The sequence below is a fragment of the Nocardiopsis oceani genome (genome assembly GCF_054777395.1).
Genome location: NZ_BAAHAR010000016.1, coordinates 1 through 115,343 on the forward strand (window position 1 = coordinate 1; position 115,343 = coordinate 115,343).

93 protein-coding genes and 2 pseudogenes (1 of these 95 running past the window's edge) are annotated in these 115,343 nt (G+C 69.2%); 59 read left to right on the forward strand and 36 right to left on the reverse strand.

What is annotated here, in order from left to right; translation table 11 throughout:
* Window positions 1-1,002: 1,002 nt before the first annotated feature.
* Window positions 1,003-2,742, reverse strand: coding sequence for a helix-hairpin-helix domain-containing protein (locus tag ACYVDG_RS11080; RefSeq protein WP_460749196.1), 1,740 nt, complete (start codon window positions 2,740-2,742; stop codon window positions 1,003-1,005).
* Window positions 2,743-2,861: 119 nt separating this feature from the next.
* A complete protein-coding gene (locus ACYVDG_RS11085; RefSeq protein WP_460749198.1) occupies window positions 2,862-3,434 on the reverse strand; it encodes a MarR family winged helix-turn-helix transcriptional regulator in 573 nt (190 codons plus the stop codon).
* A 103-nt stretch (window positions 3,435-3,537) separates the two neighbouring features.
* On the opposite strand from ACYVDG_RS11085, the gene ACYVDG_RS11090 reads away from it, so the two are divergent.
* Complete coding sequence (locus ACYVDG_RS11090) at window positions 3,538-5,805, forward strand: LLM class flavin-dependent oxidoreductase (protein ID WP_460749200.1); 2,268 nt, start codon at window positions 3,538-3,540, stop codon at window positions 5,803-5,805.
* A 72-nt stretch (window positions 5,806-5,877) separates the two neighbouring features.
* Here ACYVDG_RS11090 and ACYVDG_RS11095 read toward each other — a convergent pair whose 3' ends face one another.
* Entirely contained in the window at window positions 5,878-6,831 is a 954-nt protein-coding gene (locus ACYVDG_RS11095; RefSeq protein ID WP_460749202.1) for an aldo/keto reductase, read from the reverse strand.
* A gap of 177 nt (window positions 6,832-7,008) precedes the next feature.
* Between ACYVDG_RS11095 and ACYVDG_RS11100 the strand changes: the two genes are divergently transcribed.
* The 4 genes from ACYVDG_RS11100 to ACYVDG_RS11115 all read left to right on the forward strand — a co-directional run bounded on the left by ACYVDG_RS11100 (window position 7,009) and on the right by ACYVDG_RS11115 (window position 10,106).
* Window positions 7,009-7,860, forward strand: coding sequence for an undecaprenyl-diphosphate phosphatase (locus tag ACYVDG_RS11100; RefSeq protein WP_460749204.1), 852 nt, complete (start codon window positions 7,009-7,011; stop codon window positions 7,858-7,860).
* Between the two features lie 28 nt (window positions 7,861-7,888).
* Window positions 7,889-8,638, forward strand: a complete 750-nt coding sequence (locus ACYVDG_RS11105) for an MSMEG_4193 family putative phosphomutase (protein ID WP_460749207.1) — start codon at window positions 7,889-7,891, stop codon at window positions 8,636-8,638.
* Window positions 8,639-8,707: 69 nt separating this feature from the next.
* On the forward strand, window positions 8,708-9,292 hold the full coding sequence (locus tag ACYVDG_RS11110; protein ID WP_460749210.1) for a DUF3090 domain-containing protein: 585 nt from the start codon (window positions 8,708-8,710) through the stop codon (window positions 9,290-9,292).
* Between the two features lie 61 nt (window positions 9,293-9,353).
* A complete protein-coding gene (locus tag ACYVDG_RS11115) occupies window positions 9,354-10,106 on the forward strand; it encodes an SCO1664 family protein (RefSeq protein WP_460749457.1) in 753 nt (250 codons plus the stop codon).
* Window positions 10,107-10,282: 176 nt separating this feature from the next.
* Here the strand turns inward: ACYVDG_RS11115 and tnpB are convergent, their stop codons facing one another.
* Entirely contained in the window at window positions 10,283-11,791 is a 1,509-nt protein-coding gene (tnpB, locus tag ACYVDG_RS11120; RefSeq protein ID WP_460749212.1) for an IS607 family element RNA-guided endonuclease TnpB, read from the reverse strand.
* Window positions 11,792-11,981: 190 nt separating this feature from the next.
* On the opposite strand from tnpB, the gene ACYVDG_RS11125 reads away from it, so the two are divergent.
* On the forward strand, window positions 11,982-12,233 hold the full coding sequence (locus ACYVDG_RS11125; RefSeq protein WP_460749214.1) for a hypothetical protein: 252 nt from the start codon (window positions 11,982-11,984) through the stop codon (window positions 12,231-12,233).
* 70 nt (window positions 12,234-12,303) lie between these two features.
* The gene (locus tag ACYVDG_RS11130; RefSeq protein ID WP_460749216.1) at window positions 12,304-13,107 is read left to right on the forward strand and encodes an HAD-IIA family hydrolase; all 804 of its coding nucleotides are present in this window, start codon (window positions 12,304-12,306) and stop codon (window positions 13,105-13,107) included.
* Window positions 13,108-13,232: 125 nt separating this feature from the next.
* On the opposite strand, the gene ACYVDG_RS11135 is transcribed toward ACYVDG_RS11130, so the two are convergent.
* On the reverse strand, window positions 13,233-13,616 hold the full coding sequence (locus ACYVDG_RS11135) for an RNA polymerase-binding protein RbpA (protein WP_460749219.1): 384 nt from the start codon (window positions 13,614-13,616) through the stop codon (window positions 13,233-13,235).
* 594 nt (window positions 13,617-14,210) lie between these two features.
* On the opposite strand from ACYVDG_RS11135, the gene ACYVDG_RS11140 reads away from it, so the two are divergent.
* The 10 genes from ACYVDG_RS11140 to ACYVDG_RS11185 all read left to right on the forward strand — a co-directional run bounded on the left by ACYVDG_RS11140 (window position 14,211) and on the right by ACYVDG_RS11185 (window position 24,471).
* Window positions 14,211-15,635: an ATP-binding protein gene (locus ACYVDG_RS11140; protein ID WP_460749221.1), complete on the forward strand. Its 1,425-nt coding sequence runs from the start codon at window positions 14,211-14,213 to the stop codon at window positions 15,633-15,635.
* Window positions 15,635-16,039, forward strand: coding sequence for a roadblock/LC7 domain-containing protein (locus tag ACYVDG_RS11145; protein WP_460749223.1), 405 nt, complete (start codon window positions 15,635-15,637; stop codon window positions 16,037-16,039). Before ACYVDG_RS11140 ends, ACYVDG_RS11145 begins: the two co-directional genes overlap by 1 nt.
* Entirely contained in the window at window positions 16,036-16,395 is a 360-nt protein-coding gene (locus tag ACYVDG_RS11150) for a DUF742 domain-containing protein (RefSeq protein ID WP_460749225.1), read from the forward strand. The genes ACYVDG_RS11145 and ACYVDG_RS11150 overlap by 4 nt, the downstream gene beginning before the upstream one ends.
* On the forward strand, window positions 16,376-16,990 hold the full coding sequence (locus ACYVDG_RS11155; protein WP_460749228.1) for a GTP-binding protein: 615 nt from the start codon (window positions 16,376-16,378) through the stop codon (window positions 16,988-16,990). Before ACYVDG_RS11150 ends, ACYVDG_RS11155 begins: the two co-directional genes overlap by 20 nt.
* Window positions 16,991-17,033: 43 nt before the next feature.
* Window positions 17,034-18,254: a cytochrome P450 gene (locus tag ACYVDG_RS11160; protein WP_460749231.1), complete on the forward strand. Its 1,221-nt coding sequence runs from the start codon at window positions 17,034-17,036 to the stop codon at window positions 18,252-18,254.
* Window positions 18,254-19,504 carry a cytochrome P450 family protein gene (locus ACYVDG_RS11165; RefSeq protein WP_460749233.1) on the forward strand — a complete coding sequence of 417 codons (1,251 nt, stop codon included), beginning with the start codon at window positions 18,254-18,256 and terminating at the stop codon, window positions 19,502-19,504. Before ACYVDG_RS11160 ends, ACYVDG_RS11165 begins: the two co-directional genes overlap by 1 nt.
* A 52-nt stretch (window positions 19,505-19,556) precedes the next feature.
* A complete protein-coding gene (locus ACYVDG_RS11170; protein ID WP_460749236.1) occupies window positions 19,557-20,774 on the forward strand; it encodes a cytochrome P450 in 1,218 nt (405 codons plus the stop codon).
* The gene (locus ACYVDG_RS11175) at window positions 20,774-22,018 is read left to right on the forward strand and encodes a cytochrome P450 family protein (protein ID WP_460749238.1); all 1,245 of its coding nucleotides are present in this window, start codon (window positions 20,774-20,776) and stop codon (window positions 22,016-22,018) included. Before ACYVDG_RS11170 ends, ACYVDG_RS11175 begins: the two co-directional genes overlap by 1 nt.
* Window positions 22,019-22,099: 81 nt before the next feature.
* On the forward strand, window positions 22,100-23,350 hold the full coding sequence (locus tag ACYVDG_RS11180) for a cytochrome P450 family protein (RefSeq protein WP_460749240.1): 1,251 nt from the start codon (window positions 22,100-22,102) through the stop codon (window positions 23,348-23,350).
* 194 nt (window positions 23,351-23,544) lie between these two features.
* Window positions 23,545-24,471, forward strand: a complete 927-nt coding sequence (locus ACYVDG_RS11185) for a hypothetical protein (protein WP_460749242.1) — start codon at window positions 23,545-23,547, stop codon at window positions 24,469-24,471.
* A gap of 28 nt (window positions 24,472-24,499) precedes the next feature.
* Here the strand turns inward: ACYVDG_RS11185 and ACYVDG_RS11190 are convergent, their stop codons facing one another.
* On the reverse strand, window positions 24,500-25,891 hold the full coding sequence (locus ACYVDG_RS11190) for a nucleobase:cation symporter-2 family protein (protein ID WP_460749245.1): 1,392 nt from the start codon (window positions 25,889-25,891) through the stop codon (window positions 24,500-24,502).
* A gap of 555 nt (window positions 25,892-26,446) precedes the next feature.
* Here ACYVDG_RS11190 and ACYVDG_RS11195 point away from each other — a divergent pair.
* The gene (locus ACYVDG_RS11195; protein WP_460749247.1) at window positions 26,447-27,289 is read left to right on the forward strand and encodes a hypothetical protein; all 843 of its coding nucleotides are present in this window, start codon (window positions 26,447-26,449) and stop codon (window positions 27,287-27,289) included.
* Between the two features lie 63 nt (window positions 27,290-27,352).
* Here ACYVDG_RS11195 and ACYVDG_RS11200 read toward each other — a convergent pair whose 3' ends face one another.
* The 8 genes from ACYVDG_RS11200 to ACYVDG_RS11235 all read right to left on the reverse strand — a co-directional run bounded on the left by ACYVDG_RS11200 (window position 27,353) and on the right by ACYVDG_RS11235 (window position 36,896).
* The gene (locus ACYVDG_RS11200) at window positions 27,353-29,038 is read right to left on the reverse strand and encodes an ABC-F family ATP-binding cassette domain-containing protein (RefSeq protein WP_460749461.1); all 1,686 of its coding nucleotides are present in this window, start codon (window positions 29,036-29,038) and stop codon (window positions 27,353-27,355) included.
* 165 nt (window positions 29,039-29,203) lie between these two features.
* Window positions 29,204-29,746 (reverse strand): hypothetical protein, encoded by a 543-nt coding sequence (locus tag ACYVDG_RS11205; RefSeq protein ID WP_460749250.1) that lies wholly within the window; start codon window positions 29,744-29,746, stop codon window positions 29,204-29,206.
* 166 nt (window positions 29,747-29,912) lie between these two features.
* Window positions 29,913-30,698 (reverse strand): hypothetical protein, encoded by a 786-nt coding sequence (locus tag ACYVDG_RS11210; protein ID WP_460749252.1) that lies wholly within the window; start codon window positions 30,696-30,698, stop codon window positions 29,913-29,915.
* Between the two features lie 67 nt (window positions 30,699-30,765).
* A complete protein-coding gene (locus tag ACYVDG_RS11215) occupies window positions 30,766-32,238 on the reverse strand; it encodes a hypothetical protein (protein WP_460749254.1) in 1,473 nt (490 codons plus the stop codon).
* A 40-nt stretch (window positions 32,239-32,278) separates the two neighbouring features.
* A complete protein-coding gene (locus ACYVDG_RS11220) occupies window positions 32,279-33,778 on the reverse strand; it encodes a hypothetical protein (protein WP_460749256.1) in 1,500 nt (499 codons plus the stop codon).
* 290 nt (window positions 33,779-34,068) lie between these two features.
* A complete protein-coding gene (locus tag ACYVDG_RS11225) occupies window positions 34,069-35,472 on the reverse strand; it encodes a nucleobase:cation symporter-2 family protein (RefSeq protein WP_460749258.1) in 1,404 nt (467 codons plus the stop codon).
* Window positions 35,473-35,628: 156 nt separating this feature from the next.
* On the reverse strand, window positions 35,629-36,270 hold the full coding sequence (locus ACYVDG_RS11230) for a hypothetical protein (protein ID WP_460749260.1): 642 nt from the start codon (window positions 36,268-36,270) through the stop codon (window positions 35,629-35,631).
* Window positions 36,267-36,896 carry a restriction endonuclease gene (locus tag ACYVDG_RS11235; protein WP_460749263.1) on the reverse strand — a complete coding sequence of 210 codons (630 nt, stop codon included), beginning with the start codon at window positions 36,894-36,896 and terminating at the stop codon, window positions 36,267-36,269. The genes ACYVDG_RS11230 and ACYVDG_RS11235 overlap by 4 nt, the downstream gene beginning before the upstream one ends.
* Before the next feature lie 329 nt (window positions 36,897-37,225).
* On the opposite strand from ACYVDG_RS11235, the gene ACYVDG_RS11240 reads away from it, so the two are divergent.
* The 5 genes and pseudogenes from ACYVDG_RS11240 (at window position 37,226) to ACYVDG_RS11260 (ending at window position 45,859) form a co-directional block, all read left to right on the forward strand.
* Window positions 37,226-38,800 carry a TIGR02677 family protein gene (locus ACYVDG_RS11240; RefSeq protein ID WP_460749266.1) on the forward strand — a complete coding sequence of 525 codons (1,575 nt, stop codon included), beginning with the start codon at window positions 37,226-37,228 and terminating at the stop codon, window positions 38,798-38,800.
* Window positions 38,800-40,197: pseudogene (locus ACYVDG_RS11245) on the forward strand (DUF2398 family protein); the annotation flags it as partial. The gene ACYVDG_RS11240 and the pseudogene ACYVDG_RS11245, both read left to right, overlap by 1 nt.
* Window positions 40,198-40,295: 98 nt before the next feature.
* Window positions 40,296-44,513: a TIGR02680 family protein gene (locus ACYVDG_RS11250; RefSeq protein WP_460749465.1), complete on the forward strand. Its 4,218-nt coding sequence runs from the start codon at window positions 40,296-40,298 to the stop codon at window positions 44,511-44,513.
* A gap of 120 nt (window positions 44,514-44,633) precedes the next feature.
* Window positions 44,634-45,602 carry a bile acid:sodium symporter family protein gene (locus ACYVDG_RS11255; RefSeq protein WP_460749268.1) on the forward strand — a complete coding sequence of 323 codons (969 nt, stop codon included), beginning with the start codon at window positions 44,634-44,636 and terminating at the stop codon, window positions 45,600-45,602.
* Window positions 45,603-45,691: 89 nt separating this feature from the next.
* Window positions 45,692-45,859 (forward strand): hypothetical protein, encoded by a 168-nt coding sequence (locus ACYVDG_RS11260; RefSeq protein ID WP_460749270.1) that lies wholly within the window; start codon window positions 45,692-45,694, stop codon window positions 45,857-45,859.
* Between the two features lie 76 nt (window positions 45,860-45,935).
* Here ACYVDG_RS11260 and ACYVDG_RS11265 read toward each other — a convergent pair whose 3' ends face one another.
* Window positions 45,936-46,427 (reverse strand): very short patch repair endonuclease, encoded by a 492-nt coding sequence (locus ACYVDG_RS11265; protein WP_460749272.1) that lies wholly within the window; start codon window positions 46,425-46,427, stop codon window positions 45,936-45,938.
* A gap of 568 nt (window positions 46,428-46,995) precedes the next feature.
* On the opposite strand from ACYVDG_RS11265, the gene ACYVDG_RS11270 reads away from it, so the two are divergent.
* A complete protein-coding gene (locus ACYVDG_RS11270; RefSeq protein ID WP_460749274.1) occupies window positions 46,996-49,134 on the forward strand; it encodes a heavy metal translocating P-type ATPase in 2,139 nt (712 codons plus the stop codon).
* Between the two features lie 367 nt (window positions 49,135-49,501).
* On the opposite strand, the gene ACYVDG_RS11275 is transcribed toward ACYVDG_RS11270, so the two are convergent.
* Complete coding sequence (locus tag ACYVDG_RS11275; protein ID WP_460749276.1) at window positions 49,502-50,089, reverse strand: TetR/AcrR family transcriptional regulator; 588 nt, start codon at window positions 50,087-50,089, stop codon at window positions 49,502-49,504.
* Between the two features lie 94 nt (window positions 50,090-50,183).
* On the opposite strand from ACYVDG_RS11275, the gene ACYVDG_RS11280 reads away from it, so the two are divergent.
* A complete protein-coding gene (locus tag ACYVDG_RS11280) occupies window positions 50,184-51,032 on the forward strand; it encodes an SDR family NAD(P)-dependent oxidoreductase (protein ID WP_460749279.1) in 849 nt (282 codons plus the stop codon).
* A 550-nt stretch (window positions 51,033-51,582) separates the two neighbouring features.
* Here ACYVDG_RS11280 and ACYVDG_RS11285 read toward each other — a convergent pair.
* Window positions 51,583-52,443, reverse strand: coding sequence for an alpha/beta fold hydrolase (locus ACYVDG_RS11285; RefSeq protein ID WP_460749281.1), 861 nt, complete (start codon window positions 52,441-52,443; stop codon window positions 51,583-51,585).
* Window positions 52,444-52,561: 118 nt separating this feature from the next.
* Here ACYVDG_RS11285 and ACYVDG_RS11290 point away from each other — a divergent pair, with 118 nt between their 5' ends.
* The 11 genes from ACYVDG_RS11290 to ACYVDG_RS11340 all read left to right on the forward strand — a co-directional run bounded on the left by ACYVDG_RS11290 (window position 52,562) and on the right by ACYVDG_RS11340 (window position 63,537).
* The gene (locus ACYVDG_RS11290) at window positions 52,562-53,080 is read left to right on the forward strand and encodes a CGNR zinc finger domain-containing protein (protein WP_460749283.1); all 519 of its coding nucleotides are present in this window, start codon (window positions 52,562-52,564) and stop codon (window positions 53,078-53,080) included.
* 326 nt (window positions 53,081-53,406) lie between these two features.
* Window positions 53,407-53,625, forward strand: a complete 219-nt coding sequence (locus tag ACYVDG_RS11295) for a hypothetical protein (RefSeq protein ID WP_460749285.1) — start codon at window positions 53,407-53,409, stop codon at window positions 53,623-53,625.
* Window positions 53,626-54,275: 650 nt separating this feature from the next.
* Window positions 54,276-54,671: a hypothetical protein gene (locus tag ACYVDG_RS11300; protein WP_460749287.1), complete on the forward strand. Its 396-nt coding sequence runs from the start codon at window positions 54,276-54,278 to the stop codon at window positions 54,669-54,671.
* Window positions 54,672-54,728: 57 nt separating this feature from the next.
* Entirely contained in the window at window positions 54,729-56,972 is a 2,244-nt protein-coding gene (locus ACYVDG_RS11305; RefSeq protein WP_460749289.1) for a hypothetical protein, read from the forward strand.
* Between the two features lie 32 nt (window positions 56,973-57,004).
* Window positions 57,005-58,153 (forward strand): hypothetical protein, encoded by a 1,149-nt coding sequence (locus ACYVDG_RS11310; RefSeq protein ID WP_460749291.1) that lies wholly within the window; start codon window positions 57,005-57,007, stop codon window positions 58,151-58,153.
* Window positions 58,150-59,199, forward strand: a complete 1,050-nt coding sequence (locus tag ACYVDG_RS11315) for a PP2C family protein-serine/threonine phosphatase (RefSeq protein WP_460749293.1) — start codon at window positions 58,150-58,152, stop codon at window positions 59,197-59,199. Before ACYVDG_RS11310 ends, ACYVDG_RS11315 begins: the two co-directional genes overlap by 4 nt.
* Entirely contained in the window at window positions 59,196-60,305 is a 1,110-nt protein-coding gene (locus ACYVDG_RS11320) for a protein kinase domain-containing protein (protein WP_460749296.1), read from the forward strand. The genes ACYVDG_RS11315 and ACYVDG_RS11320 overlap by 4 nt, the downstream gene beginning before the upstream one ends.
* Before the next feature lie 62 nt (window positions 60,306-60,367).
* The gene (locus ACYVDG_RS11325; RefSeq protein ID WP_460749299.1) at window positions 60,368-61,069 is read left to right on the forward strand and encodes a vWA domain-containing protein; all 702 of its coding nucleotides are present in this window, start codon (window positions 60,368-60,370) and stop codon (window positions 61,067-61,069) included.
* A gap of 61 nt (window positions 61,070-61,130) precedes the next feature.
* Window positions 61,131-61,769, forward strand: a complete 639-nt coding sequence (locus tag ACYVDG_RS11330; RefSeq protein ID WP_460749301.1) for a hypothetical protein — start codon at window positions 61,131-61,133, stop codon at window positions 61,767-61,769.
* A gap of 404 nt (window positions 61,770-62,173) precedes the next feature.
* Complete coding sequence (locus ACYVDG_RS11335; protein WP_460749303.1) at window positions 62,174-62,797, forward strand: hypothetical protein; 624 nt, start codon at window positions 62,174-62,176, stop codon at window positions 62,795-62,797.
* 110 nt (window positions 62,798-62,907) lie between these two features.
* Complete coding sequence (locus ACYVDG_RS11340; protein ID WP_460749305.1) at window positions 62,908-63,537, forward strand: class I SAM-dependent DNA methyltransferase; 630 nt, start codon at window positions 62,908-62,910, stop codon at window positions 63,535-63,537.
* A gap of 58 nt (window positions 63,538-63,595) precedes the next feature.
* On the opposite strand, the gene ACYVDG_RS11345 is transcribed toward ACYVDG_RS11340, so the two are convergent.
* The 3 genes from ACYVDG_RS11345 to ACYVDG_RS11355 form a co-directional block, all read right to left on the reverse strand.
* Window positions 63,596-64,603: a variant leucine-rich repeat-containing protein gene (locus tag ACYVDG_RS11345; RefSeq protein ID WP_460749307.1), complete on the reverse strand. Its 1,008-nt coding sequence runs from the start codon at window positions 64,601-64,603 to the stop codon at window positions 63,596-63,598.
* A 427-nt stretch (window positions 64,604-65,030) separates the two neighbouring features.
* Window positions 65,031-67,292, reverse strand: coding sequence for a GmrSD restriction endonuclease domain-containing protein (locus ACYVDG_RS11350; protein ID WP_460749309.1), 2,262 nt, complete (start codon window positions 67,290-67,292; stop codon window positions 65,031-65,033).
* 35 nt (window positions 67,293-67,327) lie between these two features.
* Window positions 67,328-69,436: a UvrD-helicase domain-containing protein gene (locus ACYVDG_RS11355; protein WP_460749312.1), complete on the reverse strand. Its 2,109-nt coding sequence runs from the start codon at window positions 69,434-69,436 to the stop codon at window positions 67,328-67,330.
* Between the two features lie 429 nt (window positions 69,437-69,865).
* Here ACYVDG_RS11355 and ACYVDG_RS11360 point away from each other — a divergent pair, with 429 nt between their 5' ends.
* The 4 genes from ACYVDG_RS11360 to ACYVDG_RS11375 all read left to right on the forward strand — a co-directional run bounded on the left by ACYVDG_RS11360 (window position 69,866) and on the right by ACYVDG_RS11375 (window position 77,768).
* A complete protein-coding gene (locus ACYVDG_RS11360) occupies window positions 69,866-75,928 on the forward strand; it encodes a hypothetical protein (protein ID WP_460749314.1) in 6,063 nt (2,020 codons plus the stop codon).
* A 431-nt stretch (window positions 75,929-76,359) separates the two neighbouring features.
* A complete protein-coding gene (locus ACYVDG_RS11365) occupies window positions 76,360-76,539 on the forward strand; it encodes a hypothetical protein (protein WP_460749317.1) in 180 nt (59 codons plus the stop codon).
* Between the two features lie 156 nt (window positions 76,540-76,695).
* On the forward strand, window positions 76,696-77,232 hold the full coding sequence (locus tag ACYVDG_RS11370) for a hypothetical protein (RefSeq protein WP_460749319.1): 537 nt from the start codon (window positions 76,696-76,698) through the stop codon (window positions 77,230-77,232).
* On the forward strand, window positions 77,229-77,768 hold the full coding sequence (locus ACYVDG_RS11375) for a class IV adenylate cyclase (protein ID WP_460749321.1): 540 nt from the start codon (window positions 77,229-77,231) through the stop codon (window positions 77,766-77,768). Before ACYVDG_RS11370 ends, ACYVDG_RS11375 begins: the two co-directional genes overlap by 4 nt.
* 634 nt (window positions 77,769-78,402) lie before the next feature.
* On the opposite strand, the pseudogene ACYVDG_RS11380 reads toward ACYVDG_RS11375, so the two are convergent.
* Window positions 78,403-78,750: pseudogene (locus ACYVDG_RS11380) on the reverse strand (ATP-binding protein); the annotation flags it as partial.
* 3 nt (window positions 78,751-78,753) lie between these two features.
* On the opposite strand from ACYVDG_RS11380, the gene ACYVDG_RS11385 reads away from it, so the two are divergent.
* Together ACYVDG_RS11385 and ACYVDG_RS11390 are read left to right on the forward strand one after the other, a co-directional pair.
* Entirely contained in the window at window positions 78,754-79,068 is a 315-nt protein-coding gene (locus ACYVDG_RS11385; protein ID WP_460749324.1) for a Scr1 family TA system antitoxin-like transcriptional regulator, read from the forward strand.
* Window positions 79,055-79,303: a DUF397 domain-containing protein gene (locus ACYVDG_RS11390; protein ID WP_460749326.1), complete on the forward strand. Its 249-nt coding sequence runs from the start codon at window positions 79,055-79,057 to the stop codon at window positions 79,301-79,303. The genes ACYVDG_RS11385 and ACYVDG_RS11390 overlap by 14 nt, the downstream gene beginning before the upstream one ends.
* Window positions 79,304-79,375: 72 nt before the next feature.
* Here the strand turns inward: ACYVDG_RS11390 and ACYVDG_RS11395 are convergent, their stop codons facing one another.
* The 7 genes from ACYVDG_RS11395 to drmD are packed head-to-tail and all read right to left on the reverse strand — an operon-like array spanning window position 79,376 to window position 96,796.
* Complete coding sequence (locus ACYVDG_RS11395; protein WP_460749328.1) at window positions 79,376-81,049, reverse strand: serine/threonine-protein kinase; 1,674 nt, start codon at window positions 81,047-81,049, stop codon at window positions 79,376-79,378.
* Entirely contained in the window at window positions 81,046-82,917 is a 1,872-nt protein-coding gene (locus ACYVDG_RS11400; protein ID WP_460749330.1) for an N-6 DNA methylase, read from the reverse strand. The genes ACYVDG_RS11395 and ACYVDG_RS11400 overlap by 4 nt, the downstream gene beginning before the upstream one ends.
* A complete protein-coding gene (gene drmC, locus ACYVDG_RS11405) occupies window positions 82,914-83,696 on the reverse strand; it encodes a DISARM system phospholipase D-like protein DrmC (protein ID WP_460749333.1) in 783 nt (260 codons plus the stop codon). The genes ACYVDG_RS11400 and drmC overlap by 4 nt, the downstream gene beginning before the upstream one ends.
* Window positions 83,693-85,606, reverse strand: a complete 1,914-nt coding sequence (drmB, locus tag ACYVDG_RS11410; RefSeq protein WP_460749335.1) for a DrmB family protein — start codon at window positions 85,604-85,606, stop codon at window positions 83,693-83,695. The genes drmC and drmB overlap by 4 nt, the downstream gene beginning before the upstream one ends.
* Window positions 85,606-89,514: a DISARM system helicase DrmA gene (gene drmA / locus ACYVDG_RS11415; protein WP_460749338.1), complete on the reverse strand. Its 3,909-nt coding sequence runs from the start codon at window positions 89,512-89,514 to the stop codon at window positions 85,606-85,608. The genes drmB and drmA overlap by 1 nt, the downstream gene beginning before the upstream one ends.
* Window positions 89,514-93,650, reverse strand: a complete 4,137-nt coding sequence (locus ACYVDG_RS11420) for an Eco57I restriction-modification methylase domain-containing protein (RefSeq protein ID WP_460749340.1) — start codon at window positions 93,648-93,650, stop codon at window positions 89,514-89,516. The genes drmA and ACYVDG_RS11420 overlap by 1 nt, the downstream gene beginning before the upstream one ends.
* A complete protein-coding gene (gene drmD / locus ACYVDG_RS11425; protein WP_460749342.1) occupies window positions 93,647-96,796 on the reverse strand; it encodes a DISARM system SNF2-like helicase DrmD in 3,150 nt (1,049 codons plus the stop codon). The genes ACYVDG_RS11420 and drmD overlap by 4 nt, the downstream gene beginning before the upstream one ends.
* Before the next feature lie 439 nt (window positions 96,797-97,235).
* On the opposite strand from drmD, the gene ACYVDG_RS11430 reads away from it, so the two are divergent.
* The 5 genes from ACYVDG_RS11430 (at window position 97,236) to ACYVDG_RS11450 (ending at window position 101,662) form a co-directional block, all read left to right on the forward strand.
* Window positions 97,236-97,532, forward strand: a complete 297-nt coding sequence (locus tag ACYVDG_RS11430; protein ID WP_460749344.1) for a hypothetical protein — start codon at window positions 97,236-97,238, stop codon at window positions 97,530-97,532.
* Between the two features lie 357 nt (window positions 97,533-97,889).
* Window positions 97,890-99,122 (forward strand): ATP-binding protein, encoded by a 1,233-nt coding sequence (locus tag ACYVDG_RS11435; protein WP_460749346.1) that lies wholly within the window; start codon window positions 97,890-97,892, stop codon window positions 99,120-99,122.
* A complete protein-coding gene (locus ACYVDG_RS11440) occupies window positions 99,061-100,479 on the forward strand; it encodes a DUF6414 family protein (protein WP_460749348.1) in 1,419 nt (472 codons plus the stop codon). Before ACYVDG_RS11435 ends, ACYVDG_RS11440 begins: the two co-directional genes overlap by 62 nt.
* A 170-nt stretch (window positions 100,480-100,649) precedes the next feature.
* Complete coding sequence (locus tag ACYVDG_RS11445; protein ID WP_460749351.1) at window positions 100,650-101,036, forward strand: hypothetical protein; 387 nt, start codon at window positions 100,650-100,652, stop codon at window positions 101,034-101,036.
* A gap of 263 nt (window positions 101,037-101,299) precedes the next feature.
* Window positions 101,300-101,662 carry a hypothetical protein gene (locus tag ACYVDG_RS11450; protein WP_460749353.1) on the forward strand — a complete coding sequence of 121 codons (363 nt, stop codon included), beginning with the start codon at window positions 101,300-101,302 and terminating at the stop codon, window positions 101,660-101,662.
* 285 nt (window positions 101,663-101,947) lie between these two features.
* On the opposite strand, the gene ACYVDG_RS11455 is transcribed toward ACYVDG_RS11450, so the two are convergent.
* The gene (locus ACYVDG_RS11455; protein ID WP_460749356.1) at window positions 101,948-102,157 is read right to left on the reverse strand and encodes a DUF397 domain-containing protein; all 210 of its coding nucleotides are present in this window, start codon (window positions 102,155-102,157) and stop codon (window positions 101,948-101,950) included.
* Window positions 102,158-102,159: 2 nt separating this feature from the next.
* The gene (locus ACYVDG_RS11460; RefSeq protein ID WP_460749359.1) at window positions 102,160-103,014 is read right to left on the reverse strand and encodes a helix-turn-helix domain-containing protein; all 855 of its coding nucleotides are present in this window, start codon (window positions 103,012-103,014) and stop codon (window positions 102,160-102,162) included.
* A gap of 216 nt (window positions 103,015-103,230) precedes the next feature.
* On the opposite strand from ACYVDG_RS11460, the gene ACYVDG_RS11465 reads away from it, so the two are divergent.
* The 3 genes from ACYVDG_RS11465 (at window position 103,231) to ACYVDG_RS11475 (ending at window position 105,167) form a co-directional block, all read left to right on the forward strand.
* On the forward strand, window positions 103,231-104,046 hold the full coding sequence (locus ACYVDG_RS11465) for a helix-turn-helix domain-containing protein (protein WP_460749361.1): 816 nt from the start codon (window positions 103,231-103,233) through the stop codon (window positions 104,044-104,046).
* Between the two features lie 102 nt (window positions 104,047-104,148).
* Window positions 104,149-104,709 (forward strand): ATP-binding protein, encoded by a 561-nt coding sequence (locus ACYVDG_RS11470; RefSeq protein ID WP_460749363.1) that lies wholly within the window; start codon window positions 104,149-104,151, stop codon window positions 104,707-104,709.
* On the forward strand, window positions 104,706-105,167 hold the full coding sequence (locus tag ACYVDG_RS11475) for a hypothetical protein (RefSeq protein WP_460749366.1): 462 nt from the start codon (window positions 104,706-104,708) through the stop codon (window positions 105,165-105,167). Before ACYVDG_RS11470 ends, ACYVDG_RS11475 begins: the two co-directional genes overlap by 4 nt.
* 454 nt (window positions 105,168-105,621) lie before the next feature.
* Here the strand turns inward: ACYVDG_RS11475 and ACYVDG_RS11480 are convergent, their stop codons facing one another.
* The 5 genes from ACYVDG_RS11480 to ACYVDG_RS11500 all read right to left on the reverse strand — a co-directional run bounded on the left by ACYVDG_RS11480 (window position 105,622) and on the right by ACYVDG_RS11500 (window position 110,220).
* The gene (locus ACYVDG_RS11480) at window positions 105,622-106,482 is read right to left on the reverse strand and encodes a hypothetical protein (protein ID WP_460749368.1); all 861 of its coding nucleotides are present in this window, start codon (window positions 106,480-106,482) and stop codon (window positions 105,622-105,624) included.
* 4 nt (window positions 106,483-106,486) lie between these two features.
* The gene (gene hisS / locus ACYVDG_RS11485; protein ID WP_460749371.1) at window positions 106,487-107,779 is read right to left on the reverse strand and encodes a histidine--tRNA ligase; all 1,293 of its coding nucleotides are present in this window, start codon (window positions 107,777-107,779) and stop codon (window positions 106,487-106,489) included.
* 49 nt (window positions 107,780-107,828) lie between these two features.
* The gene (locus ACYVDG_RS11490; RefSeq protein ID WP_460749373.1) at window positions 107,829-109,064 is read right to left on the reverse strand and encodes a hypothetical protein; all 1,236 of its coding nucleotides are present in this window, start codon (window positions 109,062-109,064) and stop codon (window positions 107,829-107,831) included.
* 39 nt (window positions 109,065-109,103) lie between these two features.
* Window positions 109,104-109,298, reverse strand: a complete 195-nt coding sequence (locus tag ACYVDG_RS11495) for a hypothetical protein (RefSeq protein ID WP_460749375.1) — start codon at window positions 109,296-109,298, stop codon at window positions 109,104-109,106.
* Between the two features lie 76 nt (window positions 109,299-109,374).
* Complete coding sequence (locus ACYVDG_RS11500; protein ID WP_460749378.1) at window positions 109,375-110,220, reverse strand: helix-turn-helix domain-containing protein; 846 nt, start codon at window positions 110,218-110,220, stop codon at window positions 109,375-109,377.
* 122 nt (window positions 110,221-110,342) lie between these two features.
* Between ACYVDG_RS11500 and ACYVDG_RS11505 the strand changes: the two genes are divergently transcribed.
* From ACYVDG_RS11505 to ACYVDG_RS11535, 7 genes are all read left to right on the forward strand, one after another.
* Window positions 110,343-110,909, forward strand: a complete 567-nt coding sequence (locus tag ACYVDG_RS11505) for a DUF6879 family protein (RefSeq protein WP_460749469.1) — start codon at window positions 110,343-110,345, stop codon at window positions 110,907-110,909.
* Window positions 110,906-111,109 carry a DUF397 domain-containing protein gene (locus ACYVDG_RS11510; protein WP_460749380.1) on the forward strand — a complete coding sequence of 68 codons (204 nt, stop codon included), beginning with the start codon at window positions 110,906-110,908 and terminating at the stop codon, window positions 111,107-111,109. The genes ACYVDG_RS11505 and ACYVDG_RS11510 overlap by 4 nt, the downstream gene beginning before the upstream one ends.
* A gap of 139 nt (window positions 111,110-111,248) precedes the next feature.
* A complete protein-coding gene (amcA, locus tag ACYVDG_RS11515; protein WP_460749473.1) occupies window positions 111,249-111,368 on the forward strand; it encodes a multiple cyclophane-containing RiPP AmcA in 120 nt (39 codons plus the stop codon).
* Between the two features lie 9 nt (window positions 111,369-111,377).
* Complete coding sequence (locus ACYVDG_RS11520; protein ID WP_460749383.1) at window positions 111,378-111,932, forward strand: pentapeptide repeat-containing protein; 555 nt, start codon at window positions 111,378-111,380, stop codon at window positions 111,930-111,932.
* 249 nt (window positions 111,933-112,181) lie between these two features.
* On the forward strand, window positions 112,182-112,754 hold the full coding sequence (locus tag ACYVDG_RS11525; protein ID WP_460749385.1) for a GNAT family N-acetyltransferase: 573 nt from the start codon (window positions 112,182-112,184) through the stop codon (window positions 112,752-112,754).
* 157 nt (window positions 112,755-112,911) lie between these two features.
* A complete protein-coding gene (locus tag ACYVDG_RS11530) occupies window positions 112,912-113,448 on the forward strand; it encodes an NUDIX hydrolase (RefSeq protein WP_460749387.1) in 537 nt (178 codons plus the stop codon).
* A gap of 295 nt (window positions 113,449-113,743) precedes the next feature.
* Window positions 113,744-114,220, forward strand: coding sequence for an NUDIX hydrolase (locus ACYVDG_RS11535; protein ID WP_460749389.1), 477 nt, complete (start codon window positions 113,744-113,746; stop codon window positions 114,218-114,220).
* On the opposite strand, the gene ACYVDG_RS11540 is transcribed toward ACYVDG_RS11535, so the two are convergent.
* Window positions 114,208-114,570, reverse strand: a complete 363-nt coding sequence (locus ACYVDG_RS11540) for a phosphohydrolase (RefSeq protein ID WP_460749391.1) — start codon at window positions 114,568-114,570, stop codon at window positions 114,208-114,210. The two genes, ACYVDG_RS11535 and ACYVDG_RS11540, sit on opposite strands and share 13 nt — an antisense overlap.
* 185 nt (window positions 114,571-114,755) lie before the next feature.
* Here ACYVDG_RS11540 and ACYVDG_RS11545 point away from each other — a divergent pair, with 185 nt between their 5' ends.
* Both ACYVDG_RS11545 and ACYVDG_RS11550 read left to right on the forward strand, forming a co-directional pair.
* Window positions 114,756-114,989 (forward strand): hypothetical protein, encoded by a 234-nt coding sequence (locus tag ACYVDG_RS11545; RefSeq protein ID WP_460749394.1) that lies wholly within the window; start codon window positions 114,756-114,758, stop codon window positions 114,987-114,989.
* 30 nt (window positions 114,990-115,019) lie between these two features.
* Window positions 115,020-115,343, forward strand: the 5' portion of a protein-coding gene (locus tag ACYVDG_RS11550; protein WP_460749396.1) for a hypothetical protein. 90 nt of this gene lie beyond the right edge of the window; only the first 324 of its 414 coding nucleotides appear in the window; its start codon is at window positions 115,020-115,022; its stop codon lies beyond the right edge, outside the window.

The following is a 115,343-nucleotide window of genomic DNA, read 5'->3' on the forward strand; positions in this document are numbered from 1 at the left end:
CACAGGCGTCTTCATTCCGCGTTGGGATACAACACGCCCGCGGAGATTTACGCGGCGCATCAGGAGATGCGACTGGCCGCGTGAGACAGGCGGTTCAAAGCCTGTCCGGAAACAGCAGGGCCCCTCACTTGCCCCTGGCTCAACCCTCGACGGCCGAGGGTTGGGCCAGGGGCAAGATCATCGGGGATCAACTGGTTTCGGACGCAACGGTCATCCCCACCGGGCCGGTTCCGGACACCAGGGCCACCCCGGGGCACCCTCGCTACCGCCGGTGGAGGCACCCGGGACACCGAACCCCTCTCAGAAGCACCCGGTGCCGGTGAGCCCCCTCCCTGGAGGCAATCTCGGCGCCCAAAATGCCTCCAACAGGGGGGCTCGCTGCCCGCCCCGCACCCGATCGCGCCACCGGCACCACCCCGCCCCGACCGGTCCACCCAGCGAGCCGCCAGACCGGTGGGACGCGCCCAGCCACCCAGGCACCTGTTCGGGCCCTTCGTCGCCCACCGGTCACTGGATTGCGACGCGCCTGCCGACGCAACCAGACCTACGGGAAGGAATCCGGCCGGCCACGGCCGGACCCGGCCGAAGGCCGGGGACAGTTCCCGGCCGAAGGCCGGTCCCGTCGCCACCCCGACCACACGTCCCCCGTTTCCTGACTGCCGCCGACCCGCCGTCGCAGCGAAGCGGGTCAAGGTGGAGCGCCAATGACGCGCGAAGCGCTCGATGGCGACGACCTTGACGCGCGCAGCGGAGACGGCCACCATCAAGCGGCAGGAAACGGGGAAACCCGCACCCAACAACTAACCCCACACCAGCAGCGCCCCTGGTCCCCGACCAGCGCAGGCCCGGCACCGGAAGCAGACCCCGCACCCAACGACTAACTCCCGCACCCAACAACAAGCCCCCACACACACCGGCGAGCGGTCCCAGAACACGGGGGTCAACCAAACCGAAGCAACTTCACGAGGTCACTCGCGTGGCTGCACGCATACCCCACGGGTCTCAGCCCTCGCGCAGGATCAGGGACAGGCGGGTCGTCCGCTCCGGGGCGAGGTTGTCCCGCACCCCCGCCTCCAGGGCGCCCCCGGTGGCGTCCACCACCGACACGTGCCGCGCGGCCCTGGTCAGTGCCGTGTACACCTGGGGGCGGGACACCGGGATCTGGGGCGGGAAGACCGCCACCACCGCGGGCCAGCGCCCGCCGTGCGCGGTCGCCACACTGACGGCCCACCCCGGGCGCAGCGCGGACGGGTCGGCGACGGTCACCCGGGTGCCGTCAGCCAGTTCGACGACCGCGCCCTCGGACACCTCGCGCAGGTAGCCGGTGTCGCCCGGACCGTAGCCGGGGCCCTCGGCGGTCAGTACCACCCGGTCGCCCACGTCGAAACCGCCGTGGGTGCCCGGCCCGGGGTTCAGCCGCTCCTTGCAGGCGGTGTTGAGCGCGGCGGCGCCCGCCGGGCCGTCTTCGCGGGCGGTCACCACCTGCACCTGGTCCGCTTCGATCCCCAGGGCGCGCGGGATGGAGTCGGTGACCAGCTGCACCACGCGGTGGGCGGCCTCCTCGGCCGAGGCCGCCGGGACCCGCACCACCTCGCGGTCGGGGGCCGCCACCTCCGGCCACCCGCCCTCGGCGACCGCGCGCGCCAGCACGGCCACGGGAGCGGGCTCGTCGTCGTCGGCCAGGGCCGTGACGTGCGCGGTGCGCGAGGTGGCCACGTCCACCACGACGCGGCCCGGGGTGGCCGAGGGGGCCTGGTCCGGGTCGGCCAGCAGCACGAGGTGGGCGTCGTCGGCGCAGGAGGACACGAGGTCGGCCATCCGGGAAACGCCCAGGGACATCGACTCGCACAGCACCACCACACCCGCCGCGACCCGGTCCTCGGCCAGCAGTCCGGCGAGGGGTACCGCGCGCAGAGGCGAGTCCCCGTCACCGGTGAGCCGGTCCAGGTCGGCGTTGACGGCGGCGGCGGTCTGGGCGGTGGGCGCGGCCACGGCGATCCCCATCTGGCTCTCCTCGGCGATCGCGGCCAGGCACGCGAGCGCGCGGGCGGTCTCGGCCTGGTCGCCCGGGCCGTGGTGCAACACCGTCACCGGGCGCAGGGTCGCGGTGAGCAGCGCTTCCATCGTGCTCTCGGAGATCGCGAAGCCGTCCTTGGCCAGGGCCGCTTCCACGGTCTCGGTGGCGGTGGCCGGATCCATGATCGGTTCGCTGCCGCCGATCAGACGGAGCAGCTGTTCGCCCAGGCGCTGCTCGGCGTGGCCGACGTCGTAGAGGGCGTAGAAGCGTTCGGGGTCGGGCAGGTCCGGCAGGTCGGGGGCGCCTTCGAAGTCGAAGTCGTCGTCTGGTTCGTCGGTGCTCTCGAACAGCGCCGCTTCCTCGGCGGTGACCGCGGCTTCGATCGCGGCCCGCGGGTCGGCGATCCCCACCTTGCCGACCACCGTGGCCAGGCGTTTCTCCTCGATCGCCGTGTGCCCGCGCCGGGCCGCGGTGCGCAGCGTGTGCCCGACCAGGGAACCCCACCGGCGGGGGTCGTCGGGGCGGGCCGCGTCGCCCAGGTGTTTGCGGGCGCAGTAATCGGCCTGCTCGACCGTCACGCCGGGCACGCGCAGCAGCAGCCAGGGGTTGGAGTCCAGCTCTGCGGCGGGCTGTGGGCCCAGCACGGACACCAGGCGCGGCGCCAGGGCGCGCGGAGCGCCCATCCGGTCAAGGACGGCACTGACCTTCTCGACAGCCTCGGACACCGGTTCCCCTCGTCAGACGGTTCGTGGACTCTGGGGGAGCCTACCGACTCGCGGGGACATCCGGCGTCCGTTGTCCACAGGGCCCTCGCCCCGCTACTCGCCGGGGCGTCCGCAGGAGCTCACCGGGCCGCACGCCGACCGTCGCCGGACCGTCCGCCGGAGCGCTCCTTGGGGTTCTCCGCCCCGGACCCGCCGCCGGTCACCTGGATCACCGCGGCGCAGGGATCGGTGTTGGGGGAGGCCTCCTGGATGGCGGTCGCGGCCCGGCCGGCCGCGGTGCGGAAGAGGGCCCGGGTGTCGGGGTCGAGGCCGCCCAGCACCCGTTCCTCCACGTGCCCGACCACGGCACCCGTCCGTTCCAGGACCTCGTGCCCGTGTTCGGTGGCGCAGACGCGGCGCACCCGGCGGTCGTCCGGGTCGGACCTGCGCCGGACCAGGTCGGCCTTCTCCAGGTCGTCGATCAGGTAGGTCATCACGCTGCGGTCGATGAGCAGCCGCTCGGCCAGCGCCGCCTGTGTGGGCGCGTCACCCCGGGACACGGCCTCGAGCACGTGGTAGCCGCGGCTGCCGTGCGGCAAGTCGGCCAGGGCCGCCTCAGTGTGCTCGTGCCAGCGCCGGAGCACCACGGCCAGCGACCATCCCAGGTTGCTGGACCCGGTGGCCCCGTTCCGCTCCGGCGTGGTGGGTGTCATGGTCCGAGATTACCAGGAATATGTGTCCCACAAGATAAGTTGTGGGAACCATCATTTTCTGAACAAACGACTTCCGTGCTTCTCGTCGAGGGGAAACCCAGCCATGCCCGACTACGGACACTCCCTGGAGTTCGGTACCTTCCTGACGCCTGGGGCCCGAGACCCCGAGCGGGCGGTCGGGCTCGCCGAACTCACCGAGGCCTCCGGGCTGGACCTGGCCACGTTCCAGGACCACCCCTACAATCCGGGCTTCCTCGACGCCTGGACCCTGCTGAGCTGGGTCGCCTCACGCACCGAGCACCTCCGCGTCTCCGGCAACGTACTCAACCTGCCCCTGCGCCCGCCCGCGGTCCTGGCGCGCGCCGTCGCCAGCCTCGACCGCCTCTCCGGTGGAAGGGTCGAGCTAGGCCTCGGCGCGGGCTTCTCCTGGGACGGGGTCCACGCCATGGGCGGCGGCCGCCGCACCCCCGGAGAGTCCGTCGAAGCCCTCTCCGAAGCCATCGACCTCATTCGCGCCACCTGGGACGCCGACGCCCGGGGAGGTGTGCGCTCGGACGGTGCGCACTACCCCGTCCACGGCATGAAGCGCGGCCCCGAACCCGCCCACGACATCGGTATCTGGCTCGGGGCCCTCAAACCCCGCATGCTCCGGCTGGTGGGGGCCAAGGCGGACGGCTGGCTCCCCAGCCTCGGCTACCTCGACCTCGAGGACCTGCCGGAGTCCAACCGGATCATCGACGCCTCCGCGGCGGAGGCCGGACGCGACCCCCGGCAGATCCGCCGTCTGCTCAACCTCGTGGGCGGCTCCTTCTCCGCAGTCGGCGGCGGTTTCCTCAAGGGCCCGCCCGAACAGTGGGTCGAGGACCTGCTGCCCCTGACCCTCGAAGGCGGCATCAGCACCTTCATCCTGGCGACGGACGATCCCCGCGCCATCCAGACCTTCGGCCAGGAGGTCGCCCCGGCCCTGCGTGAGGCGGTCGCCCGCGAACGCGCCTCCGTCGGCACCCCCACAGGCCCGGTCCGACCGCCCGCTGCCCTGGCCGCCCGCCGTACCGGTATCGACTACGACGCCGTCCCCGAGGAGCTCAGGCCCAAGGCCGTCGAACCGGGGGACAAGGGCTACACCAAGGTCCGGCACGGCTACATGCAGCGGGGCAGGCCCGGCCTGGTCCTGCGGCCCACCGACCCCAAGCAGGTCGCCGAAGCCCTGGCCTACGCCCGGGCCCAGGATGCCCCGCTCAACGTCCGCAGCGGCGGCCACGGCATCAGCGGCCGCTCCACCAACGACGGCGGCGTCATCGTCGACCTCGGCCAGATGAACCGGGTCGACGTCCTCGACGCCGCGACCGGACACGTCCGCTTGGGCGCGGGGGCCCGGTGGGGCGACGTCGGCGCCACCCTTTACCAGCACGGGCTGGCGATCAGCTCGGGCGACCACGGGGGAGTGGGCGTCGGCGGGATCGCCACCACCGGCGGGCTGGGCTACATGTCCCGTGCCCACGGGCTGACCATCGACCACGTCACCGCGGTCGAGCTGGTCACCGCCGACGGCGCCTCCCTGCGAGCGGACGCCGACAACGACCCGGACCTCTTCTGGGCGGTGCGCGGCGCGGGCGCCAACTTCGGGGTGGTCACCTCGGTGGAGGCCGTGGCCGACCACGTGGGCGACGTCGTCCTGGGCCAGTTCGTCTACGACGCCACCGACACCGAGGCGTTCCTCCGGTCCTGGGGAGCGATAGCCGAGGCGGCGCCCCGCGAGGTCACCGCGTTCCTGGTCATGGGGCCGGGCCGCGGCGGCCAGGGTCCCATGGCCCGTGGAATGGTGGTGTACGCGGGAGACGACACCGACGCCGCCGTCCGGGGCTTGGAGCCCTTCCTCCAAGCGGGCCCAGTCCTGGACCAGCGCGCTCAGGTCGCCCCCTACCCCTCCGTCCTGGTCGCCCACGAGGGCCCGCACGGCGGGAACGGGACCCCGATCACCCGCTCGGCCCTGCTCCGCCACATCACGCCCGAGGCGGCAGAGGCCATGGCGGCCACGCTCAGGGCGGAGGACGCCTACTTCATGCAGCTGCGCCAGGTCGGCGGCGCGGTCAACGACGTCGCCGCCGACGCCACCGCGTACGCCCACCGGTCGGCCAACTTCTCCCTGGCCGCCATGGGGCGCCGGGCCGACCGCCTGGACCGCCGCTGGACGGAGCTGGGCGAGACGATGGAGGGCCTGTACCTGAGCTTCGATACGCGCTCCGGGCCGGACGTCCTGGAGCAGGCGTTCCCCGAGCCGACGCTGGGCCGTCTGCGCGAACTCAAAGCCAAGTACGACCCGGACCACGTCTTCGACCAGAACTTCCCGATCGCCCCCGCGGTCGGCTGACCCCTGCCTTCCGGAACCCAGCGCCCCCGACCTTGCGGGCCCGGCGCCCCGGTGCCCCGCCTTGCGGGTACCTCAGCGTTCCGGGCCCGCCGTGGCGTCGTCCAAGGCCTCCCGGATCTTGGGCGGGAGCTCCACGCTCTCGACGGAGAGAATCTCCTCCAGCTGGGAGAGCGTGCGGGGCCCCGTCACCGCCGCCGCCACACCCTCCTGGTCACGGGCCCAGCTCAGCGCTACGGCCATGGGCGGGACGCCCAGTCCCTCGGCCGCGGTGCACACCGACTCCACCACCCGGCGGCTGCGCTCGTCCAGGTACGGCTCCACGTAGGGCGCCATGTGCGGGAAGGCGGCCCGGGAGTCCGGCGGGACGCCGTTGCGGTACTTGGCGCTCAGCACGCCCCGCCCCAGCGGCGACCACGCGATCACGTGGGCGTCGCCAGCCGCCGCGGCCGGGCGCAGCGCGTGGTCGGCGCCCCGGTTGAGCAGCGAGTACTCGCTGCCCACGCTCACGAGGGGCACCCGCCCGGGCTGGGCCCGCTGCCAGGTCGCCAGCGTGGCGAACTGCCAGGCCTCCAGGTTCCCCGCCCCCACATACCGGGCCTTGCCCGAGACCACCGCCGCTTCCAGCGCCGCCAGCGTCTCCTCCGGCGGCGTGTGCGGGTCGTGGACGTGCAGCTGCCACAGGTCCACGTAGTCCGTCTGCAGACGCCGCAACGACGCGTCCAGGGACGCCAGGAGGTGGCGCCGGGAACCGTCCACCGGGCGGTATCCCTCGGGGGTGTGACCGCTCTTCGTGGCCACCACCGCATCCTCGCGCCGGACCGTCCCGCGCAGCAGGCGGCCGATGATCCGCTCGCTCTGCCCGCCCGTGTAGATGTCCGCTGTGTCCACGAGTGTGCCGCCCGCGTCGACGAACGCGGTGAGCTGCTGCCCCGCCTCCTCTTCGGAGGTGTCCTTTCCCCAGGTCATCGTCCCAAGAGCGGTACGAGACACCCAGAGCCCTGATCTGCCCACCTGTCGCTGTTCCATGCGGCGGAGAGTACCCTGTTCACCCGGAGTAAGCCCTGGGTACACCTTTCCTGCGTACAGTCGGCGCAGTCCGGACCGGGGCCGAAACCCGCCTTCTCGCGGCGAGGCCGGGTCGGGACGCCACCCTCTGATCCTCCGTGCCCCGAGGGCCGGACCCGTCATGAAAGTCCGTACCGCGTGTCCATCTTCGAGGCGGTCGTTCTCGGCCTCATCCAAGGACTGACCGAGTTCCTTCCGGTGTCCTCCAGTGCCCACCTGCGTGTCTTCGCGGCCTTCTTCCAATGGCCCGACCCCGGCGCCGCCTTCACCGCCGTCAGCCAGATCGGCACCGAACTCGCTGTGGTGGTCTACTTCCGCAGGCGGGTGTGGGCCATCGTCTCCGTGTGGTGCAGATCCCTCTTCGACCGGGACCTGCGCGGTGACATCAACGCCCGCCTGGGCTGGTACATCATCCTCGCGACCATTCCCATCGGTGTCCTGGGGCTGACCCTCGAGGACCACATCGAGGGCGTGTTCCGCGACCTGCGCCTCATCGCGCTGAGCCTCATCGTGTTCGGCCTCATCCTCGGCGCCGTCGACCACCTCGCCCGCCGCCAGAAGGAGATCGAGGACCTCACCCTCGGCCGCGGCCTGACCTTCGGCCTCTTCCAGACCCTGGCCCTGATCCCCGGCGTGTCCCGCTCGGGCGCCACCATCACCGGCGGCCGCATGCTCGGCTTCACCCGTCCGGCAGCCGCCGAGTTCGCGTTCCTGCTGGCCATGCCCGCGGTGTTCGCCTCGGGTCTGTACAAGATGCTCGACATCGGCGGCAACGAGTACGCCGGCTGGGGCGCCACCGTCGTCGGAACCCTGGTGGCCTTCGTGATCGGCTACGTGGTCATCGCCTGGCTCATGCGGTTCATCACCACCCACAGCTTCATGCCGTTCGTCTACTACCGCGTGGCCTTGGGCGTGCTCATCCTCGTCCTGGTCTCCACCGGAGTACTCGCTCCGGAGGGCGGCGCGGGGGTCGCCGCGGGTACGGACTGACCCGCTGAACACGATCTAGGGTGGTCCCATGGCGACACCGGCTGACCCCAAGGATTCCCCGACCGTGCCTGAGGCGGTCACCCTCCTGCTCGTGCGGCACGGCATGACCGACGCCACCGGTCCGGTGCTGGCCGGGCGCGCCCCGGGTGTGCACCTCAACGACACCGGCCGGGGCCAGGCCGCGCACCTGGCCGGCAGGATCGACGGACTGGCCCCGGCCGCGCTCGTGTCCAGCCCCCTCGAACGCTGCCAGGAGACCGCCGAGGCGCTCTCCGAACGGCTCGGCACGCCGATCACCACCGACGACCGCTTCGTCGAGTGCGACTACGGGAGCTGGACCGGTCGCCCGCTCACCGAGCTGGCGGACGAACCCCTGTGGCGGGTCGTCCAGGACCACCCCAGTGCCGCCCGCTTCCCCGGCGGGGAGTCCCTGGCCGCGGCCTCGGCCCGCGCCGTGGAGGCGGTACGGGATTGGAACGGGCTTTTGCTCCAACAGGCCGAGGCCGGCGACCCCCCGCCGGTGTACGTGGTGTGCGGTCACGGCGACGTGATCAAGGCGGTCGTCGCCGACGCCCTCGGTATCCACCTCGACCTCTTCCAGCGCCTGCGCGTGGACCCCTGTTCGGTCACCTCCATCACCTACACGCGGACCCGGCCCTTCCTGAACAAGCTCAACGACACCGGGGAACCCCTGGCGGGGGCGCTCCCCACGGCGGCCGAGACCAAGGGCGACGCCGCTGTCGGAGGCGGCGCGGGCGAATCGCCCCAAACCGGGTAGTCCGTCCTGGTTGGTCCCGTGGCGTGAGCGAATCGCACCCCGTTAGCGGCATCCCGTAAGGTTCTAAGCATGCCCGTTCATCAGTTCAATCCGCCGGAACGGTTCGTCGCCGGAACCGTGGGCCAGCCTGGGGACCGCACCTTTTTCCTCCAGGCCGTCGGTGAAGGCCGCATCACCAGCGTCGTGCTGGAGAAGGCCCAGGTGGAAGCCCTGGCCAGCCGTATCGAGGAACTGCTGGAGGAGGTGCACCGACGCTTCGGGACTCCGTCGGACGACGACGCCCCGCCTGAGGACGACGGCCCCTTGGAACAGCCCATTGAACAGGACTTCCGGGTCGGCACGCTCGCCTTGGCCTGGGACGCCGAGGCCGCCCGGGTGATCATCGAAGCCCAGGAGGTCGACGAGAGCGCCACCGAGGACATGGTCGAGGACGACGAGGAAGAGGAGCTGGAGGTCTTCGCGGAGGAGGCCCCCGCCCACCGCGACGTCTTGCGCGTCTACCTCACCCCCGGCGAGGCGCGCGCCTTCGCGGGCCGTGCCCAGAAGGTCGTGTCCGCGGGGCGCCCCGACTGCCCGCTGTGCGGCCGCCCGCTCGACCCCAACGGCCACATCTGCGCCCGCCAGAACGGCTATCGGCCGGACCGCTTGGTCTGATCCGCCAGTGGAAGACGAAGCCACCGGTCCCCGGCCCGCCCCGACCGCCGAGGACACACCGGTGACGGACACCGCGGGGGCCTTCAGCGGACTCACCCCCGCTGAGGGCCTCGAACTGCTGCGCCGGGGCGACATCACGGTCGAGGGGCGGTTGACCGAGGCCTCCAACGCCACCCTGTACTGCACCGTCTCGGACGGCACCCGGTCGGCCGTGTGCGTCTACAAGCCGGTGGCGGGTGAGCGGCCGCTCTGGGACTTCCCCGACGGCACCCTGGCCGGGCGCGAAGTGTCCGCTCACGCCGTTTCCGAAGCGCTGGGCTGGGCGGTGGTGCCGCCCACCGTCCACCGCGACGGACCCTACGGCGAGGGCATGGCCCAGCTCTGGGTGCACGGCGACACCACCGTGGACCTGATCGCGCTCTCCCGGGAGACCGAGCACCAAGGGCTGCGCCGCATGGCCGTCCTGGACGCGGTCATCAACAACTCCGACCGCAAGATCGGCCACCTGCTGCCCACGCCCGACGGGCACCTGTACGGCTGCGACCACGGTGTGTCCTTCGCGGAGGACTACAAACTGCGCACCGTTCTGTGGCAGTGGCAGGGACAGCCCCTCACGGAGGAGGCATTGGCCGCCTTGGCCGCGGTGCGCGAGCGGCTCCGCCGACCCGGCGACCCGCTGTCGGTCGAGCTGGCCGGCCACCTGACCGAACCCGAGGTCTATGCGGTGCGGGCCCGGGTGGACCTGCTCATCCACCACGGCATCCACCCCTTCCCGGCGCCGGACTGGCCTTCGGTGCCCTGGCCGCCGGTATGAGCGGCGAGGGCCCGCGTGCGGGCAGACCGCGCTGGTGGTGTCGGCTGCGGCCGGGCGGGGAGCTCGGGGCCAAAATCTCAGTCACTGTCCTCCTCGTGCTGCTCCCTTTCCGTTGCTGATGTCTTAAGCAAACATCAGCATCCCGTGCATGTGTGCACGAAAGGTCCGTGACGGTGTCACCACAACCTCAGTTGAGTGTCCTGACGACGGTGTCCCGCTTCTGTCCGCATGTGCGGTCTTGCGCCACCGGCCCGCCCCGCACCCGCCCTGCGGCGGGTGCGGGTGGTGCGGGTCTTACGGTCGGCTCCACGGGCCTTCGGAGCCCTCGCTCCCCGGTCTCCGGCCACTCCGGTACCGGTACTGCCCACCTGCGCCGCCAGGGCGGCGAGGTTGCGTGCTGCGTTCACATCCCGGTCCAACACCAGGGGACATGCGTCGCAGTCGAACACCCGGATGTGCAGCGGCAGCTTGGCTTTCGTCGCCCCGCACCCCGAGCAGGTCTTACTACTGGCAAACCACCGGTCGGCCACCACCAGGCGCCCACCGTTCCAGATGGTTTTGTAGTCCAGTTGGCGGCGGATCTGACCGAACCCCGCATCCTGGATGCGGCGGGCCAGACGCCGGTTCTTGACCATCCCGGCCACGTTCAAATCCTCCACCACCACCGTGCCGTACTCCCGCGCCACACTGGTGGTCAGGTGGTGCAGCGCGTTGGTGCGCACATTCGCCACCCGGTGGTGCACCTTGTTACGGGCCTGGTTGGCCTTGACCCACCGCTTGGAGGGAGGGCGCCCGGTGCGCCGGTCCGGACCCTGACGACGCGACACCCTGCGCGAGGCCCGGCGCAGGTCGGTCAGTGCCCCCTCCAGGTGGCGGGGGTTGGCCACGTGCCACACCCCGCCGTCGGAGTCGGCGACCACCGCCAGGGACTTGACCCCCAGGTCCACCCCGGCCACCCCCTCCGGCCGGGCCGGGACACGGGGGGCGCGGGCGATCTCGACCTGGAAGGCCACCTGCCACCGCCCCCGCCGGTGCGAGACCGTGGCCGAGAGGATGCGCGCGGTCCCATTCGCCAGGCGGCGGTGGAGTTTGCGGGTGGACTCATGGGTACGCACCCGCCCCACCACCGGCAACCTCACGTGGCGCCGGGTGTCCTCACACCGGATCGTACCGGTGGTGAACCGGCACGACAGGGGCGCCCGGTGCTTGGACTTGGGCCGCGGCACCCCCACCCTCGCACCCTTGCGATCGCCCCGCTTGGAAGCGGCATAGGCATCGAAGCCGGCCGCCGCGTTCGCTAGGCCGGTGTTGTAGGCCTCCTTGGAGTTGTCGGCCCACCAGGAGGCGAACCGGGGATCCTGGCGTTTGGTGGCGTTGAACGCCCGCCGCAGGGCGGGCAGCGACCATGACCGCCACGGGGTGCGCTCGGACTCAGCAACCCCGTAGGAGGCCTCGGCCGCGCGCTGGTCCCAGGTGGCCAGGACGTGCTTGCGGGCCCAGTTGAAGGCCGTCCGGGCCCCTCCGCAGTGCGAGCGCAGCCGCTGCTCGGCCTCAGACCCCGGGTCCAGAGCGAAGACGTAGGCCTGGACCGCGTGCCCGGGGCGGGGCTGAAACCCACGCTTCTTCTTCGGCTTCTTCTTGCCTACTGATTGTTGCTCGTCCTGCTGCAGAGCGGTCTCGGCCACGGGTCCCACCCCCTCCCGGTGTCTCGTTCACACGTTCGAGAAAGACGTTAGCGGGACGGGCGGGTCCGTGTGGGCAGAATCCGCGAGTTCCCCTGATTTTTTCTCCGGCGCGAACCGGTCCGAGTGCCTGGCTCTTCAACGGCGGCCTGCGGCCGTAGTGTTGTGTGTTGACCGGGGTGGATGGTTGCTGATGGAACCCGGAACAGCTCACAACCCCTACCTCTTGGAAGTCGTCTTCGAGGTGGAGGGTCCGTACACGGACTGGGTGCTCTTGGGGGTCCTGGTCTGCGTGGTGTACATCTTCCTCGCCGGTGCGGTGATCGTCGTTCCCGAGGCGTACCGGAGCGTGCGCGACTTCTTTTGGCCGAAACGCGTCCAAGAGGGTGAGGGGCGCGGGCGTGCCCGGGAAACTTCGGAGGACGGTCCCACCGGGCCGGTGTGAGCAGTGTCAAGCCCGGGACGCGCTACTACCGGAGGGTAGGAATGGCGCTTGCGCCGCGGATACCTGCACAATGGGGCACGTGAGCAATGAGTGGAACTACCTATTCGACATGGACGGCGTGCTCGTACGCGAGGAGCACCTGATCCCCGGAGCCGACGCGCTGATCGCGGAGATGCGCGAGCAGGGGACCCCGTTCATGGTGTTGACGAACAACTCCATCTACACCCCGCGCGACCTGCGTGCCCGCTTGCTCAACACGGGGTTGGACATCCCCGAGGAGTCGATCTGGACCTCGGCGCTGGCCACCGCCCAGTTCCTCCAGACCCAGCGTCCGGGCGGTTCCGCCTACGTGGTCGGTGAGTCCGGGCTGACCACCGCCCTGCACAACGTGGGCTACGTGATGACCGAGCGCGAACCGGACTACGTGGTGCTGGGTGAGACCCGGACCTACAGCTTCGAGGCCATCACGCGCGCGATCCGGCTCGTCCGCAACGGGGCCCGCTTCATCGCTACCAACCCCGACGAGACCGGGCCCAGTGCCGAGGGGCCCCTGCCCGCCACCGGTGCCGTCGCCGCGCTGATCGAGAAGGCCACCGGCCGTCGGCCCTACTTCGTGGGCAAGCCGAACCCGCTCATGATGCGCTCGGCGCTGCGTCGGATCGGGGCGCACTCGGAGAACACCCTGATGGTCGGCGACCGGATGGACACCGACGTGCTCAGCGGACTCGAGGCCGGGCTGCAGACGGTACTGGTGCTCTCCGGGATCTCCGGCCGCGAGACCGCGGAGGAGTTCCCCTACCGGCCCACCCGGGTGCTCGAGTCGGTCAAGGACCTGGTGGGCAGGACCCAGGACCCCTTCGATAGCGAGGGCTGAGTCCGGAACTGCACCGGGAGTCGGCCGGACCGGCCGGGCCGGACTGCACCGGCCGGACCGGGAGCATGACGACGGGGGCGGTGGACCAGGTCCACCGCCCCCGTGCTGTCGTACGCCGTGCTAGGTCAGGCGCTCTGCCGCTGCTTGGCGATCTCCTCGACCTTCGCCGCTTCCTCGCGGCGACGGGCGCGGAGCAGTTCCAGCCGTTCCGCGAGAACCTCTTCCAGGTCCTCCATGCTGCGGCGTTCGAGCAGCATGTCCCAGTGGGTACGGACGGGCTTGGCGTTCTTGGGTTCCTCGCCGCTGCCGTCCCTGCGGAGCGCGCGGTCCCCGCAGTAACGGCATTCCCAGTCAGCGGGGATCTCGGCTTCGGTCGCGAAGGTAACCGAGAAGCGGTGCCCCCGTGTGCAGTCGTACGTAACCTCCTGTCGGGGAGCCAGGTCGGTGTTGCGGTCGTTCTCGTAGCTCGTCGCCCCGAGCCGTGTGCCGCGAAGTGCTCGCTCGGCCATCGTGTGGGTGCCTCCAGGCGCTTGTGCGGTCTCGCGGGGTGTAACGCATCAGTCCACGTCAAGATTCCCCGCTGACCTGAGGTCGAACCACCCCGGCGGGCGCGGGACGCCCGTGTGCGCCACGAGTGCCTGCGTCACCGAGCCCTCCGGCGTTTGTGACCTGTACCACCTTAGGGGGTTGGTCGCTGCCGACTCGCGGCCGGATGGGTGTGTGTCCCCGGTCCGCGGCCGTCTGGCGGTCGATTTCCGGATCTCGCATTGTTCCTGTATTTGCGCAGTTCAAGATATGTTTTCGGTGATTCGTGCTTTGTTCGAGGCGGGCATTGGGTGTCGCCGCGAAGTCGACCTTCCGTGTCCTGGATGCGCGCTCCCGTAGGCCCTGTCGTTCTCCAGGGGAGGAAATAGATGATCATTATCCACCTATGGGCCAAGGGCGAATTTGGTGGTAGGTTGACTCGCTGTGTGCTGAAAAAGGCAGGATGAGGCTATTTCCCCTGCCTATTCGGCGCATTTTCGCACGTGGACCGCCGGTGACCGTTCGGCGTGCCCTGTGGTGTGCACAACGAGTACCGCCGTGGCCCGACATGGAGCACCATGACTGTTGAATCCCCCCGCCCGCGCGGAGTGCTGCTCCCGGGCGCTCCGCGATGGCTGCTCGTCCTGGTCCCTGCCCTGCCGGCCTGGGCCTGGGCTCTGTGGGCCGCCTCCCCCGAGGGGCTGGTGCCCGTTCTCGCCACCGGGGGCGTCGCCCTGCTCCTGATCCTGGTGCTGGTCCTGCTCCTCGGGCAGCGTGACCGACGCATCGCCGAACTCCGGACCCAGGTCGAGGGGGACCGCGCGGACACCGCGGCCCTGGCCCGGGACCACCTGCCCCGCCTGGTCGAACAGCTGCGCGCCGGCGACTCCGCCGACACCGTCCTGTACCGGATGCCCGCCGTGTCGGACCAGGCCAACACCGCGGTCCTGCGGGCCGTCGCCGAGGAGGTCTCCGCCGCCGAACGCCGCCGGTCCGCCGCCATGGCCGCCTGCGCTACCGCCGCGGGCCGGGTCCAGGCACTGACCACCACCATGCTCGCCGACCTGCGCCAGATGCAGGAGCGCCATGGAGACGGCAGCGCCGGGGCCGACGTTTTGGGCGACCTCATGCAGCTGGACCACACCACCGCCCAGACGGGGCGCGTCGCGGACAGCATCGCCGTACTCACGGGTGCCCGCTCGGGTCGCCGCTGGGGCCGGGCCATCTCCATGGAGAGCGTCCTGCGCGGCGCGATGGGCCGGATCGGTGCCTACCAGCGGGTGCGCACCCACAGCGTGTCCAGCATGGCGATCGCCGGGTTCGCGGCCGAGGGCGTCATCCACGCGCTGGCCGAGATCCTCGACAACGCGGCCAAGTTCTCCCCGCCCACCGCCGAAGTGCACGTCCACGTGGAGGAGGTCCAGGCGGGGATCGCCGTCATGGTCGAGGACGGCGGCCTCGTCATGGGCGAGGAGGCGCTGCGCCGGGCCCGCCGCGCCGTAGAGAGCGGGCTCGACATCACGACCATCTCCGGTACGCGGCTGGGACTGTCGGTCGTCGGCCGGATCGCCCACCGCTACGGTCTCGACATCTCCTTCCGCTCCTCCTCCAGGGGCGGCACGGCTGTGGTCCTGCTCCTGCCCCAGCGCATCATCAAACCGCTGCCCGCGCCCACCGCGCCCCAGCCGACCACGGCTCCTGAGAAGTCGACACCCGAGCACCCGCTCCGCGAGCAAACGGACTCGGAACGCCCGCTCCAGGACCGCCCGGTCCCGGAGAACACGGCCCGCGAGGCGGCAGCCCTGCACACCGCCCCCGCCCCCAGGGCGGAGCGGTCGGAGAACGGTCTCCCCATGCGGCGCCGCGGGCAGACTCTCGCGGCCGCGGAGCGCAGACACCCCACCCCCGAGGACGCAGGTCCTCCCACCTCGGCGCAGGGTTTCGGGGCGTTCCGCACAGCGGTGCGCGGACAGGGACCGACCGACTCACCGAAGGACGACTGATGGACCTCAAGACGCTCACCTGGCTGCTCGAAGGCCTCCTAGAGCGCACACCGGGTACCCGGCACGCTCTCGTGCTCTCCCGGGACGGGCTCAAGCTCTGCCACAGCTCGGGGCTCGGAACCGACAGCGCCGACCACCTGGCCGCCATCGCGGCCGGGGTGCAGAGCCTCGCGCACAGCGCCTCGGCGGAGTTCGGTGACGGCGGGGGAGGCGTCCGCCAGGCGATGGCCGAGTTCTACGGAGGCCTCCTCTTCATCGTCGAGGCCGGCCACGGGACCCATCTCGCCGTGATCACCGACAGCGAGGCGGAGCCGGGGCTGGTCGGCCACAACATGAACGAACTGGTCGAGCAGATGGGCGAGCACCTGGCCACCCCGCCCCGTGCCGGGGCCCAGACGGCATGAGCGCCGAACACCGTCAGGAGAGCCCGGACCGGCTCTACGTCATCACGTCGGGGCGCAGCCGCGGTGCGGATGACGCTTTGGACGCGGTGACCCTCATCGTCGCGGAGTGTGCTCCCGCCGCCGGGATGCAGTCCGAGCACGCAGACATCCTGCGCCTGTGCGCCAGACCCATGGCCGTAGTGGAGATCGCCGCCCACCTCCGTCTGCCGGTGGCGGTCGTGCGCATCCTGCTCACCGACCTCATCGACACCGGCAGGGTGACCGCGCGCCACCCGGCCCCCGCGCCCTCCCAGGCGCGCCCGCTCGCCTCACCGGACGTGTTGGAGAAGGTGCTCGTTGCACTCCACAACCTCTGAACCCGCTCAAGCCCATGCTCCGGTCACCCCGCTGGCCGCCAGTACCGAACAGGCCCTGAAGATCGCCGTCGTCGGCGGGTTCGGGGTCGGTAAGACCACCATGGTCCGCTCGGTCAGCGAGATCCGACCGCTCAACACCGAGGAGACCATGTCCCGGGCCGGAGCAGGCGTCGACGACCTCCAGGGCGTGGAGGGCAAACGCACCACCACGGTGGCCTTCGACTTCGGCCGGATCACCCTGGACGAGAGCTCCGTCCTCTACCTCTTCGGTGCGCCCGGCCAAGAACGCTTCTGGTTCCTGTGGGACCGGTTGTTCACCGGCTCGCTTGGCGCTGTCGTTCTCGTCGACACCCGCCGCCTGAACGACTCCTTCTACGCCATCGACCGCCTGGAGGCCCAGGGCACCCCCTTCGTGGTCGCGCACAACGACTTCGGTGACGCCGCGCACTCGCTGGACGAGGTACGCGCCGCCCTGGACCTGGACCCGGGCATCCCGCTGATCCGCTGCGACGCCCGCGAACGCGACTCCGCCAAGCAGGTCCTCATCGCGCTCGTCCACCACGTGCGTTCCCTGGCAGCCGGGCGAGTCCAGTGACGCGCACCCTGGACCCGCCCCCTTCGCTCTCCCGAGGACGACTGTGAACAATGCCCGCCCCGTCCGGCTGTCGGACGTCCATCTCGCCGCGGACCTGGCCGAGTTCCACGGGTGGATGCACCGTGAACACGGCCCCGTTGTGCCGGTACTGCTGGAGGAGGACATCACTGCCTGGCTGGTGATCGGCTACCGGGAGCTGCACTACGTGCTCAGCAACCCGGCATTGTTCGCGCGCAGTTCCACGCGTTGGAACGGGTGGGACCGCCTCTCGCCCGAGTCGCCGCTACAGACGGTCCTGGCCCCGATACCCAACCTGCTCTTCGCTGAGGGGGAGGACCACCGGCGGCGGTCCCAGGCGGTCGGCGGCACACTCGAGTCCATCGACCCGCACGAGCTCAGGGGTGTGATCACCCGGTTCGCGGACCGCCTCGTCGACGGGTTCTGCGGTGACAGCCAGGCCGAACTGCGCGCCCAGTACGCCGGGTGGTTGCCGAGCCTGGTCCTGGGCTGGATGTACGGCTTCGACGACGAGGAGATCGACGTACTCGCCAAGGCGATGAGCGTGCTCTTCGACTCGTCGGGGGCGGAGGTCTTCGAGGCCTATACCGAACTGGTCGGCCGCTTCGGCACCGCGATCTCCGAACGCCGTTCCCGGCCCCGCGCCGACATGATCTCACGCCTGGTCGCCGACCCGATCGGCTACACCGACGACCAGCTCACCGCCGAACTCATCGGGATTCTCGGCGGTGGTGACCAGCCCACCACAGAGTGGATCGGCAACGCGCTGCGGCTGATGCTGACTGACGCACGCTTCTCGGCCTCCTTCTCGGGTGCGCGCAGCAGTGTGCGCGACGCCCTCGCCGAAGTGCTGTGGGAGGATTCGCCCTCCCAGATCCACGCGGGCCGGTTCGCTGCTGTGGACCTGGAGCTGGCCGGACGGTTCGTCCGCAAGGGCGACCTGGTCATGCTCGGCTACGGCGCCGCCAACCGGGACCCCAAGGTGCGTGGCACCGGGGACGACCGGATGGGCGCCAACCACGCGCACCTGTCCTTCTCCCACGGCAAGCACGCCTGCCCCCACGCCGCCCAGGGCATCGCCGAACTCATCGCGACCACCGGTGTCGAGGTACTGCTCGACCGGCTGCCCGACATCGAACTGGCCGTTCCCCCCGAAGACCTGCGCTGGCGCCCGTCCCCTTGGGCTCGGGGAGTCGTCTCCCTGCCCGTCACCTTCACCCCCGTATCCCCTCTTGGAGGTTTCTGATGCCCTGCCCCGTGACCGGATTAGACGACGCCGAGGTCCCCTTCCTCAACCCGTACCCGGACGACCTCCAAGCCCACCGCGAGGAGCTCTACCAGCACGGCCCGGTCACCCCGGTGGAGCTCCCCGGCGGGGTGCGGGCCTGGGCCACCACTCACCACGCCGCCGCGAAGGCCGCCCTCAAGGATCCGCGGTTCGTCAAGGACCCCCACCAGTGGGCCGATTTCACGAACGGGAAGGTCTCCAAGGACTGGCCGTACATGGGGGTGCTGACCTTCGACGGCATCAACATGCTCGGCCTGGACGGCGCCCCGCACCGGCGGATGCGCCGACTGACCGCGCACCCCTTCTCGGCCCGGCGAGTAGAGCGGCTGCGCCCGAAGATCGAGCGGATCACCGACGAGTACCTGGACGCCCTGGAACCCCGGGCCCACGAGCCGCTGGACCTGAAGAAGGAGTTCTCCTTCCGGGTACCGATCACCGTCATCGGTGAGCTCTACGGCGTGGGGAGGGAGGAGTACGACAAGCTCGGCGAACTGTACGCCCCGCTCTTCTTCGTCGACACCGACCCGGGCGAGCACCTGAAGCTCTACGCCCAGATCCACGAGTACTTCACCGAACTGGTCGCCCGTAAGCGCGCCGACCCGGGCGGGCACGACGACTTCACCACCGACCTGATCAACTCCACCGAGGAGGGCGAGGACCCGCTCACCGAGGCGGAGGTCATCGTGACGCTGCTGATGGTGGTGGCCGCCGGGCACGAGACCACGGTCAACCTCATCAACAACGTCGTCCGTGCCCTGGTCAACCACCCGGAGTGGCGCGAGCGGCTGGGCAGGGGAGAGATCACCTGGGATCAGGTGGTCGAGGAGACCCTGCGCTACAACCCGCCCAACAACGCGCTCCTGTTCCGGTTCGCCACCGAGGACGTGTCCATGGGGGACGTGACCGTCAAGAAGGGCGACGCACTGGTCACGCACTACGGAGCCATCACCAAGGACCGGGAGGAGTACGGCGAGGACGTGCACGTGTTCGACCCGACCCGGACCAAGGGCCGCCACATCACCTTCGGGTTCGGGCCGCACATGTGCCCGGGTGCCCCGCTGGCGCGGCTGGAGGCGGGCATCATCCTGCCGAAGCTGTTCGCGCGCTTCCCGGACCTGACGCTGGCCGTCGCGGACGAGGAACTGGAGAACGAGGCGGCGCTCATCGTCAACAGCCTCAAGGAGTTCCCGATCCTCCTGCGCCCGTAGGTATCCGCCGTCCCGGCCGACCCCCTGCCGGCCACAAGGAAGGAACACCCTGATGAGCGGCTGCCCGGTCCGGCTGTACGGCCCGGACTTCCAGTCCGATCCCGCCGGACACTTCGAGAACATGCGCTCGTCCCACGGCCCGGTCGTGCGCGTACACCTGGACGGCGACGTCCCCGCCTGGCTGGTGTTGGGCTACCGGGAGCTCCACCACGTGCTGAGCACCCCGAAGGACTTCGGTAGTGACTCCCGCAGGTGGAACGGCTGGGAGAGGGTGCCCCAAGACTGGCCGCTCATGCCTCTGGTTTTCCCGGTACCGAACATTCAGCACACGGAGGGGGAGGAACACCGTCGGCACGCCCGGGTGATCGACGACGCCCTCAACGGGGTGGAACCCTACGAGCTGCGTCAGGTGATCACACGGATCGCGGACCGGCTCATCGACTCCTTCTGTGCCTCGAGCGAGGCGGACCTGAGGTCGATGTATGCCCACCGGCTTCCGGCCCTGGTCCTGTGCTGGACGTACGGCCTGGACGATGACCAAGGGGACGCGCTCAGCGCCATGAGCACCACCATGCTCGACGCCGGATCCGACTCCCAGCAGGCCTACATGGAGCTCAGCGCGGCACTCCAGCGGTTGGTGCTGGAACGCCGGGCCAGGCTCGGGAGCGACGCGGTGTCCCGCATGATCGCGCACCCGGCCCGGTACAGCGACGAGGAGCTCGTCGTCGACCTGTTGGCCGTCATCGCCGCCGGCCATCAGACCACCGCCGACTGGATCGGCAACGCGCTGCGGCTGATGCTCACCGACAACCGCTTCTCCGCCTCCATGGCCGGAGCCCGGAGCAGCGCGGGCGAGGCCTTGTCCCAGGTGCTCTGGGAAGACAGCCCGTGCCAGATCCACGCGGGCCGGTACGCCGTGCACGACGTGGAACTGGGTGGTCAGCTCATCCGCCGGGGCGATCTGGTACTCCTCAGCCTGGCCGCCGGCAACCGCGACCCGCGGGTGAACCCGGACCGGAGGACCTCCGGGGAACGGGGCAACAAGGCCCACCTGTCCTTCTCCCACGGCGAGCACCGGTGTCCCTACCCGGCCCAGGACATCGGGGAGGCCATCGCCACCACGGGGATCGAGGTCCTGTTGGACCGGCTCCCCGACATCGACCTGTCCATCCCGGCAGAGGACCTGCGTTGGCGCCCCTCCCCGTGGGTTCGGGGTGTCGCCTCCCTCCCCGTCACCTTCACCCCCGCACCACCCCAAGGAGTGCACTGATGCCCTGTCCCGTCTCCCAGGCCGAAAGCTCCGACGACATCACGGTCATCCATCCCGTGATCGACAGCATGCCCGCCGAGCGTGAGCGCCTCTATCAGGCCGGGCCGGTCGCCCGGGTCCAGCTTCCCGGCGGCGTGCAGGCTTGGGCCACGACGCACCACGACGTCACCCGGGCCACCCTCAACGACTCCCGCCTGGTCAAGAACGCCGAGCACTGGGCCGACTTCCAGGCCGGCCTGATCCCGGAAGGGTGGCCACTGCTGCTGACCGTCCCCATGGGTGACAACGAAATGCTCGGCCTGGACGGCGCACCCCACAGGAGGCTGCGCAACCACATCGCCAAGCCGTTCTCGGCGCGCCGGGTGGAGCGGCTGCGCCCGCGGATCGAGCAGATCACCGCCGACGCGCTCGACCGCTTGGAACCCAAGGCCGACCGGACCCTGGACCTGAAGTCCGAGTTCACCTTCCCCATCCCGGTCGGGGTCGTCGGTGAGCTCTACGGGGTCGACCCCCGCCACTACCCGTACCTCGGCGAGCTGTGCAACGCGCTCTTCGACTCCACGAGCACCCCGCAGCAGTTCCAGGAGACTTACGGCGCCCTCCAGGACTTCTTCGCGGACGTGGTCGCCGCCAAGAAGGCCGACCCGGGCGAGGACATGACCACCGACCTGTTCGGTGAGGGGCCGGACGGAGACCGTCTCACCGACATCGAGGTCGAGCGGCTTCTCCTGAACGTCATGGTGGCCGGACACGAGACCACCGTGAACCTCCTCAACTGCGCGGTGCGCGCCCTGCTGAACCACCCCGAGCAGCTCGACCTGGCCAAGAAGGGCGAGATCGGCTGGGACGCGGTGGTCGAGGAGACCCTGCGCTACGACACGCCCAATGTCTCGATGCTGTTCCGCTTCGCCACCGAGGACATCGAGATCGGAGGGGTGACCATCCGCAAGGGCGAGGCCCTCATGACCCACTACGGCGCGGTGACCGTCGACCGGGAGGAGTACGGCGAAGATGTGCACGTGTTCGACCCGACCCGGACCAAGGGCCGCCACATCGCCTTCGGGTACGGTCCGCACGTGTGTCCGGGCGCGCCCCTGTCCCGCCTGGAGGCGGGTGTCATCCTGCCGATGCTCTTCGAGCGCTTCCCGGACATGACCCTGGCGGTCGCCGACGAGGACCTGGAGCTCAACCCCTCGCTGCTGGTCAACAGCCTGAAGGAACTCCCGGTCGTCCTCCGTCCGTAAGTACTCCGGTGTCCGGTCCCCGCCCCTCGATACGGGCGGGGACCGCCACCCGCCACAGCCGACATTCTGAAAGAAACCCTGATGCCCTGCCCCGTCCAGCACGGTTCCGGTGAAGCCGTCACCCTCGACCCCTACGTCAAGAATCTGCGCGCCGAGCGGGAGGTCCTCCACGCCGCTGGACCCGTCACCCGGGTCAACCTGCCCGAGGGCGTGACCGCCTGGGCGGTCACGCACCACGAGGCCGCCCGCGCTGCCCTCACCGACACGCGCCTGGTCAAGGACCCCGCCTACTGGGACGACTACCAGCAGGGCCGTATCCCTGAGGCCTGGCCGCTGATGAGCACGATCCCGCCGACCCCGACCAACCTGCTCGGCACCGACGGCGCCGAACACAAGCGCCTGCGCCTGCTCACCGCCAAGGCCTTCTCCGCGCGCAGCATCGAACGGCTCCGGCCCAGGATCCACGAGCTGACCGAAAACCTGCTCGACGCCCTGGAGCCCGAGTCCCAGCGGCCGCTGGACCTGAAGGGGGAGTTCGCCTTCAAACTCCCGATGAGCGTGATCGGCGACCTCTACGGGGTGGACCAGGCCGAGCACGGCTACCTGAGGGACATGTACGTCAAGTTCTTCAGCGCGGTCACCACTCCGCAGGAGTTCATGGAGACGTACGCGACCCTGGAGCGGTACTACGAGGACATGATCGCGGACAAGCGCGCCAACCCGGGGGAGGACCTGACCACCGAACTGATCAACGCCGGTGAGAACGGCGACGCCCTCACCGACCTCGAGATCAGGGGTACCCTCCAAGTCGTCGTGGCGGCCGGGCACGAGACCACCGTAAACCTGCTGTGCAACGCGGTGCGCGCGCTCCTGACCCACCCGGAGCAGTTCGACCTGGTCAAGAAGGGCGAGGTCGGCTGGGACGCCGTGGTGGAGGAGACCCTGCGCTTCGACCCGCCCACCTCCAACATGGTCTTCCGCTTCGCCACCGAGGACGTCGAACTCGCCGGGGTGACCATCAGGAAGGGCGAGGCGCTGATGACCTCGTACGGTGCGATCAGCCGCGACCGAGGCGAACACGGCGAGGAGCCGCACCCGGACACCTTCGACCTGACCCGCCGGGAGGGCCGGCACATCTCCTTCGGTTACGGCCCGCACGTGTGCCCGGGCTCCCACCTGGCCCGCATGGAGGGCCAGATCGCCCTGCCGATGCTGTTCGAGCGCTTCCCCGACCTGCGGCTGGCCGCCCCCGAGGAGGAACTCGAGAACCACCCCTCCATCGTGGTCAACAGCATCAAGGAACTTCCGGTCCTCCTGCGTCCTCAGCAGTAGGACCGCGGTTTCTCACGCTAGGAAGTTCCCGCCGGGCCGTCCGTATCGGGGCGGCCCGGCGCTTTTTCCAGTGTGCTGGTCACTGGGGAACAAGGGAACTTCAGGAAATATCCAAGAATGGGGAAATTCGGATTATTCGCCCTTATCAAGCCTAAAATCGACAGTCCGAGTGCCTTCCGAGGGAGCGCCTGGATATGTCGAAGCCGGCCGTGATCGCCGCCGTCGCCCTGCTGGCCGCGGCGGTCGGCTGCGGCCAGGCGGATGTGCGCGAGATCGTCCCCACCGGAGGGGAACAGCAGGACCAGGAACGCGAGAATCCCGAGGAGGAGCCCCCAGTCCCGGGGGCGGAGGAGCCCGTCAGCAGCCCGGAACCGACAGATCCCGCCGCCGATCCCACGGGTGCGCCGGACCCCGCACCGGCACCGGGCGAACCGGAGGAGACGGGGACCGGCGAGGCCGAAGAGGAAGACGTTCCGGACGGGGCCGCCGAGTACATGACCGCTCTCGCCGCGAGCGACGACCCCGAGCGGATGCGCGAGGGACTGACCCTCACCGCCGAGGACTCCACCGCGCACACCTACCTGCGCCACTACGTCCAGGTGTTCAGCGCCTGGGACTCGGCCGGACACAGCTATGACCCGTCCGACCTGACGCCCTCCGAAGAGGGATTCGAGCTCTGCCGGGAGGAGGAGGGCGGTCCGGCGTGCGCCTTCTTCAGCCGCTTCACCGTGGAGGACGGCCTGGTCACCGGCTTCCTGGTGAACGGACAGGACCCCGGAAAGCGCCTGGTCTCCGGCCAGGGGGTCGCAGCCAGCTCGGAGGGGGTCGACGTGCACATGCTCACCGCCTACCAGAGCATCACCGACGACGTCCTGGTCGTCACCGCCGAGTTCACCACGGTGGACAACGTCGACCTCGACCTCTTCGGCGCCACCTACACCGCCCCGGACGGCCGCGAGTACCGGGCGGAGGAGGCCGTGGGGGAGTACCGGCTGGATGCGGGTACCGCCGTCCAGACCGCCCTGTTCTTCACCGGACCGGAGGTCGGCGGGGACCTGGCCGTGACCGGCTGCCTCGACGAGTGCTTCGCCTTCGTCGACCTGGACTTCCCGGTGGACTGACCGCCCAGATCTGCCGCCCGGGGGCCGGTCACCCCGCGGCGGACTCCCTGATTTCGGCGCCTTGCCCGCTTTCGGGTGCCGGTCGGCTGCCCAGGACGTTGAAGAACACGTTGAGCACCAGCGCGGAGACGGTGGCGGTGACGATGCCCGAGTGCAGGACCATCGTCGCCCACTCCGGGAAGCCCTCGAAGAAGTCCGGGGAGGCGATCGACAGGATGCCGAACCCGAGGGCTACCGCCACGATCACCAGGTTGTGGTTGTTCTCGTAGTCCACCTTGCCCAGGGTCTGGATGCCCGCCGCGGCCACCGAGCCGAACAGCACCAGGCCGGCCCCGCCCAGCACGGGGGAGGGGATCATCGCCACCACCCGGCCCAGGACCGGGAACAGGCCCATCGCGACCAGCAGGACCGCGCCGGCGGCGACCACGTAGCGGCTCCGCACCTTGTTCAGCGCGATCAGGCCGATGTTCTGGCTGAAGGTGCTGCCGGGGAACGAGTTGAGGAGGGGGCCGACGACCGCTGTGGCGGCGTCGGCACGCAGCCCGTCGGCCAGGCGCTTGCCGTCGACCTTGCTGCCCACGACCGAGCCGACGGCCAGGATGTCCGCCATGCCCTCGGAGAGGATCACGACCATCATGATGCACATGGTGATGACCGCGGCGACCTGGAACTCCGGCGGACCGAAGTGGAAGGGGCTGGGCAGGGAGAAGGCCGAGCCCTCGCCCACGGAGCCGACGTCGACCTCGCCGAGAGCGGCGGCCAGCAGGGTGCCCAGGGCCAGGCCGAGGAGGATGGACGCCCGCCCCCACGCCCCGCGCAGGACCTTGGACAGGACCAGGATGCTGGCCAGGGTCGCCCCGCCCAGCAGCAGCCCCGTGTCGGTGGGGATCCCGGTCTCACTCTCCTCGGTGATCCAGCCGACCGCGACCGGGATGAGGGCGAGGCCGACGACGGTGATGACGCTGCCGGTGACGACCGGTGGGAAGAAGCGGATCAGGCTGGCCATGACCGGTGCGATGAGGATGCCGAACAGGCCCGCGGCGATGGAGGCGCCGAAGACCGCGGGCAACCCGCTGGACTCCCCGATCGCGGTCATCGCGGTGATGGGAATGAAGGAGGCACCGATGACCAGCGGCATCCGCATGCCGAACCGCCACACACCGAGCGTCTGGACCAGCGTCATCAGGCCGCTCACCAGGAGTGCCGCGCTGATGATCAGTCCGGTCTCCACGGGGTCCAAGCCCACGGCTGCCGCCATGATGAGCGGCGGGGTGATGACCCCGGCGTACAGGGCGAGGATGTGCTGGAAGCCGTAGGCGACCATGAGCCGCAGGGGTGGCCGCTCGTCCTCTGGCCGCTCGGTGACGGCGGGTTCCCGGCCGTCGGGAGCGGGGGCCGTGCCGCCCTTGGGAAACGTCATCGTGGTGGGGCCTTCCGGGTGGGTGGTGCTCTGCGGGGTGGTGCCTGAGCGGATGGCGCCACGAGGACAAATCATCGGATGGTCCGAAGTCTGATGCAAATTCGGGGTGCTCCCTTGGAGGAAAACACCAGAGCTAAACGGATGTGCGTGCTTGCTTTCCGTAGTCATGCGTGGGTGTGCGCCTGCCCGGCCCCGGGAGCGGTTCCGCCGCCGCTCAGGCCCGAGATCGGGCCCGCCCCCGGACCGCTGACGGGATCCGTGCCGCCCCGGGGTGCCGGGAACGCCGCCCGCGGGTACCTCGGGAGAGCCGTCGGCGGAGGCCGCGCGGTTCACAGCGACCGGTCCCGGACGTGACGAAGAACGCCCTCCCGAGGCATGTCCGGTTCCGGACACGTCCCGGCGCGGTCAGCGCGCCCGTCCGCGCCGGGTGTATTGGGCCCCTCTGCTATGAATGGGGGGTCTCCGACCCGGTCCCGGCCCCCGCTTCCCCTGAACCGCGCGGTGTTCGGCGGGCACCGGGCCCCGTCACAGCCCAGAGAGAGAAGGCCCATCGGCATGCCCCGTTCCAGACCGCTCTTGAGCGCGTTCGCCCTGGCGCTCGCCGCAGTCCTCGCCCTCACGTCCTGCGGACTCGTGCGCGACGCACGGGAAACGTCGGACGCGGACTCCGGGGCCGCGGACTCCGAAGCGGGAGCGGACTCCGACCAGGAGGACGCCGAGCAGGACGAAGCGGAGCAGGAGGACGCAGAGGACGGGGGCGCCGAGGAGGCGCAGCCCTACGTGGAAGCCCTCGCGACCAACTCCTCCGAAGGGCTGGAGGACGGGTTCGACTACGCCCAGGCGGGTTCGCCCGCCCACGACTACCTCAGGTACCAGGCGGACATCGCCCTGGTGTACGAGGAGGCCGGGGATTTCGAAGACCCCTGGGACGTCGAGCTGGTCGGCGACGAACTCGAGATGTGCCACCCGGAGGACTGTGCGACCTACGGGAACTTCGAGTACCAGGACGGGCTCCTGACCGACTTCGAGATCGAGGGCCGGGCCGTCAGCGACAACCTCTATCCCGGGTTCAGCGAGGTCACTGAGGACGGCGCGACCGTCACGATGGGGGCCAGCTACACGTCCGCCAGCGCCGACGTCCTGGTGGTCACCTTCGGTGTCGAAGCCGACGACGACACTGCCTTCGAGCTGGACAACGCGGACTACGTGGCCCCGGACGGCAGCCGGACCCTGGGCGCGGCCGACACGTGGATGGGCAAGGCGGAGTACGAGCCGGGGGAGTCCGGGCTTCTGCTCTACCACTTCCCCGAGAGCGAACCCGGCGGCCACGTCTCCTTCACCCTCGAGTGCACTGAGGGCTGCTCGGGCACCATCGAGGGCGAGCTGCCCCTGGCCTGACCGGGCAACTTACGGGGCAGGGCCACCGGGCCCCGCCCCCGTGCCGGACCGGGCCCGGGCGGCTTACCGGGTCCGCTCCACCCGGCCCTCGTCCCACACCGGCCCGTCCGCCTCCCTTACGCGCCCGTCCGCACCGAACACCACGAACCGGTCGAAGCCGCGGGCGAACCAGCGGTCGTGGGTGACCGCGAGGATCGTGCCCTGGTAGAACCCCAATGCCGACTCCAAGGCCTCGGCCGACACCACGTCCAGGTTGTCCGTCGGCTCGTCCAGCAGCAGCATCGTGGCACCGGACAGCTCCAGCAGCAGCACCTGGAACCGGGCCTGCTGACCCCCGGAGAGGGTGTCGAAGGTCTGCTCCGCGGAGAGCGCGAGCTCGTAGCGGTCCAGCGCCCGGCCCGCCTCCTCCCGGGGCACACCCTTCCGGGTGCCCTGGCCGTTGTGCAGGATGTCCAGCAGGGTGCGTCCGATGAACTCCGGGTGCTCGTGCGTCTGCGCGAACCACCCCGGCAGGACCCGGGCGCCCAACTTGGCCCTACCGGTGTGCGGCACCGGCTCGACCACGGCACGCTCCTCCTCGGGCACGAGCGAGGACTCGGGGTCGTCACCGCCGGCGGCGATCAGCCGCAGGAAGTGCGACTTACCCGAACCGTTGGAGCCCAGTACGGCGACCCGCTCGTCGTACCAGACCTCCAGGTCGAAGGGGTGCATCAGCCCGGTCAGCTCGAGGTCGCGGCACACCAGGGCGCGCTTGCCGGTGCGCCCGCCGCGCAGCCGCATCCGCAGGTTCTGGTTCCGGGGCTGCTGCTGGGGCGGCCCCGCCTCCTCGAACCGGCGCAGCCGCGTCCGCGCGGACTGGTAGCGGGTGGCCATGTCCGAGTTGTAGGACGCCTTCTGCTTGTACATGGCCACGAGCGCCTTCAGCTTGGCGTGCTCCTCGTCCCAGCGCTTGCGCAGCTCGTCCAAGCGGGCGAACCGTTCCCGGCGGGCCTCGTGGTAGGTGTCGAAGGCGCCCCCGTGCACCCACACGCTGTTGCCCGCCGCGCCCAGCTCCACGGTGACGATGCGGTCCGGCATCCGGCTGAGCAGTTCGCGGTCGTGGGAGATGAACAGGACCGTCTTCGGGCTGGCGCGCAGGGCATCCTCCAACCAGCGTTTGCCCGGTACGTCCAGGTAGTTGTCCGGCTCGTCCAGCAGCAGCACCGGCGCCGGCCCCTGCAGCAGCGCCTCGATGACCAGGCGTTTCTGCTCACCGCCGGAGAGCGTGCGCACCTCCCGCCACCGGCAGCGCTCATAGGGCGCCCCCAAAGCGGCCATGCAGCACTGGTCCCACACGACCTCGGCCTCGTAGCCTCCGGCATCGCCGTAGCGCGCGATCGCCTCCGCGTAACGCATCTGGGTCTTCTCACCGTCGGAGAGCATCATGGCCTCCTCCGCGGCTTCCAGGTCCGAGTGCGCCTCGCGCACCGCGCGCGGAGAGACCGACACCAGCAGCTCGTGCACCGTGGTGGTGTCGCGCACGTGCCCCACGAACTGGGGCATCACACCCAGTTCTCCCTCCACGGTGACCGCGCCCGACTGCGGCGGGGTCTCTCCTTGGATCAGGCGCATCAGTGTGCTCTTGCCCGCGCCGTTGGCACCGACGAGAGCGGTCTTGGACCCGTCCCCGACCCGGAACGACACCCCGTCCAGCAACACCCTCCCATCGGGCAGAGCGTGTGTGACCTGGTTGATGTCGACGTAACCCACGACCCGCTCTTCTCCACTGCTCACGACTGCGCACACACGCTCGGCATGCTCGCGCAGGCTTCCACACGCGTATTCACCCGGGCAAAGGATTTTCCGCGAGGTCAGGATCTGTGCGGCTGGCATCAGCAAGGCCAGGATCCGCAAGGCCTGCGCGGGTCCTCCCGCTCAGCGCGGCGGGAAGCCGTGGCAGCGCTCGGGGGCGTAGGCCCTCAGTACCTCGGGGAACAGGGCCGGGCTCACTTGTTCCGGCGGGGCCTGTCCGGTGCCCGGGTCCCACCCGGACCGGTCTTCGGGGTGCATGTCGGCGGCGAAGACCAGATCGACCTTGGCCACGTGCCCTGCGTAGCGCGCGCCCGGGACGGCGGTCGACCCGGACGTGTACGGGGTCAGGTGCATCCCGAGCTGTTTCAGCTCCTCGGACCGGGGACCGGCGGGCCGCAGCACGAACGTCAAGAGGGTCTGTGTTCCGCCGTGCTCCTGGGAAACGCCCGTCATCAGCCTGAGCAGGGTCGGTGCGCTCAGATGGGGCCGGGGCACCGTGCGCAGGTGCACCCCCGCGACATCGGACCACGGCAGGGTGGCATCCACCGAGATCCGGTACCAGAACAGGGGTTCGGCGGTGAACCGTATCCCGTGCGGAGATACTTCCGTCACCCGCCGCGACATCCACATCGGCGCGGTCACGAGCAGGGCGAGGAACCAGACCAAGCAGAAGATCCCGGGGAGGAGGACGAGGGCGGGGAGTCAGGGCTCACCGACACCGCCGGCGACGATACCGGCGGCCGCGCCCGCCAAGGCGCCCCACAGCACCACCCGGCGCGCCCACGACGCGGGTGAACGCTGCAGGACCATGCGGACCGTGCCCCGGGGAGGTTCAAGGGCAGGCGGTGGCTCTGGCACAGCGGCCTCTTCCGCCGGTACCGAGGCGCCGTCTTGGGGACGGGTCGTCTCTGGGGGGTGTGGCTTCCGGCCGCTCCGTGCCGTATGCGGGGGGAGGGGAGAACCACGTGGCCGACACCTCCGCCAGCTCGAACAGGTCCGGGCGCGCTCGGTACAGCAGGTGAGCCAGGCGCCGGACCTCGTCCCTCATCGGGTCCCCGGGGCCGCCGACGCGTACCCGGTATCCCGTGTCCTCCAGGACGGGGTCCAGCCACTCCGGTGCCTCCGCCCCGCCCTCCAAGTACAGGTCCACCACCGGTCGGCTCACCCGCCGGACGGCCTTCTGGCGGATGCGCTTACCGGTCGGCGAGGCGACGGTGGGGCGTTCGTTGAACTCCCGCTGCCAGGACACGATCAGTGCGACGTCGTCCCACCTCAGAAGGTGTGTGCGTGCACGGAACCACCACCGCCCGCCGTACATGAAGCGCACGCCTTCCGGGGCCACCTGGATCTCGCGCGCGGTGGACTGCCGTACCCACTGCCCCGCCAGCAGCGCCCAGGAGAGCGCCGAGGCCAAAATCAGCGCCACGCCCATCCAGAGGCCCGGGTCCTCGGCGGCGCTCGGCAGGGTGCCCCCGTCGAGCGCGGAGGGCCCCATGAGGACCAGGAACAGGACCGGGAGCGGGGTGAGGACCAGCGTGATGCCGGCGAACAGCTCCCAGTACCCGGGCAGCCGGTCGGGGCGGAGCGAGACCTGGGTGGTCGGAGGGGAGGCGATCATCGTGGAGTCCTCGTGGGCGGTCGGTTCGGGCCGGGTACGGAGGGGCGGCGGAGGTGCCGGGCAGCCGTCAGCGCACCAGGTCCGGGCGGAAGAGTCGGACGGCCCGGCCCAGTTGGAACAGGGAGACGGTGGCCGGTACCGGGCCTCCGTCGTCCATCTCTTGCCACTCCCGTGCGGTCCGCTCGACCATGTCCTCGTCGCAGGTCATCCGGATCCGGGTCGCGGGGAAACCGACCAGAGGTTCCAGCTCCGGGGCGTCGGGCTCGCGGCACCGGTCCACCTCGACTCCCAGCTTCCGCCACGCCGTGGCGTCACCCGTGCGGCGCGGGTCGACGTAGATGTCGAGGGCGTAGAGGTAGTCGCCGATGGCGACATCCCGTTTGCTCCCGAGTTTCTGCTCTCCCCGGGCTCCCGAAACCGTGCGTTCCAGGACGGCCCGCACCTGCTCCCACGGGACGACAGCGTCCACCTTGTGCCAGGACCACAGCAGGGGCCGCAGCTCGAACTCCAGCCCTCGCGGTCCCACCCGGATCTGACGCCGGGTCAGGTCCAGGGGCGCGGACCAGAGCGAGAGCACCAGGAGCGGGCCGAAGATGAGCAGTGCCAGCGCGGACAGGCTGACGACCACCGGGTACCACAGACCGGTGTGGATCCCCAGGGAGCTCAGGAACGTGCCGGCTGTCAGTACCCCGATGATGGTCGCCCACCGGCGCGGACTCTCCCGCATGTCGACCACGACGGGTTCGGTGGGTTGGGACGAGGTCGGCTGCCCGGTCGGGTTCGACGGTGCTGTCGGGGCCCCGGGGGCAGCTGCTGCAGGAGCCGCCTCTTCAGGAACCACCCCGGGCGGGGTGTACCACTGCTCCAGGTCCGTGCCCCGGTAGAACACGTCCGGGCGGATCCGCCCCAGACCGCGGGCAAGCTGGACCATGCTCTCCTGCGCTCGGACCCCCGCGGCACCGATCCGCACCCACGGCGCCGGGCCGTCGCCCAGCTCCGGTGCCTTGGCCTTGCGGTTCTCCGTGTACACCCAGCGGTCGGCCCCGTCGACCTCCGCGTACAGGTAGACGTCCAGTCCGGGGCGCAGCACGCGACGGGAGTTGTGCCTGCTCGGAGTGGCCTCACCGAACCAGCCCCGCCACGCGCTCACGCACCGCACCTGCTCCCACTCCACCGACCAGGTCCGGGCCGGCCGCCACGCTTTGCGGTGCCGGGTCAGTGTCAGTCCCTTCATGGTCACGGCCACCTCGCGGACGGCCCGCCGCCGGACGTGGGACCTCACCACCAGCACGATGAGCGCGAGGTAGGCGGCACTCGCCACCGTGGCCATCCACGCTGCTCCGGAGTTGTCCGTATGCCAGAGCGTTGCCCAGAAACCGGTGCCGTGGCGCTCCATGTCAGAAGGCAGGAACAGGAACGCGGGCGCGGTGAACATGGCCCAGAACGCGCCCGACAGGGGGACCAGCGACCAGCCGGTCCAGGGGAACGGTTCCAGGAGCCGTACCCGGGCCGCGCCGTCGTTCAGTTCGTCATCCGCCATGCGTCACTTTCCGTATCGGAGCGGAGGGGGCCGCGCATGCTTACAGCGTGTCGGTGGACGAGGGCCGGGCCAGACCGTCGAAACCGTGGCACAAGTCGGGGCGGAACAGCTGGATCGCCCGCCCCAGTTGCGCGAGCGGGAGCTCGGTTGGCGCCGGTCCGCCCCGGTCGTAGTCCTCCCAGATCAGCTTGGCCGCCACCGTCTCCCCCGGGTGGTTGAGCAGCCGGATCCGGGTCGCTGGGAAGGCCACCAGCGCTTCCAGCGCCGCGGAGTCCGGTGCCGCGCGCTCGTCCTTCAGCAGACCCATGCGGTTCCACGCGTCGGGGGTGCCCACGTCCTGGGGGGTCAGGTAGATCTCCAGGGTTCTGACCCGGCCCGATTCACCGGTTCCGGGGGGATGGTGACGGAGGCCGCGGTGGTCGTCATCGTGCCGTTTCCCGATCGCGGTGCTGCGCACCACCACGGCCTGGACCCGGTCCCAGGGGATGCGTTCCTCGATCCGGTGCCAGATCCACATCCGCTGCCGCAGGGTGAATTCCAGCCCGTCCGGTCCCACGCGGATCCTGCGCGGGGCGAGCTGCATGGGCGAGTAGAAGAGCTGCACGAGCAGGGTCATGGCGGTGATGAGCAGGGCTATACGGGCCAGCGTGTCCATTGCCTGGGAAGCCGGTTCGGACCACCACCAGAGGTAGGACAGGGCGGTGGCGGTGATCAGGCCGCCCGTCACCGCCGACCACAGTGTCCAGCTCCACTGCTGGTCGATGAGTACCGGGGTGGCAGGGGGAGCGCGGTGGCCCCCGGCCGCGGACGGTCCCGCTCCCGGTTCGGGGATCGACTGCCCGGGTTCGGGCCGCTGAGGCTCGGAGCGCTCGGATGCAGGGCCCGGCGGTGTGTACCACTGCTCTTCCGCCAACCCTCGGTAGAACAGGTCCGGGCGGATCTCTCCCAGGGCTTCGGCCAACCGGATGACCGCCTCCTGCGAGGTCTGGTCGGCACCGCCGACTACGACCCGACGGGACGAGTCGCCGGACTCGCTCTCGGCGGGCCGTTTCCCGGCGACGACGCGACGCTCTTCCTCCGCCACGTCGTCGAACAGGTGGATGTCCAGGGCCGGGCGCAGCACGCGGTGGCGCCGACCTTTGTGGCCGTGCCTGTCGGTCTCACCGAACCAGGCCTGGCGCGCGCTGACGTAGCGCACACGGTCCCAGTCCACGGACCAGGTCCGGGTGGGCAGCCGCCCCTCGCGGTACCGGGTCACCGTCAGGCCCTCCCGGTCCACGGCCACGTCCCTTTGGGCGCTCTGGTGCGGCTGGTCGCGCAGCATCCCGTAGAGGGCCGGGGGCAGTATCGCGCCCATCAGCAGGATGAACCACGCCCCCATGGCGGTGTCCTCGTGCCACAGCAGGTCCGCCAAGGAGTTTTCCGGCTCGGCCACGAACGCGGGCACCGTGTACGACAGCGCGGCCAGGGTGAACAGCGCCCAGAACACGCCGAAACAGCCGATCCCCGCCCAGCCGGACGTGCAGTACACCTGGCCCATCCGGACCCGGACCCCACCGCCGTGCTCTATGGCGTGCCTGACCTGCCTTCCGTTCGCGCCGTCGACCGGCGGACCCTCAGGAGTTCCTCAGCTGGCTCCTCAGGTCCGATGAAGCCCGCTGCGCGGTGGTTCCGTCCTGATCCGGATTCTTCCCGTCGGTCGACGAACCGTTAGGCCACCAGCGGTTCCGGACCCCGCGGGCCCGTTGGAACCGCCCACTCCGCAGTGGGCCCGCTCCCTTTTCGCGGACAGCTGCACCACGAACGCTGTACGCGCGCCACGGGAGGGGATCAGTGACCCGGAGGGCCCTCCTCGGCCGGATCCTGCGCCCGAGCGGCCCGCGCCCGGCCGTGCTGGCCCAGGATGTTGAAGAAGACGTTGAGGATCAGCGCCGAGGCCGCGGCAGTGACGATGCCCGAGTGCAGGATCATCGACGCCCAGTCCGGGAAGCCGTCGAAGAACTCGGGCGCGGCGATGGACAGGATGCCGAAACCGAGGGCGACCGCCACGATGAGCAGGTTGTGGTTGCCCTCGTAGTCGACCTTGGCCAGAGTCTGGATGCCGGCGGCCGCCACACTGCCGAACAGCACCAGGCCCGCGCCGCCCAGGACCGGTTCCGGGATCATCGCCACGACCCGGCCCAGGATCGGGAACAGGCCCATCGCCACCAGGAACGCGCCGCCGGTGGCCACCACGTAGCGGCTCTTGACCCGGTTGAGCGCGATCAGGCCCACGTTCTGGCTGAACGTGCTGCCGGGGAAGGAGTTGAGGAGCGGACCGATGATCGCCGTGGCCGCGTCGGCGCGCAGACCGTCGGCCAGGCGCCGCGCGTCCACCTTGGTGCCCACGATCTGGCCGACCGCCAAGATGTCGGCGACGCCCTCGGCGAGGATCACGATCATGACGATGCACATGGTCACGATCGCCGCGATCTGGAACTCGGGCGGGCCGAAGTAGAACGGCTGCCCCACGGAGAAGACCGGACCGTCGGTGACCGCCGAGACGTCGACCTGCCCGAAGGCCCCGGCGATCAGGGTGCCCAGCAGGAGGCCGAGCAGGATCGCCATCCGGTTCCAGACCCCGGGCAGGACCTTGGACAGGATGAGGATGATGAGCAGGGTGGAGGCCGCCATGGCCATCGCGCTGTTGGCGGGCACACCGGTCTCGCTGTCGCCGGTGATCCAGCCGACGGCGACCGGCAGCAGGGTGATGCCGATGACGGTGATGACCGTCCCGGTGACCACCGGGGGGAAGAACCGGATGAGGCTCGCGATGAACGGCACGACCAGGATGCCGAACACCCCGGCCGCGATGGAGGCGCCGAACACGGCGGGCAGGCCGCTGCTCTCGTCGATCGCGGTCATCGCGGTGACCGGGACGAAGGAGATCCCGATGACCAGGGGCAGGCGGGCGCCGAAGCGCCACACGCCCAGGGTTTGCAGGAGGGTCGCCAACCCGCTGACCAGCAGCGCGGCGCTGATGATCATGCCGGTTTCCACGGCGGTCAGGCCGACGGCGGCCGCGACGATGATCGGCGGTGTGATGACGCCCGCGTACATGGCGAGGATGTGCTGGACGCCGTAGGTGACCATCAGCTGGGTCGGTGGTCTCTCGTCCTCCGGGCGTGTGCCGCCGGTGGCGCGCGGGTCCTCGGGCACGGGTTCCTCGTTCCTGCCGGTGCTGCGGAACTTCATGGTGGGACCTCCCGGGTCGGTGGGGTGCATGCCGCCCCGCAGGCAACTACCGCCGCATGACTACGGGCGGTCGGGGGTGTTGCCACGTGGTCAAATCATCGGGTGACCGAAGGAATGGGCCGCAATCGGTGTGAACTTTTGCAGCAAAGTACCATTTCAGACCATTGGCGGCCGATGGAAGACGTCGGGCCGCTGGTTCCGCACGGCGCGGACCAGACCGTTGACCGCGAAGGTGCCCAGCGGTCCGCGACCCGTGATCCGGACACGGGCCGAGGGCGGTTCCACCGGCAGGGAGGCCCCGGCTTCGGCGTCCACCGCCCTGACCCACCGGGGCACCCCAACGGTGCCGGAGTACAGGTACAGGTCCAGCGCGGGGCGGTCGACCAGCGGGTGCGAATACCGGCCGCGCCGCTCAGAGAAGGTGACCGTGCACGTGTGGACGATCTGGGCCCGCCCCCACTCCACCCGCCAGGACCGGGCCGGACGCCACCACTTCGCGTCCATGGCCAGCGTCAGACCCTCGCGGTCGACCGTCACCTCGCGTTTGGGGGAGTGGTCGAGGTAGCGCGGCAGCAGCACCAGCGTCAGGGCGACCAGCACCAGCGTCACCGAACCGAACGCGATGGTGCGCGGGGTCGCTCCCTCTTGGAGGGTCACGGGCCCGAAGAAGCAGGCGGCGAAGGCCCACAACACCCACAGCAGCTTGAGCACGACGGCGTAGAAGTGCCAGCCCTCCGGATAGGGATTCGGTGGTATCCGGAACCGCCTGCTTCCGTAGTGTTCCTCCTGGCCGGTCACGTTCGCGGCCCTTCCTGACCTGCTCCGCCCCTGCCGCCGCCCGGGTGGCGGTCCCCGGCGCGCGGCAGCTCCGGGACCCTTTCTCCAGCCATCCACAGGCCCAGGTCGTGCCGGTCCACCAGGACCATCCCGTTACCGGCCTCGCGCACGGCCTCCCGGGTGAAACCGTTCGAGGCGACGAACACCCCCACGTGCCCCCGGTGCCCTCCGGCCAGCGCGCCGAGGAAGGCCCGCACCTCGTTGGGCGGGACCGGCCTGCGCCAGCGCTTGCACTGCACGGCCACGGGCCTGCCGTCCGGCGCCTGGGCCCGGATGTCCACCCCGCCGTCGGAAGCACCGCCCACCACCGTCACCCGCGTGTACCCGTGCACGCGCAGCAGCCGGGCCACGTGCTCCTCGAAGTCCCTGCCGGACATGGTGTCGATCCCGGCGATGCCGGTGCGCGAGACGATCCACCGTTCCCTCGCCAGACGCAGACGGGCCCGCAGCCACCAGGCCAGCGCGACCACCGCTACCACGGCCACCGCGCCCGCGCCCGCCCACACGAGCGGGCGTTCGGCGTTGTCGTACAGCCACACCAGGACCAGCAACAGCCCCACCAGGGCCAGCGGCAGGGCCTCCCGCACCCTCCGAGCCCACCGCCGTGCCCGGCTCCGGCCCCGGGTTCGCACCTGCCGACCCTGCCTGCGCCGAGCGCTCACGTTCCTCCTCGCGGTGGGGCGATTCCGCGCACATCCTTCCATAGGCGCCCTTCCCGGCCGCCCTACTCCTCCCCCATGAGTGACCGATCCGACCGCCGTCCGGCCCCGGACCGGGGGCGAACGGTCCCCGGGCACTGCCACAATGGCTCAGGCACCATCCCGCCGCGGACCGGGCACCGGTAACCGGCGGGTGTGCCCGCACGCGCGCGATACGCGGCTGAGGGGTCGACGGGCAGAGCACGGGGGTTGGAACGGTGGCCGAGCGCAGGGCGCTGGATCTGGACGCGCTCGCGGTCAGCGACCGCTTCCGGCTGTTCAATTTCACCCGGCGCGACGACCACGTCACCTACCTGTGGATCCTGCGCGCCGTGGACCGCCTCCGCGAGGTCCACCGGGTCCAGGTCGGCGCCGACGAGGTCGAGGCGACCCTGCGGGAGCTGGCCGCAGTGCACGCGGAGGCGCCGGTGGTCCCGGCCCAAGGCCTGCGCGGCCGCCTGGACGAACTCGCCGCCGACGGTGTGGTGCACCGTTTCGACGACGCCTCCCGCGCGGGCACCCTGGCCAGCTACCGCAACCGCCAGTCCGTCTACCAGTTCAGCGAACTCGGCTACCGCGCCTACCATGCGGTGGAGGGCGTCCTCGGCGCCCGCGTGGACGACGTCAACCTGTCCCGCCTGGTCTTCTCCGAAGTGCTGGAGGACCTGGGGGCCTTGGCCGAGGCCAACCGCACCGGCCGGGTCGAGGACGTCTACCGGCGCCTGTCCCGCCTCGACTCGGTCATGGAGGACATGGGTCGGCGCTCCGCCCAGTTCCACGTGACCCTCGGCGAGATCCTGCGCTCCACGGAAGCCTCACCGGAGGTCTTCCTACGCCACAAGAACGCCCTGCTCGTGCACATGTCCGACTTCATGGCGGAGCTCGACCGCTACCTTCCCCGACTGGACCGCGCGGTCCACGAGGTCGAGGCCACCGGCCTGACCACGCTGCTCGCCCGCGCCGTCGACGCCGACGAACGCCTGTTCATGGAACGGGCCGAACGCCTGGAGGACTGGTCGCGCCGCTGGTGGGCCCTGCGCGCCTGGTTCGCCTCCGAGGGCGGGGCACCCACCCGCGCCGCCGAACTCGGCCAGGCCACCAGGTCCGCCGTGTCCGGGGTGGTCGCGCTCCTGCGCCAGATCACTGAGGCCCAGCGCGGCGGCGTCAACCGCTCCTCCCAGCTCCGGCACCTGGCCGCCTGGGTATTCGACACCCCCGATGACGGCTCCGCGCACGCCCTCATGGGCGCGGCCTTCAACACCCGTTCGGCGCGCCACCTGGGTGTGGCCCACGAGGACGGCGACGAGTTCTCGGCCTCCGACTCCTGGCACGACGCGGCCGGCGTGGAAGTCTCCGTCACCCTGTTCCGCAACGACCGGGCGCCCACGACGGGCGTGCCCAAACCGGTCCGCCGGGACCGGGGAGCCCGCGGGGAGCTGCGCCGCCAGCAGAGCGAGAGCCGCGAGACCGAACGCGCCTCCGCCACACGCTTGGTCGACGAGGGCGCACACGGCCGTGTCCTCGACGACAGCGACACCAAGATCCTGCTGCGCCTGGTCACCAAGGCATTGGAATCGCGGTCCGTGGTCGCCGGACGCCTGAGCTCGGCCACCGGGGACGACGCCGGAACCCTCGTACGGCTCGTTCCCTCGGAACAGGGCAGCGTCGTCCGCACGCGGCGGGGCGACCTGCACCTGCCCGGCTTCCGCCTGGAAGTCTCCGCCCGCACCCGCGGAGCCCGCACTCAGGGCGCCCGCACCCGCGGCGCCCGCACGAACGGGAAGGCGAAATGATGGCCAAGTCCCGCCGTCCCCGCGTCGCGGACGTGGACCTGGGCACGTACCAGCAGGCCGTGCGCAAGGTCTTGACCTGCGACGTCATCACCGCCTCCCGCCCGCGCCCGGGCGTGCTCGAACAGGTCCTGTTCTGGGCCGACCAGATGGCCGAGGACCTGCGCGCCCTCTTCGGGTACCGGCTCATCGCCACCACCGACCACGTACGGCTGGTGCGCGAACTCGACCTGCTCGATCCCACCCAGCGCCAGAACTTCGCCCGCAAGGGCAAGCCCTTCGACCGGCGGCGCCTGGCCTACCTGTGCCTGGTCCTGGCCTCCTTCCAGCGCTCCCAGGTCGAGATCAGCCTCGGCGACCTCGTCCACCGCTTCACCCCCTCGGCCAACGAGATCGACGGCCTGGGCTACGACCCCACCGACTCCACCCACAAGGCCGCCCTGGTCGACGTGGCCCGCTGGCTCCTGGACCGGGGCGCCCTCCACCTGTCCGACGGCTCGGTGGAGGCGTGGGCGCGCGGCAGCGAACACGCCGACGCCCTCTTCGACATCGACCACGAGATCTGCGGGATCCTCTTCCGCCCCTCCCGCCCGGTCCAGCACCTGCACAGCGCCGCCGGGCTCCTCAACGACCCCCTCGGGCCGGACGCCGCCCCGGAACGCGCCGCCCAACGCGCCCGCCGCCTGCTCCTGGAGTACCCGGTGGTCTACTACACGGACGTCGAACCCGAAGTCGCGGCCGCCCTGCGCGCCAAGGGGCCGGTCACGGAGGTGGCGCGCCTGACCGGTCTGAAACCGGAGCGCCGTGCCGAGGGGGTCCTGCTGGCCGACCCCGCCGGAAACTTCACCGACCGCGCCTTCCCGGGCAGGGGAGGGGCGGTCACCCGCGCGGCCGGGCTACTGCTGGCGCAGGTCGCCACCTACTTCGAGGAGTCCTGGGCGGCCCTGACCCACCTGCCTGCCCCCGGCCCCCTGCACGAGTACACCGACCTGGTGCGGCGGGTGGACTCCGGGCTGCCCAGGGACGAGGTCGTGGCCGAACTGGCCTGGGAGCGGCCCGAGCACGCACCGCGGGCGGGGGAACCCGCGACCGCGCCGCTGGTGGAACGCGAGCGCCTGGAGGAGATGGTCGCCGACCTGTTCGAGGAGTTCGGTGCCGCCTCCTTCACCGTGGCCTGGCAGCGCGACCCCCACGGCCTGCTCGACGCCGCGCTGGACCTGCTGACCGACCTCTCCCTGGTCCGGCCGGTGCCCGGCGGGGTCCTGGTCACGCCCGCGGCCCTGCGCTACCGCAATATCCGGGGTGCGCTGCCCGAGCGGCCCGACACGGGCCTGCTGCCGTTCGGTCCCCTGGAGCCCGGCACCGGGCAGGACGCCGCCCCGCACGCCGATGCCGCGTCCGACCCCGAGACCGCGCACGAAGACGACACCGCGCACGAAGTCGGCACCGTGTCCGAACCCGACACCACGTCCGCCCCCGGAACCGAGGAAACCGCGCCATTACCCGCAGGAGCGACCGCTTCCAGCCCAACCGAGCCGGGATCGTCAACGTCTGGGACTACCTCGACGAGGAGTTCGCCTTCGCTGACGGCCGCCTCGTCCTGCGCGGCCACAACGGATCGGGCAAGACCAAGGCGCTGGAAGTCCTGTTCCCCTTCATCCTCGACGGCTACACCGACGCCCGCAGGCTCGACCCCTTCAGCGGCCAGAACCGCACCATGAAGTCGAACCTGCTCTACCGGGGACAAGAGTCCGAGTACGGCTACGTGTGGATGGAGTTCGCCCGCGCCGCCGAAGAGGACGCCGACGGCCCCGAACCCGAAACCGTCACCCTCATCATCGGCCTGCGCGCCCACCGCCACCGCGACGGCGTCACCCCCTCCTTCTTCGTCACCGACCAGCGCCTGGGCGTGGACTTCGGGCTGCTGTCCACCGACGACCGCCCGCTCACCGAACGCCAGCTCAAGGACGCCCTCGGCGAGGGCGCCCACCACGGCAGTGCCGCCGACTACCGCAAGGCCGTGGACGCGCGCCTGTTCGGGCTGGGCGACCGCTACATCCAGCTCCTCGACCTCCTGCTCGCCCTGCGCCGCCCCCTGCTGGCCAAGGACCTGGACCCGGAGAAGGTCTCCCACACCCTCACCGGCGGCCTGAGCCCGCTCGACGACACCCTCATCGACCAGGCGGCGCGCGACTTCGCCAACCTCGCCGCGGTCCAGAGCCGCTTCGCCGCCGCCACCGCCTCCCACGAGGCCGCCCGCGAATTCAGCGCCGTCTACTCCGACTACCTGGCCGCCAACGCCCGCCACCGCCTCTCCCGGGTGGCGGCCGCCACCGAGCAGGCGGGCACCCACGCACACACCGTCACCGAAGCAGCGGAGCGGCTGAAACAGGCCACCGCCGACCGCGACAAGGCCCGGGCCCGCGCAGAGGAACTGGACAAGCACGCCGCGGAACTGGCCGCCGAACGCGACACCCTCCGCCAGCACGAGACCCTCCGCGACCAGCAGGCCCTCCAAGTCAGAAGGGCGGGCAACGAGGAACGCGCCCGGCGCGTCGCCAGCCAGGAGGAGCGGGTCCGCAGCCAGGAAGCGGAAATCACCCGCCTCAACGGCGAGGCCGCCCGCGTCGCCGACCGGGTCGACCGCGAACTCACCCGCGCCGAAGGACTGCGCGCCGACCTCACCGGGGCCGCCGAACGCTCCGGCATCGTCCACGACGCCGAAGGGGAAACGGACACCGGCGACGACCTGCCCGATACCGCCAAAGCCAGGTCCAGCGCCCGACTCGACGACGTCCGTGCCGTCCGCGAACACCTCCGCGACCAGGAACGCGCCGAGGAGGTGCGCGGCCGGGCCGAAAGCGCCGCCTCCCGGGCCGACGAGACCCTCGGGGAACACGAAAACGCCTGCGCCACCGTGGAGGAGGACCTCGCCGCACGGCGCAGGACCGCCACCGAAGCCCTGGACGCGTGGTCCCGACGCTGGGACACCGTCGGCCCCGAAGGCCCGCGGGACCTGCACCGGGCCCTGGACACCTACGGAGAACCCGGCACACCAGCACTCGTCCAGGTCTTCGACGAACTCGTGCACGAGCGCCGCCTGGACACGGCCACCCGCGTCCACGGACTCGAAACGCAACGGGACGGCCTGGCCCAGGAGCTGTCCGAAGCCAGGAGCGAACGGGACCACGTCGCCGCCGAACGCGACGACGCCCCGCCCGCCGACCCCCTGCGCCCCGCACCCCGAGAGGGCAACCCCGGCGCGCCCCTGTGGCAGCTCGTGCGCTTCCGCGACGACCTACCGGACGAGCACGGGGCCGCCATCGAGGGCGCCCTGCACGCCGCCGGACTGCTCACCGCCTGGATCCACCCCGACCCGGAACTCACCCGGCGCGCCCTGGACAGCGGCGACGCCGACGCCTACCTCCTGCCCGCCGGCACCCCTCCCTCCGGGCCGACCCTGGCCGACGTGCTGACCCCCGAGACCCAGGACCGCGTACCCGCCGAGGCCATCGACGCCTTCCTTGCCGCCGTCCCCCTCACCACCGGGGAAGACGGCCCCGCCCCCTGGGGCGTGGACACCCGGGCCCGCTTCCGGCTGGGCCCGCTCGTCGGCGCCCACCCCAAACCCGTCGCCGAGTTCATCGGCGCCACCAACCGCGCCCAGCGCCGACGCGAACGCCTGGCCGCCTGCGACGCCCGCATCGGCGAACTCGCCCACCGCTGCACCGAACTCGACGAGCGGCTCTCCCTCGCCCGCGAACAACTCGGCGACTTCGACCGCGCCCGCGCCGACCTGCCCGAAGCCACCGACGTGGCCAAGGCCGTGCGCGCGCTGGAACACCACTCCACCCTCCTGGCCTCGGCCCGCGCAGCCCGCGCCGAAACCCGCCGCGAACTCGACGCCGCCGTCGCCCAGGTCGACGCCGAACGCCGCCGGGTCCGCGCCGCGGCGGCCGAACGCGCCATGCCCGCCGGCGCCGAGGACGTCGACGCCGTCGCCCAGGCCGTCGAAGCCTTCCAACAGGCCGCCAACGACCTGCACTCCGTCCGCGCCGACATCGCCGAATACCGCCGCGACCTCGACGAACGCCGGGACACCGTCACCCGGCTGAGCGAAGCGCTCGAGAGCGACCGCGCCGAACTCGACGACGCCCTCGCACACCACGAACGCGAAGCCACCGAACTGGCCACCCTCGAGGCCGCCATCGACGCCCCGGCCCGCGACCTCCTCGACCGCCTGGAGCGGACCGAGGCCGAACTCCGCCAGGCCAGGGAACAGCACCGCGACGCCGAGAAGGAGGCCTCCGACGCCCACGACATGGCCGTGCGCTCCGAAACCCGGCGCGACAGCGGCGGCGAGTCGCTCACCGGCGCCCTGGGCACCCTCTTCGAGCACGCCGCCGCCTTCTCCGCGCTCACCCGGCCCGCCGTGCGCGCGGTCCTGGACGTCGACACCACCGGCACCTGGCCCTCCCCGGAACAGTGGACCGAGCCCGAAGAGGCCGCCCGGCGCCTGGTGACAGGCGAGGCGGACACCGTCCAGGACACCCTCCCCGACAACGCGGCCGCGCTCATGGAAGCCCTGGCCGCCGCGGTCGGCACCGGCAAGGTCAGCGACAGCGAGCTCAAGACCGCCGGAACCCGCATGTCCCAAGCTCTGAGCACCTTCCAGGAGGCGCTCGGCGGCGACGCGGAAGGCTACCGGGTCGACCACGAGATCGGCGCCAGCGGACTGGTCACCGTCCACGTCAACGACGAGAACGGGCGCACCCCCGTCTCCGCCTTCACCCGGGCCGTTGCCGCACGCGTGGCGGAGCAGGGCGCACTCCTGCGCGAAGAGGAGCAGGGGGTCCTCGAAGACGAACTGCTCGGCGGTATCGCCCAGCAGATCCACGAACGCGTCCGCACCGCCAAACAGCTGGTGCGCGCCATGGACCGCGACACCCGCGCCCGGCCCATGTCCTCCGGCACGAAGGTGGGCATCCGCTGGTCGCGCTTCGACGGGCTCACCGACCACCAGCGCAAGGCGACCGAGCTGGTGCGCCGCGACGGCGCCGGGCTCGGGCCCCGCGGCCTGGGCGAGCTGCGCGGTGTGCTGCGGAGCATGATCCGCGACTACCACGCCGCCCACCCCCGGGCCGGCCACAAGCAGGTGCTGTCCGCCGTGCTCGACTACCGCACCTGGTACCGGTTCGAGCTGCGCCTGGCCGTGCCCGGCAAGGACGAGGTCACCCTCACCAAGAACAAGCACGAGCAGATGTCGGGCGGCGAGAAGTCCGCCGCCATCCACCTGCCGCTGTTCGCCGCGGCCAACGCCCTGTACTCCTCGGCCGCGCCCACCTGCCCCCGCGTGGTCGCCCTCGACGAGGCCTTCGCGGGTATCGACGACCGGTACAAGCCCGAACTCATGGGCCTGACCGTCACCTTCGACCTGGACATGTTCATGACCGGCCACGACCTGTGGGTGCACTACGACAGCGTTCCCATGGCCGCGCACTACGACATGCACCACGACAAGGCCAGCAACACCGTCTCGGCCCTGCTCATGCTCTGGGACGGCGAGCAGACCCTGGACGCCGACGCCGGGTTCGCCGGAAACGAGGAGCTGGCCGCGGAACTGCTCGGCCTCGCCCCGACCCGCTACGTGCCCCAGTCCACCGCCGGGACCCTGCTCGCGGAGACGGAAACGGAGACGGAAACCGGCGGCACCTGAGGTCGGCGGCCTGCCGCCCGCACCCGCCCCCGACCAGGACAGGTCGCCGTCCAAGGAGTAGTGTGCCGGTAGCCCGGCCACAGCATCCTCCACCGGGCACGACGCGGGAAGAAGTACACGATGAAGGTCATCAAGCAGATCGCCGACTTCGTCGGCAAGTGGTTCGCGGTCCTGGTCCTCGTGGGGGCGGCGGTGGGCATGGCCGCACCGGACCAGACCTCCCTCATCGCGCCGCACGTGTCCCTGCTGCTGGGGATCATCATGTTCGGCATGGGGCTGACCCTGCGCCCGGTGGACTTCGCGATCGTGGCCAAACACCCCAAGGCGGTCCTGTTGGGCGTGGCCGCCCAGTACACGGTCATGCCGCTGCTCGGCTGGGGCGTCGCCCACGCGCTCAACCTGCCTCCCCTGCTGGTGGTGGGCATGATCCTGGTGGGTGCGGCCCCCGGCGGTACCGCCTCCAACGTGATCGTCTACCTGGCCCGCGGCAACGTGGCGCTCTCGGTCGCGATGACCTCCATCTCCACGATGCTGGCGCCCTTCGTCACGCCCCTGCTGGTACTGGGCCTGGCCGGTTCGACGCTGCCGGTCTCCGCGGGAGAACTCTTCCTGTCGATCATCCAGGTCGTGCTGCTCCCGGTCATCGCCGGGCTGCTGCTGCGCACCTTCGCCGACCGCTTCGTGGAACCGGTCCTGCCGCTGATGCCGCTGGTCTCGGTCACCGGCATCGTGCTGGTCGTGGCCGGCGTGGTGGGCGCCAACGCCGACGCGGTGCTGACCACCGGCCTGCTGCTGGCCCTGGCCGTCATCCTGCACAACACCCTGGGCCTGGCCCTCGGCTACCTCGTGGGGTTCATCGGCAGGCTGCCGGACACGGGCAAGCGCGCTGTGAGCGTCGAGGTCGGCATGCAGAACTCGGGGCTGGCCGCGAGCCTGGCCACCACCCACTTCGAACCGCTCGCCGCCCTGCCCGGCGCGCTGTTCTCGGTCTGGCACAACCTGTCCGGTGCCGCCGTCGCCACCTACTGGGCGCGCAAGGCCCCGAGGGACGCCGAACCCGAGCCGGAGACCGCCGACCGGGACTCCTGAGAAACGGACCGCCGCGGGTTGCCCCGAGTGGTGCCCCCGTGGCAAGCTCAGCCCACCGACAGCCCACCGGCATGACAAGGACGCAACACGTGGCCGCCCGAAAGAAGAAGAACCGTAATCCGGGACGCGGCAGGAACGAGATCCACCGGGGCCCGACCCGCGACCCCGGGCCCACGGGGAACGTGGGCTGTTACTTCATCTTCTTCGCGATGCTGGCCATCGGCCTGGTCGTACTGCTCCTGGAGCTCTTCACCTAGATCGCTGACGGGAACGCAGGTACCGGCCGACCGCCCCGACGCCGGCCAAAGGCTGCCCGCGGAGGTGCCGGAAGGGCTACTGGCGGGTGCGGGCCCGCGCCAGCTCAGCCTTTCGGGCGGAGACGGCATCGACTACTACCTCGGCGCACTCGCCCGGGTCTTGGTGCTCCCAGAAGCGCAACACCAGCCAACCGGCCTCCACGAGGCGCGTGTCGGTGTCGCGGTCGCGGCGGGTGTTGCCCGCGATCTTGTCGTCCCAGTAGCCCGGGTTGGTCTTGGGCGGTACGAAGTGGTCGGGGCAGCCGTGCCAGAAGCACCCGTCCACGAATACCGCCACACGGGCCGGGCGGAAGAGCAGGTCGGCGGTGCGCCGCATCTTCGGTAGGGGTTTGGCCGCGACCCTGTAGCGCAGCCCGGCGGCGTGTACCAGGCGGCGCAGCGCGAACTCCGGCTTGGTATCCCGGCTGCGGTTACCGCGCATGCTGCGCCGGTTGGCGGCCGACGAGGCCCACGATCCCTCCGGTGCCTCCCACGCACGCGGCCCAGCGCCCCTGTCCCGCCAGGTCATGCCTCAGGCCTGAGCTGACCGGTCCCGCGCCGACCAGCCGGGGGATGGGCACGGTGGCAGGCGGGAGGCTGGGCGGGCCTCTCTTCTTCAGCGGCCTTCGCGGGCAACGGGCCCTCCTTGGAACAGGGACTTCCGCGGGCAACCGGCGCTGACCGGTTCGGCGGCCGCGGTGTTTGTCCGCGGCCGCGAAGCACCGGTTCCAGAACTGTGCGCTCCGCACTCCCGGGTGCTTCAGGAACGCCGTCGGAACCGGCGGGCTGTTCGACACCGGGGCCGTGGAGGCAGACTCCCATGAACCGGCGCCCGTCTGCCAGCCGTTTCCCGATTGCCTTACCGGCTGTGTCCGCGGTCACCGCCCGCCGCCGCGCGGCTGAACCATGTCGCCTCCACTGGCCAGGGCCAGCCAACAGAAGAAGCCGGTGCCAGTTGATAAAAATACCCCGGGGGGGTATAAAGCCAAGTAGTCCGTGCATGAGCGGAGGAAGTCCGGTCCCGGCCGGAGCAGGGATTCCGGGCGGCGAAGCACAGCAAGCACTCAGACGGGAATGACCAGGGGAAAGAAACCGGCATGAGCTACGAACACGGTGCGCACACCAAGCACGGCCACCACAGCGGGGGAGGGCAGGACGGCCATACCGGGCACGAGCACCACGGCGGACACGCCGGGCACGGCAGCAACTCCGGCCACGGCGGCCATACCGACCACTCAGGCCATGCGGGCCACGGAGATCACGTAGGCCAGTTCCGGAGGCTGTTCTGGATCATGCTGGTCCTGGCAGTCCCCGTGGTCGGGTTCAACGAGATGTTCGCCCACTTGATCGGCTACCACCTGCCCGACACCGCATGGGTCTGGTGGGTCTCGCCCCTGCTGGGGACGGTCGTCTACATCTGGGGCGGTTGGCCGTTCCTCACCGGTGCGCTCTCGGAGATCCGTTCCCGTCAGCCCGGAATGATGCTGCTGATCGGCCTGGCGATCACGGTCGCCTTCATCGCCTCGTGGGGCGCGAGCCTGCACATCTTGGACCACGAGCTGAACTTCTGGTGGGAGCTGGCGCTCCTGGTGGTCATCATGCTGCTGGGCCACTGGATCGAGATGCGCTCCCTGGCCCAGACCACCTCGGCACTGGATTCCCTTGCCGCCCTGCTTCCGGACGAGGCAGAGAAGGTCCAAGGCGACGAAGTCGTCAAGGTGGCCCCGGGCGACCTGGCCGTGGGTGACACGGTGATCGTCCGGCCTGGTTCCTCCGTGCCCGCGGACGGCAAAATCGTCGACGGCTCGGCTGCCATGGATGAATCCATGGTCACCGGAGAATCCAAGCCGGTCCGGCGGGAAAGCGGCGCACACGTCGTCGCCGGCACCGTCGCGACAGACTCCGGCCTGCGGGTCGAGGTCACCGCCACCGGTGCGGACACCGCCCTGGCCGGTATCCAGAAGCTGGTCTCCGACGCGCAGGCGTCGTCCTCCAGGGCGCAGCGGATCGCCGACACCGCCGCGGCATGGCTGTTCTGGTTCGCCTTGGGAGCGGCTCTGATCACCGCCACCACCTGGGCACTCCTCGGCCTTCCCGACGCAGCGGTGGTGCGCACCATCACAGTGCTGGTCATTGCCTGCCCCCACGCGCTCGGCCTGGCGATCCCGCTGGTGGTCTCGATCGCCACCGAACGCGCCGCCCGCGGCGGCGTGCTCGTCAAGGACCGCCTCGCCCTCGAATCCATGCGCACCGTCGACGCGGTGCTCTTCGACAAGACCGGCACCCTGACCAAGGGCGAGCCCACCGTCACCGGCGTCGAGCCCGTCGGGGAACGTGACCAGGACCGGGTGCTGGCGTTGGCCGCTGCGGCCGAGTCCGACAGCGAGCACCCGCTGGCCCGAGCGATCGTCGGCGCCGCCGCCACCCGGCAACTCGCCGTGCCGAGGGCAACCGACTTCTCCTCCTCCCCGGCAGTCGGGGTCAAGGCCACCGTCGACGGCGCGGTGGTCGAGGTCGGAGGACCGTACCTGCTGGACCAGCGGGGCCAGGACGCGCTTCCGGTGGCTGGCCAGTGGGGTGCGCAAGGCGCGATCATCCTGCATGTGCTCGCCGACGGTGCGGTCATCGGCGCCCTCCGGCTCGCGGATGGGATCCGGCCTGAGTCCCGGGACGCCGTCCAAGCACTGCACGCGACCGGTGTGCAGGTGGTAATGATCACCGGCGATGCCCAGGCCGTGGCCGGGACCGTGGCCGAGGACCTGGGGATCGACCGGGTCTTCGCCGGGGTCCGCCCCGAGGGCAAGTCCGCCAAGGTCGCCGAGCTGCAGCACGAGGGCCTCAAGGTCGCCATGGTCGGTGACGGCGTCAACGACGCACCGGCCCTGGCCCAGGCCGATGTCGGTATCGCCATCGGCGCCGGCACCGACGTCGCTATCGGTTCGGCGGGGGTGATCCTCGCCAGCTCGAACCCGCGCTCGGTGCTCTCGGTCTTCGAGCTCTCACGGGCCAGCTACCGGAAGATGAAGCAGAACCTGTGGTGGGCCGCCGGCTACAACCTCGCCGCCGTCCCCCTGGCCGCTGGCGTCCTCGCGCCCGTCGGATTCGTGCTGCCCATGAGCATCGGAGCGATCCTCATGTCGGCATCCACCGTGGTGGTCGCGCTCAACGCCCAGCTGTTGCGCCGGCTCGACCTCACGCCCGCGGCCAGCACCGGCAGAATCCTCGACCGCGCTTGACGCAGCCGGGGATCTACGCATGCGGCAGGCGGCGGCGGTGGAGTGGGCCGTCCAACCCGCATGGTTGCGCCCCGCGGGAGGTGAGCGGGCCACCGGTCAGGTCACTGCTGAGCTTGTGGTTATCGGCGACGAGACGTTCCGTTCGCTGGGGCCTGCGCGCATCATCGAGCTGATGTCCGACACCATCCGCGTCCTGTGCGATGTCGGCGGATTGAGGCTTAGCCGGGGGAGACCAGGACGTTGCGGACCAGTTCATGGGTACGCGACGGAAAGGGGCGCGTGCCCTCGAGGGCATCGCTCGAGCGGGCAGGTGCCAGCGGCTCCGCCCCGGGCTTTTATCGGAGGGCGTCGGCAGCCGTTCCGTCCGCTATGCGAGTGGGTGTACCGCGTTCATCGAGGCGTCCAGCAGTGTGCTCAGTGCCCTCTCTTCTCCTGGAGCCAGCCACTGCCCCTGGGCCACGTGGAGGCAGGTGATCGCGGCGGCGGTCAGGGCGTGTGCGTTCAGGGACGGATCCTCCGTGTTGGCGGACGCGAGGCGGGGGGTGAGGGCTGAGACGATGTCGGACTGCCAGGCCGCGTCTTTCCCCTGCTGCAAGGCGGGGCGTTCGAGCATGAGCCGGCCGAGGGCCTCGGCGGTGGGGTCTGTGCTCGCCTGTTCGATCAGGGGGTCGAACGCCCTGCGCAGGGCGGCCCAGGGGGATTCGTCCGTGGGCCTGTGGGTGAGCGTCTCGGCGATCGTTTCGCCGAACGAGGTGAGCGCTCCGGCCAATGCTTCGTCCTTGCTGGTGAAGTAGCGGAAGAAGCTGCGACGGGAGATCCCCGCAGCGTGCGCGATGTCCTCGACCGTAGTCGCTTCGAACCCCTGGCTCAGGAACCGGTCCATCGCCGCAGCGATGATCTCCGCCCGCACGGCGCGGCGTGTCCTCTCCCGCAGCGGGACCTCTGTCTTCTCCATGCCGACATGCTACCCCCGCGAGCCACGTGTGGCACCATAGTGACAATATATGCACTAGTGTGACAGTGCATTGATCCAGAGGAGTGGTGATGGCATGACTGAGCGGACGATGGTGATCACGGGCGGGTCGGACGGCATCGGCGCTGAGGCGGCGCGCCAAGTCGCGCGCGCGGACCCCCGTGACAGGCTCATCCTGGTGGGGCGGTCCCCTCAGAAGACAGCGCGGCTAGCACGCGAAGTGGGCGCCGAGCACTTCGTCGCGGACTTTGCGCGCCTGGACGATGTGCGACGGTTGGCCGCTGACATCGAGGCGGCCGTGGATCGCGTCGATGTGCTGGCCAACAACGCTGGCGGCGTTTTCGGAGACCGGACCGTGACCGTGGACGGTAACGAGAGAACGCTGCAGGTGAATCTCCTCGCACCCTTCCTGCTGACGCACCTGCTCCTGGGCCGCCTGCAGGCCGGGGATGGAGCCGTGGTCAACACAGCGAGCGCCTCAGCCAAGATCGTTGGGAAAGTCGACCCCGACGACCTCAATCATGAGCACAGCTACTCGCCGATGCGCGCCTACGGTGATGCCAAGCTCGGGAACATCCTCTTTGCCCGAGGCCTGCACGCCCACTACCGCTCCAAGGGCATCAACGCCGTCGCCTTTGATCCTGGCAACGTCCGTACCGGATTCGGTGCGGAGAACAACGCCCTGATCACCCGGCTGCTCTACCGAACCCCGCTCGCGCGACTGGCGCTCATCTCACCGGAGAAAGGCGGAGCGAACCTTGCGTTCTTCCTCACCGGCACACCCGGAGTCGACTGGGAGCCGGGGCGCTTCTATGCCCAGCAGGAGCCCGCGAAGCCGCGACAGACCAACAAGCAGGTCAGCGACGACGGCCTTGTCCGCGCATTCTGGCAGCGAGTCGCCCAGCTTTCCGGAGTGGAGACCTAAGTCGCCTCAAGGAGGTGGCGCGGACAAGGCTGGATCAACTCGATCTCAGAACGGTTCCGCAGCTGTGGAAGCCGTGCGACGGGTGTTCGACCGGTCTCGGCTTCGGTATGCGTGTTCAGGGTCGCCACGAGCAGGTGGGTGTGGACCGGGACTCTCCGGGCGCGCTGCGCGCCGTCCCCCACGGCCCGGACGAGCCTTGGCAGTTCGCCGAAGGCTCGCCGGAGCATGGTTGCACGGAGTACATGTCGCGGCCGACGGCGCAGTCTGATCGGTCGCGTTCTCTGGTCCCTTCGTTGATTCAGCCGTGCTGGTCGGCGTGACCGCGGCGGGTGGGACGTGGGGCCGATGGGCAGCGGTCGGTAAGTGCGACCAGGCGGGTTCCGCCTTGCCCCCGCGGGTCCCTCTTGGGGCCGGTCAGTGTGGGCGCCGACGGCAATGGCGGGCGAGTCGGCGCCCACATCCGGAAGTGTCCCTAGCCAGAGGTGCGCACGGCCGGGGCGACCGGTCGGCGCCGGCTCCGCCGGAACCACTCCAAGCGCGACGGCTCAGGTCACACGGCGGATCGCCACTCCCGAATGAACCGCACTACCTCATCCAGGTGGGATTCCAGCAGGAAATGGCCGCCGTCGAGGAGTTCGATACGCGCGTGGGGGACGTCGCGGCGGAACGCTGTGGCGCCGTCGGCACCGAAGATCTCATCGTTGCGGCCCCACACGGCCAGCACGGGGACGCCGGAGGTCCGCAACCAGTCATGGACCTGCGGGTACAGGCGGCGGATGTTGGAGTAGTCGGCCAGCAGCGCGAGCTGGGCGCGGTCGACACCGGGGCGGGCCATCAGGGCGATGTCGTGCTCCCACGCATCAGGGGAGACGGTGGTGGCGTCCGGTACGCCGTGGGTGTACTGCCATTCGATCGCTTCGCGTTCGAGCGCGGGCAGGAGGGCTTTCGCGTGGGCGTCGGAGGGGTCGGTGCCGTAGGCCCAGACCGGTTCCCAGAACGCGGGGACGAACCCTTCTTCGTAGGCGTTGCCGTTCTGCGAGACCACGCCCTCGACCGCTGTCGGGTCGGCCAGCGCGAGATTCCAGGCGATCGGTGCGCCGTAGTCCTGGACGTACACCGTGTACCCCGTGACTCCCAGCGCCTCGAGGAGGGCCGCGGTGACGTCGGCGAGAGCGCGGAAGGAGTATGCGAAGTCGTCGGCGGAGGGCGCCGATGAGCGCCCGAAGCCGATGTGGTCGGGGGCGATGACACGGTACTCGTCGGCGAGGGCCGGGATGAGGTGTCGGAACATGTGGGAGCTCGTGGGGAAGCCGTGCAGCAGCAGGATCACCGGTGCCTCCCGCGGCCCGGCTTCCCGGTAGAACACCTCCCACCCGTCGATGGATGCGGTGCGGTGGTGGACAACGGCCATGACTAACCTCTTAAATAAGTGTAACTGGTTAGTCGGACGGTAGCATGGGGGTCCGAGACGGGCAACGGAGACAAGCGGACCAGAGGGCCGAGTGGCCACAACGGTGCGGAGGATGACAGTGGTCGAGGACGAAGACCTGCTCATGGCGGTCCTGAACAGTGCGCCGGTTATCGAGGGCACACCCACCGACCAGCTGGCTGGCTCAACAGGCAGAGAACTCGCCGGCGAACACCCCCGGGAACTCCTCAGGCGGTTCGGCGGCCTCGGCACGGATACCGAACGCCTGCACCTGAAACGGACGCGCGCTGCACTGCAGGCCATGGTCCGAGGGGATGCCGACGCCGTCGAGCCGCTTGCCGCGGCCACCGACAACGCCGTGCTGGTGCCGGAAGTCACCTGCGGCGGGCTTCACTGGCACCTCGACGCCCCGGCCGACGAACGGCTGTCGGCGAGAACGGTCCTCGCGTGGTCGCGGGTCATGAGGGAGCTGCCCGGGCGCCTTCGCCCGTGCGCCAATACCGAGTGCAACCTCTTCCTCCTCGACCACAGCCGGCCGGGGAAGGCGAAGTGGTGCTCCATGGCCGCCTGCGGCAACAGGATGAAAGCGCGCGCCTTCGCCCAGCGTGCCCGCCGCTGAACAGGAACAGGAAGCAGGCCCCTACGGGGGTACAACCCTCAATGCCGTTGGCAAGCTCTCACGCTTCGGCGATGCCCGGCCTGTACCGGCTCGGGCAGAGAAGGGGGCGACAGCCAGCCCGGAGTGTCTTGCGGCGGTTTCCCTGACACCGTCGCGCCGCTTCCGAATCGTCCAGGTAGTACCCGACTCCTCCGTGAAAGCCCACGTCAGCGCGGTACGGGGTTCCACGGAATCCGGATTTCACACCCTCGACCCCTGGCCTGAACCGGACAGCTTCGTCGCACGAAGACCCTGCGCACGCACACCACGGGTGCCAGGCTGAAGGTATGCCCGCGCGAAACCCCTTCACAGCCCCCTGTTCCGGGCTCCTGATGTTCGCTCTCCTGTCGGCCCCCGGCCACATCGGTGAACGCCTCTTCGCGTTCTCGCTGCCCCCGAACCCGCCGAGCGTCACCGTGCCCGCCCTCTGCCGCGGCCCGCTCCGCCACCCGGTTCGCGTGCACCTCCCACAGCAGCGCAGGCAACCGCGCTGCGGATACCGGTAGCCCCGAGTAACCCGGAAAGGATGCCTGTGCGTCACCGCGCCCTCACGCGCAGAAGAGTCGGACTCCCCCTGCCCCGCGGCGACAGATGCCACTGACCGGCAACTGGTCGGCCTGCCCTGCATCCAGCCGGGGTCGAACCATGCGGCCCCGGTACCACTCCAGCCCCCTAAACCCCCGTCAGCGGGTGACGGGGGTGCCAGTGCGGGAATCTGCCGGAGACACTCGGGGCTCAAACGGACCGGACGGGCCCCGTCGTGACCGGGGCCCACGCGACACCCGGCTTCACGGGTGTCCCGTCCGCCCCAACCCCTGGGCTGCGAGGAGCAGCAGAGGGATCGGGGCTCCCACGAGAATCGCAAGGACCAGGGTGACCTGAGTATCTGAAGGGTTTCGGACCCAAAGCATGAAGATTCTCAGAACCCGGCTCTGAACAGCAAGAACGCCAGTGCCGCCGCTCGCGGAGGGTGGTCCTGGCGCTCGGGGATCCGAGGGGTTCGTGTTTCCCTGTCCCCTCTGTGAGGTTTTCCTTTTCCCCGGCGTGGGCGAGGCTCCCGAACCCCTGAATTCTGTCGGTGGGCCCCCATAGGATGGAACCGCGTTCACCTACAGTGGGTGGGCGACGTTCTCGAACCTCTCCCCGGAAGGGCGTCATGGAACCGGTTCTCGCCACGGCGACCGCCGCTGTAGCGCTTCTGTCGGGTGCCGCGCTCAAGAGTCTCGGCACCAAGGCCGGAGCTGACTCCTGGAAAGCGGTGAAATCCCTTTTCGAGCTGGTGAAATCCCGTTTCTCCGGGGATCCGGAGGCTGAGAAGAGCCTGGCGGTACTCGGGGACGAGCCGCAGGAGGAGGCGGCTCAGGAGTCCCTGCAACGGATGCTCGCGGCCTATATGTTGCGTGACCAGGAATTCCAGGAAGAGCTGAACAGGCTCGTGAATGAGGCGGCCCCAAGGTCGCACGGCCACGGCGATGTCAACGCCTCAGTCGTCAAGAACGCGCACGTCTTCAACGACAGGGTGGAGATCTCCGGGGACTGGAACAGCCAGTAACCGGCACACCTCTGGTCCTTGCCCACCACGGCCCGTGAACTTGGAGAAAATCCCCCTATGTCGTGGCCTGACGATCCCGGTCCGAACCCTGAGAACACGCCGCCCGAGACCGCGCCGCCGGAAGGTGGCAGACGCCCGGCCCCGGATGGCAGCGGACCGGGTACGGCTGCCGACGACGCACCGCTTACCCAGGAAGACGCGCTGCACGCGCTACGCCGTGAGGCCGTCTCTTCCCGCGAGCAGGCCGAGTCCGCCCGGATGTCGGCCATCACGGACCATCTGCTCGACCGGCTCCAGAAACAGCCCGAGGGCCTCAAGATCGGCACACTGGCGCTGTTCAACGACAGTGTCCGGTTCGGAGGCGGATTCCACACGTCGGCGCACGGCTCCGGACCGGTCGGGGGCGGCCCCGCCGCACGCGGATCCACCGAGCTCCCACCCGACTGGATCAACCAGCACGTCGACAACTACGTGCGGCCCCCGGACTTCGATCGCTTGCTCGGCATTCTGTGCCGGGACCGGCTGCTGATCCTGGCCCGGCCGGACGGCAGCGGGCGCGAGGCGACCGCCGTCAACCTGCTGGCCGAGGCTGTGGCCCTGAGTACCGGAGGACAGGGGCGATTGGTCCGGTTGGGCGAAGGCGAGCCGCTCGCCGATCCCGGCTGGAAACCCGGGGGAAAGGGCCAAGGCTTGCTGGCGCTCCTCGACAACGCCGCCGGAGCGCACCGCCGCACCGCCCCTGAGCGAACGATCGACTCGGAGTGGGTGCACAGGGTCCGAAGCACACTGGACACCTGTGATTCCTATCTGCTGCTGGTCACCGGCCCTCCCCAGGGGGCCCTGCTCGAGACCGCTGCCCAGACCGAATCAGTGGCGACCGGGGACAGCGGGATCGATCCCGTTGACATCGTCCGCCGCTGGGCGCTGGGGGAGTCCACCGGAGCGGAACAGGACCGGCAGCTGACCGAACGGCTGGGGGAGGTAGGTGCCCTTGACCTCCTCGCCCAGAACCCGGCGCCCCGCACGGCGGTGAAGCTCGCTTCCGCGGTGCGGGAGGGACGGGACCTGCGAGAGCTGGTAAGCCGCCTCAGCGACCCCTCCGCCCGCGTCCACCAGTGGTTCGCCCGGCACCGGGAGCCGGCGCAGATCAGCTTCGCGCTAGCGGCAGCGGTACTGCACGACGCCCGCTACCTGGCTGTCTCCGATGCCGCCGTCACCCTGTACAACCTCCTCACGGAGGAACACGCGGCACCCCCGGCCCTGCGGTTCCAAGAGACCCTGCACACCACACCTTGGATTGTTCTAGCGGAACCGGAGGAGGGGCGCGGCCACCCCCGTGTCCGCTTCCGTGAACCCCGGATGCAGCAGGCGGTCGTCGCCTACGCCTGGAACCACCTGGACGGCCAACGCACCGCCTTGGTGCGGTGGCTCCGTCAACTGGCCACCCATCGGGACGTCGAGGTCCAGGCCCGGGCCTGTGTGGCCACGGCCGTGGCGGTGGCCCAGGACATGGACCACGCCCTGCACCGCTTCCTCGACGACTGGGCCGGCCACCGTTCCGCACAGGCCAGGAGGGCGGCCGCCACCGTCCTGGGGGTGGTGAGCGAAGACCCGGACTCGACCGAGCGGGTGTGGAACCTCCTGTACACATGGGCGGATCGTCCGGGGACTGTAACGGAACGGCGGATGGCCGCGACCTCCGCCCTGATCGCGGGCGGTCCTCCGGGGCGCAGGGACCCGGAAGCGGCGGCTGAGGTGCTGTTCGCCGCACTGGGCGAAGACGACTCCTGGGACTCGCTCACACACGTGGCGGAGGCGATGACCTCCCTCGCCGGACACGGCCGGACCGGTCACGTACTGGCGGCCCTGCTCGACTGGTCCCACGACCAGGATGCTTCGCCCCTGGTCCTCAAGTCCCTCTTGGCCTTCTGCTACGTGGCGGGGGCGAGCACGGTCCCGGACCCCGGCGAACCCACGGGGCCGCCCCGCCGCAGGGGACGCCCGAAGACGGTGCCCCTGCTCCTCGACGCTTCGGACCGGCACCTCCACCTCCTCGCTGAGCTCTGGAAACGCGCCCTCGCCCGAAAACCGGTCCAGGAAGTCGCTCTCGACGTACTGCGTGAGTGGGTGGAACAGGCTGACACCGTACCCGGGGGCCGCAAAGCCCTGCTCCAGCTGTTGAGGGGCGTGGCCGACGGTGGGCAGCGCCACCGCGAGCGCCTCCGGTACTGGCTTGGACAGTGGGCCGCGAACCGGGGCGGCGGCTCGGAGACGGCGGCGGAGTGCCTGCACGGAATCTGACTGGACAGCGAGACTTGACTGGAGGTAGCGGCATGGAGCAGATCAGTTACGACCCCGTGCTGGGACAGGAGGAGATCCAGCCCTTCCGGTTGTTCAAACCGATCCAGCCGCCTGAGCACGGGACGGCCATGGTGCTGGAACCCCTGCGGGGTTCGGCGGTACCGGTGCGCCCGGGCGAAGCGGTGCCGGACGCCCGTTTCGGCGCCTACCAGCGGATGTCGCTCGTGGATACGACCGAACACCGACTGGCCTTCGCGGTGGCCCTGGTCAGCCGTGATCCCGCCTTCGGGTTCCGTGCCGGTGTCTCCCTGTCCTGCCGTGTCATCGATCCGGTGGCGGTCGTCGAACGCGGGATCCGCGACATGGCACCGACCCTGAAGGGGCCTATGCACGGCATGCTGCGCTCGGTCTCGCGCCGCTACGACATCGGGGAATTCCACGAATGCGAACAGGCCCTCAACGAGGCTCTCTCCTCCTTCCACGGAGACTCGGCCATCGCCCTACGCCGGATCGTGGTCGAGCTCCAGCTGGATGAGGAGGAACTCACTACCGGGGGACGCGCCTACCGCGACAAGCTGCGGCAACAGCGTTTGGACTTCATGAGCCGCTCCCACAATCTGAAGCTCCTCAGGGAAGAGGGCCCCGAGGCCCTGATCGCCGGGATGCTGGAGAGGGAGGGCGACCGGGCGGTACTCGAGTGGATCCGCTCGGAGGAGTCCGCGGACCGGGCCGAACTCATGCGTGCCCTCGAAGTGGTGATGGGCCACAACGAGGGTGAGCGGGAACCCTTCGACACCGCAGAGATCGAGCGGACCATCGTCGACCGGTTGGTCGACAGCCGCTCCCGGACCGCTGGTGGTATCGGCCGGGTCAGGGGGACCATCGGGTCAGGAGACGCGCCGGAGCCCCGCTCGGCCAAAGCAATCGAGTCGTTCGAGGAACCGGCCGGGCACACGATCCCCGCACGTAAGACCGAGGGCGCCGACTTCATTGCCGAACCGCCGTCCGAGCCCCCGGAGGACGAACCCCTGCCAGCCCCCGGGGGTGTTGAGGGGAAGCCGCGCACATCGGCTCCCCCTCCCGCCCGTGCCGAGAGGCCGTCCTCGGGCGGATCGGGGTCTCCCCGTGCCAGTCGGGTCCGCGGGGTCCGGCCCCGCCCTGACGACGGGGGGCGGCGGTGAACGGACCGGAGCACCAGCTCACCGAACCCTCCCGTGCCGGTGAGGGGGTGACCCGGTGGACATTGACGGAACCGGGCGTCCAGGCCTGGGGAGTGTGGGCCGAGAAGGTTCCGGGCTTGGGCGAGGACGCCGAGCCCCTGCTGGAACACCACAGGATCAGAGGGGAGGGTGTGGTCGGCGTCTTCGACGGCGCGGGCGGCGCGGGCAACGCCGCGGCGGACCCGGACCGCTTCGGTAACAGGGCCACCAGCGCGTGGGTCGCCTCCCGCGTGGCCGCCCTGGCCACTCGGGAGTGGTTCCACACGAAGGTGACGGGACCGGCGCCCCACCACTCGTCCGCACCTGAGGCCCTGTCAGACCGCATCAGGGCGGCCCTGCGCCTCATGCGGCCCCGCGAACGCAGCCGCCTCACCGGCAGCATGGTCCGATCCATGCCGACCACCATGGCTGCCGCCATCTACCGCATGGCCGACAACCATGTCGAAGTCCAGGCGCATTGGGCCGGTGACTCACGCGTCTACGTCCTGCGCCCCGACGAGGGACTCCAGGTCCTCACCCGTGACCACACCGAGGAAAAGGACGCCCTGCGCCAACTGCGCCGGGACCCCCCGATGGAGAACATGCTCAGCGCCTCGGCCGATTTCCGGGTCGACAAGGTGCAGGTACGACTGGCCCAGCCCTTCATTCTGCTCTGCGCCACGGACGGGTACTTCGGCTACGTCGACGCGCCGCACCAGTTCGAGCGCCTGCTCCTGGAATCGCTCGCCTTCGCGGGAGACGGTGAAGACCTGACCGCAGAGCTGGAACGACGGGTGAGGGCCTACACGGCCGATGACGCCACCCTGGCCATGGTCGGCTTCGGATTCCCCGACTTCGCCTCCGTGCGCGACTGCTTCCGCGCGCGGCTGGCCACTCTGCGCGATTCCTTTGGTCCGACCCCGGACTCCGGCTTGGCGGAACACCACCGTTGGCAGGAGCAGTGCTGGGAGCGCTATCGGACGGGGTACGAGGCGCTGCTGCCGCCCGACCAAGAGGAGACGACGTGAAACTCGGTGACGAGATCAACGGCTACCGGATCATCTCGGAGCCGACCAACGCCGGCGGCGGCAAGTGCATGTGGGCTTTTGCCGAACGGGAGGGGCAAGAGTACTTCCTCAAGCGCTTTCTCGACCCCAAGCGGCCCAAATCCTCCACGGGTCCGCCGAGCCGGAGCGCCCGGATCCGCCTCCAGACCTGCGAGGAGTTCGAGAAGCGCCACCGCCACATCATGAACGCGCTCAAGCCGGACCAGGCGGGAGGCGGCAACCTCGTCATCGCCTGGGATTTCTTCTGCGAGGGAAGTACCTACTACAAGGTCACCGAGCGCATCGACACCTCCAACCTGGACACCGTGCACACGCTGCCGGCCAGGGAGAAGGCGATCATGCTCAAGACTCTGGGCCAGAGCCTGCGCCAGCTGCACGATATCGGCATCGTCCACGGCGACCTCAAGCCGGACAACGTGCTGGTGCAGAAGCCGACCGTGTTCCACACGGCGAAGCTGATCGATTTCGACGACGCTTTCATCAGCGGGAGCCCACCCGAACACGAGGAGATCGCCGGAGACGTCCTGTACGGCTCTCCCGAGTGGCACCGCTACGTGCGGGGTGAGGCGGGGGCTGGTCCGGAGCAGCTGACCACGGCCTCCGACATCTTCGCGCTCGGGCTGCTCACCCACCTTTACCTGACCGGGGAGCTGCCCGCGTTTCCCGACGGCTACGGATGCCCGGCTGAGGCGGTCAACGGCGGACAGGAACTGGAGTTCGCCCCCGTGCTGGCGTCCGGCACGCGCTCCCTGCTTGCCCGGATGTGCGCGGTCATGCCCGGAGACCGGCCGGGTGCCGGCTCCTTCGTCAGTGCGATCACCCCCGAGGCGTGCGAACTTGGCTCGGGCCGGGCCGACCCGGGTTCCGAGGACGGCAGGCGACCCGCCGCTGAACGGGGGAGGGAGGCTGGCGGAGCCGCCGGCCGGAGCCGGATCCGAACCAACATCCCGAAACCCGGCCCTGACACCGGTGAGGTGTCCGAGAGCAGTGGTTCGGAGAAGGGCGAGGAGACAACGCGCGGATCCGGCCCTGAGCGCCGGTCCCGGGTCCGCATCAACTGGTCGTGACAACCGGAAGAGACACCGTGCGGCCGGGGACAGTATCCACACCACCAACCAACGGAGAGCCGATGAACATCCAGAATCAGGGAAGCCTCGCCTACGCGGTCGACATCGTGCTCTGCGTCGACGTCACCGCGAGCATGGGCCCCGTCTTGGAACAGGTGAAATCGAGCGCGCTGGGATTCCACTCCCGGCTCAGCGTCGTCATGGCGCAGAAGAGCAAGACCATCAGCCAATTGCGCCTGCGCATCATCGCCTTCAGGGACTTCGCGGACAACCCCGGCGACGCGGTCGAGTCCACGGAGTTCCTCAGCTTCCCGGACGACGAGGGAGAGTACGAGCGCTTCGTCAAGGGACTACAGGCCACCGGAGGCGGGGACGTCCCCGAATCGGGTTTGGAGGCGCTCGCGCTGGCGATCCGCTCCGACTGGGAGACCGGCCTCGATCGGCGCCGCCACGTCATCGTCATGTTCACCGACGCCACCGCCCACCCCCTGGGCGACCCAGGCGCGACCTCGGTGCAGGGGTACCCGGTCGGCATACCCCACTCTTTGGACGACCTCCACGAGGAGTGGGGTTACGCCCGTAGCCAGGCCGCCCGGATGGACAACTCCGCCAAGCGGTTGGTGCTCTTCGCCCCAGACGAGGAGCCCTGGGCCGACATCGGTGAGGAGTGGAACCTGAGCATGCACTTCCCCTCGCGGGCCGGAGACGGTCTGGAGGAGTTCGAGATGGACGAGATCATCAACACCATCGCCAACAGCCTGTGAGACGCCCGTGCAGAACTGGTTCCCTCGTACCAAGGGTGAGCACCAAGGGAAGAGGCACGGTGTGCCCGCCTACGGTGACCATGACGCGTGGTTCAAGGAAGCCCGCGTGTACCTCCAGTCCGCCGACATCCTCATCGATTGGCCCCACGGCCTCGGACTCAAGTGGAGTCTGGACTTGTGCGACCAGCTCCTCTTCGGGGAGGTGCCCCACGAACCTCCCCGGATGCTGACCATGCGCTTCCGGAGTCGGTACCCCTCTGCGGATGCGGACGATGTGGACATGGGGATGGTCGTGGTGCGGATCGGGCTGCGTGATGAGCACGACGTGCACACAGCCGAAGCCCTGTTCCGCGAGTTGGTGGGCCGCTGCCCCTGGCTGCGACCGCGCCCCCGGCAGGAGCAGAGCCACGCGGGTCCCACGGGCCCGGAGGCCGCGGAACACCCCCACCGGACGCCCCCGGAGGCGGCGGAACACCTTCAGCAGGAGGAACCCGCCCGGGCGAGCGGAGCCGGCGACCCCGGTAGGCGCAGTACCGGTCCCCGCCAACAGGAGGACCACCGGGTGGCCTTGTTCCCGCCGCACCCCGCCGCGCCCGGAGCCGCTGTGGAGCGGGAGTGGGCCGGGTTTGCTCCCGGGCTGCGGACCAAGGAGCTCTATCAGGACGTCTACCGACGCCGCGCGGAGGCTGACCACCGGTGACCCAAGCGACCTGGCGCTGTCATGCCTGCCAGACGTACAACGAGACCAGCCGTGTCCGCTGCCAGGTTTGCGAGGAGGAGCGGTCCCGGTCCCCGGAGCCGAGCGCGGCACCTAAGGGGCCCACGTGGCGCTGCCACGCCTGTGACACCTACAACCCCGGCTCCCTCATGGCCTGCGATCTGTGCGACGTGGCGCGCGACGTCACCGTGGGCACGGTTCGCGTGAAGCCGCCGAAGAAGCCTTCACCGAAGAAGGCCGCTCCGAAAGGGAGCACGACCAAGAAGACCGCCCCGAGAAAGACCACTCCGAAGACACCGCCCACACGCCCGAAGGTCTCCTCGCCGACATCCGGGGCCGGGGGACGCCCGCCGCCGTCCCGTTCCTCAGCGGGGCACACACCGCCCGTGGACCCCGCAGACGAGATCTTCTTCGGGCCAGCGGATTTCCCGCCAGCGCCTACGGCGCCGTCGGCGCCCGGAACCGGATACTCGGGTAGGCCTCCCGCTCCGCCGCCCAGCGGGTGGAGCAGCCCCGGTTACGCCGCGCCGGAATACGGGACGACGAACGGCGGCTGCGGAAAGTGGATACTGATCGCGGTCGCGGCGGTTGTCGGTTTCTACATGCTGCAGAGCTGCGTCTCCAACTTCAGCTCCTCGGGCCCCTTCAGTTCGGGGTCCGGCGGGGGAACCTCGGGAGGTTCCGACAGCGTCGATGGGTCGTCGGGTTCCTGCCCGACGCGGGTCGCCGACCTCATCCCGGGCGGCCAGACCTCGCTGGTGGACGCCTTCGAGACCGACAACCACCGCATCATCCTGTGCTCGGACGGTAGCGGCCAGGTCTACTACCACGGTGAGACCCGCGGCGGCGACGACGAGGCCCTCTTGATGGAGGCGGAGACCACGGCTGACGGCTACCTCGCCCGGAACGCGACCTACGCCTACGAGATCACCGGCGACACGGTGATCATCACCAACAACGACGTCGAACTGAGCCGGTACACCCTGGACTCCTGGGAGGACCCCAGCTGACCCGGCCCTCGAGGTCTGCCCTGTATGGTCACCTCTGAGGTTTTCCGACCGTTTCGCCGGAAAAGCAGGAGTGCTGACAACCGGACGCCGACTGTGAGGAGAGGCCGATTATGAGCGAGCCCCGCAAGATTCTGGACCGCGTGTACGCCCTGAAGAGCCCGGACGAGTGCGAGAGCACCTACGACGAGTGGGCCGAGACCTACGAGCACGACACCACCGAGGGCATGGGCTACGCGGCCCCCGTGCATGCCGCCGAGCGGCTGAGCCGCCTGCTGGCCGACCGGCCTCGGGCGGAGGTCCTCGACGCGGGCTGCGGGACCGGACTGGTCGGTGCTGCCCTGGCCGGGCACGGCCTGGAGGTCATCGACGGCATCGACCTGTCCTCGGCGATGCTGGACCACGCGCGCGCCAAGGGGGTCTACCGCAACCTCGACAAGGCCGACCTGACGCAGCGCCTGTCCGCCGACGACGGATCCTACGACGCGGTGATCTGCGTCGGAACCCTCACCGAGGGACACGTGGGTCCCGAGGCGCTCGACGAACTGGTGCGGGTGGCCCGCCCTGGTGCGCCGGTCGTGGTCACCGTCCTGGACCGCATCTGGGAACCCCACGGCTACAAGGCCCGGGCCGAGGCACTGGAGGAGTCCGGCGCGGCGCGGCTGGAGGAGACCAGCCCGCAGAGCGTCTACCACGCGAAGGAGAACATCACCTGCCACCTGGTGGTGCTGCGGGCACTGTGAACCCGCTGGGGGCGGTGCCGGGAACCGACCCGGTACCGCCCCCGTTCGGATGACCCGCTCAGGGCTGCGGAGGGCCCTGCTGCGGAGGGCCCTGCTGCGGGGGGCCCTGCTGCGGGGGAGCCTGCTGGTGGGGCATCTGCTGCTGGGGAGGGGCCTGCTGGTTTTGCTGGTGAGGGCCCTGTTGGGGAGGGCCCTGCTGGTGAGGGGCCGGGTACTGCGGGGGCATCTGCTGTTGGTGGGGGTGCGGCGGCTGCTGAGGACCGTACGGCTGCTGAGGGCCGGGCTTGGTCTTCGGCAGCATGGTGATGATCGCGGTGACGAGCAGCGCGGTACCGACGAGGCCCAGGAGGATCGCGCCGGCGCCGACGGAGCCGAAGCCCAGGTCGTTGATGGAGGCCGAGGTGCCGAAGCCGTTCACCATGCTGAAGAGGCCGACGAGGATGGCGATGACGCCGGTGGTGATGACGGCCCATTTCTTGGCGGTCAGCAGCGAAACCACGGAGAAACCGATGACCAGCAGGAACAGGGTGAGCATGGCGATGCCCTCACCTTCGGGGGCACCGTCGGAGAAGTAGTTGATGCTCTCCGTGCGTCCCATGGCCGACACCGAGGCGAGCGGCATGAAGAGCGCGATGATCCCGACTAGTGCGACCGCGGGAAGCGCGAACTGGAACCAGGTCGTCCAGTGCACGGACCCCGATGCCAGGCCGGACTTCTCGCTCACCGTCTGGGTCGCGTTCCTGGCGGCGGGCGCGACCGTAGTGGTGAAGTAGGTCTTCGCGCCGTCCGCCACCTGTCTGGCCCCCGTGGCCATCTGCTGCGCGGCCTGCGGGGGCTGACCTCCGGGCTGCGGCGCCCCCGGGGGCTGCTGCGGTGGGGCGGCCGGAGGCGTGTTCTGCTCGATGTATCCGGCGAGCTCGCGGTCGCAGTTCGGATGGTCGTGGACCAGCCGCCACAGGTCGGGGCGGGCGGCGGCGATCTGCCGCAGGGTCGTGGGGTCGATGCTCGGGTCGGCCAGTTCTTCCGCGGAATAGCTGGCAGGCTCGCGCTGCCCGGGCGCGTTCAATGGCACTCCTAGAGGCTGGGTAAAGGTATATCCATTCCCGAAAGTACCATTGTCGCCACTGTCGGTTTCAGCGAGCGTCCCGGAAACCGAAAGTGCTGGGTGCTGCGCTTGGTTTTCGAACACGCGCGGAACGGGACAAGTGGATAGGAACGCCCAGCTCAAGCAGTTCGCTGGCGCGCTTCTCCCACCCGCTGACGCGGCCTGAGCGCCGCCCAGGAGCCGGTTGCGGGAGTTCGGAGATCGGCCGGACCCGCTCATCGAAAACGAGAGCAGTGATCATTTCCTCACGTTTGCCGCGATGAATGCCCAGGCACAGCGGCCCGCGTTCGATTTCCTGCCTCGAATGGTGGAACAATCGCATAACAAGACCAGAACTCCAAGGCCGGGGGCACCGCCGGTCTCCACCGCCCGTACCCGCCGTTCCTCCTCACACTTCCACGAACCGGTGCCCGAACTGCTCCAGCCGGTTCCGGGCCCGGCCCAGCTCCTCCTCGGTGAACAGCGGGGCGAACTCGGACTGCAGCACCAGCGCCTCGACGGTCAGGTCCAAACGGCCCCGCTCCCACAGGTTGGCGAACCCGTCCGAGACCGCGGGGGAGTTCAGGAGCCTGCGCGCGGTGCCGAGCGGCCCCAGCTCCGACAGCATCCCCAGGAAGAACGAGGCGGTGTAGTCGGCCTCCTGCTTGGCCCTCTCGTAGATGGAGAGCATGGCCCGCCCGAAGTCGGCGGTCTGCGGGCCGTCGGCCGGGTCCCCGTCCGCACGCGTTTCCTCTTCGACGGTCCCCGCGGCCTCCCTGCCCAGGCGGTTGACGAAGCCCAGCAGGGAGTCCACCGAGGTGAACACCTCGTGCCCCAACTGCTGCAGCCGGGGCAGGTCCGCCTGTTCCGGGTCGAGTTCCAGAACCACCGGCTTGCCCACCCCGTGCTGTAGCCCGTCCGGCCAGAACGCCTCCGCCTCGGCGATCGGGCGGCCGCTGGTCGGGTCGGCGATCACCGTGTCCAGTTCCGGCTCGGCGTAGCCCTGGCGCAGCAGCTCTTCGACCATCTCCCGGATCTGTACGCTGCGCGCGTCGTCGGGCTCGTCGGAGAGCACGGTAACCGGACGCAGCGGTTCGTCGGCCGACGGGCGGGAACCGGTGGCCAGTTCCTGCAGGAAGGACTGGGCGGCCTCCGCCAGCAGCTCTCGGCGCGCGGCGAGGAAGTCCAGGTAGTTCTCCACCTTCCACAGGTCCGGGTCGGTGGGGATCCACTGTGACGCCAGGACGCCGGGGTGGCGGTCCTCGACCTCGGGGAAGTACTCCTCTGGTTTGCGGTCGGACACCTCGAGGTTGCTCTGCTGGGTCAGGAAGCAGAAGTTGGCGATCGCGTTGATGTGCCCGCGGTCGTAGTCGCTGTGCAGCACACTCTTCGGGAAGAGGTGGTGGACCTCCAGGGAGGACATCTTGCCGAGCATCTCCGCCCGCAGTTCCAGCCCGCTGCCGAAGTCGCGCGCACCCTTGACCCGGGTGAGCATGTACAGCAGCGGATAGAAGCGCGACCCCCTGGTGGAGCCTTCGAAGTCCTCCGGCCGCACTTCCAGGCTGCCGCCCCGGACCTGCTCCAAGGACCTGATGAGCCCGTCCACCCCGGATTCGGCGACCGTGTCGAAGTCCTGTTGCCAGTAGGTCTCGGTCGATCCGGTGTAGCGCCCCCACAGGGCGGTGTGCACGTACCAGTACAGCACCCGGTCCCGGTGGGCCGCGTCGTCGAAGTCGCCGCCGTTGAGTTCCAGCAGCCTGGAGATCACGGGAAAGGCGCCCCGGCCCATCAGTACGCGGTTGTGGTCCAGTCCCAGCCGTCCCGACACCGTGTCGAGGAAACCGCCCACGTGGCTGACCGAGTCGGCCAGTGCCTTCTGGAACTGCTCCGCGGTGACCTTGCCCAAGGCGTCGAACGAGGCCCGGCCGCTGGCCACCGCGGTGGCGTTGCGCAGCAGCCAGTCCAAGCGGAAGGAGTAGCCGACCTCTTCCCACCGCTGCAGGGTGCCCCGCATGACGGTCCGCGCCTCCGGCCACTGGGCACAGAGCTTGGAGAGCGCGAGGTCGCCTTCGGACAGCTTCGTACCGCCCTTGTTGACGCGGTTGAAGATGTCCACCACCTCTTCGACACCGCGGTCCGCCCCCGTGATGCTCTCGTAGTGGAAATCGCGCGACGTGATCTCCCGGAGCGTGTTGAGCCGGTCCATGAAGAGGTCGCCGTCCGGGTGGTCGGCGAACCGCTTCATGTAGGAGATGAGGCTGGAGGCGAACAGACCGGTGACATCCACCCACAGGGGGTCGTTCTTCATCAGGCTCGGTTTGTAGAACTCGAAGACCTCGGTGTCCACGTTGAAGTGGAGGCCGGTGAACACCTCGTCGCTGCCCTCGAAGAACTCGGGGGCGCTGCCCCTGATCACGCCGTAGAGGCTGGTGACCCGTTGCTGGCCGTCGAGGAGCAGGAGGCGGTTTCCACTGCTGGCCCCGCCGCCCCGGACCGCCGCCTTGACGTCGGCGGTCTCCCACAGCAGGAGGCTGCCCACCGGGTACTGCAGGTACATGGACCGCATCAGCCCGCGCACCTGGTCGCGGTTCCAGACGTATCCGCGCTGGAACTCCGGGAGCAGGATGGTCCCTGAGTCGATCTGGTCGAGGAGGGTGGACAGTTTCGCCATGGGGCCGTCCTTCTGTTCGGGGGTGTCGTCGTGGTCTACGGCAGGATCGCGTCGACGAACGGGCTGGGCCTGCCGTGCCAGCTCACGCTCAGGTGTTCGCGGGCGCGGGTGCACGCCACGAACAGCAGACTGCGCTCGCGCAGCAGGTCGCGTGCGTGGGCCCCGGGGTCCTCTTCCTCGGGGGTCACGCTGCGGGGCGCCGGCAGTTGGGCCTCGCCGACGGCCGCCACCGCCAGGCAGCGGAACTCGAGCCCCTTCATCCGGTGCATGGTGCCGACCATGACGGCGCCGTTCCCGCCCTCGCCGTCCTCCAGGAGTCGGGCCCGCAGTCCGGACTCCTCGATGGCCAGGCACACATCCCGGGCCAACCGCCGCGACCGCACCGCCACCCCGATCTCGGCGGGCAGCACCCCCGAGTCGCTCCAACCCCGCACTGTCGAGGCCAGGTGGGCCAGTTCCGCCCCCCAGGTCGCCAGTCCTTTGAGCTCCGGAGGCAGGCCGTGCATCTCCGACCGGCACCCGGTGACGGTGTCGGGGCCGCCCTCCAGGTCGTCGAAGTTCTGCCCGTGGACCAGCCCAAGGCTCCAGGTGAGGATCTCGGCGGTGGTGCGGTAGTTGATGCGCAGTTTCGCGGACCGGCCGCGCACGTCCACGCCCACGTCGGTGAGCACCACCTGGGGCCCGTAGACGCGCTGGTGGGCGTCGGCGGTCACGAACAGGTCGTCGGGCCCTCGGGCCACCGCGGCGCGCAGCAGCCGCCACTGGCCCGGGTGCAGGTCCTGGGCCTCGTCCACCACCACGTGGCGGTACGGCTTCTCCCCGTCCGGGAGCGCCGCCAACAGGCGCGCGGCCTCCTCGCACACGGTCTCGTGGGTCCACAGGCCCTTTTCGGTGAGCTCGCGCTGGAACGCCCACACCACCTGCCACACCACGGCCTTGCGGGCGGCTGACAGGCCGCGGCCCCGGCCGGTGCGCTTGGCGGCGAGGTACTCGTCGGCCGCGACCACCCGGCGGGCCAGCACCACCTGGCGCCATTCCTGGGACAGGAAGGCGGGGGACAGGTCGGATGCGCCGAGCTCGCCGGCCAGCCGTTCCCACAGTTCCTGTTCGTGCTTGGGGGTGAGCAGGTCGGGGCGGCCGTGGGTCTCCCGGAAGACGCGGTGGGCCATCCGGTCGATGTTCTCGGCCCGGACCCGCCCGGCGGCCAGGGGCTCGCCCGCCTGCTCGGCGAGCAGGGTCAGGTTCTGCTCCAGGGAGCGGGCCAGCGTCGAGGTGAACGTGGTCAGCAGCACGGGCCCGTGGCCGCGCCGGGCCAGGGTGTGCGCACGGTGCAGGGCGACCACGGTCTTGCCGGTGCCGGGTCCGCCGCTGACCCGGGCCGGGCCGCGGTAGGCGGCCTCCACCACCTGGCGCTGGGCCGGGTGCAGGTAGATCCGCCACAGGTCGAAGGGGTGGGCGAGCACCGTCAGGAGTTCGTCGGGCCCTTCCACCAGCAGGACCCGGTCGGAGCTGCGGCGCACCGCGGTGTCCAGGTCGTCGGGGTCGATCTCGCCGGTGATCTGCGTGCCCAGTTCGGCCCAGACCTCCTCGGGGCTCATCCCGGAGGCCAGGCCGCACAGGACGGTCCACTGCACCGGGGGCAGTAGCCCTTGGGCGGCGTTGAGCTGCTCGGTTCCGGTGAGCACCCGGGCGAAGGTCCGCGTCTCCCCGTCCACCCCCAGGCGGGTCAGGTCGGCGTCGCTGACGTGCGAGAACAGCTGTTCCGTGGTCTTCTCGGCCATCTGCCGCAGGAAGGGGAGGCTGGTGTGCATCGCCTCCACGTCGCGGATCTCGATGCCGCCGGTGGCCTGGTTGACGGAGGCGGTGCGGCGCTCGGCCCACTCGTAGGCCTTGTCGTGGGGCAGGACCCGCAGCAGCGTGTAGGTGTCGCCGCTGGCCGGGGCGAGCACGATGCCGCGCCAGGACTGGTCGATGCGGATGCTGCGGAACCGGTCGTCCCGGGCCTTGGCGATCTTCTCCAGGTGCACACCGGTGTGGGTGGCCCGCTCGAACTTGGCGAACACCTCGCTGACGCGGTTCTGCGCGGGCTTGGGGAGTTTGGCGAATTCCTGCAGGAAGTCCCTGTGGACGGCGAGCTGGGCCAAGGCACTGGATTTCGTTGTCGGGGGAGACCGCACGGTCCGGTACGTCACCCCGGCCCACGGTTGGGGTCGGGGCCCTGCCTGGACGGGCGCCCGAAAGTGGGTCCGGGTGCCGCGTCGACAGGCCCAACCTACCGGGGTGGGGGCGCTCCTCGCATGCCCGTGTACGGATCCAGTCACACCAGACCTCCCTGACATCAACTGTCATCTTTGTGCACATTGAATGGTTGGCAATATTCACAGTACTTGATGTAGAGTCTTCGTCAGTGAACTGGCCCGAGGATCGGGGGAGTGGTGGACGGCGCGAGGACACGGCGCGAGGACCACGAACGCTCCGGCCGCCCGACGCCTCCGCCAGGGCCACTCCCTGTTCGGCCCCGCCCCCAGCCGTGACCGGCGCCCCGTCGCCACCGAAACCAAGCGGAGCACCCCGTGACCAAGCCCTCCCACCCCGACTGTCCGCCCTGCTCCACCACACGCTTCCCCGTCATCCGGGACGAGCCCGGCTTCACCACCCCTGAGGCCGCGCTCCCGGCCCTGACCCGGCTGTCCGAAGCACTCGAAGCGCTCCCCGGCGCCCGGACCCGCGCCCTGCCCCACCTGACCGAGCAGGACGTCTCCGACCTGCTCACCCCGGCCCCGCCCCGCATCCGCGGGCACGCCCTGCGCTTCCTCGGGCTCAAGCTGAGCCCGCGCACGGTCTCCCGCTCCCTGTGCCGGGACGCCCTCCTCCGCCTGGGCAACGCGGAACCCGGCGACGCTGACCACTTCGTGTACCTGCTGGCCCCGCCCGTGGTCACCGGGATCCTCTGCGCCACTGCCGATCCGCGGGGGGCACCGCAGCGCTGGTCGCCCACGCTGCTCGCCGGGGTCCTGTGGGGCTCGCTGTCCGTCGGTGCGGAGGGCGCACGCGTCCTCACCTGGGCCGCGGACCAGGCCTGGTGGCCCGGCTTCGCCGTCAGCGAGCCCTCCGGCGAACCGATCGACGGGGCAGTCCATGCGGGCGCCCTGACCGAGGTGCTCGCGGCCGCCACCGCCGTCATCGAGGCGACCCCCGGCTTCGTCCACCGCCCCCACCGGGTTCCGGCCCCCGCCGAGGAGGCGGCCACCGCCCCGGGGGCGCCACCACCGCACACCCAGCCACCGGAGGACCTCGCGGCCATGACCACCCCCGGACCCCCGGCCGCAGAGCCCGGCCCGAGCCCGACACCCCTCGAACCGCCGGAGATGAGCGCCGACGACCTCCGGCAGGGGCAGGCCGGACTGGCCCGCCACCACACCCGGGCACGGCGGGCGCTCACCGCCCTCAACGAGTCCCTCACCGAAGGCGCACGCCTGACCGAGGCCGATCTGAGTGCCCTGACCAGCTACGACACCGACCTCACCGTGTGGGCCCTGCGCCTGGGCCTGGACCCCGAAACCGTCCGGATCGGCGACCTCGACGGCGTCCTGGCACGCCAAGAGGAGTACGAGCGCACCAGCACCCGGATCGGCTCACTCCTCGACCTGCCCGCACCCCACGGGATCACCGCGGACCAGATCGCCCTGCTGCACGACCTGGTCGCCCAGGCGCGCACCGAGCACGGCACCCCGCTCCGCGCGGCGCTCACCGGCCTGGCCGAGCTGGCCGAACTCTCCGCGGCCGAACGCGAACGCGACCCCATCCGCATGCAGGCGCTCCAAGGCACGATCCTGTCCGGCCTGCCCGACGAGCTCTACGGTCTGCCCATGGCCGTCATCATGAGCGGACACCCCGTCTCCACGGCCCCGTCCACGGCCGACGACGACGCAGGCCCGGCCCGGGTACGCGCCCCCGAGACCGCCCCTGTCCCGGAAACCGGTCCGTCCCCCGAGCCGGAGCCCACCGGGCCCGAGCCCATCGAGCCCAACACCCCCGAGCCCGACACCCCCGAGCCCGAAACCACCGAACCCGACACCGGCCACGCCGAGAGCACCGAGGCCGAACAGCCCTTCGGACCCGGCCACACCCCCGAACCCGACCCGCCGACCCACAGCGACAACGGGGACGGCAGCGCAGACGGCAACGGGACCGCCAGCGAAGCCGTCTACGAGAACAGCACCGAATCCGCACTCCACCGGACCGTGGCCGAGCGCCGCCACTCCCTGGCCATCGCCCTGGCCGAAGCCACCGGAAAACCCGGCCACCGCGTCCACGCCCTGCGCGTGGCCGCCCTCGCCGACCACCTGCGCGGCCCCAACGGGCCCTGCGCCGTCCGCCTGCGCGACGAACTGGCCGGCCTCGACCCGCAGCTGCTCACCGAGGACGCCCCGGCCCTCCTCCTGACCGCCCCGGCCCTGCTGCGCGCCGCGCTGACCACCGGGGAGTCCACCGCCGGGGCCCTCCTGGACGGCATCGCCCCGCACCTGGAGGGTCACCTGTCCGCCATCGCCCAGGCCGTCGGCCAGCGCGCCCTCAAGGGGCTACTGGTCGGCAACCCGCTGGGCACCACGCTGGCCGACACCGGGCAGCTGCGGGACCGGCTCGACCGTGCCAGGGCCGAGGCCGTGCAACGCCTGAGCGTCCCGCGCAACCTCCGCTTCCGCCGGGCCACCAAGCTCGCCCAGACCTGGTTCGCCGAGCAGGGCCCCGTGGGCTCGCTCCTCACCGCCGCCGCGAACGACGACCGCTCCCGTCGCGCGCAGGTCGCCGAACGCCTGGCCGCCCTCAGCCGCCGGGAGAACCTCAACAAGGAGATCGACCGGGCCGACACCGCCCTGCGCGGCTCCTCCAACCGGGCCTTGCAGGGCGCTGCCCGCAACAACCTGGTCTCGCTCGTGGAGTCCGCCCTCATGGTGGTCTCCGAGTGGCTCGACGCGGTCTCCGCCCTCGACCACGGAGACGACCGGAGCCGCGTCTGGGCCCACGACGACCTCGTCGAGATGCGCCAGACCGTCCTGCGGCACCTGCCCCAGGCCCGGTCCGCGTTGGCCGCACGCGCTTCGGAGCCCACCCTGACCGGCGCCGCCCACGCCGCGGCCGCCGAGGCCCTGGCGGGGATCGGCGGCCTCGTCGAGGAGGGCGTCCCGACCGGCCGGGGTGAGCCCCTGCCCGACCACGTCCTCACCGTCGACCTCCTCAAGATCGCCCACGCCACCGTCGACCCGGTCACCGCCCGGGTGAGCGCGCCCGAGGACACCGGCCCCGACACGCTCGCCGCCGCGGCCGGACTCGACTGGGTACAGGCGCTCGACGTGCAGATCCGCGCCGAGCGCTACCCCACCGCCCGGCACCTGGTCGACCTGGCCGAGACCGGTGCGCTGGCGCCCGCAGCCGACCTCCAGCCGGACAGGGCCCGGAGCCGCATCGAGGCCGCCGAACGGCGCAGCCGCGACGAACTCACCGCCGCGCGCGACTCGCTGCTCACCACGCTCCGCCGCGCCCGCGTCCAGCAGGAGGTCAGTGAGGAGCAGGACGGCTACCTCACCGAACTCCTCGACCTCGCGGCGCGGCTGGACGTCTCCGATCTGGCCCCGGCCAGGGCCCGGGTCGAGGAGGCCGCGCGGACCCTGCCCGAGTACCGGCGGCAGGCCGCGGCCCGGCTCACCGACCGCCTCGACGTCCTCCTCGCCCGGCCGGACCGCTCCGAGGTGGAGGAGGGGCGGATCCGCTCCCTCATCGAGGACGGCCAGCTCCTGACCGCGGAGGAGCTCGTCTACTTCAGCGAGATCGGCGAACCCCTGCCCAGGTCGGAGGAGGACCACCAGCTGTCCGACTTCTTCCCCCGCGTCCCCGACGGCCTGCCGCGCGGCATCACCACCGGGCTGCTGGAAGCGGCGCGGTCGGGCGGGGTGTTCTCCCTGCGGGGAGATTCCGGGCTGGACTTCGGCGGCCTGTCCGGCGACGCCCGCGCCCTGGTGGCCGACGCCTTGGCGGTCTGGCGCGAGGCGCGGGACGTCCCCACCCGGCAGCGGAACCAGGTCGGCCGACAGTACGTCCGCGGCTTCCTCGTTCCGGCCCTGCGGGTGCTCGGCTACGACGTGCCGGTCGCCTCCGGCTTCCACCAGCTCCGGGCCAAAGGGCTCGACCGCGGCTACTTCGAGTTCTCCCGGATCACCTGGAACGGCGATCCCACGGTGCCGCAGTTCGGCAGCAAGCTGCACGGCCGCCTCCGGGTCATGGTGTGCTGGGGCCAGCCCCGCGCCGAGCTGCTGCGCAGCTGGGTGGACAAGGACACGGCCGGTGGCGCCCTCCTGGTCGCCTACATGGGCACCATGTCCGCCGAGGTCCGCCGGAGGTTCGCGGTGGAGGCGGTGCAGAACGAGACCCCGGTGATCGTGCTGGACGACGCCGCCCTGGCCTACCTGGCCGCCTACGGGAACCGTCAGGTCGACACCGCCTTGTCGGTACTCCTGCCCTTCTCGTCCGTCCAGCCCTACGTGCCCAAGAAGCGCTCCTTGGTTCCCCCGGAGATGTTCTACGGGCGGCGTGCCGAGCGCCGGGCCGTGATCAATTCCGAGGACACCCAGGTGGTCTTCGGCGGGCGCGGCCTGGGCAAGTCGGCGCTGCTGCACTCGGCCAAGACCGAATTCGAACTCGACCCCGAGCGGGTGGCCGTGCACATCGAGTTGAGCACCGTCACCATCGGCCAGGGGGTCCAGGGGGCGGACGCCGTCTGGGACGTGCTGCTGCGCGAGCTCCGCACGGCGGGCGTGGTGCCCGAGGCCAACCGCCGGGACACCGGCAAGGCCTACGACCTGGTGCGCGCCGGGGTCCTGTCCTGGCTCACCGGGGACTCCCGGCGCAGCCTCCTGGTCATGCTCGACGAGTCCGACGGGTTCTTCGAGGCCGACGCGCCCCGGTTCCTGGAGACCAACCGGCTCAAGGAACTCGGCCAGCTCTCGGGCGCCCAGGGACGCGCGAAGGTCGTCTTCGCCGGGCTGCACTCGGTCCAGCGGTACTCGAAGATCTCCAACAACACCTTCAAGCACCTGGCCCAGAGCCCGACCATGATCGGTCACCTCAGCCCGTACTACTCCCACCTGCTGGTGACCCGCCCCATGGGTGCGCTCGGTTTCCGGTTCGAGAGTGACGAGCTCATCCACCGGATCCTGGGCCACTGCTCCTACCAGCCCTTCCTGCTGCAGATGTTCTGTGCCCGCTTGGTCCGCCACATGCACGACCTGAGGCGTCACGGCGCCGACGCGCAGGAGCCGCCCTACACCGTCACCCGCACCGACGTGGAGGCCGTGGAGGGCGACCCGGAGCTGCGGGAGGACATCATCGAGACCTTCCGCGACACCCTGCACCTGGACCCCAGGTACAACATCATCGCCTGTGTGCTCGCACACCACGCCTACGAGCGGGGTCTGGACGTGCGGCTGAGCGAGATGGAGCTGCGCGAGGAGTGCTTCGAGTACTGGAGGGAGGGCTTCGAGGGGCTCAACTCGGACGCCTTCCGTGCCTACCTCAAGGAGATGGTGGGGCTCGGCCTCCTCGCTGACAACCGCGACCTGCGCGGCTGGCGGCTGCGCTCGGCCAACGCCCTGCGGATGATGGGCACCAACGACGCGGTGGAGACCACCCTGCTCAACGCCGACGAGGAGATGGTCCCGGCCGAATCCATCACCTCCGCCGTGCGCCGCCGCCTGGCGGACGACCGGCTGGCCCCGCTCAGCGCGTCCCAACTCGACGATCTGCTCGGGGACCATGTCAACCAGGTCCGGCTGGTGCTGGGCTCGGCCGCCACCGGTATCGCCGATGTCACCGAGACCATCCGTTCGGTGCGCGACGACTTCGGGGAGCGTTTCGGCCTCCAGGAGCCCCAGGACCGGCGCCGCTACGAGGAGGCTCTCGAGAACGGCCGGGCGGGGCAGCGCCGCATCGTCCTGTCCGACCTGGCCCGCGTCACTTCCCGCGCCGACACCTGCGTGGCCAGTGTGGAGGCAGCGCTGGAGCGGACACCGCGGGGCCGCGGGGTGACCCGGTCGGTGGTCCTGGTCTCCGACCCCGCCCAGATGGAGTTCTGGGAGGCCCTGCTGGCCGACCCCGACCACCGGGGTGTGGGACTGGTCCGGCTGCGCCGCCACGACAAGCTGTCCTTGCAGAACTGGTCCCGCGCCACCGAGCAGTTCACGACCACTGAACGCCAGGAACGCCTGTTGGAGACCACCGGCGGCTGGCCGGTGCTGGTGGACCGCGCCCAGGAACTGGCGCAGCAGTACCAGGAGAAGAAGGCGCTGGAACGGCTCGCCAAGGAGCTGGCCCAGCCCGGACGGTCGGCCGAGCTGGTGGAGCAGGTCGGGCTGACCGCCCACCGTCCCCTCGCTGAGGCCTTCGACGCGGTGGTCGAGTTGCTGGACGGTCCGGCCTCCCGCGCCGACCTGGTCGAGGCGGTCGAACTCCGGGAGGCACACCCCGACCCCGACACGGCCGTGGCCTGCTTGGAGGAGCTTGGCGTGTTCGACCGCGCCGAGGGGGACACCTACCGGGTCGAACCGCTGCTGGCCCGCTGCTGGCAGCACCGGGAGCTCTAGCCGAAGAGGGGAAGAGGGATGCGAGGGCGCCGCTGCTGACGGCAGTGCCGGCGGCTGCGGCGCCACGATCCGGTTGAAGCATCTGGCCCAAGGGCTTTCCCCGGCCGTCGGCCACCATGCGTTCCACCGTCGCCAACGCGGTGTGCGCTGCCCGGGCGGGTGCGGCTTCGTGCCCGCCCAGTGCTGTCTCAACTCGGTGGCTGCAGGAGACGGATATTCGCGAGGGCGCCTCGTGCGGCGGGGATGTGACCTGCGTCTTTTCCCTCGGCTTCCTCCGAAACCACGCCGCGGCAGCTCAGCCGCCACAGACGGCCGCCTCCTGAGGGTTGGGGAGGCGGCTGCCCGGCCAGGGCACGCCGGGCGGGGACATCAGCTCGCGGGAGCAGATGAACCCGCTACTGACCTGTACCTATCCATCGAAGGAGACCGCCTTGAGCACCCCCGACAACAAACCGAGCCGCAAGACGAACTGGCCGATGATCATCCTCATCGCCTTGGTGGCGATCATCGCGATTCAGATGTGCAGTGCCCGGCAGGCCGAGCAGGAGCGCATCGACAGGCAGAACAGCCTGACGTGCTTCATCAACCCGAACCCCATCTACTGCCGCTGAAAGAACCGTAGGGCGGCCTGCCAGCGTCTAGTTGGTCCAGACCACCTCAGGCGGTGTGGATTTGGAAACCGTAGAGCCGGTGATGGCCAGCAGCTCAGCCAGGCGCCTGTCCACCGAACCGAAGCAACATCAGTCCGAGCCAGCGCCAACATCGTCGTGCTCGACCACACCCATATCGAACGTGTCCACCGGCTCCTGGACAGCTACGCTCCGCAGCTTTCCGTGCGCCTGCTCAACTCCCTCGACCACGGCCAAGAGTCCATCGACGCTATCGACGAGGTTCTGCGCCAACGAGGTGCGGTAGCCGAGGCCCGGCGACTGACGGCCGGAGCCTCTGGAGCACGGACCGGGTACCTCATCGACGGCGGAACACGACGTATCCACGTCAAATGGATCCGTCCCGTGCGTCTGCCCACCACATGCCAGGGTTGTCGGTTCAACAACGACACCGACTGCCAGGAGGGCTTCTATGGACTCCGCCTGTACCGCGACCGTGCAGGGCGATACTTGGTCGGTGTGTGCCTGCAACGCATGGACTTGTGCCGACCGATCGATGATTTCCTCAGCGGGCCCATGAGCACGGAGATCCTCCGATTCCGCCAGGTCGACCGTGGCAGGTTGGAAGCCGACCTCCGCGACTCCATTACTTTTCCACTGACTGCGCACAACAAGGAAGGGAACCCGACGACGTGAGCATGATCGAGTACGAGGCCAAGGTCCTGGACGTCGACCCCCAACAGGTGGCTCGGCTCATCCTCGACAAGGGCGGTGCTGACGCAGGTGAGGTGCTCCAACGGCGCTACGTGTACGACATCGAGCCCGGGGACACGTCGCGGTGGGTGCGCCTGCGCGACACCGGCAGCCGGGTCACGCTCACGGTGAAGGAAATCGATTCGGACGCCATCGGCGGCACTCGGGAAACCGAGACGGAGGTCGGTGACTTCGAGACCGCCAACGCGTTGTTGGGCAAGCTCGGTTACACGCCCAAGGCCTACCAGGAGAACCGGCGGCACAGCTTCACGTTGGACGGGGTCCAGTTGGAGGTCGACACCTGGCCGCGGATCCCGGCCTATCTGGAGATCGAAGCTGACAGCCGTGCCGAAGTGGTGCGGGTGGCCGCGCTGCTCGGATTCGACGAGTCGTCTCTGACGGGTGAGAACACCACGAAGGTCTACGACCGCTACGGCATCGATCTGTCCGGCATCGCGGATCTGCGCTTCGATGCCTGAGGAGGGGTGATCGCCCCCCCCCGGCCGTCGGCTGTCCTTTTTTCGGCCTCGCCTTCAGGGCCAAGGGCGGCGACGGTCCGATGTGGGGCCGGGGAGCCGCTGGAAACTCCCCGGCCCGGGGTTGGGTCGGTTGATCAGCACCCGGCGAAAACCGGGGGCAGGAGACGGTCCAGGGTTGCGGCGTCGGGGACCTCAGCCAGGCCCGAGGAGGAAGCGACCCAGAACGAACCGGTCTGCTCCCCGAACCAGACGATCAGCTGCGGGTTCTGTGCCTGGACGTCGGCGGCGTAGGCGTGCTCGTTGCGGTATTCGGCCAGGTGCCCGCCCAGGCGGGGCAGGCGCTGGGCGCGGCGTCGGCGGCAGGAGGGGTGTTCACGGGAAGGCGAGAGCTGCGCCGAAGGCGTCCGTTGAGGGTGGTGGAGGGCGACGGGCGGGCAACCGGGCCGGGCAGCGGTCCGCGGCGGGGCGGGGTCCGGTAGAGCGGGTCGCTGGACGGGCGGGGTGCAGGGATAGGATGCGTCACTGATCCTGCTTTCTGAACATGTGCAAGTGTGTGGATTTCGGGATTGTCGGGGCCCGGGAAGCGTTGCCGCGCTTTCCTGGGCCCTCTTCACGTCTTGGGCGTGAGTGGTGGTTAGAGCAGGGAGTTCCAGCGGCTGCCGGACAGGTCTGCGGCCAGGAAGAACCAGACCTGCCGGGTCCCGGTGAACCCGTTGTCACCCCAGCTGGTGGCCAGGGCATCGACCATCGCCAGCCCCCGGCCGGACTCGGCCTCGCTGTTGAGCCGCGAGGCGTCGGTGGACACGTACTCGAAACGGCCCGGGGAGTCCTGGGTGGTGGTCTTGGCGCCCTGGTCCCGGCAGGTCAGGCGCAGGCCGTTGTCGCGGCGCTCGCACTTGAGGGTGTAGACCCCTGAGGGCTCGCCCGAGCGCGAGTGGGTCAGCGCGTTATTGGCGAGCTCGCTGCCGAGGAGGACCCGAAGCTCATGCACCACCAGCTCCAGCACCTCATCAACATGGCGAACCACCACAACATCGACCTGCAGGTGCTGCCGTTCAGCGCAGGGATGCACTCAGCGCTCGCTGGTTCCTTCTACTTTCTAGACTTCCCGGGGGAACTCAACCCCAGCATCGTTTACACGGAGAACGCGACCGATAGCCTGTTTGTGCAGGATTCTGAATCCATCCAATGCTTTGTCGCGATCTTCTCTGACCTGAACGCTGCCGCACTGCGAGCTCCTCAAAGCGTCCGACTCATCCGGCAGATCATGGAGTCCCTCGACCATCATGAGCACGATTGACCAACTGGCGTTCTTCAAGTCCAGCTACAGCAGCGACCGGGTTAACTGTGTAGAGGTTGCCCACATCCCCACCGGCTTCCGCAAGAGCAGCTACAGCGGTGTCAATAACAACTGCGTCGAGGTAGCCGACCTGCCCTCCGGCGCTGCTGTCCGGGACTCGAAGCACCCCACCCACGGCCACGTGCCCTTCCCCGCCGCTGAGTGGACCGCCTTCCTCCACTCCGCCCGCGGCTGACTCTCCACCACGAGCCGTACGCCTGCGTCGGCGCCTGACCCCAGTGCGGGTGAGGCGCCGACACTGCCCGCCTCAGGCCCCGCTCTTGAGCAGCTCCTCGACCTGCTTGATGGTCGGGTGCGCTGGCCCGTGCAGCCGCACCAGGTCCGCCCGCAGGGACCGCAGGGTCTGCTCGGCCTCCTCCCGGCGGCCCGCGCCCAGCTCCAGCAGCCCGATCTGGCGGCGCAGCTCCAGCGGCCGGTGGTCGTCGGCCCCGAAGGCCGCCACCTCGTCCGCGAGGAGCTCGTTCAACGACTCCAGCGCGGTGGCGGTGTCCCCGCCCAGCGCCCGGCAGGTGGCGTCCTGCAGCCGACAACGGAACACCAGGCTGCGGTCGCTGTCGGGGTTCTTCCCCAGGTCCTCGGCGAGCCGGGCGTACAGGGGCCCGGCCTGGCGGAAGTCGCCGCCCTCGAAGAGCACGTTGGCCCACTCCACCCGCAGGTCCACCACCTCGGGGGCGGTGCGGCCGAACGCGGCCGTGGCCCCGGCCACCGCGTCGCGCAGGGTGTCGGAGGCCTGCCGGTAGCGGGAGGAGGCCACGAACTCGGATGCCTCACGGCGGGCCCGGTCGATGTCCGCCCGGCCGGGGCCCGTAGCGCCCGCACCTGATCCGCCCGTGGACGGCCCGCCAACAGAATCGCTCCCAGCCGCTCCGCTCGCAGCCGCCTCCGCCGCCGCCTCCGCCGCCGCCTCCGCCGCCGCCTCAGCCTCAGCCTCAGCCTCCGGCTCCGGCGCGGGCTCCCTGACCGGCCGGGAGGGCAGCGAACCGAACACCCGGGACAGCACCGCCCCGTACATGCGGTGCGGGTTGGGCAGCGACGGCGGGTCCAGCACCCCGGGGATGGGGTTGAGCTCGTCGGCGAACTCCACCAGCCCCTCGTACACCTGCACCGCGTCGACCGGCCGGTCCTCGGGGCGCTTCTCCAACAACGCGCCGACCAGCTCCGAGAGCTCCCCGGGCACGTCCGTGCGCACCGAGTGCACCCGGTGGGGGATCTCGGTGGCCTGCTTGGAGGCCACCGCGAAGGGGGTGGAGGCGCTGAACAGCCGCTGCCCGGTGAGCATCTCGTACAGGACGCAGCCCAGGGCGTACAGGTCGCTGCGGGCGGTGGCCATGCCCGCCATCAGCTGCTCCGGCGCCATGTACTCGGGCGTCCCCGGGGTGTGCCCGGTCCGGGTGATCTGCGACATGTCGGTGCGGTCCAGGGCCACGGCCAGCCCGAAGTCGAGCACCTTCACCGTGCCGTTGGGCTCCAGCATCAGGTTGCTGGGCTTGAGGTCCCGGTGCACCAGCGAGGCCCGGTGCGCGGCGGCCAGCACCGAGCACACCTGGGCACCGATCCCGGCGCTCCACCCCACGGTCAGCCGCTCCTGCTCGGCGATCAGGTCGCTGACGCTCACCCCGTGGATTCGCTGCATCACCAGGTAGGGGCGGCCGTTGTCGCTGCCGGCGTCGAACACCGACGGCACCCCGGGGTGCTGCAGTTCGGCGGTGATCCGGGATTCACGGACGAACCGCCGCACCATGGCCTGGCGTTCGGCCTCGTCGGTGTCGGAGGGGAAGCGCAGGAACTTGACCGCCACTTCGCGGGTGAGCCGCTTGTCGTGGCCCTCGTAGACCTCGCCCATCCCGCCGCGCCCCATGGGCACGGCGACGAGTTCGTACCGCCCGTCCAGGGTCCGCCGTCCCCGCGCCTGCTCGGTCATGCTTCCGCCCTCCGTGGCCGCACAGCGCCCTCCCGTAGTCCTCGGTCACCCAACTCTGCCAGCCGCGCGCCCAGCTCGGCGATGCGTTCGGTGATCTCGCGCTGCTCCTCCAGGTCGGCCCACACCCGCGTGTACGCGCGCTGTTCGGGCGGTGAGAGCGCCGGTATGCGGAGGGAGCGCAGGTCGGCGCGGCCGCTGGCGGTCCGCCCGGCCGCCACCGCCTCAGGGCGCACGGCCCGGGCCAGGAAGGCGGGGTCGATCCGGCCGGGGGCCGCGCGCACGGCCACCAGCCGCGGCCCCAGCACCGCTCCGGCCTCGCTCACCACCAGAACCGGGGCGTCGCGGACGGTTTCGGCCACCACCACGTCCCCCGTTTCGGTGGTGACCAGGCCCGGGGCCGACCGGCAGCGCCCGCCGGCGGGCCGTCCGGTGCGCAGGTCCTGGACGGTGAGCACGGGCAGGTCGCCGCCGTCGGCGGCGAGGGTGAGCGGGGCGCGCAGCAGCTCCAGGGCGCCCTCGTCCACCAGGGCGCCCAGGGTGGTCATCGGCGTCTCTGCGCCCTCCAGCGCCACCTCCGGCACCAGTTCCCGCGCCCGGGCCAGGGCGGCGCCCAGCTCCTCCAGCAGCGGGGTGTAGTGCACGTCGGCCCGGCCCCGGGTCGCCTCGGCCAGGTGCCGGCCGGGCCGCAGGTCCACCTCGTCGTCGACGAGGTCGGCGGCCTCCACCACCAGCGCCCGGGTCGCGTCCTCGGGCAGGGAACCTTGGAGGAAGTCCAGGTACAGGCGGAGCGATTCCTCCCGCTCCAGCGCCCCCGCCAGCAGCACCCGGTTCCGGGTCGGCGCGCCCTCACCCGTGCCCGTGCCTTCCAGGACCCAGACCTGCCGCCCGGCCTCGTCGGCGTCACCGGGCACCTCCAGCACGGCGCGCAGCGCACCGTCCCGCAGCAGGGCGGCCCGGATCCGGCGGCCCGCCGGACGGTAGGACACCGACGCGGGCACGGTCACCACCACGCGGCCGCCGGGCCGCACCCGGGACAGGCAGTGCTGCACCCACGCCAGCTCGCCCTCGCCCCGGGGCGGCAGTCCGAACGCCCACCGGGGGTCCTCGGCCAGCTCTTCGTGGCCCCAGTCGCGGTCCCGGAACGGCGGGTCGCACAGCACGGCGTCGGCGGGCTCGGCGTCCAGCGCCGGGTGCGGGGCGCGCAGGGTGTCGCCGACCGCCGTGACGTTCAGCGTCACCCGGTGGACCAGGCGCGCGGTGGCGATCGCAGCCGCGTCGGCGTCGCGTTCCTGGCCCAGGGTGGCCGCCGCCCCGCGCCGGGCGGCGGCCACCAGCAGTCCGCCGCCCCCGCACGCCGGGTCCAGCACGCGCTGCCCCGGCCCGACCTCGGCCAGGTCGGCCATCCAGGCCGCCAGGTCGGCGTCGGTCTCGGCCCGGCTGCGCAGCGCCGCCCACCGGGCCGCCAGCCGCTCGTACACCTCTTCCGGTGCGGCGGCGTCGAGCACCTGGTCGGCCAGGGCCGCCCACCCCTCGACCGGCGCCCCCGCCTCCCGGGGCACCTCACCGGTCAGCAGCCGCCCGGCATGGGCGAGGAACGCCGTCCGGCGCACGTCGGGCACCTCGGTGCGGACCCGCTGCCACAGCAGGTCGGCCCCGTCGGCCTCGAACTCCTTGCCGTGCTCGCGGCACCAGTCGCGGATCTCCTCCAGCCCGAACAGCGGCCGGTCGGCCGATCCGCCCACGGGCGCCGGGAAGTCGTCGAACCGGCGCCGCCAGTTGCTCACCGCGGGTCGGCGCACCCCGGCCAGCCGGGCGATGTCGGCCGAACCCACCAGGGCCTGTGCGGTGTCTCTTGCACCCTCGCTCATCGTTCACCCCCGGGCCGGAGCGGCTCCAGTTCGCCCTGGGCCCGCAGCTCGGCCACGTGTTCGGCCACCCGTACCGGCGCCGTGCCTCCCCGCACCAGCAGACCGGCCTCGATGCTGCGGTCCACCCCGCTCTGCGTCAGGTTGGCGCTGGAGACCAGCAGCGACCGGCGGTCGGCCACGGCGAGCTTGGCGTGGCTGCGGGCGTACCGGTTCGGGCGGTGCGCGGTCGGCCAGTGCCACAGCCGCACCCCCTCCACGCCCGCGAAGGCGTCGGCCGGTTCGCGGTCGCCGAGCGTGCCGTGGGCCCCCTCCGCGGTCTCCAGGACCACCGACACCGACACCCCGCGCCGGGCCGCCTGGGTCAGCGCCCCGCGCACCCGCCGGTGCCGGGTGGCCGAGTAGGTCATCAGGACGAGTTCGCGGTCGGCGCCCTCGATCAGCTCCACCAGCACCTGGGCGGTGGCCCGCACCGGCACCGCGTGGGTGCTCGGGCCGGTCCACACCGTCTCCACCGTCACCGCCTCCGAGGCGCCCGCGTGCCCGGCGGCCAGTCCGCGCAGGAACGCCGCCGCCTCGGCGGGCGGTACCCCCTCCTGGGCGGCGGCGGCCAGCACCGGTGCCACCGTGTCGCGGTCGCGCACGGCGCGCAGCACGGCTTGGCCGGGCCAGCCCTGGGCCAGCCGGGAGGCGACGGCGCGCAGCCCGGCCGCGCCGAGGGACGGCGCGGCCGCGGCGGCGGCCGTTTCGAAAGGGGACGCGTCAGCGGGGATGTGGGTCACAACGCTTCAGGGTAGAGGGCCAGGTCCTTTCCGCCGACCGGCACCACGAACCTGCGGTCCAGGAACCGGTTGCCGCGCTCACACGTGGTCTCGGAGACGAACAGGCACACGTGGCAGGCGGCCCCGTGCAGGAAGTCCGCCTGCGCCTGGGGCAGGCGTTCGGCGCACAGGGGGTCCGAGGAGCACCGCTTCGCCTCGGACAGGGCCCGCCGCACCAGCCGGGTCAGCTTCTCCGGTTCGGCCTGGGACACCAGCCCGCCCAGAGTGCCCTCGGCATCGGGCACGGCCGTGTAGATGAGGATCCCGGCCTGCGGGTCGGCCTCGTCCCCGCCGGCGTAGATGCGCTCGGACAGGCTCGCCGAGTTGTACCCGCACTCCAGCGCGATCGTCCGGATCAGCAGGTGCGACAGGGTGTGCAGGGCGATGTAGCGCTCTCCCGGCCAGTACTTCATCGTCTCCAACCCGCTCTTGCGGTGCTCCGGTACCCGGTTGGAGCGGAACACGGCGTAGGCGTCCCGGTGCAGCTGCATCTCCTCGGAGGTGCTCACCCGCTTCTCCCAGGCCACCAGCAGGTCTTCGGGCACGCGCAGGAACATCCCCTCGCCGCGCACCTCGCTGGCCGGGAGCCACTCGGGCTCGAGCTTCGACAGCGGGGCCGAGGTCACCAGGGAGGGGTCGTCGGGGTCGGGGGCCTCCAGCCGGGTGAACCCGGTCAGCACCCGCACCTCGCGCAGCCGCTCCACCTGGAGGACGTCGCCGAAGTGGCCGCGCAGCGGTTCCGGCACCCCTTCGGGGGCGCGGCGCACCGCGAAGTCGTCGGTGGTCTCCACCTGCTCTGCGGCGGCGAACACCTTCCACTCGGGGGTGCGCAGGTCCGGGTTGCCCCGCGGCTCGTCCTCCTCGGCGGCGCCGTTCTCCTTGCGCGCCCGCACCTTGGCGACCGCCGCCGCCAGGGTGGCGTCGTCCCACTTCTCGAAGTGGCGCAGGGCGGGCACGGTGTTGCGCGCGTACACCAGGAACGCGGGGTCCGGCGGCAGGGCCGCGAACGCCTGGTCCCAGTGCTGTTCCACCAGCGCCGTCAGCTCGTCGGCGCCCGCGGGCGGCAGCGCCAGCGCGGACAGGATCTCCGAGAACCACTGGTTGGAGGCGCCCAGCACCAGCACCCGCGGACCCTCGTCGCAGCCGCCCTCCTCGAACCGGCGCAGGTGCGGGTGGCGGCCCCGGCAGCGCGGCAGGTTCTCCCGCCCCCGCTCACCGCTGGCCTCGCGCAGGTTGCGCGACTCCCCGCAGCTGATGCAGGTGAGTTCCACGTTGGCGCCGATGTTGCCGCCCCGGTCGTCCATCCGCAGCCGCGGGTGGCTGGCCTTCGGGCAGTCCTCGCCCCGGTGCACGAAGTGCCGGTAGGGGAACTCGTCCAGGTGGCCGCCCGCGCAGGCCAGCACGAACCGGGCCGGGACCGCCAGGGGTTTGCGCCCCCGGTGGGCCCCGGTGTTGTGCGTGAACCGCGCCTCGTGCGGGCGGCGCGGGTTGGAGTTCTCGAAGGCGAAGGCGTCCGAGTCCAGCTGCCCGAGCTCGTGGCATGTGGTGCACCGGAACCAGTCCGGGAAGGGCAGGGTGGGCACCCCCACCTTGGAGGCCACCCCGCCCGGGTCGCGCTCCAGCCCCTCGGTCCACGGCGCGGGCCGCAGCTCGGTCACCTTGCGGTTGCGCTTGTTCTCCCGCACCGCCTTCAGCAGCCGCGGCTCGTCGATGCGCTCCCAGCCGTGCGCGTTGGTGTAGTTCCAGTCGTCCACGCCGCGCACCAGCACCGCGAAGTTGGGCAGGTCCACCAGGGCGCCCACGCCGCTGGTGAACATCAGGTGGCTGGGCCGGACCGCGCCGACCCGGCGCCGGTAGTTGGTGTCCCTCATCAGCGGCGGGCCTTCCCCTTCGCGGACCCGGACACGACCGAGTCACCCATCTCGTCACCCTCGTCTGCCCCGTCGGCGTGGTCGCCGTCGGCCTTCGGCGGAGCGAACGACCACGCGGGTACCCCGCCCGACGCGTCGTACAGGTCGCCGCCGCCGGGCACCAGGAGGTTGATCTCGTTCTCGGTCTCGCGCATGGACATCCCGACCGTGGTGCCCGACCACGGGCCCTCGCCGGGCTTGTGCAGCAGCCCGCGCAGCTGCTGTTTGGCCTCGGTGGAGCGCTCGTACCCCAGCCGCGCCGACCCCTCCTTGCCGTTCTTCCAGATGTCGCGCAGCACCTTGATCCGCTCGGCCAGGTACGCGCGGCCGCGCGGGCCGTCGACGTTCTCGGCGCGCTGCAGCATCCGCGCCACGATCTCCGCCACCTCGGGCCCGTCCAGGTCCACGTCGTGCGCGTCGGCGTTGCGCGAGTGCTCCTGGGACGCGTTGCGCACGGCGGCCACGAACATCGCCGCCGTGCCCCGGTCCAGGGAGCGCCGGGTGAACGGGGTGACGCTGAGCGCCTCCACCTGCCGGTAGAAGGTGGCGTGGTAGTAGCCGAAGTCCTCGTAGTGGGCGAGGTCGCGCGGGCGGGTCCAGTTGTACAGGGTCATCACCAGGCCGGGGCGCTTGGCGTCCCGGCCGACCCGGGAGGACGCCTGGATGTACTCGGCGGTGTTCTTGGGCTGGCCGGTCACCACCATCAGCCCGAACCGGGACACGTCCACGCCCACCTGCAGCATGGACGTGGCCAGCACGGCGTCCACCGGCGCGTTCCGTTCGCGCCGCCGGGCGGTGGCCTGGTGCAGGACCACCTGGTCGGCGGAGGAGCGCCCGGCCGCCTTGATGAAGGCGTTCAGTTCCGCGCCGGTGGCCTTGCGCCGGGCGCTGGTGTCGATCTCGGGGTCGAAGCCCTGCTCCAGCCGCTTGAGGACCTCGCTGATGTCCGCCGAGGAGATGCGCGAGGTCAGCTCCTGCACGGTGAACATGCCGGTCGGGCCGAGCCGTTCGGCCAACCCCTTGCTCCGGCCGTGTTTGCGCACCCGCACCGTGATGTCGTCGTCCATGTACCGGCGCATGCCCGCCAGCTCGCGGGTGGCGTTGAAGTACCCGACCATGGTCATGTACGGGTCGGCGGCCTCACCGTAGGTGTCGAACATCTGCTGGCCGGCCAGCATGACGATCTCCGCCAGCCGGATCTCCGCGGACTTGAGCCGCACCCCGTGCGCGCACACCCCCATGTACCGGCGGCCCGGGTTCTCCTCGGTGATGGGGACCTGGGCGGAGAAGAAGGTGTCGGTCACCTCGGTGACCTGCGGCGGGAAGATCCGCAGGTCCCGGCCGAACACGCCGCGCACCTGGTCCTCGGCGCGCTTGGTGGTGGCGGTGGAGGCCACGATCTTCGGGGAGGTGCGCCTGCCGGACGGGGTGGTCCAGGAGGTGAGTTCGTCCACCGCCGACTCGAACAGCCCCACGGTGGTGCCCAGGGCGCCCGAGATCAGGTGCAGCTCGTCCTGGATGATCAGGTCCGGCGGGCGCAGCCGCGGCACCGGCCGGCTGTTCACCTTGGGGAGCTTGCCCTTGGCGTTGTGCCGGGCCGCGCACCCGGTCCTGGAGTCCAGGTCGGCGTGCCGGAACCCGTGCCGGGGGCAGTACTCGCCCACCCGCCCGAACAGCATCCCCGCGAACCCCCGCCAGGGCAGCTGGGCCAGCTTGTCCACGGTGGCGATGACCAGGCTGGGGACGTACCGGTAGATCTCCTCGTCCACGGTGAGGATCGGCAGGCCCTCGGGGGAGAGCGTCCGGGAGAACGGGCAGGCGTGGGCGCCCTCGGCGTTGGCACAGTGCAGCAGCACCCGGCGGTTCTCCGGGCGCGCCTCCAGGTTCTGGTGGGCGTTGAGTTTCGCCCCGCACCAGGGGCACGACAGCGTCTGCAGCACGTTGGCGCGCTCGCCGCGACCGGCCTCGCGGGCCTCGCTGATCTGCTTCTCCGCCTCGTCGAACCAGTTGGGGGAGACCCCGCCGCCCACCCACAGGCCGATCCGGAAGGGCTCCTCGCCCCAGGTCTCCGGGTCCTCGCGGCGCGCCATTTCTGCCGCGCACACCAGCGCGGCGGCCCGCTGGAACTGCTGGGCGGTGAGCAGCCGCAGGGTGTAGCGCATCAGCACCGCCACCCCGGCCAGCCCGCTGCGGGCGTCCTCGCCGGAGCCGACGATGCCCTGCAGGCGGCGGATCGCGAACGTGTAGGCGGTCAGCCCCAGGTAGGCCTCGGTCTTACCGCCACCGGTGGGGAAGAACAGCAGGTCGACGGTGGCGGAGGCGGCCGCGGCCCGCTCGTCGTGGTCGGGGTCGGTGATCGAGGGCAGGTTGAGCAGCACGAACGCCAACTGGAAGGGGCGCCAGGAGGCGGCACCGGCCCCGCGCCCGCGCACCTTGCGCTCGGCCTCGGCGTAGGACACCTCGGGGTCCTCGCGCAGCTGGGCGATCTGGGTGTGGCGGCGCTGGTCGGCCATGGTCCGGTTGGCGAACCGGAAGGCCTTCAGCGCCTCATCGTGGCGGGGGTGTGCGGGGTCGGCGAGCAGGCCGATCCCGGACCGGATGCGCTCGGCCGCCTGCTTGGCCTGGAACACGGCGGTCGCGGCGGTCTCGCGAAGCGCCTCGGGCAGGTTCGGGATGTTGGCTTCCCGCTCGGCCAGCCAGGCGGCGTAGCCGTCGGCGAGCGGGGCCAGCCCGGTGCCCAGCGCGGCCGGTTCGGCGGCGGCCAGGGCGTCCATGGACAGCTCGGTGTCGGCCAGCGCCGAGCCCGCGCCCACGTCCGCGGTGGTGGCGGGCACGTCGTGGTGGGGCAGCCAGGTGGTGGTCAGCCGGTGGGCCCGCCGGGCGCCCGGGGCGGCCTCGGCGTCCACGGCGATGTTGCGCCCGTCGGCGTACTTGAGCTGGTCGCGGTAGAGCAGGCGCAGGTGCAGGTCTTCGTACTCGTCGGTGACGGGTGCGGTGTCCTCGAGCGGGTCGTCGACCGGCAGGAAGACGGGGGAGTGGCCGTCCGGGGCGGTGACGGCGAGCCGCGCCTGGAAGAGCCACCGGGTGTCGCCGTTGGGGGTGACGGGTTCGCGGTTGTTGACCAGGGTGATCTCGACCGTGCGGAGGCCTTCGCGGGGGCGGACGGTGACGTTCAGGTACACCGAGGGGGTGCGATGGTCGGGGTCGGTGAGCCCGACCCGGAAGTCGGTGTCCTCGTCGAGCCGGATCTTCCGGGGGTACTCCTTGGGCTCGCGCGCCCAGGCGGAGGTCTGGCGGCCCTCGTCGTCGAGGCTGCTGGCCTTGGCGTACTGGCCCCAGGTGGCGGTGACGTGGACGGCGGTGACGTCCGAGGGCACGGTGAAGGCCAGTCCCATGGTGGAGGCCCACAGGTGGCCCATGTTCTGCGCGGTGACCACCTCGGGGAGTTCCCCGGAGTTCTCGCCCTTGGCGTCCCCGGCGGCGCCGTTCTCGGTGTCGAGGACCTCGTCGGCGGCGTCCCGGGAGGACTTGGGGGGTTGGTGGCGGGGGCCGAGCATCCCGACCAGGTAGCGCTCACGCGGGCCGGAGGAGCGGATGGGGAGGCTTTCGGTCTCGCCCTCCCAGGGGCCGAGGAGGTCGCTCTGGATGAGTTCTTGGAGCTCGCCCCGGATCTGGAAGGAAGAGGCGTCCTCGAACTGCTGGGGCTCGCCGAGAGAAGCGATCAGCTCTGCCTGGCGGCGGGAGCGGAGTTCTTCCTTGGAGAGTTTGTGGGCGGGGGTTTGGGGGGTGGGCTTGGTGGAGTCCTTGCCGGAGGTATTGAGGGACTGCTGTTCCCCGTTGGGGTTGGGGAAGAGGCTGTCGTCAGACATCAGAAGAGCGTCCCTTCCTGGGAAGCGGCGGCCTTGCGCTTGCCCTTCTTGTCGTGGAGACCTTGCGCGACTTCTTCGGCGTAGCGCTCGTGGTTCAGTTCGAGCAGGCTGTCGAGGACCTCGCGCTGAGCGGCCGGGCCGATGGTGTATCGGGTCTCGCGACCCACCTTGTGGAACCCGTGATCGAGCCCTCCGACGGCCTCGATGCGCTCTTCCCAGCCGTAGGCGCGGATAGTGGCCTCGTCGATCGCGCGGTGGATGGCGCGTAGTTCCTCGATGTCCGGGTCCGTGCACTCGGGATCGAAGACCAGGTTGTAGGTCTTCGTGAGCCCAGTGTTGCGCGAAAGCATCACATCCCGGCGGTAGGTGTCGAGATGGTCGCCGAGTTCGCGGAGTGCATTGGTGAGTTCGGGCATCGCGAACGTTTCGAACACGTCCGAGGGGGTGTAGCGGAGATCAGTTTTCATGGACGATCCACGCGACTTAGCCCACCAATAGTGGGGAGCGCTTGACAACAGTGCCAGCATAGCTGTGTCATCGCTTGCAAAAACCCCGAGCATGTGAGAGAAAACCTGATTAGTTGACACAATAGTTGGCATTGCGGTTTTGCTCACCAGCGCAATGGCGATTGCCTGATCAAGACCTGAGATCGCCGATCGTAGTCCAGGGGCTAGTCCCTCGTACTGCCACCATTTTTCTCGAGTTGACCTTTTGTAGTCCGGAAGCTTGTCCCGCCCTGGCTTCACTAGCTCGCGAATTCGCCCGAGGCATTCGTTGAATTGTTCGGCTTCTTCGATGGGCCAGTCTCGGAAGTCGATGACCCATCGGCTCGCTGAAAGGTCGGGCCTTGTATTGAGGTCTTGTCCGTTTATGTATTTTCCTATAACCTTCTCATTGTTGGGATTGGAGGTTATAAGTTTGGTCTTTTCTCCGAAGTCGAGTGTGAATCCAATTCCGTTGATGAAGTTGCCAATGAAGGCAAATTTTTGGTTTGAAGAAAGTCGGTTCGACTTTCCTGTTGTTCGGGACACTGCCTGCAAGGAGGAGGTGATTCCTGAAGCGGGAATTCCGTCCGCCAGTAGTTTGACTCGCTTGCTTACTTCACTTCGACTGCTCCAAACGGCACAATACTCGAGTGCTGCACTCTTTGAGGGCCAGGGTTTGCTCTTGACGGCCTTCCGAATGGTCACTCCGTCCGCAGTGATTTGATCCAGGCCAACTTCGCGTGTGTCTCCTTGGGCCAGAGTGTTGGTTGCGATCAGTCCCGTTTGGCCCGATTTGTTGAGAACTTGGTGTGCCTGCAGAGTAAAATAGGCAATCAAGTCTGCATTGCCCTTGGTTCCGTGAGCAATGGATTCCACCAGATGTTCGCGATATGAATTACCCATGGGGCCACTTATTTTTTTCCCCCCCAGGAATGGAGGGTTTCCAATTATTGCGTCGAATCCATTTTTTTCGAACGCCTCGGGGAATACCAGTGGCCAGTGTAGAGGCTGGCGCTCGAAGGCGCCCTCAGGGCGATCGGTGTCCAGCCACTCCTTGGCCATTGAAAGAGCCTGAGCTTCATTGTGGTCCAGGTTGCTCGCTAGCTCCACCGCTTCAGACGAACCCTGGTTCAGTCCTCGTTCACCCTTGGTCGCATTGGCCAGCGCCGCACCCACGGTCAGATCAGCCAGCAGCTTCAGCCGACCGGTCTCCAACTCCGTTTCGCCCAGCACCGTACGCTTGCGGTTCAGGCCTTCCAGTGTGGTGCCATCAATCTCGGTGAGTTCGCGGCGGCTCTCCGCAACACGGCCCATCAACTCCCGAATTCCGGACGTGAAGTCGATGAGCGCGTTGTCTTCGCCATGCAGCTTGCGGCCCTTCTTCGGGTCCATGTGCATGTACTCGATCTGCTCCAGAGACGTGATCCCCAGCAGCGAGTCCCCAGCAGCCAACTTGTCGTCCAGGAAGGTGAAGGGCCGCTGCGGGTCCATCGACACCAGCCACAGCGACAGCTTCGCCATCTCCACAGCCATCGAGTTAATGTCCACCCCGTACAGGCAGTGCTCGATCACCTGCCGCCGCGCCTCGATGACGACCGGGTCGTCGTCCTCGCGCAGTCCGTCACCAGCCGTCTCGTAACCCTCAACCCGCGGGTCTCCCTCGGCCGTCCACGCCTCGATCAGCCGGTCGCCCAGGTAGCGCGCCGCAGCCACCAGGAACGCCGCCGAGCCCATCGCGATGTCGGCGACCTTCAGCTCCAGGATCTGGCGGCTGCTCTTGAGCTTGCACTCACCGGTGTCGGCGGTCTGCAACGGCCCCGGCTCGTAGACCAGCGGCTCCAGCGCACCTTCCACCACTTCTTCGGCGAGGAACCTCGGGGTGTAGTGGGTACCCGTGTTCTTCCGCAGTGCCGACTCGGTGACGTACAGCTCTCCGGACCGGACCAGCATCGGGAGGCCGCGCAGGTCGGTGCGGATGATCCGGTAGAACGGCAGCAGCCGCTCCGCCAGTTCCATCTCTCCCCTCGGCACCACACCGCGCAGCTGCTTGCGGGCCTCCTCCTGCTCCTCCCTGGACAGCGGGGCCAGCGCCTTGGCCAGCTTCTTCGGGGTGCCGATCCCGGAGGCCTTGTACTTGTCGGCCAGCGTCTTGGCGAGCTCCTCGACGTCGGTGGTCCCGGCGGCCAGCTCCTCCAGCTCGCGCAGCGCCACCTCCTCCTCGGCGCCCTCCTTGCCGACCAGCCCGACCACCAACTCACCGGCACGGAAACCGTCGAAGGACAGCAGACCCTCGTACACGTAACCGATCTGCTCCACGTCCAGCGCGCGGAAGGACAGCTTGCGCGGCTCGCGCTTGCGCCCCCGCCCGACCTGGACGTACTGCACGGACTTGAGCATGTGCAGCACGGTGCGGTCGTCGATGTCCAGCGGCAACCAGGGGAAGGTCTCCGGGTTGAACAGCGAGCCGTCGTGGGCGTGCATGCGCAGGCGCGGGTGGTCCACACCGTGGTAGACCGCGTTGAACAGGGCGATCAGCCGGTGCCAGCCCTCGCTGCTGTTCTCCAGGTCCTGCTCGGTGCCCTCGCGCACCCGGTCCCGCAGCTCGTCGTAGAGCTTCCCGGCCGAGTAGGAGCGCGCGTACAGGTCGTTGTCGGAGGGCAGCAGGCCGCGTTCCTCGGCGAAGAGCAGGAACACCACCCGCATCATCACCGACACCGCGCCCCGGTACACCTCGTGGGCGTCGACGTGGCTCAGCCCGCGCTCGCCGCGACCCCGGGCCCGGGTGTCGGCGCGGCCGATCGCGGAGACCAACAGCTCCACTGCCTGGCGGACCTGGACGCCGAGCGCCTCGGTGACCTCTTCCTGGGAGTCCATGCTCTTGGCGAGCAGCTTGACCAGGGTCTCGTCGTCGCGCACCTGGAAGAAGCGGCGCCGGTTGAGCAGCGAGTGGAAGGCGTAGAGCACGTCGCGCTCGGCCTGGTCGGGCCAGAGCACCGCGTCGAAGACCACCGTGGTGGTCACCCCGCCGCGCGGGGCCCACACCAGCACCCACCAGCGGCCGTCGGTGGCCAGGCCCAGCTCCACCCCGTGGTGTCGGCACAGCTTGGCCAGCCGGTCCACCGGTGCGGCCGACCAGGACTCGCCCTTGACCCGGGCGGTGGGGACCTGTCCGGCCGGGAGCACCAGGCCCAGCAGCCGGACGCTGTCGGCCTTCACCTCACCGGGCCCGCCCTCCGGACCGCCACCGGCTTCGGCCCCAGCACTGGCGCTGGCTCCAGCACTGGCCCCGGCATCGGCGGCGGCGTCCGGGGTGGTGAGCACGAACGACGGCGTCACGGCCGTGTCGTGCTCGGCCACCTCCATGGCCAGCGGCTCCAGGCCCCCGGTGCGCAGGGTGTCCTGCCAGCCCAGCAGGTCGCCGAGCACGTACCGCACCCAGGCGTCCTGCCCGCCGGTCACGTCGCGCTGCCAGCGGGCGTGCGCCCTGCGCAAATCGGCCCGCTGCTCCGAGTGCAGCGGCTCCAAGCCGTTGGGCCACTCGTCCAGCAGGACGGGCAGGGTCAGGAACGGCCCGTCCACCTCCACCAGGTCCAGCCAGTTGCGGTGCTGTTCGGCGCTGTCGCGCCCCGAACGGCGCTGGGTGTTGCTCATCGGGTGGCCTCCTTGCGCGGAACGACGAAGACGACGGCGACGGGGAAACGGTGCGGGGCCGGGTCGGCGTAGCGGGCCGTGACGGCCGCCAGCTCCCGGTCGCGCTCGGCGGCCAGGGACTCCAGCCTCCGTTTCCAGTTCTCGCGGTCCTTCCGGTACTGTTCGCGCTCTTCCTTGGTCTTGGCGGTGACGTCCACTTGGCTGAACAGGGCGTTCTCGTCGTCGTCCTTGTCCAGCTCGTGGCGGAGGGTGTCGGCGAACTGGTCCAACACCGAGGTCACACGCTTACGCTCGTTGTCCTCGCGCTGGCGCAGCCGGTTCTCCAGCGCCTCGGTACGGGTGTCGGCCCGCCACTCGATGGCCCGTTCCAGGCCCGAGCGGCCGCCGGCCCGCTCCCAGCGTTCACACACCCGGGTCCACACGGCGTCCGAGAGCGGCATGCCGCCGTCCAGGGCCCGGTTGAGGACGCCGCCCAGGGTGGTGAGGTTCTCCAACCGGCGGAACCGGCCGGTCTGCGGCAGCCAGCCGCCCGCGTGCAGGACCTCCTCGTGCAGGCGCAGCCCGTCCGCGCCCACCAGCACGAACCGGGTGTAGGCGCCCACCAGGACGTCCTCCAGCTCCGGGTCGTCGCTGACCACCGCGGTGACCCGGTTCAGGCCCAGGTTCTCGTTGGACACGGCCGCGCGCAGCAGCCCGGTGGACATCGACACCAGCGGGTGGTTGAGGTGGGCCAGCACCACGTCGTCGCGGCCCTTGGCGACCTGCGCGTCGAAGGCGACCGGCAGCTGGCGGGGGACGGCGCCCTTGGCCGCCTTCTCCGGCAGCTTCTCGGTGAGGCCGGCCGAGGCCCGCACCCAGGAGTCGGAGAAGGACGGCACGTCGTACAGCCCGTCGGCGGCCTCCTTCTCGTCCAGGTGGGGGCGGAGCGAGGGCTGGTTGGCCAGGTCCAGGGCGGTGTCCACCACCCGCTTGACCCGGTCGGGGGTGATGGCCAGGTGCTCCACGGTCTCGTCCAGCCGCTGGCGCAGGCGGCGCACCTGGTCGCGGATGTTGCTCTCGGCGGCCAGGCCGTCCTTGGACTTGGCCTTGGCGGTCTCGGCGTCCAGGTCGGTGCTCTGGCCCAGCATGCGGCGCTGCACGGCGTCGGACATCACCGCGTTGACCGACCCCAGGTCCTCCTCCATGCGGGCGACCTTGGTGGCCACCCGGGACAGGAACTCCAGGTCGGCCTCGAAGGAGTCGACGGCGTCCTCCCAGCCGGTGCCCACGAAGTGCCGGATCTGGGGCACCTCGGTCTGCCCGTACCGGTCGATGCGGCCGATGCGCTGTTCCAGCTTGTTGGGGTTGAACGGGATGTCGTAGTTGATCAGCCGGTGGCAGTGCCGCTGCAGGTCGATGCCCTCGCTGGCGGCGTCGGTGGCGATGAGGATGCGCACCTTGTGCTCGGAGGGGTCCTTCTGGAAGGCCAGGCGCAGCGACTCGCGGTCGTCGGTGTTCATCGCGCCGTTGAGCAGCTCCAGGCGGCCGTCACCGGCCAGGCCCTCCTGCCGGAGCAGACCCTCCAGCCACGCCTGGGTGTCGCGGTACTCGGTGAAGACCACCACCCGCTCGTTGGTCCAGTGCTTGCCGTCCGGCTTGCAGACGGCGGTGAGCTCCTTGATGAGCTCGCGGGCCTTGGTGTCGGGCTGGGCCTCGTGCGCTTCGGCCCACTCCAACATCTGCCCCAGCAGGGACTCTTCCGTCTGGTCGGCTTCCGGCTGGAGCGGGCCGCTGCGGTCCAGCGCCTCGTCCTCGGCTTCGGCCAGTTCCTCGTCGTCGAAGGTGGCGGTCTCGTCCCACCAGTCGTCGATCCAGTCCTCTTCGGCCTCGTCGAAGGGGAGTGCGCCGCTGTCCCGGGAGCGCAGGGTCTCCCGGTAGACCTGCACGGTGTGCCGGAACGCGGCCGGGCTGGAGAACAGGCGCTTCTTTAGCAGCAGCGTCACCAGGTCCGTGGCGCGCTTGCCCTTGCCGGTGGTGAGCTTGCGGCGGCGCAGCTCGGCGAAGTCCTTGAGCAGCGCGTGGATCTCCCGTTCGGTCTCCGGATAGGTCACCGGGATGGCGCGGGCGTCGCGCTTGCGGAAGACCGGGTTGCCGTCGGCGTCGGTGATCTGGGTTTTGAGCCGGCGCACCACGGTCTCCTCGACCGCGTTCGGGCTCGGCGGGACGCCCCGGGCGAACCGCTGGTCGTCCAGGATCTCCAGCAGAGCCGTGAACGACTGCTGGTAGCCGTTGTGCGGGGTGGCCGACAGGAACAGCCGGTGGGTGAAGTGCGGGGCCAGGCGGCGCATCAGCTTGGTCTGCTGGGAGTCGACCGCGTACACCTGCTTGGGAGCGGAAGGGGCCACGTGGTGGGCCTCGTCCAGGATGAGGAGGTCGAAGGTGCGCGGGTAGCTCGGGCCGCCGGTGGGCAGCACCTCGTCCAGCAGCCGCTGGGCCTTGGCGCCGCGCAGCCACGGCAGGCTCACGATGGTGAGCGGGTGCACCTTGAACGGGTTGGCGGCGCTGCCGTACTCGCGGCGCACCTGGGCGGCGGTCTCGGAGTTGACGACGGCGAAGTCCAGGCCGAACTTCTCGGCCATCTCGTCCTTCCACTTCACCGTCAGACCGGCCGGGCACACGATCATGATCCGCTGGGTGCGGTTGCGCAGCAGTAGTTCCTGCGCGACCAGCCCGGCCTCGATCGTCTTGCCCAGGCCCACGTCGTCGGCGAGGAGGAGGTTCACCCGCGGGGCGCCGACCGCACGGGAGACCGGTTCGAGCTGGTAGTCCTCGATCGCCACCCCGGACCGGAAGGGTGCCTGCAGGTTGCGCACGTCCGCGGAGGTGACCGCCGACCAGCGCACGGCGTCCAGGAAGGCGGCGAGCTGCTCGGGCGCGTCCAGCCCGCCCGCGGCGATCTCGGGGAGCGCGCCCTCGGGGAGGGTCTGCCGTCCGGCCTCGATCTCCCAGAGCACGTCCAGGGTCTGGCCGTAGCGGCCCTCCTCGACGCTCTGGAGGCTGACCATGGTGGCGCCGTCGCTGGGATCGACCGCGCTGACCACCCACTTCTGTCTGCGTACGCGGACCAGTGAGCCCGGTTGGGGGAGTTCGTCGGTCGTGGCTGGCATCGTTGGGCTACCTCGTGCCTGTTCGGAGGGCTGCCCGAGCACCGCGGAGCGGCTCCGGAGCCCGGGGGATCGCCTGGCTTAGGGATAACGCTAGAGCCGACGGGGTGTTTCGTCGATCAACCTGATGTTAGTGTTAACCAGGTTCACACGCAAGGCGTGTAGGTTGTGCCCAACGCCCGACACCATCGGGCCCGCGAACCAGGACGGCGCGCACCGCCGCGCGGTTTACCCAGTGTGACAACCACCTAAGACAACGGGGCAAGGTCCCGAGCGACATCCCCGCCAGGGGAGCGGACTACCCCCAAAAACCTCCGCGCGCGTCTTGTCCTTCACCACATTGGCGCAGGGAGGTGTCCAAGGCTTTCGAAACCCCGTGCCCCATGGTTTCCCGCCGCCCAGAGGGGTCAACGCCACCGCATCTCTAGGAAGCGCGCATCCCATGAACGAGCAGCAGCTGCGCCAACGGATCATCATCGCCCTGATCTCGGTGCTCGGCGTGATGGCCGTCCTCGCCGCCACCCTCACGATCGCCCTCGGCGGATCACAGGGGGACAGCTACACCCGTATGGAGTTCCGTGCCTACTGGGCCGGGCTGCCGAACGCTGAGCAGGAAACCCTTTGCCAAGTCGTGCAGGAGGAGGGCGCTCGCCCGACGGCGCGCCTCATGGTCATTGTGGTTGATGACCCCCACCTCGACGTCGACACCGTGGTCAGCGAGCTCGAACGGGTCTGCTAACCCCTTTGGGGGTTTTGTCGGGCCGTGAGATCAGATTGTTAACCAGATTCACAGCGCATAGGGTAGGTTATGCCCAATGCCCGACAGCGTCGGGCCTGAGAACCAGGACGGCCCTCGCGGCTTTCTGGTTGACCCGGTGCGAACTTAGGCGGAGAGGCTAGGGCAAAGATCCTGATCAGTGCGTTGCGGTCTTTTCCTGGACATAAATGACACAGCGGCACATGGTCCGGTAAATCTACCCCGAGCGACGTTGAGAAAAAGCTTCTATTGGCGCCCTTCGAGTTGGCCTTGAAAGATTAAAAAGATAAATTTCGGCATTAAGAATTGAGGTATTCAATGTGTTCGACAGGAGGGGAATTGGAAGATTACGACGATGGCTACCTGGTGAAAGTCATTTTTGTAATAGGCGATGGAAAAGGTTATTTGGGGCGCACCTCATCCGGGGGTATTGTTAGGTTTTCTGCTGGATCTCAGGCAAATCTGGGCGCAGGTGACGTAATATTCGTTTCTCATTCTAATAGGTGGGAAGTACTGCCGGATGCGGCCTGGCCGGAGATTCCCGAACTGGCAGTTGTTCGTCGCCTGTTGGATGATGGTGTGGTTGTAGAAGTCGGTGCTAGCATGCGCCTTTTGCTGGGCGAGGCATCGGTTGATGTCAAAGTCGGGAATACCGTTGTATTCGACGATACAGACGGAATCACCCGGGTTATTAGCGAGACACCTATAAGGTTTCGGGACGTCGGATTTGATGAAGATGACCTTAATGGATTTCTCGTTGATTCTAATGATTCTGATAAGTCACAAACATTTGAAAACTCATTCGGTGGTTATCGCGAAGTTCGTGAGCGTGCTAAAGAATTAATCGAGACGCAGTTCGTTCGACGGGGCGACCTGAAGAAAATCGGCGTACGTCCGGTTAAAGGCGTGATTTTTACAGGTCCACCTGGAACTGGAAAGACGCATCTGGCTCGCATCATTGCGAATGAATCGAATGCCACCTTATTTCTTGTGAGTGGCCCGTCAATTGTGAGTAAATGGGTCGGCGATAGTGAAGATACGCTTCGTCGTATTTTCGAAGCTGCCAATAAAGAAAACAAGGCGCTCATATTCTTTGATGAAATTGATAGTATTGCAGAGAAGCGAAGTAGTGAATCCAATGAAGCTTCTAAGCGTCTGGTTGCGCAGTTGCTGACACTCCTTGATGGTTTTGATGAAGAGTCAGGAAATGTTGTAGTTATTGCTGCCACTAATCGTATCGGTGATGTTGATGAGGCTTTGCTACGTCCTGGCCGATTCGATTGGGAGATTTCGTTTAACTTGCCTACCCTCCGAGACCGATGTGAGATTTTGAGGGTAGGAGCGTATCGTCTGGAAACTGAGGGTTATTTGCCGATCGAGGAAGTTGCTTATTTAACCGAAGGTTGGTCTGCGGCTCGTTTGTCGTCGATTTGGACCGAAGCGGGCCTGGTTGCGGCAGGTGATGGTAGAAAAGCGGTCTCAGAAGAAGATCTAGTACTCGCTTTCGAGCGTGTTAGAACTCGACCGGATCGGAACGGAAATTCTACAACGGAGGGCGAAAGTGAAAACTAGTCGTGGGTGGAAAAATTGGCTTTCGGGGCGGGCAAGGAAGCGTGCCGTTGGTGGGGTCCCTGAAAGCCGACCGTTGCGAGAGTTTATTTACCTTGATGAAGTGAGCCTGCGTAGTTTGCTGGTGTCCCAGAATGACACGATTCTCGAAGGTGTGTCACGCGCTATATCTGACGCAGAAGAAGGGGAACTTAATGGAAGAGTGTCCGCTGGGGTAGCCACAGTGGGGAAGGCAGAAATTGAATCTCGGTATAAGACGAGCAATTCAAGCACAGTACAGACTTCACGCAAGGCAGTGGTGCAAACCCTTTTTAAGGAGCTGCGCGACGACAAAAATCTCGACTACGCGCTGGTGGTTCGCAATGGGAAACCTAAAAAATTAGTATCAGATGAAGAGTTTCCTGGATCGGACAACTCTGGCTATATTGTTCCAGCCGTTCAATTTGAGAGGGGAGCATTGGTTGAGATTGAAGTGATTCTAGATGTCGATCCGGTATTTAAAATGGGCACTCTCTTCTCTGAATTTCTTTCTATGGCGGAAGAGTATCCTGCCATGTTGGGGAAAGTTGGTAGCAAGGATCAGAAATTCTTGGAGGAAGCCCAACCTGTAAACAAGGTGCTGCAGCGGCTTCTTGCCGGCTTGATCCCTATTCGCGCTAAGGCTCTTAATTACTCTGTGGTGACCGTGAAAGGGGTAGAGTATGTTGTCCATAATGAAGCGGTCGCTGATCTCGAAATGGAAAAGCGTCCGCTGGAGGTAGTGGGAGTCACAGAGCATTTGGGATACTGGAAGGATATCCGGAGAGTGCTGTTTTCTTCTGGGAAATTTACCGTTCTCTGTCGAGTGTCTCGTGATGGTCTGCAAAGAACGTGGACTCCAGTCAAACTGGCCGATCTTTTTGGCGACGTGGCACCCTCGCTCGTGGAACAGATAAATGCGGCAAGTTATTTTGGGAAAAGCGCAGTTGACGAATCTTCGAAGGATGATAAAAACCACGGGGCCCTGGCTAAGGCGCTGGTTTCCTATAAAAATAAATTGTTGGTGGCATCAGGGGTAGACTCTAATGTTGAAATTGAACTTGGTCACATAATATCCAAAGCAGATTCAGAAGCTCCATCAGCAACCTTGCAAAGAAGTGCATTTAGGAATGTAAGGAAAGCTGTGGAAGACGCTGGTGTGCGCTCTCTTCCTAGTGAGGACGCAGACCTCCTTCTTCGGAAGGAAGCGAGAGATGAAGTGGGCATTTCACTTTTTCCATCCCTGGAATCCAAGCCAGTGCCAAGTCGCGATCAAAGGGAAAATAATTCTACAGAGGAAGACCGCTTGCTTGATGTTGAAGTAGTGGCAATTTATTGGTGACCTCTGGTCAGGAATTATGAAGTATTGGAGATCGCCCAGAAGGCAGTGCTTCAGTGGTTGCCATGACTAGGCTGGTAGTGCCTTTGGGTTCGGGATCGTGCCGGTGGGGGAGTCCGCGGCGATCAGTGCTGTGGTGGAGCACGCGATGGGCCAGGGCGCGACCGTGGGGGGTGAACGCCAGCAAGACCGTGCGCATGGTCATCACCGAAGAGGGCACCGAGGACCCGAAGATCCAGAAGGCGATCGAAGGCGGGCACCGGGTGGTGACCCCGGTCCAGGCCTGGGAGGTGCTGAAGTCGGCGTCCCACCAGGCCGACGGGAACCTTTTCGAGGACGGTTCCAGCGCGCGGATGGCAGCGCAGGTGGGTTCTGGGAAGCGGCGTCGGCAGAACTCTGCTGAAGACTCCGGTACCTGGTTGACGTGCTGGTGGCCCCGCGAGCTCACCGAGCGCGAGTACCACCGGGAGTTTTTGGCGCCCCATAAGCACCAGGGCGGCGCGTGGCGAGAGCCGGGCGGAGCGGGGCCCGCAGCGGATCACGGTCACTCTCCCCGCTGAGGCCCGAAAGAAGAGCGGCGGCTGCGCGGGCGCGGTGCTGCTCTTCATGGCGACCGGGGCGACGGCCACGACAGCAGTCTCAGGATTTCTGCCCGTTTGAACGGATGCCAGTGCTTCCACCCCTGAACGAGGAGCGAAAGACCATGATCGAGAACCAAGCGCGCACGTGCGGACGCCCGACAAAGTCCGGGCGCCCCTGCAAAGTCCGTGTCCACGGATCGGACGTTGCCTGCGGTATCCACTCCACTGAGCAGGACCGGGCTGTGGCCGAGGCGTACCGGCGTGGTTACGAGGAAGGGCGAGAGTCTGGCGCCAGGTACTCCAAAGAATCCTCCAAGATCCAGATCGCATCGCTGGAAAGGGAGGTCAAGGAACTCCGCCAGCGACTCGACAAGGCAACGCGGATCTATGAGGTCGGAGGGGACCAAGTCGTGGATACCGGAGGTTACGCCTATCGGTGGAGTGGCGAGACACCACTTGAAGTCGGTGACCGCGTCCTCTTGCCCGAGAACTACGTCAGCCGAATGAAGCACGGCCCTGGACCGGTGGAGGCGGTCGTCCACACTTTGGGTACGACCTACCAAGGCCCTCTTGCGTTCGTTCTCCGTAGGTTGGATCGGGAGTAGAACGAACTCCGACTGCGCTGCATGTCGAAGGCATCGCTTCGCTGGCCAGATACCAGGTGTTCTCGTTCCCTCATGCGTGCCGAGCTGGACGCACTCTTCTTTCATACCCGGATGGCAGAGGCAGGGATCTCGCTCGCCAACCCCCTGATCGACGGCGGAACTTCACCGCCATCCTCACCTCGCGTCCCGGGCATCGCCCCCGGCACACTTCACCCTGATCTGCTGAGCACGAAGCCCCGCCTGCTATCTCACAGCAGGCGGGGTCGGACGTGTCTTTACGAGGGTCTAACGCAAGTCGTCCCGAGCTGTTCCGAGAAAGGCCTGCCACTCGTTGGCGTCGAAGAAGAGCGCGCCGAGTTCGCGGTTCTGTGTATCCTGCATGCCGATACGGTCCGTCAGGTCGGCGACTTCCACGCATTCGCCGTGCGAGCCGCTGTAGGTGCTCTTGAACCACTGCCCACGCGATGGGCGCTCGTGGGTTGCTTTGGATCTCATGTTCATCCTTCTGGCGTTTCGAATTTTCGCAGGTGCTGCGTGAGGAGGTCGCTGGTCTGAGGCGTGTTCGCTGCTGCTGCTCGGAGGTGATCTAGCATTGCCCGGTGTGCTCCGACCTCCCGTGGGTGGTCCAACAGCAGGTTTCTCGTATGGGCTTCAATGTAGACCGCCTGCAGGGGAGGGCTGTCTACTTCCAGATGCACGAATGAGCCAGTCTGCAAAGCAACGTGCGCGCCTGCTGAGTGCGGCAGGACTTGTAGATCAACCCGTGGGTGCTGCGCCATCTGCAGCAGGTGTTCCACCTGTTCAGACATCGTGGCAGCGCCACCTATGTGCTTCTCCAAGGCAGCTTGGTCGATGATGGCCCATAGCAGGGTGTCCCCTTGCTCCCATTCCTCTTGTCGCTTGAGGCGAACCTGGAGAATGCTGTCGATCTCTTCGGCGGTGGACCTGGGGTGTCCAGCCTTGAGGATGGCTCGCGCGTAACGCTCGGTCTGAAGCAGGCCCGGTACGAGACGGTCCTGATACGTGGCTATCTGGGTAGCGACGCGCTCAAGATCGATGTACTGCCCGTAAGCCTTTGCTACCTGTGCATCGTGCCACCAGGACGGTGCAGCAGCATCAGTGCGTAGCTGGACAAGCCGCTCGGTCTCGTGTTCCGGCGTCTCGAAGTGGGCGAGCACCTTGCGAAGCTGCTTCTCTCTGGGCACTGTTTCGCCACCCTCCCACCGCACGAGTGTGCTCGCGTCGATGTCGAGCTCCTTCGCGAGCTGGCGTTGGGGCGTCCGGCCACGCAGGGCAGCAAGGGTCTGCGCGAGCTGCCACTGGGCGATCGTCGGGCTTTCCTTTGACGACATGGGTTAAGCGTCCCGCTCTTCCTTGAACTACACAACTCGGACATGCAATGCAATACCGCAAAGCATATTGCAATGCATACACGCATTGTGCTTGAGTGTAGTTGAGCTCGAACGGACGGCACACACTCGATGTGCGGTTCAACTTCGTCTGGAGGCGTCATGGCCGAACGTTGTCAGGGGCGAGGGCAGCCCGAGGGAAGCGTTAAGAATGCGCATGTGGCTGGTTGGGAGGGGTTCGGGGCGCGGGTGTGGTCCGCTCGCCGGGAGCTTGCCCTCTCACCCGGTGACCTTGCGGTGCAGGTCTACGTCACCGTCGAGATGCTCCACGCGATCGAATCCGGCGCCCTCGACCCGGGGCGTCACGTGGCTCAGGACCTGGACCGGGCTCTCAACACCGGCGGCGAGCTCTGGGACGCCTGGGCCGGCACCCACTTGGCCACCCTCCTCCAGGGCCGCGTCACCATCACCGACGCGCTCCCCGAAGCCTTCCAGGTCCGCGCCTTCGCGCCCCTGGTCCTGCCGGACACCTACCTCACCGACGCCTACGCCACCGCGCTCCACCGGGCCGAACGCCCGATGGCCTCCGCCGCTCTGGACGAGGACCGCCCGCACCTGTCCCGACTCCTGCCCACCTCCGGCGGCGCCCCCTACCAGTGCCTGGTCGTCGACGAAGGCGCGCTCACCCGCACCCTCGCCTGCCCCGACACCACCCGCGCCCAGCTTCTGCACCTGCACCGGCTCGCCCAGTCCGACCGCATCACCATCCACCTCATCCCGACCGGCACCCCCTACCACCCCGGCCTGCGCGGCGCCTTCTGGACGCTGGCCTACTCCCCGGCCCACACGCTCGTCTACACCCCGCACCCCTGTGGCCCCGGCCACCTGATCAGCGAGGCCACCACCGTCAAGGCCTACACCGACCTGTTCGCCACCCTCCAAGGTGTGGCCCTGTCGGCCGACGATTCCCTGCACCGCATCACCGAGATCGCCGCGCGCGTGCCCACGCCTGAGCGCCGCGCGCTCCACACCTGAGAACCAGGCCCGGACATGAGAAAGCTCTGGCGGGTGTTACCAGCACCCCCAGAGCAGGCCGACCCATTTCCAACCCTGTGAAGAACAGAAAGCGAGATCGACATGTCCATTGTGCCGCACGCCCGCGCTGGGATCCACACCCCCACCACGCCCTTCACCGGGCGCCGCTGGCCCTCCCGCGTCTACCCCGGCGACCTCGCCCAGACCGCCTGGGTCCGCTCCGACCTGGCCGCCGACCTCGCCCGGCTGGCCGGAATGACCGCGCAGGCCAGCGAGGACATCGTGCTGTGCGCCAGCGAGATGTTCGCGAACTCGTGCGACCACTCGCGCTCGGGCCAGGACCCCGAAGGGCGCGTCATCCGCACGCTGCACATGCCTGACGCCGCCACCCTCCAGGTCGCCGTCGTCGACGACGGCACCCGCACTGACACAGGCGGTGCCGCCGGGCCCGCGCGGCCCGAGATCCCGCACCAGCGAACCCTCGACGAGTGGACCGAGGCCGAGCGCGGCCGCGGCTTGCTGATCATCCACCACCTGGCCGACCGCTGGGGCACTCGCTCGGTGCTGGACTTCCCCTTCTGCGAAGGGCTGGGCACCGTCACCTGGGCCGAGTTCACCCTCCCCGGGCTCCCCGCCCTCCCTGCCCGCGAGGTGGCCCGGTGACCGCCCTAAACCAGGTGGACCCCGGGGTGCGCCAGGTCCTGACCGCGCCCCGGGGACAGCGCTTCACCCGCACCCGCACCCGCACCCGGACCGGCACCCGCGCCCCCGCCCGGCCGCCCACCCGCGAACAGCGCCTGCTCGCCCAGATGGCCGACAACCCCCGCGTCCAATACCGGATGGAACACGGCACCCTCCCGCACTGGATGAAGGTCGCCGCGGCCCGCCGCCAACAGGCCGACCGGCCCCCGAACCGCCCCGACCCACCCGACCCGCCCACGACGCCCGACCCGCCCGCCCCACGAGTGCCGCGCCCCCGCCCGGCCCCCGAGCGGGATCCCTTCCCGCCCCGCCCGCGCAGCCACCGCAAACCCCGCCGCACCGGCTGGAAACTCCTCGCCTACACCCTGGCCGCCACCACCGGCGCCGCGGCCCACCACCTGACCACCCTGTGGTGGTGACCACCCCGCACCACACCGGCCGGGCGGCCCCCACCGCCCGGCCGCCACACTTCCACCCCCGGTTGTCCACAGCCCCGACACCGGGCCTCGCGCGCGCCCCCGCGAGTCCCTAACGTTGTCGGTATCGGGGGATCTCATCCACCGGCCGCATCCCCCTGCCCTCCTCCCCAAGCACGGAACAGCCGCGCCAGGAGATGCCCCGGCGCGACTACCCCGCTTCCTCCGCCCCTACCGTCAGTCGCCCTCGCCCACGGTCACCGACGGCCAGGGGAAATACTCCGGTAGGGCGTCCATGACCACCTCTCCGCAGCGCCGCCCCCCTCCAGACGCCGGCGCTGCGCAAGGTCCCCACTTCCTGGAAGTCCGCCTTGGCGTAGGCCTTGCGACCAGAGGTGTTCGGTTCGAGCATCTTGAGCCAGACCGAGGGTTTCCCATGAGTGTGGACCCCTGCCGCTCAGACCAGCTCAGCGAGGAGGCGTTCGCCGGCCCAGCGGGCGTGCTCGGACTGGTCTGTCTCCCTGCCCCGCCGCCTGGCGCCCAGGATCCTGTTCGCGCACACCCACAGCCGCGCGAGCTTGCCGTCCCTGGTGTCGAGGTCGTCGGCGAAACGTTCCGAGATCTCCTCGGTGAGCCTTGGCAGCCGGAACGCTGAGGCCCACATCTTCGCCGCGTCCAGTCCCCGGGGCAGCAGCCCCCAACTGTCCCAGTCCAGGAGGAACAGGCGTGGCGCGGTGAGGTTGGGCCACTGCAGGTCCCCGTGGCCGACCACCCAGTCGTGGATCGTCGTGTCGACCGGAGTGGAGAACGCCCGTTCGATGGAGCGGTCGACGTCCTCCTGAACGAGGCCGACGCGGGGGGTGTCTGTGCGGGCCAGGTTGGCCAGAGCCACGGCCAGATCCTCCCACCAGCGCTCGGTTACCGCGGGGGCCTCGTGCAGGGTGTAGGTGGTCGAGACCGTCCTCTCGGCGATCAGTGTCATCTCCTCTGCGCGGCAGACGAGGCCGCCGCTCATCCAGTGCGCGGCCTGGAGGAACGACGGTTTGGGGACATCGCGCACGGCCATCGACGCCTCCAAACCGCTGAACTCGCGGGGGAAGAGCGCGGCGGGGGAGTGCCAGCTGATCCGTGCCCAGGTGCCTCGCGCCGTCGGCATTCCCACCGCCGGGCGGAAACCCTGCGCCACCTGCCGGTCGTCGGCCAGACCGGTGCCGAGTCTGGAGGCCGCTTCGCGGATGAGGCCCGGCGGCGCCGACCGTGCTGCGCGGCGAGAGGGTGCCGATGCGCTGGGTCCGGGGGCGGGGGCGGGTGCGGTCAAGAATTCACCTCTCGAGGCGGTCCAGGATCGTGGTGCTGGCCTGCGTCAGGGGCAGGCGGTTCTGTTCACCCGAGGCCATGTCGCGGATGGTGACCTCTCCGGCCTCCTGTTCCTCGGGGCCGAAGATCACCGCGAACCGCGCGTGCTGTGCGCTGGCCCACTGGAGCTGTTTGCCGAGCTTGCCGGAGGAACCCAGGTAGGTGCCCACCCGTAGGCCCTGTGAGCGCAGTCGGCCCGCCAGTTTCATCAGCTCGGCCTGACCGCCCAGCACCGTGATCGCGACGTCGAGGCCCACAGCGGGGGTGTCACCGGTGTCCTGTAGTGCCAGGATGCGCTCGATCCCGATCGAACCACCGCAGGCGGGCATGCCCGGCCCGCCCAGCGAGGCCACCAGGCCGTCGTAGCGCCCGCCCGCCGCGATCGACCCCGGGAAGCCTTCGGCTTCGACCTCGTAGATGGCGCCCGTGTAGTAGTCCAGGCCGCGCACCATCCGCGGAGCGAACACGGCCCGGTCACCTAGATCGGCGGTCAACTCCAGCAGGCTGTCGATCTGGGCGAGCCCGCGCTGGCCGACTTCGTTCATGGCGAGTTTGGACCGGATCAGCTCCGGGTCGTCAGAGGCGACGTCCTCGGCCAGGCGTTCGGCGGTCGCCACGTCCAGACCGCGCTCATCAGCCAGTTCCTTGGCGACCGCGCCGGCGCCCACCTTGTCGAGCTTGTCCAGTGTCGCCAGGACCCCGTCACCTTCGCCCTCGGGGACGCCGTAGACCTGCAGGAGGCCGCGGAGTGCTTCGCGGCTGTTGACGAGGAAGCGGAACCGGTGCACTCCCAGGGCGTCCAGGCTCTCGGCCAGGGCCAGGACGATCTCAGCGTCGGCCAGCGGCGAAGAGGAACCCGCCGTGTCGATGTCGCACTGCACGAACTCCCGGAACCGGCCCTCTTGGGGGCGGTCGGCCCGCCACACCGGGCCGATGGCGTAGCGCTTGTAGGGCTTGGGCAGCTTCGCCCCGTGGGTGCCGATGACGCGGGCGAGGGGAACCGTGTGGTCGTAGCGCAGCGCCAGGTCGGGCTTGCCGGAGGCCTCGTGGACCCCGCGACGCAGGATCTTGAACAGGAGTTGGGAGGCCTCTTCTCCGTACTTGCCGGTCAGTACCTCCAGCCGCTCGAAGGCGGGGGTTTCCAGCGGGTCGAACCCGTACCTTTCGAAGATGTCGCTGACGGTGGCGAACGCCGCCTTGCGGCGGCGCAGGTCGTCGGCGAGGAAGTCCCTCGTTCCGGAGGGGGCTGTATTGGCCATATGCACGCTGCTCCTGATGTGGCGTCACGGTTTCCGGGATAACGGAAGACTACTGTGGGTGAGGATCGCTGACCGGCCAGTCCGGGAAGTACCGGGACAGGAGTGTGACCAGCGCACTCCGGCCCTCAGGGCTTCCGTGGCCGGTGTGCAGAAGCGGTGTGCCGTCGACGGCTTCCAACTCCTCCCAGCCTTCGAGGGAGTCCATCAGCGTGCGCACCCCCGTCATCAGTGACAGGGACATCTGCGGCACGATCGCGTCCAAGGCGTGCGCTTGGTAGTAGATCGAGGAGCGCCGTGGTGCGGTGGAGTCGACGCGCTCGGAGTAGTTGACCTCGCTCACCCGGGGATAGCACGAGTCCAGCAGAACCTTGGGCACGTCCCACACCGGCATGAAGCAGTCCACCTCACCGGTGCGGCGTTTGGGGTAGGGAAGCGGGCGACGCCCGTTCATCAAGCAGAACAACAGTTCTGCCATGACGTCCTCGCGGTTGTAGCCCATCAGGAGTGTGGAGCCGCCGATCTCCTTGTTGAGTGCGCGTCCCACGAGGTTGAGCAGCCAGGTCCCGAAGAAGTGCGAGGAATCGGGTCCGTAGGTAGACCTGATCTCGGACCACAGGGCCTGGGGTGAGGTGCTCATCCCCAGCAGGGCCGCGATGTCCTCCGGGAAGAGCACCCGGTGGCTGAACCCGTGCCCCTCACACAGATCACGTGCCCGTTCCGCGGCCGATCCCCGCCAGAGCGGGTCCAGGACCACGGTGAAGCACAGCACCTGGTCTGCGGGGAGGTCTCGCGCCGTGGCGTAGCGGCGCACACCCTGAACGATGCTGCTGGAGTCGCCTCCGCCGGAGATCCCGGCGACCAGCGGAAGCTCCACGCTGTGTTCCTGGAGGAAGTCCGCGATCTTGTCGAAGACCGTCTCGCGGAGCTGGTGCTCGTCGACTAAGTGGACGCCGTGCCGGGATCCCCGCTCGGCGTACTTGAGGTTGTACACGGCCGCCACCGGGTTGTCCGTGTGGGCGTAAGTGTCTGGTGTGCGCGGCACCAGTGCGGCATCGGTGTTGCGCATGCACTGGAGGATGACGTTGCTGGTCTCAGGTATCGAGTCGAGCGTGTGAGAGATGGGAACGGGCCTCAGGCTTCCGTCGCCGGGTACTTCGTAGGCCTGGAACATGGACGGCGGAAAGCGGTTCGCGCGCAGTAGATCAGCGAACGACAGGGTGTCGTCGTGCGCCAACGGCCTTGCACCGTTGGCGAAGAGCAGTGTGACCCGTTCCCAGTTGCTCACTCAAGTCTCCTTATTCCATGGGGTAGAGGACTCGTCGGCCTAGAAGTGAGCGGTCAGGGCGGAGCAGGCCAGGGTCTCCTCCACCTGGGAAACGGTCATCCTGTCCATGCCGTTCTCCGACAGGCTGAGCGTCATGATCCTGCCGAGGTCGGCGGGGGCGAGGGGCGTCGTCGTGTCCGGGGAGGTAACGCTGCTGATGTTCATGTGCGCCTCTCTCAGATACTCATCATTCATGTGTCAGACTCAAAAGAGACTAATCGGGGACTTGAAGCAGTGTCAACCAGTCCCGCGCCCGAAGCTGACTACGTGGTTAGACCGCGGTGCCGAGATCCCGGATGAGCTCGCGGGAGTCGCGCTCTGACAAAGCGTGGTCGGTCAGGCGCGCGTGGATCTCCCGGTATTGGTCGACCTCGTCCGGGTCGGTGAGAAGCAGTTCCCTCGTGAACGTCTCCACGATGACGGTGGGTCCATCAGCGTCTTCGAACAAGAGAAATCCGTTGCTCTGGAGGTGGCCGAAGGAAGCGTGCAGGGGGAGAACCCGGAGGGCTACGTTGCTCAAAGTGGCGATCGACAGCAACCGGTCCCACTGTGCGGGCAGGATGTCCCCGTCGTGCGGATGCCAGCGCAGAGCACTTTCCGTGAGAGTGAATTCGAAGCGCCGGTCGGCACGGTAGAGCACCTCTTGACGGCGCATCCGAGCAGCGACGGCTTCGGGGATATCGACCTGGCCGGAAATGTTGACGGCAGTCAGCACCTGGCGGGCGTACTCGGCCGTCTGAAGCAGGCCGGGCACCAAGGACGGCTGGAAAGATCTCACGGTCCTGGAGTGCTCCTCCAACTCCTGGACCCCCGACTGTCCCGAAGCCATGCCTCGGGAGTGCACGGACCGCCAGTGGCGGGACTCCACCAGTGCGCTCTCTGCCAGTCCGGCGCCATGGTGCAGCACCTGAGCCGAGGCGTGGCACGTTTCGAGCCAGGTCCGGACATCTCCCTGTGAAGGCCGGGTCCGTCCGTTCTCGATCTTGGATATCTTCGACTGCGACCAGCCCAGGGCGTCCGCCAACTCCTGCCCGGACAGGCCGCGATCCAGCCGGGCCGTCCGTAGCAGGGAAGCGAGCTCCTTCCTGGCTTCGTCGGTTCTCTTGCCCTCCGGCACGCAACCTCCCATGTTATTCTTGCTTTAGTCGGATTAGGCTGATTATGATCTTCGAGAAGGTTAGCAGTCCAGACTAGCTTGCCCTCGCCACCGAAACCCCACGGAGCAGCGCAGTGACCAAGATGGCGATGCCCGACTTCCTCCGCACCTTCAACGACTTCCGACATCAGGTCTTCCGGTTGGAAACCCTGGACTTCTACGACTCCGCCAGCGAACGCTCCCCCTTGGAGAGGTTCCGTGCGGGACTTCCCCAGGACCCGTCATGGCTGGATCCCTGGGCTGCGCGGGTCCGCTCCATCAGGCACAGGGGTGCCTCCATCGATCGGGTGCACGTTGTCAGTGAGCCTCTGACCGAATACGTCACCTTCGAGATGACCTGCGCGTACCCGTTGAACGCCGAGATCGGGGAGGAGATCGCGGTCCTGCCGCGCTCGACCGCACACGAGCTGGGGGTTCCTGATGTGGACTACTGGCTCTTCGATGACGAGCGCACCGGAACCATGGTCTATGACGCCGCCGGCAGCTTGTCCCACGTCGAAGTGTCCACTAATCGGCAAGTAGTGCGTGAACACGCGCACTGGCGGGAGGTCTGCCGGTCCCACGCCGTTTCCCTCAGGCAGTACCTGGCCCGGGCCGGGCTCCAAGCACAGGTCGGGTCCGGACACCACACCCAGGAGGCTGATCTATGACCCCCCTTTTCCAGGACAGCGACTTCCGTAAGGCCAGCGGCAGCGGAACCGGCGACTGCGTCGAGGTCGCCCTCACCGCTCACACCCCCGACGCGGTGGGGCTGCGCGACTCCAAAAACCCCCGCAGCACGGTTATGGTGCTCACCTCGGCGGAGTGGGTCGCCTTCACCGGCGGCGCTCTGATTGTTGAACGGACCTGAGCACAGCTCACTCCGTGAAACGGACGAACTCTCAGGGGCATGATCGATTCGCGTCATGTCCCTGAGCTCTGTGTACTCCTGACCATCACATCCGAAACGAACATGGAACGTACATGAGTGATGAGACCGCGCCGCCGACCTGGGCAACCGGCTCCGGCCGACCACTCCCGTGGGGATGTTCGACAACCGCGACACCTGGGACAACGTCGGAGGCGGTCCGTGGGACAACCGTTCGACCTGGGACAACTGGAAGAAGTAGGGGAAACCTGTGGAGACCGCCGAGATCCGGGGCGCGAAAGTGCTCCTGCCCAGCGATGACGAGCCTGCGGTGCGAGCCTGGCCCTACCCCGACCCGTTGGAGGAGGAGAAGGTCGCCAACGCCCACTTCACCTACCTCGACCTGACCTCGCATCGCTTGGTGGACGTCACCCTGAGCAGGTGCCGGTTCCAGGGCTCGCGCCTGATGGGGGTGTCCCTGGGGCGCGTTTCGATGACGGACGTGCTCTTCGAGGGCTGCCAGTTCGACTACGCGAGGTGGGAACAGGTCAAGGTCTCCGGTGACGTGGCGTTTGTCGGCTGTTCCTTCAAGGAAGCGGAGATCATCGGAAGCGACCTCCGGGACGCGGTGTTCGACGACTGCGCCTTCGGCGCGGACGTCAAGAGCACCAAGATGTCCGGCGCCGACCTACGCGGCAGCGACCTGTCGAACCTGTCCGGACTGGCCTCGCTCCACGGCGCGAAGGTGACGGAGATCCAGCTCCGGCAGCTGAGCGAGGTGATGATCCGTGACCTTGACCTCACGATCGCGGAGATTCCGCTGTAGGCGCGACCGCACCAACCGGAAATGAGGAGCCTCATCCACGAAATCGGGCGAGGCTTCTTAACGCGGCCTCAGCGGTGTCGTTCGAGGAGTCCATGAACGCGATCCGTCACTTGGCATCACGGAGCGCTGTGAGCCTCTCGTCCTGCACGCCTGGGTCTCCCTCGATGGCGTACCGGTGTCCGAACCCGAGAGCACATCGCGGTGCGCGAAGCTCCTGACCATCACATCCGAAACGAACAAGGAACGTACATGAGTGATGAGACCCCTCCGTGGATCTGGCTTCGAGGAGAGAAGGCGGGCCTGGGGCCGATCCGAGAGGACCTCCTCGAAACGTACTGGCGCCTGGAGCAGCAGATCCCCACCATCGTGGGGTACAACCGGCAGAGTCCGCAGCCCATGAGAACCACACGGGCGATCCTCGTCGACGGTGGAAGCAGCGACGAGATTCGATTCACGATTTACGACCTCGCACAGGAACCGGTGGCACCGGTGGGTCTGGCGAAACTCGCCATGGACAAAGCACGGGGCAACGCGGAGTACATCGTTTCCCTCGACCCGGAACACCGTGGGCGTGGAGTCGGCACCGAAGCCACACGGCTCGTCCTGGACTACGCCTTCCATGTCGCGAACATGGCGTGTGTCTGGCTGACCGTGATCGAAGTGAATGCCGGTGCGATTCGTGCCTATGAGAAAGCAGGGTTCGTGAAGCAGGGCATGCGCCGCGACTCGAACATGTGGCTCGGACAGCGGGTCAACGAAGTGTTGATGGACGCGGTCCCCGCCGACTTCGAGGGGCCGTCCCGCGTCAAGCAGATGTTTTAGCAGTGACCGCCCCGCCCAACTGGTCGACCGGCTCCAGCCGACCACTCCCGTGGGGATGCCGGACGTGCTGGACTTCGTCGAACAGGCCGATGGACAACTCATGCTGGAGCTGTGCTTGCCTGATGGTTGTAGACCGCGAGCCCCAGGGAGACCCCGCATGCGCTGGACCGTCCACTCGGAGAAGCCCCTCTACACCGACCAGTGGCTCGATATCCGGCTCGCGGACGTGGAAATCACTGGAGGCCGACACCTGGCTCACCGGGTCATCCGCTCTGCCCCTGGGGCAGGAGCCGTCGTGCTCGAAGGGCAGGGGAACGTTCTGCTCATGTGGCGTCATCGCTTCATTACCGACACCTGGGGTTACGAGATTCCCATCGGCGGCATCAAGGCAGGTGAGCTTCCCAAGGACGCGGCAGCACGCGAGGTCGAGGAAGAGACCGGATGGCGTCCGGGGCCTCTGCGTCCACTGCTCTACACCCAGCCCTCGAGCGGTATCTCGGACAGCGAGCACCACATTTTCGTGTCCGACAGTGCTGAACAGATCGGCGAGCCCGAGGAGGATTGGGAGGCCGAGCGTCTGGACTGGGTTCCGATCGACCAGATCCCGGATCTCGTGCGTAAGCGGGAGATCGTCAGCGGCACCTCCATGAACGCGCTTCTGTACCTCTACGCGACCCGGATCACCGACCGGTGACCGGTGCGGAGGCGAGATATTGTCCGCCGGTGTGCGGCTACTCCCGGGCAGGGGAACCGGTACACGGGAATCCAGGCACTGACCCGGACCGGCTGGCAGCCACTCGTGCAGAGGGCAGAGCGACAACCTGACGCCTCCGGGTCCGCACCCGCTCCCGCGCGTTCAGGAGACGGTCCATGTGAACCTCTCCGAACAGCGGTGTTCCTCTGACGGCATCGCGCACTTCGCCAGCTGGCTTGGGCTCAATGCCTGAGCGGGCCTGCTGACTCCGGCTTGTAGGAAGGTACCTGACCCCTTGGGACGACGAATCGACTACCTCGACGACCCGGCTGCGCCTGAGCCCAACAGCCTGGTGCCCTCTGCGAACGCGGCGGTGTTCGATGGCTCGGGGAGGCTGCTGTTGATCCGCCGCAGCGACAACGGCAACTGGGCGATGCCCGGCGGCGGGATGGACCCCGGAGAACGCCTGGCCGAGTGCGCGGTGCGCGAGACCCTGGAGGAGACCGGCGTCCACTGCGAGGTGACCGGGTTCGTGGGGATGTACACCGACCCGGGACACCTCATCTACTACACCAGCGACGGCGAGTGCCGCCAGGAGTGCTCCTTCGTGTTCCGGGCACGCGCCACGGGTGGGGAGCCGACTCCGAGCAGCGAGTCGACACGGGTGTTGTGGGCCGAACCCGAGAGCGTGGCCGACTACGGGATGCATCCGTCGATGGCCTTGCGGGTGCGGCACGCGCTGGAGGGCCGGGCAGTGCCCTACCTGGGGTGATCAGCCAGCCGCTCAAGGGTTCTGTGTACCGCGGCAGAGAGGGCCGGTCTGGCCTCGGAAACGGACTCGTGCACCACAGAGCCGGGTTCGTAGCGGGTGAGGATCTCCGCTACCCGTGCCTCGAACGTGCTGGGGCGGCCGTCGGGCCCGCTGGTCAGATCCGCGTACCACAGGGCGTCGGCGGTCGCAGACTCCTCCCTGCTGAAGGCCTCCAAGTACTGGGACAAACCCCGAAGCTCGGCCTCGAAGAAGGCTCCGGTGTGGTGGGCCACCAAACACACCAGCCGCTCATCCGCCCCCTGGTCGCGCAACCAGAGGGCTCCGTCGATCGGGTGGAACCCGGTGTTCACCAGAGGTGATGCGTATCCGCCGGGGCTATGGCCGTCCTACGTTCCCTGGTCTGAGTATGCGTACTGTGCACGATGGACTGTTTACATAGCTTTCACTTGAAAGCTAAGTGGCCTGGGGATACTGTGGAATCCCATCTGCACAGTGCGCAGAGCTACTGAGGAGCACAGAAGAGTGGTGAACGGTCATGTCTGGGGAGAACACCGAACCTGCGGGTAAGAGCTGGTCGGGAAGGTGGAACTGGGTCTCGAAGCTGCGGCTTCCGCTCGTGGCGGTCGTGGCCGGTTCCTTGGGGTTGGGGATCGTGCTGGGGTGGGCGTTCCGGTCTCCGGAGCGTGCTCACGTGTACACGGACCTGGCGGAGGAGCACGAGGCTGTTTCCCTCGAGCTCGACGACGCCCAAGCCCTGGAGACCGACTAATAGGACACGATCAGCGACCTGCGCGAGCAGGTGACCCAGCTGGAGAGTCCTTTCCGGGAGCTCGACGAGCGCGAAGGCGAGCTGGACGACCGTGAGGAGGACATCGGCGAGCGCACCGACGACCTCGAGCAGCGCGAGGAGGACATGGACGAGCGCGAGGAGGAGCTCGACGACCGGGAAGCCGAGGTCACCGGGTTGGAGACCGAAGCGGAGGAGAACAGTTTCCCCGGCACCGGTACGTTCATGGTCGACGACGAGATCTCCCCGGGCACCTACCGGGCTGACGGTGGATCGAGCTGCTACTGGGCTCGGCTGTCCAGCACCGACGGCTCCCTTGACGCCGTCATCGCCAAC

What these genes read in the sequence shown, in the direction of transcription:
- ACYVDG_RS11085 (WP_460749198.1), bottom strand. Translation starts at nt 3,434, where the DNA reads ATGACACCCACCACGCCGGAGCGGAACGGGGCCACCGGGTCCAGCAAC.
- ACYVDG_RS11090 (WP_460749200.1), top strand. Translation starts at nt 3,538, where the DNA reads ATGCCCGACTACGGACACTCCCTGGAGTTCGGTACCTTCCTGACGCCT.
- ACYVDG_RS11095 (WP_460749202.1), bottom strand. Translation starts at nt 6,831, where the DNA reads ATGGAACAGCGACAGGTGGGCAGATCAGGGCTCTGGGTGTCTCGTACC.
- ACYVDG_RS11105 (WP_460749207.1), top strand. Translation starts at nt 7,889, where the DNA reads ATGGCGACACCGGCTGACCCCAAGGATTCCCCGACCGTGCCTGAGGCG.
- ACYVDG_RS11110 (WP_460749210.1), top strand. Translation starts at nt 8,708, where the DNA reads ATGCCCGTTCATCAGTTCAATCCGCCGGAACGGTTCGTCGCCGGAACC.
- ACYVDG_RS11125 (WP_460749214.1), top strand. Translation starts at nt 11,982, where the DNA reads ATGGAACCCGGAACAGCTCACAACCCCTACCTCTTGGAAGTCGTCTTC.
- ACYVDG_RS11130 (WP_460749216.1), top strand. Translation starts at nt 12,304, where the DNA reads ATGGGGCACGTGAGCAATGAGTGGAACTACCTATTCGACATGGACGGC.
- ACYVDG_RS11135 (WP_460749219.1), bottom strand. Translation starts at nt 13,616, where the DNA reads ATGGCCGAGCGAGCACTTCGCGGCACACGGCTCGGGGCGACGAGCTAC.
- ACYVDG_RS11140 (WP_460749221.1), top strand. Translation starts at nt 14,211, where the DNA reads ATGACTGTTGAATCCCCCCGCCCGCGCGGAGTGCTGCTCCCGGGCGCT.
- ACYVDG_RS11145 (WP_460749223.1), top strand. Translation starts at nt 15,635, where the DNA reads ATGGACCTCAAGACGCTCACCTGGCTGCTCGAAGGCCTCCTAGAGCGC.
- ACYVDG_RS11150 (WP_460749225.1), top strand. Translation starts at nt 16,036, where the DNA reads ATGAGCGCCGAACACCGTCAGGAGAGCCCGGACCGGCTCTACGTCATC.
- ACYVDG_RS11165 (WP_460749233.1), top strand. Translation starts at nt 18,254, where the DNA reads ATGCCCTGCCCCGTGACCGGATTAGACGACGCCGAGGTCCCCTTCCTC.
- ACYVDG_RS11170 (WP_460749236.1), top strand. Translation starts at nt 19,557, where the DNA reads ATGAGCGGCTGCCCGGTCCGGCTGTACGGCCCGGACTTCCAGTCCGAT.
- ACYVDG_RS11175 (WP_460749238.1), top strand. Translation starts at nt 20,774, where the DNA reads ATGCCCTGTCCCGTCTCCCAGGCCGAAAGCTCCGACGACATCACGGTC.
- ACYVDG_RS11180 (WP_460749240.1), top strand. Translation starts at nt 22,100, where the DNA reads ATGCCCTGCCCCGTCCAGCACGGTTCCGGTGAAGCCGTCACCCTCGAC.
- ACYVDG_RS11185 (WP_460749242.1), top strand. Translation starts at nt 23,545, where the DNA reads ATGTCGAAGCCGGCCGTGATCGCCGCCGTCGCCCTGCTGGCCGCGGCG.
- ACYVDG_RS11190 (WP_460749245.1), bottom strand. Translation starts at nt 25,891, where the DNA reads ATGACGTTTCCCAAGGGCGGCACGGCCCCCGCTCCCGACGGCCGGGAA.
- ACYVDG_RS11195 (WP_460749247.1), top strand. Translation starts at nt 26,447, where the DNA reads ATGCCCCGTTCCAGACCGCTCTTGAGCGCGTTCGCCCTGGCGCTCGCC.
- ACYVDG_RS11210 (WP_460749252.1), bottom strand. Translation starts at nt 30,698, where the DNA reads ATGATCGCCTCCCCTCCGACCACCCAGGTCTCGCTCCGCCCCGACCGG.
- ACYVDG_RS11215 (WP_460749254.1), bottom strand. Translation starts at nt 32,238, where the DNA reads ATGGCGGATGACGAACTGAACGACGGCGCGGCCCGGGTACGGCTCCTG.
- ACYVDG_RS11220 (WP_460749256.1), bottom strand. Translation starts at nt 33,778, where the DNA reads ATGGGCCAGGTGTACTGCACGTCCGGCTGGGCGGGGATCGGCTGTTTC.
- ACYVDG_RS11225 (WP_460749258.1), bottom strand. Translation starts at nt 35,472, where the DNA reads ATGAAGTTCCGCAGCACCGGCAGGAACGAGGAACCCGTGCCCGAGGAC.
- ACYVDG_RS11255 (WP_460749268.1), top strand. Translation starts at nt 44,634, where the DNA reads ATGAAGGTCATCAAGCAGATCGCCGACTTCGTCGGCAAGTGGTTCGCG.
- ACYVDG_RS11265 (WP_460749272.1), bottom strand. Translation starts at nt 46,427, where the DNA reads ATGACCTGGCGGGACAGGGGCGCTGGGCCGCGTGCGTGGGAGGCACCG.
- ACYVDG_RS11270 (WP_460749274.1), top strand. Translation starts at nt 46,996, where the DNA reads ATGAGCTACGAACACGGTGCGCACACCAAGCACGGCCACCACAGCGGG.
- ACYVDG_RS11275 (WP_460749276.1), bottom strand. Translation starts at nt 50,089, where the DNA reads ATGGAGAAGACAGAGGTCCCGCTGCGGGAGAGGACACGCCGCGCCGTG.
- ACYVDG_RS11280 (WP_460749279.1), top strand. Translation starts at nt 50,184, where the DNA reads ATGACTGAGCGGACGATGGTGATCACGGGCGGGTCGGACGGCATCGGC.
- ACYVDG_RS11285 (WP_460749281.1), bottom strand. Translation starts at nt 52,443, where the DNA reads ATGGCCGTTGTCCACCACCGCACCGCATCCATCGACGGGTGGGAGGTG.
- ACYVDG_RS11295 (WP_460749285.1), top strand. Translation starts at nt 53,407, where the DNA reads ATGCCCGCGCGAAACCCCTTCACAGCCCCCTGTTCCGGGCTCCTGATG.
- ACYVDG_RS11300 (WP_460749287.1), top strand. Translation starts at nt 54,276, where the DNA reads ATGGAACCGGTTCTCGCCACGGCGACCGCCGCTGTAGCGCTTCTGTCG.
- ACYVDG_RS11305 (WP_460749289.1), top strand. Translation starts at nt 54,729, where the DNA reads ATGTCGTGGCCTGACGATCCCGGTCCGAACCCTGAGAACACGCCGCCC.
- ACYVDG_RS11310 (WP_460749291.1), top strand. Translation starts at nt 57,005, where the DNA reads ATGGAGCAGATCAGTTACGACCCCGTGCTGGGACAGGAGGAGATCCAG.
- ACYVDG_RS11325 (WP_460749299.1), top strand. Translation starts at nt 60,368, where the DNA reads ATGAACATCCAGAATCAGGGAAGCCTCGCCTACGCGGTCGACATCGTG.
- ACYVDG_RS11340 (WP_460749305.1), top strand. Translation starts at nt 62,908, where the DNA reads ATGAGCGAGCCCCGCAAGATTCTGGACCGCGTGTACGCCCTGAAGAGC.
- ACYVDG_RS11350 (WP_460749309.1), bottom strand. Translation starts at nt 67,292, where the DNA reads ATGGCGAAACTGTCCACCCTCCTCGACCAGATCGACTCAGGGACCATC.
- ACYVDG_RS11385 (WP_460749324.1), top strand. Translation starts at nt 78,754, where the DNA reads ATGCACCACCAGCTCCAGCACCTCATCAACATGGCGAACCACCACAAC.
- ACYVDG_RS11390 (WP_460749326.1), top strand. Translation starts at nt 79,055, where the DNA reads ATGAGCACGATTGACCAACTGGCGTTCTTCAAGTCCAGCTACAGCAGC.
- ACYVDG_RS11395 (WP_460749328.1), bottom strand. Translation starts at nt 81,049, where the DNA reads ATGACCGAGCAGGCGCGGGGACGGCGGACCCTGGACGGGCGGTACGAA.
- ACYVDG_RS11400 (WP_460749330.1), bottom strand. Translation starts at nt 82,917, where the DNA reads ATGAGCGAGGGTGCAAGAGACACCGCACAGGCCCTGGTGGGTTCGGCC.
- drmB (WP_460749335.1), bottom strand. Translation starts at nt 85,606, where the DNA reads ATGAGGGACACCAACTACCGGCGCCGGGTCGGCGCGGTCCGGCCCAGC.
- drmA (WP_460749338.1), bottom strand. Translation starts at nt 89,514, where the DNA reads ATGTCTGACGACAGCCTCTTCCCCAACCCCAACGGGGAACAGCAGTCC.
- ACYVDG_RS11420 (WP_460749340.1), bottom strand. Translation starts at nt 93,650, where the DNA reads ATGAGCAACACCCAGCGCCGTTCGGGGCGCGACAGCGCCGAACAGCAC.
- drmD (WP_460749342.1), bottom strand. Translation starts at nt 96,796, where the DNA reads ATGCCAGCCACGACCGACGAACTCCCCCAACCGGGCTCACTGGTCCGC.
- ACYVDG_RS11430 (WP_460749344.1), top strand. Translation starts at nt 97,236, where the DNA reads ATGAACGAGCAGCAGCTGCGCCAACGGATCATCATCGCCCTGATCTCG.
- ACYVDG_RS11455 (WP_460749356.1), bottom strand. Translation starts at nt 102,157, where the DNA reads ATGAGATCCAAAGCAACCCACGAGCGCCCATCGCGTGGGCAGTGGTTC.
- ACYVDG_RS11460 (WP_460749359.1), bottom strand. Translation starts at nt 103,014, where the DNA reads ATGTCGTCAAAGGAAAGCCCGACGATCGCCCAGTGGCAGCTCGCGCAG.
- ACYVDG_RS11470 (WP_460749363.1), top strand. Translation starts at nt 104,149, where the DNA reads ATGTCCATTGTGCCGCACGCCCGCGCTGGGATCCACACCCCCACCACG.
- hisS (WP_460749371.1), bottom strand. Translation starts at nt 107,779, where the DNA reads ATGGCCAATACAGCCCCCTCCGGAACGAGGGACTTCCTCGCCGACGAC.
- ACYVDG_RS11495 (WP_460749375.1), bottom strand. Translation starts at nt 109,298, where the DNA reads ATGAATGATGAGTATCTGAGAGAGGCGCACATGAACATCAGCAGCGTT.
- ACYVDG_RS11505 (WP_460749469.1), top strand. Translation starts at nt 110,343, where the DNA reads ATGGCGATGCCCGACTTCCTCCGCACCTTCAACGACTTCCGACATCAG.
- ACYVDG_RS11510 (WP_460749380.1), top strand. Translation starts at nt 110,906, where the DNA reads ATGACCCCCCTTTTCCAGGACAGCGACTTCCGTAAGGCCAGCGGCAGC.
- ACYVDG_RS11525 (WP_460749385.1), top strand. Translation starts at nt 112,182, where the DNA reads ATGAGTGATGAGACCCCTCCGTGGATCTGGCTTCGAGGAGAGAAGGCG.
- ACYVDG_RS11530 (WP_460749387.1), top strand. Translation starts at nt 112,912, where the DNA reads ATGCGCTGGACCGTCCACTCGGAGAAGCCCCTCTACACCGACCAGTGG.
- ACYVDG_RS11545 (WP_460749394.1), top strand. Translation starts at nt 114,756, where the DNA reads ATGTCTGGGGAGAACACCGAACCTGCGGGTAAGAGCTGGTCGGGAAGG.